The organism is Acinetobacter johnsonii ANC 3681 (assembly GCF_000368805.1).
GTDB lineage: Bacteria > Pseudomonadota > Gammaproteobacteria > Pseudomonadales > Moraxellaceae > Acinetobacter > Acinetobacter johnsonii.
The window spans coordinates 1-115,343 of sequence record NZ_KB849707.1 but is presented as its reverse complement, the minus strand read 5'-3'; the positions used below and the strand labels follow the sequence as shown (position 1 = coordinate 115,343).

Genomic DNA, 115,343 nt, shown 5'->3' with positions numbered 1-115,343 from the left:
TAGATGAACGAGTCTGTTTCCGCAATTTTGATGGTCGAGATTTGACTGGTTTTATTGATGGTACTGAAAACCCGCAGTTTCCTGATGATCGTGCTGCAACGACCTTATTAAGTGAAGATGCAGGAGTATTCGCAGATGGCTCTTTTATCTTTGCACAGCGCTATTGTCATGATTTGGAAAAGTGGAAAAAATTAAAAGTTGATGCTCAAGAGCAAGTCTTTGGAAGGACAAAACTTGAAAGTATTGAACTAGATGATGACGTTAAGCCTGAAAATTCTCACGTTGCACGTGTCGTGGTTGAAGATGATGAAGGCCAAGAAATGGAAATCCTACGTCACTCGCTTCCTTATGGCGATGGTAAAGGTGAGCAAGGTTTATTTTTTATTGCCTATACGAAAGATTTAAACATTATTGATGCGATGTTACTGCGTATGTTCGGCACCAGTGGTGATGGAATCCATGATCGTATGCTTCATTTTGTGGCTCCTGTGGACGGTGCTTATTATTTTGCGCCGAGCGAGGAATTGCTGGAAGCAGTGTTGCAAGGGTGATTTTTAAATGCTTAACTATAGTAAGGGTCTACTGTAGTTAAGCTAATCTTTTACAATTCGGCTTTCCATACGCTATTTTTCATCAACTTCCCATCTTTAATATGTAATGCAATATTATATTGAGCAGCCCCACCACTACTTAATGAGTTGATTATGTATAAATCATTGTTTTTCTGATAAATCTGAAAATCAGCAAGTTCATTCTTACTACTGAGCCCATCTTTTGGAAAAAAATAATTTTCCAATTGATCTGAATTAATAATAATTTTTTGATCTTGGATCTTAACTACAATTCTGTTCAACTGAAGAAAATTTACAGTAGGGAGGTCACCATCCGTACCATAAAAAGCCTTCCCTTTATACAAACTATATAACTCGCTCCCCTTTAGGCTTTTGGAATAATTTTTTGAATTCAAATCCGCATCCTTCGATGAGATCTCAACTGTATATAAAGAATTCCTATATAAAGCAGTTTTAACATCATATTTTTTTAATTTTATTTTGCTATAACCATCAAATCTATTAATTCTATTATTATAAATATAACCATTCACACCAGACGATGAGTTAATAAAACAAAAATTATTCACAATATCATCCACACATGAAACTATTTCTCCATTCTTCTGTTTAGATATAACCTTAGAACTCAAATCTGCCGATTCACGAACATTAACATAGCCATCTTTATCTTGAATCAATCCAAAATCAGCATAAATACAACTACTAATCGTCATTAAAAAAGGGAAAAATATGTAATTCATTTTATTTTTTCTCATTTAGGGTAAGTTCCTTTTTTATCGCGAATGTATTTAATTTTTATATTAGGATATTGACGCTGAAAGTTTATGATTTTTTCTGCCAAATTTTCAACATCCTTATTCTGCGCACGAGTACAACCCATTGTAACGCGCCAGCCCTGCTTTTCAGCGTAAGGATCTTTTAAGCCAGAACCTCCTCCATGAACCCAACGAGCCCTTGTATCAGTACTACGAATTTTTGTAGTTCCATATGCTGCCCCCAATTGACTTGTCCTAGTACCACCAGAAATAATTGTATAAAATCCAGTGAACGTCCCATCGGCATTACTTTTAGCTTTACTAGACACTCTACTTCCTGATTTGAAGCTAAAAAGCTTGTTACCTAAATGATCATAGAAAACAGTATATCCTTCTTTGGGCTCTTCAAATGGGCCATAATCCATATCTTGAAATGTATAAATAACAGCCATCCCATCAGATATTTTCACTTTCACATCCTTTGTATTCCCATTCAATTGCGTTTTATTTTTATCAATTTTTGGAGGCTCTTTTACCTTTTGATTATTAACCGCTTCTTTTGCTACTGGAGTACTCAACTCAATCATATTATTAAATTGTTGAGCACTGTTACTAATACTACCCGTCGGCTTCGCTGTGTGATTTTTCGAAAACTCAAGAATATCTAAATTTAAATTACCTAAACCAATATTGTTAAAAATTTGGTTTAAAGCACTATTAGATGGTTTGTGCCTCAAGTATTTATTTATCTTTAGCTTCTTCCCAACTGCAATATTATTTATGTTACTTATCTTATTATCTTTTGCTATTTTCTCTATAGTAGTGCCGAATTTTTTAGCAATTCCTGCTAAGGTGTCACCCGATTTCACACTATAGCTTTCACTCACACCAAAAAATAGAACCTGACCAACCTTTATCTTGTTCTTATCTTGAATATTATTATCTTCTATAATTCTATTTACAGTTGTAGCATTAGATTTAGCAATTTTTTCTAGAGTATCCCCTTTTTTTACAACGTATCCTGCTGTAGAACTAGTATGTATTAAATCTTTGTAATTATCAGGAAGTATAATAGTAATTATTTCATCACCAATTCTTGAAAGTATAGATTTAGACTCTCCTTTTGAATTTGTTTTCCCAAAAATAACATTTATTTCTGTTTCATTACCCCTATCCATTGATAAATGTGAAGGCTTTTCATTACTCGAATTTTTAACAGTTGCCAAAATATAATTTTTATTCTCAACATCTGAACCATTATTATCCGTTAGCTTAATTTTGGTTTCTACCTTTTGCTTCAGTAGAGCTGTTAATAATACTAATTTCTGTTTGAAAATTCTTTCATACGCTCTAATTGCATCCTTCCTCCATTTGAAATTATATGCTCGCTGCTTACCACGATCATCATTATAATATCCCGGACCATCATGATGAAGCATATATATTAATTGCCAGTACTTCTCATCACTAGGCTTAAACCCCCAATTAATAGCCAGCTCTTTATTAAATAAAAATGCAACCAAAACACCATATGATCCGATAGTTGCATCAAAAACATTGTTTCCTCTCATATCAATGTCTACACCAATCAGCTCTTTAGCTCTTTTTCTAAATGCATTTGCTGTATCCTTTGTATATTGTGCAAGTCCTGCGGCACTGGTGGTTCCAGCCGCTGCATCTGGATTAAAGCCAGATTCTGCTAAACAAATTAATAAAGTATAAGCCGTTTCCTTATAATCAAGGTTATACCTCGAACATAGCGAAATAATAATGTCGACTATATTCTTAAAGTTAGCCTCTTCAATATCACCATATATTCTAGAATTTCCTTTATTTTTTTTATTGGTTGGTATAGGAATACTGATCAAAGAGTAATCTACAATTTGCTCATCTGTATAAGCATAACCTTTTTTTGGACGCAATATCTCATATATATTAGACATTATTCTTTCCCATAAACTGCATTAGCAGATATAACTTTTATTCTTTTTATTTTCATATTATCTATAATTTTTTTAGCGTCTTTTTTTGGAGTAATAACTCCATTTAAATTTAAAACAACTGGTTTTCTAAATTCATTAACCTCTTCAACAGTCATTGCATTGACGTTATTTGAGATACCTTGATTTATGAGAACAAAACTATTTCCTTCATGCTCTATACATGAAAAACTAATAGGGCTTAAATACCCTTCTTCTAAGATTATTTTTTCCTTATTATTTATTTTATCTATTATTGGTAAGTTAATTACGGTTTTTTCATCAATTAACAATTTACTACTTTTACATTGTCTAACGATTCCTCCACTACCTCTATCAACAAGTCCCTCCTCAGAATCATAACAACTCGAAAGAATTTTAATTCTTTTCTTTCCACATTTTATTTCTTTTGATTCATATTCTTTATAATTTAAACTCCCCCCATCTGATAAATCAGAAGAGTTACACCCATAAACCACTATAGATATCAAGAAAATAACCAAAAAATTATTCTTCATTTATTTCACCATTATCTTCATCAATTAGCGGAAAATCTATATGATTAAGCTGTTCATACTCATACGTTGTTTGTGGTTGGAACCAAATGTCTTGGGTTACTTCTTCAATAATTTCCAAATTCAAATCTTCATCACTTGATGAGGAATATCCAGTTACTGTCATACCATTATCGTCTGTCACTCCTAAAATTTTTTGTCCAGATGGTAAGATTAATTTATATTTTTGTCCTTTTACTGGATTATTTTGCTGATCCCTAACAACAAAATTTCCATAAAACATACTTGGTAATTCAGGAACCTCATAAGATACTTTTGCCCCACCCACAAAGCTATGCTGACCCGCCTTACTTTCAAACTTTCCACCTGTTGTCGTAAAAATCCCATCCCCATTAATTTTGAGCTGTGAACCACCAGCAGTCAGTACAATTTCCTTCGGACTGGTTATTTCTATTTTATCTTCAGTTGAAATCAGCTTAATCACCTTACGCGCAATCGCTTCTATCGCATCATCTTGCGCCTGTAATTCAACTTTTCCTTTTGCAGCAAACGCCTTTAGCCCTTTTTGTGCAGCAAATAAGCTCACCTTATCCTGTGCATGCGCAATAATATTCTTCTGGGCACTTAAGTTAATGGACCCCTGTGCGCTTTCAGCGATGTCTTGCGAAGCCTGTAAAACAATATCTTCAGGCGTCGTTAAGGCAATACCATTGGGGGAAGCCAACAGCATTAAAGCCTGACGAAAGATTTTCGCTTGAGCTTGTTTCTGAGTATCCTGCGTTTGCTCTGCCTCTTGAGCATATGTCTCCATAAAACCTTGCATGGAGCCCAATGCCTGCATGGGATGAACATTCAGTTTGCTGCCTTTATTAAAGCTTCCACAAGCACTGGTCAGGTCAAAGTCTTTCATCTCGACATTAGCAATCACTTTGCCTACATCTTTTAAAGCGGCGAATGGATCCGCATTCAATTTTTCTTTCACGCCTTGCAACTGACTTTTCAAAGCATCTGTGCCATGTTCTTCGAGGTTATCAATAAAGGCTTTTAAATTTTCTATTGAAGCCTCTGCATCCCGAAAATAATCTTTAAATTCATTGATCAAATTGTCTGTGTCTTGACCAAATTTTTGAATATCCTCAATAAAGCCACCACACGTTTTTAATGCCGAAATCGGATCCTGACTGACTGCGGTTTTAAATAAACCAACGGTTGCTTGGAGTGCTTGATTGGCCCCTTTTAACTCTAGAGACTGAATCAATTTAGGCAAACGATTAACCACATTCAGTGCATCAGTCTGTTGTTTAACAGCCAAAGTACTCAGCATGTACATACTGTCATGACCTTGCTGTAAGATAGACTGGGCTTCTGACGCAGCCAAATGATCTGCGACCGCCTGATCCTGTGCATAGGTACTAATCAAGAGGCCTTTGCCTGCACGCATGGCCCCCCATTGATCCGTTCTTAACTCAAACCCCTCACCACGCCCGTCACTATTTTCAGTTGCTTTTGGATGACTGAGGTTACCGAGATTGAGTTGACTCGCTCCATGACTGCTGTGTAGCTGCACACTAATTTGCCCTGTCGTATCATCAAAACGCAATTGGTTAAAGCCTTGCCCTGCAACCTCTTGTGAACGAATCCCACTGAGTTTTTTTGTCGCAGGTAATGTCCCTTTCACATCAAACATGGTTTGGTGGCGCTCGGCTTCATGAATTCGCCCTACGACAAAGGGTCGATCGACATCCCCCTCAAAAAAGTCGATGACCACAATTTCTCCAACACGCGGATGAAAACGTGCGCCATACCCCTCACCCGCCCATGGGGTCAATACATCGACCCAAGCCGAGTCCGTGTCATTGTCATTTGCACCCGCACCACCATCATGAGCATGGTCATCACTACGCGTAAACATAAAGCGAACTTTAATCCGTCCCCAAGCATCCACATAAATTTCTTCCCCTTCAGGCCCGACGACTTTGGCCCGTAAAGGATGGGCTGCTGGACGGTGTATCCACGCTTGATATTCAGGAACAATTTTGACCTCACGACGTACGACAAAGAGTTCATTGGCTTGTCGTTCCTCACTCAGACCTTGCCAGCGACTTTCTTTTAGTAATAAATTGATTTGCTGTAATAACTCTTTGGGTAAATTATTTTGGTTATAAAAAACTTTGCCTAAAATGAGAAATTCACGCTCTGCGGACACATGCTGGTCTATTTCAGGATGATCCACCATTTCAAACCAATAACCAACTTGTGCATCTCGAACGCTACTTTTTGCTGTGAAATATTTGGCCTGAAGCTCGTGATATTGGCTCAGTTGTTGGTTGAGACGATCTAGTTGACTGCTATTGGCAGACGTGGCCTGATCCTCACCTTGTAGATCAGCCGTCCATGCTGGACTGACACACCAGACTTGTTCCAGACCCAAACTTTCATTGTCTTGTTGATCACTGTGCTGATGTGCACTCAATACAGCCTGACTCTGATCTTGAGCTAAATGTTGCGCTTGCCAACGCTGCGCCTGTACCGTGGTGGATTGTAAGTGACGTTCAGCAATAAAACTGGTGATGCTATCAAAAGGCTCAGTGGCATGGCTGCGGTGGAAACGAATCGTACGGCGGCCCAGTGCTGTAAAAGCTTGATTATCATCAATCAAACGAAGTTGCTGTGACTGAATCGGTTCGGATGAACTGAGCACCATCGGAGCTTGTTCATCAATCAACCAATTAATCCCTTCACTCCGCCATAGTCGAGTGAGAAACTCAGCGTCGGTTTCATTAGACTGCATGACAAAGGGTCGTACATCATAATCACGACTCAAACCCTCTAAGTTCAGGCTTAAGCTGGCTGCAAATAGCGTGCTGTGACATTGCCATTCGCTAAACAGAATTTCAGTAATTTCACGAACACTTTTGCTCATAAACACACGACTGTTTCTGCGCTTATGCCACAGCGCTGTTGCATCTTCAATCGTCAGTTTATAAACAGTTAACGCGCCATCACTTTGCCCCTGACTGGCACTGGTAATCACCCCCGTCAGACGAGAAAGCTGCCCCACATCCGTGACCTGATCAACCGCGACTCGCCCACCAATGAACTGTTTTAAAGGCAAATAAGCATTGGTCGATAAACATAGGATTTCAGCTTTTAGGCCCTGATTAATGCGATGTTCACCCTCAATCCGCTGAATAAACACCTGTGTGTTCAAAGCCGGATTGGAAAAATGAATATGCAGAGCACGTTTTTGCGAGCCAAACCCAAAGGATTCCAGCATTTTATAAATAGAATTGAACATGATCATTATGAAGTTATTGGTTTTTATACTTGTGCGCGGAGTGTACAAAATGTCTTTTTTTTAATCTAGTAAAATAATGTTAATGAAGACGCAGCTCTCAAAAAACAAAAAGGAGCATTACGCTCCTTTTTGTTCAATCTCATTTTCAGCTTTAGAAGGCAACACGTTTATAGTGACGATACTCTGGCTTCCAAAAGTTTTTCTCAATCGCGTGTTGCAATTGCTCATCACTAATAATTGGGGCTACACCTGCATCCATTGCTGCTTTGGCCACTTTGAAGGCTATCAGCTTAGAGACTTTCTGAATTTCATCAATCTCAGGCAATAAATCTGCTGTAGGGTTGGTCAACAACGGTGAGCAATCTGCCAAAGCATTACTCGATGCAATCAGCATCGAATCGGTCACACGGGTTGCATTGGCCGCAATCACGCCCAACCCAATGCCTGGGAAGATATACGAGTTATTGCATTGCGAAATATTATAAATTTTGCCTTGATAGTTGACTGGAGCAAAAGGACTGCCTGTCGCAATCAAAGCCTTGCCGTCCGTCCAGTGAATAATATCCGCTGGCACCGCTTCGACACGCGATGTTGGATTAGACAGTGGCAGCACAATCGGACGATCACAATTCGAAGCCAAAGTACGAATCACTTCTTCAGTGAATAAGCCCGGCTGACCCGATACTCCAATCAACACAGTAGGTTTGGCATTTTTCACGACATCGAGCAGTGAAATCACCTCTTCAGCATTGCCCCATTCCGCTATCACGTCTGGCTTTTGCGCCAATTTACGTTGGAAATCGAGTAGATTCGGCTGATTTTCAGTGATTAAACCAAAACGATCAACCATATACACGCGTGCACGCGCTTCGGCATCAGTTAAACCTTCAACTTTCATCTGCGCAACAATTTGCTCAGCAATCCCACAGCCTGCTGAACCCGCACCTAAGAAGGCAACAGTTTGATCTTTGAGCTGTTTACCTGCCGCACGTGATGCAGCAATCAAACTGCCCACAGAAACGGCTGCGGTACCTTGAATATCATCATTAAAACAACAGATTTCATCACGGTACTTATTCAATAACGGCATGGCATTATTTTGCGCGAAGTCTTCAAATTGAATTAAGGCTTTCGGCCAACGACGCTTGATCGCAGCAATCACCTCATCAACAAAAGCATAGTACTCATCACCACTGATACGCGGTTGATTCCAACCCATATAAATCGGGTCATTCAGTAACTGCTGATTATTGGTCCCGACATCGAGGGTAATTGGTAAAGTGTAAGCAGGGCTAATACCCCCACACGCGGTATATAGCGACAATTTTCCAATCGGAATACCCATCCCGCCAATGCCTTGGTCTCCCAAGCCTAAAATACGCTCGCCGTCGGTAATCACAATGACTTTGACATTTTTCTTGTTGATGTTATGCAAGATGTCATCAATATGCGCACGGTCTGGATAAGAAATAAATGTGCCACGATGGCGGCGATAAATATCCGAGAAACGCTGACAGGCCTCACCCACCGTTGGAGTATAGATAATTGGCATCATCTCACTTAAATGGTTTTCAATGAGGTGATAGAACAAAGTTTCGTTGGTGTCTTGAATATTACGCAAGTAAATGTGCTTATTGATCGCATCATTAAAAGCACAATATTGTTGATAAGAACGCTGACTTTGTTCTTCAATACTTTCTTCAACATGTGGAATTAAACCATGCAAGTTGAAGCGAGTGCGCTCTTCTTCCGTAAACGCCGATCCTTTATTTAACAGCGGCAACTCAAGTAAGGTATTGCCCGCATAAGGGATGTATAAGGGTTGTTTTGTCTTTAAATATTCTGTCGTCATTACCTATCTCGTTATACATAGATTTAGATGAACCTATGGGGAGAATCTATGCATCTAATTCGGCTACTAGCTTAGCGCCATTTGCGCATCTTTTGATATTTATAAGCGTGATGCAATTATCAAAGCGATTTAGTCTGAAAATAAAAATCAAACCGACTCAACGTAAAAATGACGTTTACGGCAGTCTTTTCGGTCAAATAGCGCATGGATAAAATTTGAACTTGAATAAAGCTCAAGCTAAGCTAGCGCTTTTATTTCTTCTTTATATTAAAAATGATCATCAAAAAACTGATGTTGTTAAGCCTCACGTGTCTTTACATCACGCAAATGACAGCATGCCAATCTATTTCTACGGCGCAAACTACAGTGAGTGATAAAATTACAGGACTATTTGCTCATAACGAAAAACTGCCTGAAATCGATCCCAAAGGCATTGTCGATATCAGTAAAGCCACCATCGAGCAATATGAGCAACTCAGTGCAAATTTACCCTTGAACCAATGGGTCTATTTGGAGAATGAAAAACAAGGGATTTATCAGCTACAAAACAAATCGACCGAAGGCTTTGTGCTCTCGCTACGTCTGAATTGTAAAATCAGCAGTCATCCGCCTACCTTTGAGCTTCAAGATGTGCAAGGCAAACGTATCTTATACGGCTATGATAAAGAAGCAGGACAGATTCAGTTTTTACTCGACAACAAAAACTATGGCAATCCCTTTGATCCATTTCAACGCCAAACCCTGAGTCGTTTTCAACAACAGCTTGCCAGTGCCAAAGTAATTAAGCTCTTTCATGCCAGCAAACTGTATCGTTTTCAAAACCAAAATGCGGAACTCCTAAGCAAACCTGTTTCATGCCGTGAAAATAGCTAAAACGGGGCTTATTTGGGTGGGTTTAAATGTGACATATCCACAAATACACCGGTCAAACGGCGCACAATCGGCAGTACAATGAGCACTACAGGATAGGCCACCACCCAAGACATCATCCATGCGGACAGCCAAACCTGTAGGAAATTGTCCACCCAACCCAAATTGCGCCAAAGATTGATCATCGAGATAATGCCACTCATAAAAAATGAGATAAAAAACGGCAAAATAAACATGGCATATTTTGCTGGTAACTTGGGAATATTGCCAATGATCATCGGTCGCTGTTCAGACACGTTTTATCCTTAAAAGTATGCGTTTTGGTTCTCATCATACTGCGCTTTTCATGTTTATTGCAGCGCAATCGTTAGCAGTTTTTGAACATTTTTTATTCTATGAAAATGGATTCACCTAAAGACGTGGAAATTTGCTATATTTAGCGTTTTTCTGCGACATTAAATTTTCGACTGAATATGAACACGGCAATCCAAGCAGCTCTCGAGCACGCAGTACAAAACCTTCAAGCTGAAGGCGTCCTTCCAGCAGACTGGAACAACAGCAGTACTTTGACGCGTACCAAAGACCGAAGCCACGGGGATTTCGCGTCCAATATCGCGATGATTGCCTCTAAAGCTGCGGGTATGAAGCCACGTGATTTAGCCGAAAAAATTCTTGCTGCACTGCCTGAAGTGGCAGACATCAGCAAAGCAGAAATCGCAGGCCCTGGCTTTATTAACTTCTTTTTAAATGCTGACCAACGTTTTGCTGTACTTGATCAAATTCAAGCGCAAGGCAAGCAATTTGGTCGCACGCAAGCCAATGCTGCGAAGAAAATCCAAGTAGAATTCGTTTCTGCCAACCCAACGTCTAGCTTGCACGTTGGTCATGGTCGTGGCGCAGCCTATGGGATGACGGTTGCAACCTTGCTTGAAGCAACAGGTGCAACGGTAGACCGTGAATATTATGTGAATGATGCAGGCCGTCAAATGGACATCCTTGCAACATCCACCTATTTACGCTACCTCGAATTAACAGGCCAAGAACTGGTTTTCCCTAAAAATGCCTATCAAGGCGATTATGTTAAAGAAATCGCGCAAAGCATTATCGATGCTGATGGCGATGCCTACGTCCGCCCTGTGGCAGACATCTATAAAGATGTCCCTGAAGATGTGCAATATGCAGAAGAACTCGATGCTGAAGGCAATAAAGTTGTCCTTTCAGGCGACAAAGAAAAGCATATTGATGGTTTAATCCATAATTCACAAAGCTTAATCGGTGAAGCTTACCGCGTATTCCACCAAGCAGCGCTGAATGCGATCTTAGATGACATCAAAGATGACTTGGGCGAGTTTGGTGTAACCTTTAACCAATGGTTCAGCGAAGCCTCATTGACAGACAAAATTGATGAAGCTTTAGAAACTTTAGAACAACGCGGTTTCTTATACGAAAAAGACGGCAACATTTGGTTCAAATCGACTGAATTTGGCGATGAAAAAGACCGTGTTGTGAAGCGTCGTAATGGACAAACCACTTACTTTGCTTCTGACATTGCTTATCACCTGAACAAATTACAACGTGGCTATACCGATATCATTGATATCTGGGGCTCAGACCACCATGGCTATATTTCACGAGTCAAAGCAGCCATTGATGCCTTGGGATATGACTCGAAAAAACTCACCGTTCTATTGGTTCAGTTCGTCAGCCTATGGCGTGGTGGTGAGATGGTACAAATGTCATCTCGTTCTGGTCAGTTCGTGACTTTACGTGACCTGCGTAAAGAAGTGGGCAATGATGCTGCGCGTTTCTACTACGTGATGCGTAAGTCTGAACAACACATTGACTTTGACTTAGACCTTGCAGTTTCACAAAGCAAAGACAATGCGGTGTACTACATCCAGTATGCGCATGCACGTGTCAATCGTATGGTCGATGTGAAAGCACCTGAAAAAGGCATTCCTTTTGATCGTAGCAAAGCAGCTGATTACGATGCGACCTTATTAACTCTTGATGCTGAAACTGAAATTCTTGCCAAACTTGCGGCCTATCCTGAAATTGTGCTTCGTGCTGCAAATAGCTATGAACCACACCAAGTGGGTAACTATTTGAAAGAACTCGCAGCGTTATTCCATGGTTGGTATAACTTGGATAATACAAGAATTATCGACGAACAGAATATTGCCCTTTCGCAAGCCCGTTTATTACTTTCAATAAACGTACAACAAGTTTTGCGTAATGGTTTAGAGTTACTAGGTGTGTCTGCACCTGAGACGATGTAACCAGCAAAGCAAAGCTTCAAGTATGGCTGCAAGACCGAAAGCTATGCTTGAGGTAATGATGTAAAAAGCAACGCTTTGCACATCGTCGCAAGACACAGGGCTATGCCCGAAGTAACCATATCAACCCTGATGTATTGCTCGCTTTGTGAAACTTGAATTTTGCAAAGCGATTCTTTATTTTACGATGACGCCTCTTTTAATTCCTTGAGGCCAAGTACTAAAATAAAGAAAAGAATGGGCCAGTCCCTCATATTGATTAGAAGAAAAGAGGTTTCCACGTGTTTGGAAAAACGCAGCGCGGTGTATCTGAAAGACCGAACAAACCCAAAAAGCCACTGATTCCAGCTTGGCTCGGTACACTTGTGGTCATTTTAATCGTGCTCTGTTTTGCTGTAGCACTATTACTGTGGAAGCCTTGGGCACCAGTGAAGCCGAAAGGTCAAATCACTTCGGAACATTATCAAGAAGAAACAAATAAAGACTACCGTTTCTACGACTTACTGCCACAGCAGCAAGTGACGCCAATTCCTGATCAAGCCATTCCTGAAACCAAAGATAATCCAAGCACTGTGGTGATTGTTGAAGCACCTGCTGCCGAAGAAAGCACTCCTGCTGAACCGGGTTTAACCGAAGCAGCACCGACACCGCAAGCGCCAAGTTTTATATTGCAAGTGCGTAGCTACCCTGACCCTGACAGTGCCGATGCACGTCGTGCAGAAATTATCTTAAATGGTCTCTCTGCCGATGTAGTCAAAACCGTTGAAGGCGGGCAAACATGGTATCGCGTGATTTCAGGGCCATATGACTCGCAAGAAGCTGCAGTGATTGCACAGCAAACCCTACAACATAGCGGGATTGATTCGATTGTGGTCAAACGCTAAAACAAAAAAAGGATGCCTCGGCATCCTTTTTTATACTCTGAGTTTGGCTAGAAAATTTTGAATCAATTGCGCAACATGTTCCGCATGCACATAAGCCAAATCATGTTGCCCCTGTGACACGATGTGCAATTCAGCATGTGGTATTTGATGGTGTAAGAACTGCCCCACCGCAACAGGACTAATCGGATCTGCATCGCCCCAAATCAGCAGAACTGGACAACGGATATGCTCCAAACTGTCCGTCAAATCAGACTGATGCTGAATAAACCAATCAGGAACCGTAAAACTCTGTTGATAATCCTCTCTCCAATCCGCCACCTGAAAAGGACTTAAATCAATGCCGCCTGAGGTTGCCACGAGCACCAAGGCCCGCACCTGTTCAGGTTTTTGTAGGGCAGCTTGTACTGCAAAAATGCCACCCATAGATTGTGCAATGACCACAGAAGGCTGTTGGATTTGATTCAATACATCGTCTTGTAAGCTCTCAAAACTTTGCACATCCACATCATCAGGATAACCACCAAAGCTCGGATAAGCGACGACCATGGTTGAATCGTCCTGAGGAAGGTGCTGGAGAACAGGTTGCCAAAATGCCGTATTGCCCGATGCACCGGGTAAGAAAATCAAGTTCAAACCATCACCACCCATTAGAACCCACTGAGCTCTTTGGCTTTTTTAAATGCTGGGCGCTGCTGAATACGCTGTGCATAAGCCACCATTTGAGGGTTATGGGCTTTTACCCGCTCTTGCATCGCCACCACAGGAAAGCTCATTTGAATATCAGCAAAGGAAAAATCACCTGCAAAATAGTCATGTTGAGACAAATAATTTTCCAAATATGCACTGTGCTCTTTCAAGCGTGGATTAATAAAGCCACCTTTCACCCCATCACAAATTTTATTGGCAATCGGTTTAATTAGAAATGGGACATGCTTCGGTACATTATTCATCACCAAAGTCATAACCAAATATGGCATCAACGAGCCTTCGGCATAATGCATCCAGTAGTTATATTGCATTAAGTCCTTTGGATTTTTCGGTTTAAACTTGTGCTCCGTATCGTAGGTGGCTTGCAAGTATTCTAAAATCACCGCAGATTCTGCTATGACCAAATCACCATCGGTCAAAACGGGGGCTTTACCTAAGGGATGAATGTTTTTTAACTCAGGTGGCGCAGCATAGGTCGGTAGGCGTTTATAAAACTTCACCTCATACTCAAGCCCTAACTCTTCCAAAGCCCATAAAATGCGTAAAGAGCGTGAATGTTCCAAATGGTGCAGGGTAATCATTGTTGTGCCTTTTGTTTTAATTGAAATCTAGCACTCACTTTACGCTAAAATTTGGATTTTGCACCTGTCGATACACATGAATATCCAGTCGTACAAAATCCTTTACCGCCTATAAAAAAACCGTCAAGCGAGTTAAACAATTGAGGTTTCAATCTCGACGGAACGTAATAAAGTTTTAGTGACTGGTGTTTTTTGACAGATGTCTAAGATTTTTTGGCGTGCTTCTTCTGTCAATGTTTGCTCAAACGACAAACGACGGCTGATCCATTCTCGGCCTTCTTTATTGGCATTAAAATCTGCTTCGACACTAAAAGTCCCCAATTCAATACCTTTGTGCTGCGCATACATACGTAGGGTAATCATGGTGCAGGAAATCAAACCTGTACAAATAAAGTCATAAGGTGCAGGGCCTTTGTCCTGACCGCCAAAAGACGCTGGTTTATCTGTAATGAATTAGTGTCGTCCAGTACTTACTTCACCAGACCATGCTTCGACGCATGTTTTGACTTCCGCATTCGCAATTATTGCCATTTTTTATTATCCTATTTTTCATTGATATTATTTTGAATAGGTTTCAAGTATTGAAACTGTCCACCTATTCTGTTGTTGAACGATTTTTCGCAATATTCAAACCACTTATTTTGAAGCGCGCATTTGGTCTGGAAATGCCGGTGCTTCCAGTCGTGGCCCTTCATAGTCAGGAATGGAACCAAAACGTTCATCTTGCGCAATCCACTGATCACGTGCAATTTTCAATTCTTCTTGAGTCCGTCCGACAAAATTCCACCACAATAGAATTGGGCTTTCAAACGGTTCACCACCTAACAGTAACAAGCGGCTACCAGCATGGATTTCAATTTCAATCGCACTTACACCCTGCTCGAGCACCACCATATTGTCTTCAGTCAGTTCGTGTCCATTGACCGTAGCAGTTCCTTCTAAAGCCATAAAGCCATATTCAAAGTTAGGATTGAGTGTTAAACGGGTTTTGGTGCTTTCTGTTGCGCTTAAGTCCACTCCTAACAGCTCGGTATAAACACTCACAGGTGAGGTAGTATTTAAAAACTCTCCGACCAAAACGGTAAATTCCACCCCATCTTTTTCCACCACTGGCAGTTCTGGATAGTGATCGAAACGTGGTTCAACAGCAATTTGTGCATCAGGCAATGCAATCCACAATTGTGCTGCATGCATTTTAGTTTCTGTATCTGGTGCGACTTCCGTATGGGAAATCCCGTGTCCTGCGGTCATTAAGTTGACCTGTTTTGGACGAATCAGCTGTTTGCTACCCAAACTATCGGTATGCATCATGGTGCCTTCAATCATCCATGTAAAGGTTTGCAAACCGATATGTGGATGTGGGCCAACATCTAAACCGTCCCCTTGAGGGAAGGTTACAGGGCCTGCGTGATCTAAGAAACACCATGCACCAATCATTCGTTTATGGCGACTTGGCAGCGCACGCTTGATGACCGTCCCTTGGCCTATTTCAGCACTTCTCAGTGGAAACTCTTGAATGAATTGATTTACGTATTTTTCACAGTCATCCGAATGTGAAAGTTCAGTATAGTTATTATTCGTCATGTGCTTACTCATTACAGATCCATATGTCCTAGATCATAACAAGCAGATTCCCAACTGCACATCCCTAAAAATAGAATGCTGATTCTTAAACTTGGGACAATATCTTGTGTTTTCAAAACCTAACTACAAGGCAATGCATGGATGTAAAAATGTTGTTACATCTTTATAAGGTGTGTTTTAGAGGCGATGGAAAGCAATGACTTAGGAAAAATCAAAAGTTTTCTTCATCAAAACGATCTTGATCAATTTTATAGATATGAAAACTACGCTCCACTTGAACACCTAAACCAAATTCAATCATGAGAGCTGTTAATTTATTACCATCAATTAAAACAATGCCTGATCTTTTAGCCGACTCCATCGCCTCTTTACTAAAATTGGAAGTTGTAATAAAGACACCTTTCTTAGCTACTTGATCTGCCAGTGCGCCTTTAAATTGCTGTATCTCAGGCCGACCCACTGTATTTTCCCAGCGTTTAGCCTGAATATAAATTTTGTCTAAACCTAAATGGTCTTCGCTGAGCATTTAAAAACCAAAAAAAAAGAAATATAATTTAATGACTTATAACCATATTCTTTCCTTGATGTTTAATAAAATTATCTATTCGGAATTACCCCCTAAGCAAAAAGAAATTTATAATTTCCAGAAAATCTCGGCATATTTAGCAGACTACGGATTCAATTGTATAAAGTTATCAGATGATTGGAATGGCGCCGATTTTCTTGCATATCATTTAAACGGGAAGGACACCTTACGAATCCAGCTAAAAAGCCGCATTACGATTGATAAAAAGTATATAAATAAAAACTTACATATAGCTTTTCCAATTGATAAAGGGTGGTGTCTAATTGACCATGATACTTTAGTAAAAATTGTGCAAGAGAGTACTAATTGGCTTGAAAGTGCATCATGGGTAGAAAATGGTAAATATCACTCAGCAACATTAAATAAGAAGCTCTTTAGTCTCTTAGAACCTTACTTCTCCGTTCATTAAATTTCTGACGCTTTTAAATAAAAAAAGGACGCCTAAGCGTCCTTTTTTCAAAAAGTAATTTTCGTCAACTGCCGCACGCAGAGCGCTTGGCGTAAAACTGGCAAGCAGCGTTGCTGCTTGAAACCCCAGTTTTATTCCCATTCAATCGTTGCCGGTGGCTTAGACGACACGTCATAAACCACACGAGAAACATCTTTAATTTCGTTCATGATACGAGTCGAAATTTTATCAACCAAATCATAAGGAAGATGTGCGAAACGCGCTGTCATAAAGTCAACCGTTTCAACGGCACGAAGTGCAATCACCCATGCATAACGACGACCATCACCTACGACGCCAACAGATTTCACAGGTTGGAATACAGCAAAGGCTTGCGCAGTTTTATCATACCAACCGCTGGCACGAAGCTCTTGCATGAAGATGTCATCTGCAAGACGTAAAATGTCTGCATATTCTTTCTTCACTTCACCCAAAATACGCACGCCCAAACCTGGACCTGGGAATGGGTGACGATATAGCATTTCAAACGGTAAACCTAAAGTTGTACCTAAACGACGTACTTCATCTTTAAACAAATCACGGATTGGCTCAACCAATTCAAAAGCCAAGTCATCTGGTAAACCGCCCACATTGTGGTGAGATTTAATCACATGAGCTTTACCATTTTTGGTTGCAGCAGATTCGATCACGTCTGGGTAAATCGTACCTTGAGCAAGGAAGTTTACGCCATCAAGTTTACGCGCTTCTTCAGCAAAAACTTCAATGAACTCACGACCAATGATTTTACGTTTCTTCTCAGGATCAACCTCACCAGCAAGTGCAGTCAAGAAACGATCTTCAGCATCGGCACGAATCACACGGATACCCATGTTTTTCGCAAACATGTCCATCACTTGCTCGCCTTCGTTCAAACGAAGTAGGCCGTTGTCAACGAATACACAAGTCAATTGATCGCCAATCGCACGGTGTAAAAGCGCAGCAACCACTGATGAATCAACACCACCCGACAGACCTAAAAGAACTTTTTGATCGCCAATTTGTTGACGTAATTGTTCAACGCGTAAGTCAATGATGTTTTCAGAGTTCCACAGGCTACGACAGCCACAAATGCTGTGTACAAAGTTAGATAATAACTCTGCACCTTTTGCAGTGTGCGTTACTTCTGGGTGGAACTGAATCCCGTAAAAACGACGCGTTTCATCAGAAACCATCGCCACTGGACAGCTTGGTGTGCTCGCAGTGATTTGGAAACCTTCAGGAATCGCTGTCACTTTGTCACCATGGCTCATCCAGACTTTAAGTTGGTCTTTGGTGTCTTCAAGATCACCAATCAACTTGTCACGAACTTGGATGTTTACTTCGGCATAACCGAATTCATGTACTGTACCCGGCTCAACTTTACCGCCAAGCTGTGCAGACATGGTTTGTAAGCCATAGCAAATACCCAAAACTGGTACACCTAAGTTGAACACAACTTCTGGCGCACGTGGGCTGCCTTCTTCGTGTACGCTCTCAGGACCACCTGACAAGATGATACCGTTTGGATTAAATGCACGAATGTCTTCTTCAGACATGTCATAGGCATACATTTCAGAATATACACCAGCTTCACGTACGCGGCGTGCAATAAGCTGGCTATATTGAGAACCGAAATCCAAAATAAGGATACGATCTTCAGTAATTTGAGTATTGGTAGTCATGACAAACAACTATGAAAGGCAAACGAATATAAGCGCCGTATTCTAGCATTTTCCCGCGCATAACGCACATAATTCGGACAAGCTTTATACAACGCTTAAAATCCAATGGTTTTTATATCGAAAAGCACGCTTTCGCGTGCCTGATGTTTATTTCAAAACTTTTTCTATTTTAACGACTTCAATATCCGTCGGTTTATAACGATGTGTATCGACCTCGCCCACAACCTGCACTTTATCGCCTGCTTTAATATTAGATGCTTTCCATAAATCGTCATCAATATCCAACAAAATAACCCCTGTACCATCGCTGAACTCGTAGTGGTCTTCATTGAGATGTTTCAGCAGTGTCCCTTTAAAGTGACCGCCGTTTCATCTTTGAGCTTTGCAATGGCTGACACAGAGACATGATTCTTTGCTGCTTCTTGTAAAATGATATGGTCATCTTTAGCCCATGCACCAGCGGCAAGACTTAAACTTGTAATACATAACCCTATTTTAAAAAGATTTTTCATCTTATTTTCCTCATGTTTTATTGATCTTGATCAAAACAAAAAATGGACGTCCACACCGTACTTTTTTGTAAATAAAAAAGCAGCATCGTGAATGCTGCTTTTCATTTTGAATTATTTTTCAATCAGATGATCTAGACTCATTTTTCCAGCACCATGCAGCATTAGAAAAAATAAACCACCCGTCATAGCAAAGTTTTTCATAAAGTTAATGCTGTCTTGCGCGCCATCGTGAAAAATAAACGCGGTAATCATACTAAACAGACCTAAGCCAAACGCAGCAAAGCGGGCTTGAAAACCAAATAACAGCGCTAAGCCACCACCAAACTCAACTAAAATGGTTAAAGGTAATAGCGCTCCGGGAACACCCATAGACTCCATATACCCTACAGTTGCGCTATAAGCTGAAATTTTTCCCCAGCCTGCAACAAGGAAAATATAAGCCATCAGTACACGGGCAATTAAAGCTAAAACTGCATCGGTATTGGGTTGATTGACAATATTTTTGACCACAACATTTGAATTAAACATTTTTACACCTTTAAATACGTTTTATTTGAAGTTGTAGCTATCTTAATGTTCTCTATTTTTAGAATAAATATCCATTTTCATCACGCATCGTTTCAAAATAAGAACACCAGTAGCTAAATTTATTTACGTTTTAATACTGACTTCTGATAACGAGACTGCTAGGATTTCCGCACTCTTTTGCTTATTTGTGCCCCATGGAACTGATTGATTTTATATTACATGTCGATGACCATCTGCTTGAGTTTATCACCAACTATGGGGTTTGGATTTATGCAATTTTGTTTCTCATCATCTTTGTGGAAACAGGTTTGGTGGTCATGCCGTTCCTACCCGGCGACAGTTTATTGTTTGCCGCAGGTGCCTTAGCAGCATCCACAGGTGCAATGAATCCGTGGACTCTTGGTGTTTTACTTTTTATCGCAGCCGTACTGGGCGATACGCTGAATTATCACATTGGCCGTTATATTGGACCGCGTGTTTTTGAAATCGAGTCACGTTTCATCAATAAACAACACCTAATTAATACACAAAAATTCTTTGAAAAACATGGTGGTAAAACTATTATTTTTGCGCGTTTTATCCCTTTTGCGCGGACTTTTGCACCTTTTGTAGCAGGTGCAGGAAAAATGGACTACAAATTTTTCCTGTCTTATAACCTGATTGGAGCATTCTGCTGGATTGGATCATTCATTACTTTAGGCTATATTTTTGGTAATGTGCCTGTGGTCAAAGACAATTTCACGCATCTGATTTTCGGCATTATTATTATTAGTGTCTTGCCGGGGATCATTGGTTTTATTCGTGCCAAATTAAAGAAAAAATCAACCACTGAAGCTTAAGCAAAAAAACGTAGAATCACGGGAAACATACACACCACCAACAACATGGCCGATCCTTTATATAAGAGATCGGCTTTTATTTGTTTGGACTCACCCGATAAAATGGCACGGCCAAAAGACATCCAGAACAGTGCCGTTGGCAATAACACCAGACTAAACACCGCAAACACCAAAAAGAAATTGGTGGGATTATCCCAGGCTTCATAGGGAAAAATACCCGCAGCAAATAAGACCGCTTTCGGATTTTTCAAAGTAGAAAAAAACAATTGTTTAGGTCGAATCGAGGTAAAACGTTGATTATGCTTTTCTAAGTGTGAGCTTTTCCATAAATGAAAAGCCAACCAGAACACATAGACTGCGCTCAGTGCATGTAAAAGATCAATCAGATAAGGCCAAGTCGGTGTACTAAGATGAATCAGGAGTGCCCATAAATTGATGGCATAGAAATACCCAAACAGTTCTGCGGGTACAAGTAAGCTGGTCTTCACCAGACCTTGCTGATGTGCAGAGCTTGCGAGTAAAGCATTGGTTGGTCCCGGAATCATCAAGACAGCAATCATTGCCAATACAAACAGCCAACTCTCAATCATAGACATCCAACAACAGCATTAAAGATGCGCAATTTAGCCGAAAAAGAGCGGTTTCCTCAAGTCAAAGCGGAAAAAAACACAGAACCCATGAGGTAAAAAAGTGCGTATTAAAACGATAGTCCATTGTTTTATAGAAATTATTTTCGAAACATTTTGCTAAGATTTTAATGAATGCTGAAAGGTTGAACCCTTCAGCAGGATGAATAAATGCGGCATTAATTCGTCTTATTTTGCACGGTAATCGCACAGCCTTTGAATTTTGCAGCCTGTACAATCGCCTCTTGCTGACCCAAAAGTCGTGAAATTTCAGTTTTTTTGGTATTCGATGATTGTCCCATATTCACTGAAACGCTTGGACCAAAGCCCCAACCGCCACCATGACTCCAACCGCCGCCCAGCCCTACACCTACACCCATACCAGTACGTTTTGCAGTGGGTACACCTTCATCTAAATGTTGCTGAATCCGATTATATTCCGCTTGTAACTGTTGGCAGTTCAAAGCTTGATACTGTGTAGGAGAGACATAAGTCGGTTTAACCGTTGTGGCACAGGCGCTCAATAACAGCGTGCTGCCCATTAAAAAAGCAATTGTGATCTTTTTCATGCCGAATCTCGCAATTTATTATTCTCAATCTCATTGAACAATGATTGATAGGCCTGCGTCAATTTATGATCGTGTGCCAAATGAATTAAGGGTAAATTTTTGTGATGCGATTCTTTCATCAGCACCGATGGGGGCAACATACTTTCTAGTACAGGAAGACCTTCATCCTTCAGCTGTTGCACCACTTCACGCGGAAGTTTGGCCTGCGCTTGGAACTGATTCACCACAATGCCTTCAATTTCCAAATGATCATTATGATCGTCTTGAGTTTCGAGCACATTTTCGATCAAAGTTTGCAGTGCACGTTTAGAAAAGACATCGCAATCAAACGGAATCAGGACTTTATTGGCTGCAATCAGTGCCGACAAAGTAAAGAAGTTAAAGGCTGGCGGTGTATCGATATAGACACGATCATATTTTCCGGCAAGCTGTTGTAACGCATCACGCAGTTTATAAATTTTATGTTTTGACTCTAAAGCATAAGCCAATGCCCCGAGGCTTGGGCTGGCTGGAATCACATCCAAATTTTTAAAAGGGGATTGGTGTACATAACTTTCTAAGCCTTTAGCTCGTCCTTTGAGGATCGAACCAATGGCACTGCCCAATAGACTTTTATTTTGAGTCGTTCCAAGCACTTCTTCAAAATAGTTTTCAATATTGGGTTCTAAAGCTGGTTTGTCTGCCGAATACGTTGCGTCATCGCCCAGCACATACTGACTCGAATTCGCTTGCGGATCGAGATCAATCAGTAAGGTTTTTAAGCCTTGATGTGCACTAATTGCCGCCAAATTCACTGCAATACTGGATTTACCGACACCACCTTTTTGATTAAATACCACACGTGTATGCATGAAATCCCCTCCCTCTTGTTATTTTTCCGCTATAGATAGCAGTGTAGCGCAGAACAATCGCTGTGCCGATGATTATGTCTAACAATTAGCCAAAGTTTGGTTTAATCATGACTAAACCTAAAATGGATATCATCGCAACCACGGCCAAGAATAAGCCCGCTCGGCGCTGTGTAAGTAAAATGCTGTCTTCTTTTTTATAAGCCTTCGACAAAGCGGACAACATCACTAAAAATAAAACCACTTTGGCATAAAACCATGTTTGCACATCAAAGTTTTTCATCACTAAAAGGACAATCCCGGTCAGTACAATCACCAGCATACTTAAATGCTGAAGAGCAACAAAAGCCGTTCGACCCGCTGGATTAGGCTGATTGCCTTGGACGCCTTTAAATAGCGTCATGGCACGCGCCAAAATCACGACACATGCCAAGCTGACCGCACTCATATGCACGATCTTAATCAATAATTGTGTTTCCATGACTGAATCTCTGCTTAGCTTTTCGGGGCATGTGCACAATTTGGACTAGAAGTGTCTTGTCCTTGCCACTCCTCGGGTAAAAAAGCATGTATAGCCAAAGCATAAATTTTACCAGGACTGAGTAAGTCTCCTGCTACCGCATAAATTTTTTGATGGCGCTGAACTAAGCGTAATCCCGCAAAAATCTCACTCACCACGATCACTTTAAAATGTGATTCTTTACCTGGAAAATAGCCGCCATGACCAGAAGATTCATTCACGACTTCTAAATGTGATGGGGAAAGCTGTTGTAAGCGTTCAATCAATTGCTGCTCCAAGCTCATACCTGTCTCCAAAAATAATGATTCGTTCAGAGTATACCTGTTCCTTCAAGATGTTGAATGCATAAAACCCTTTCAGCTAGCATGAGGCACAACTTTTCACGAGCAAAAGTTAAAAAAATCTCAAGGCATCGTCTAAAACTGGCTTTATTTTATGCAATTAAACTCAGCTTTTTCATAAAGCTATTGACCCTGAACTTGCTTGCTGTATCATACAGCGCTATGCGGGAATAGCTCAGTTGGTAGAGCACAACCTTGCCAAGGTTGGGGTCGCGAGTTCGAGTCTCGTTTCCCGCTCCAAATTCAAAAAAGCCCTCATCGAAAGATGGGGGCTTTTTTATGCATTTCTGAACCTTACTCAAATTAGTATACTAACTCTGACAATCAAAAAATGCTGAATTAAGACATCGAACCAACGAGGGATGTCTAAAAATAGAGCATCCCTCGTTGTAAGAATCCATCCTAATACTGCTGCTATACAATGAACTTGGAATTAGATTGTTCTTATTTGGAAATTCATCTCACGCATTCAAACACATTAAAACTTCACCAAATCCCCTTTCAACGCCACACCCGCGAGTGCTGTACCTTTCGCGCATTGATAAGTCGTCATACTACGTGTTTCATTCGACTTATAGAAACTCACCAGATTAGTCACAGCATTTGCACCATTAGCTTTGGCGGTATTTTGAAATTGAATCAATGCCGAACGAAGTACGTGATCACATGAACTTTCCGCAGATTTAGCAAAACCATTGGTCTTTTTATTGGTCACTAGGCCTTTTTCAATCACTTTACCGCCCGACTTGGTTCCCGCCAAATAAAACTTCACTGAACCATCGAGTACCCCATCTGCAACAGCACGGTTTACAGCTTCTTGAAACTTAAAATCATACATTCTGTCTGCAGCTTGAGCCGATGCAATCGCTCCTAAAGACAACACAGCGACTGCACAAATATTTTTGAATAACATGGTTCTACCCTTATCTTATTAGATACGTTTAAAAATCAGGGAGGTATTAATCCCCCCAAAAGCAAAATTGTTGCTCATCACCATTTGCGTTTCTGCTGAACGCATATCTGAAACGATATAATCCAGATCACCACAAGCGCTGTCAATCTGATCTAAATTCAGTGTAGGCACCAACTGATTGCGTCTCATCATTTCAATACTCAGCCATGCCTCAATGGCGCCGCACGCCCCGAGCGTATGCCCAAAATAACTTTTTAATGAGCTGATCGGCTTTTTCCCCAAGATGCGCGCGGTTGCTTGTGATTCTGCAATATCCCCCTGATCGGTCGAAGTGCCATGCGCATTGACATAATCAATATCCGCGGCAGTAAGCTGTGCATCTTTCAATGCCAACTGCATACAACGGCCCATCATTTCAGAATCAGGTCGAGTTACATGCTGACCATCGGTATTACTGCCATAGCCAACGATCTCAGCATAAATGGTGGCCCCGCGCGCTTGAGCATGTTCATATTCTTCTAAAATCAAACAGCCTGCGCCTTCACCAACCACCAAACCATCCCGATTTGCATCAAACGGACGCGGGGTTGTCTCAGGTCGATCATTTTGCACACTGGTTGCTAACAGGACATCAAACACGGCTGAACCCGCGGCACTGAGTTCTTCTGCCCCGCCTGCAATCATCACGGTTTGTTTGCCATATTTGATCGCTTCATAAGCTTGACCAATGGCCATAGAACCTGAAGTACAAGCACTTGAGGTTGGTAGGGTTAAACCCTTTAAACCAAAATACACCGTCATATTGACCGCACTGGTATGCGACATCATACGAATGTAGGTTGTGGCATTCAGTTGGCTCATATTGTGCTCAATCAACATCGAGCCAAACTCACGTACGGCATCCACACTGCCCGCAGAGGAACCAAAGGCCACCCCTGCATCGCCACTTTTTAAGATATCCGCATGCAGTAATCCTGCATCTTCCAATGCTTTTTCAGCACATACAGCGGACATTAAAGCAACACGTCCCATACCTCGAGTAACCTTGCGGTTAAAATGCTTGGGTACGGTAAAAGACTCAACAGGCCCGGCCAATTTACTGCGTAAATCGGAATAAATCTCCCAGTCAGGCATATAGCGAATGCCGCTTTTGCCTAGTGCAAATTGCTCAAAAATTTGCTCTGCGGTTTCACCCAAAGAGGTAATCCCTGACATGCCTGTCACAACAACACGTTTCATTAGATCAAGCCTCCATTGACTGAAATTACTTGGCGGGTGATATAACTGGCATCATCACTGCATAAAAACTTCACCACTTTCGCGACTTCTTCCACCTGTCCCATGCGTTGCATCGGGATCATTTTCAAAGCATGTTCTTTAACTTCTTCCGTGACCATTTCGGTTTCAATCAAGCCCGGAGCCACACAGTTCACCGTAATTTTGCGTTTGGCCAATTCCAGTGCCAATGCTTTGGTCGCACCAATCAAGCCTGCTTTGGCAGCACTATAGTTCACCTGACCTCGGTTACCCATGATCCCAGACACTGAAGACAAGGTCACAATACGTCCGCCCTTTTTCAAGCGAATCATCGGCATCATCAGAGGTTTCAGCACATTATAAAAACCGTTCAGAGAGGTCGAGACCACATCATCCCAGTCTTCATCGGTTAGTGCGGGGAAAGCACCATCACGGGTTAGTCCTGCATTCAACACCGCACCATAAAAAGCGCCATGCTGTGCTATATCTTGCTCTAAAATAGCAGCAATCTTTTCACGCTCATTCACATCAAACATCAACACATGGCTGGCCTGCCCAAGCGCTTGAATCTCCTGAGCCACGGCTTCAGCCTCAGACTGTCTTGAACGGGCATGCACCGTGACATCAAAGCCTGCCTTTGCCAACTCCAAAGCAATCGCTTTACCTATTCCACGACTCGAACCCGTGACTAAAATTCTTCTGTTCACACTAATTTTCCAATGATTTCATTCATATTTTCAGGCTCAAATACGCTCAACATGGCGCTGAACCGATGTTCTTGATATTCAATTTCACAATTAAACTGCCCCAAACCTTCGTGCAGATAACTTTGTTCTACTCGAATCCGCACGATTGTACCCAAACTAAAATAGGCACAAGGCAACTGCATTTTACGCGTTCCCAATAAAAAGCCAATTTTCGGTGGCAAGCCCTGAGTTTGCCCTTTATAACCGGCATAGGCACTAATGGTCTGCGCCATCAACTCAATGCTGCTCCATGTGGACAAGCCTTCTGGCTCACAAAACATCAAATCTGGCGTGATGTGAAGTTCTGCAATAGCAAATTCATCATTGGCTTCAATCAAATGGCTCACGAAAACCATCGGTTTCGCATGCGGAATAAACTGTACTGCGTCCATCATGACAAAGCCGTCCCGAAAATTAAACTAATATTGCTCCCCCCAAAAGCAAAAGAATTACTCATCGCATAGCGAATGGATGTCTTCAAATGCGGTGTAAGCACATAGTTTTGCCTAGCCAAAGCCTCGTCCAATTCACCGGAATGATGTAGCGGCAACCAAGATTGATCTAATAAAACCTGCTGGCAAATAAAGGCTTCAATTGCACCCGCTGCCCCCAGACAATGCCCCGTTTTATGTTTGGTGCTGCTCAAGGCCACAGCTGCATCAGAGAAAACAGTCTGTACCGCCTTCATTTCCATCGCATCATTTTGCGGTGTGGATGTGCCATGCAAATTTAAATAATCAATATCGCTTGCTTGCAGCTGTGCAGCGTCTAAAGCTTTTTGCATCGCCTCCGCAGCCCCTTTTCCTTCTGGATGCGGTGCTGAAATATGCCATGCATCCATTGACTCGCCGCTCGACAGTAACATCACAGGGGCAGGCGCTTTAGAGAGTAAAAACAGTCCTGCGGCTTCACCAATATTAATGCCGTCACGGTTGGCACCACAGGGCTGGCAAATTCCGCTCGATAAGCTTTCTAAACTATCAAAACCATTTAAGGTCAGCTTGCATAGGGTATCGACTCCACCCACTAAGACTGCATCAGCCAAATCGGCATTCAGCAGACGTTGCCCCGCTGCAAGTGCTTTGGCTGCCGAGGAACAAGCGGTAGAAATGGTATAAGCAGGCCCTTCCCAGCCCAAATACTGTTGTAAGGCTTTCGCTAAACTGCCCATTTCTTGCTTTTGGTGCTGTACAGACTGCGGCGCTGGCTGTTGAAACTGCGCTTTTAAAGTAGGCTCATTATCCGCGATGCCTGAGGTTGACGTGCCAATAATCACAGCGAGACGTTGTTTAGGGAACTGTGCAGTATAGGCACGAATCTCGGTTTCAATGTGTGTCAAAGCCGTCAGGGTAAAGCGTAAATTCCGTGAGTCTGCACTGCTTAAGCTTGCAGGAACTGCTTGAAGCAAGGCTTGGTCAGATGCACCGACCCAGACCGTTCGCCCCGCGATCAGATCCTCTCGTTGGGATAAGGTATTTTTGGTGCTTGTTAAGGCATGTTGAAGCTCAGCGGCATTTTGTCCCAAAGCCGATAGCGCCGTACTGAACTGAATGCCAACAGCTGAAACATGCTGTAGTTTTTTAGTCATGATGGTCACCTTGATCATCTTCTAAAGTATTGCTCACCGCACTGATGACCATCTGATAAGGCACTTGCAAATTATCTAGCTCAATTGCCCCCTCATTTTGCTGAATTTTCAACACGGGCTGTTGCTGCATATAAATGGTATCGTCTTTCTGTACGACCGCATTTTGAGCGGCATGTAACGCAGCAAAATTGGGATAGGTCGCATACAGAATATCGCGCACCACATAATCAAAAGGCAATAACCTCATCGGCTCAATCCGCTGTTCAACGTCTACCTTTTGACCATCAAAACTGAGCTTGAATAACTGCTGTCCCGTAAGGCTAAGTGCCAGCATATCAAGCGACTGTCCTCGCTGTTGTTGGTACAGTAAAAAGCTGAAACTCTGGGTTTTCCACTGCACTTCAATTTGGTCTTGACGCTGGTAATTCTGCGCAGCCCACTGCGGAGTCGCGAGTCCCTGCGCTTTGGGAATCCAACTTTGACAGGCACTACAGAGCAGCGCACTGGCTAAAACCCAACTGACGGTCTTTAAACGCAGCTTAAGTTTCATCGGTCAGCGACTCTTTTTTAGGTTGTTCTTCTCGGCAATATTCGGCCAAAGTGCTCAAACGTTGCTTGGCATTGCGATGAATCGGGTTGCTCGTATCCCATGCATAACCTGCCAGTAAAGATGCAATCATACGGCGAATTTTTTCATCCTGCTGAGTCGAAAATACCACATCCTGAAACTCACCTGAATACCATGATTCGACATAGGCACGGAACACTTGAATGCCTTTACGTAGCGGCTTTTCATATTGCTCCATCCAGTCTACCGTCTGACCTTGCAACACTTGCTCGACCAATGGCACTGCTAGACTGGAAGATTTTAAGGCAATGGTTACCCCTGAAGAAAAGACAGGATCGAGGAACTCACCCGCATTGCCCAGTAGTGCATAGTTTTCAGATGCCAAGTGTTTCACATCGGCAGAGTAGCCCACCAAAGTACGGACAGGAGTATCATGTTTGGCATGACGTAACACATACGACAAGCTGGCATCATCGGCCAAAATACGCTTCTGTAAGGCTTCTAAGTCATAGTCCGCACTGCCGTCATAACCATATTTTTCAAAGAAATCTTGCTCCGCCACAATGCCAAATGAAGAGCGTCCATCAGCAAAGGGAATTAGCCAATACCACGCACGGTGGTCTTTTTCATGCACAGTAATTAAAATTTTCTCGCGGTCAAACTCAGGGTCATTCAATAGACCGTCTTCAATGTGGGTAAAGACCGCACGGCGCACGGGAAAATCCGATGGGCTTTCTAAGTCAAGAAACTTCGGCAAAATGCGGCCAAAGCCGCTGGCATCTAAGAGGAACTTGCCTTGAATTTGATAGCTGTCGCCTTGCTCACCTTTCACCGTCAAAATCGGTTGTGTAGATGCCACATCGACCGCCAAAACTTCATGACCAAAACGGATGTCCGCCCCCATTTTTTCAGCTTGCTGTGCCAAAAGTTGGTCAAAATTGGCACGTCGTACCTGCCATGTGGTTCCTGGGCCTTCACTAAACTTTTGAGTAAAGTCATAAAAACTACGCTGTGTGCCTCTTAAAAAAGCCGCGCCATTTTTGAACTGAAAGGCATATTCATCGGCATGGGCACGCACTGTCTCCAACAAACCCGCTTCTTCTAAAAACACCATACACTGCGGCAATAAAGACTCACCAATGGAAAAACGCGGAAAATATTGCTTTTCAATCACGGTGACCTGATGGCCTTTTTGGCGCAGCAAAGCTGCGGCTGAACTGCCTGATGGTCCCGCCCCAATAATTAAAACATCTGTCTGTTGCATGGTGCTCATTGCACTGTACCCTTTGTCTCAGCTCTTTGGCTGATATTGTTGAACCACCACATGTTTTGCATCGGAGGATGTAAAAAGTGTGGCATAAATAAATGAAAAAATAACGCCCAGCAACACTGTTAAGCCAAAACTGTGAATGGCATAAGTATGACTAAAAGACAGCAAACCAAAACTAAAAAACGTCGACATCATGCACAGGAACAAAGCCATACCCACCACCTGCGGGTGATCATGTCCGTGACGGTAGAAAATCGCATAGTCCACCCCAATCCCAATAATCAGGAAGGTGCCCATAATGCTGAATAAATTAATCTCGACACCGAGCCAGGCTTGAATCGCAAACGTGGTCATTAGAGCCATACTGACAGGCAACACCAAAGGCAGAATTGATTTTTTGCCATAAAGTGCGCCTAAGCCAACAGCTAACATCAGCAAAGCGCTGAGTAATAGCCACTGTGCCTGCACACGATGCTGTTTGAATAACTCAGATAATTGATGAACGGGACGTAACAGTTGTACATCCGCATCTTCAAGCTGCTGTATGGCTTTAACATCATGCACATTTTGCAGCATCACCAAACGTTGCGTCGGACTCATCTGCAAAAAATGCAGGGGATGATCTTTAAAGACTGCTTCGGTCAGCAACGGTTGGTCTTTTAAATGCGCTTGCCAGTTTAAAACATCGGCTGTATTGAGCTGTAACGCTTGCGCATATTCGACTAAAGCGGGCTGAGGAATCGCCTGTAACATCGCAATATTGTGTTTTTGCTGCTCAAGCGAGGGAATCCACTGTCCTAAAGCCTGCACAGCATCCAACTTGCCAGCCTGCTGCAAGGGCGTAAGCTCTGCCAACAGTTGCTGTTCATGCTGTTCTAACTCTGCTGGGGTTCTGCCCTGTACCACAAAATATTCGCTGCTTTGCTGTTGCATAAAACGCGAACGAATATATTGATCTTCCTGCTTTAAGGTGGCATCCATACTTTGCAAATTGCGGATGTCATCATTGCTTTTCAGGAGGACGAGGCTGCTGCCTGTCAGCAGTAGAATTAGTGCAATCATGCCATAACGCAGTGTATTTCGACTCTGCACATAACTGCGTGCTTTGCCAATAAAGCCCAAAGCACGTATCGCAGGTTCCGCATTCAGCGCAGGCAAACGTGGCAGTAATAAAATACTGGTCACCCATGCAGCACTCAATCCAACCATGGAAAAGACTGCAATTTGTTTAAAACCCGGAAATGGGGTAAAACTCAGCACCACATAGGCCAACAGTGTGGTCATCAACCCCACAAATAGACTCGGCAGCAATGGTTTTAAAACAGCAAATCCATCCACCTGTCGGTGCTGAGACTGCATGGCCATGAAGTAAAATGAAAAATCGACGCAGACCCCAATCAAACTAGCACCAAAGACCAGTGTCATCAGGTGAATTTCGCCGAAAACCCAATACGTCACCGCAAAGGCCACCAGACTGCCTGTGCCGACCGCAACCATTTCCGTTAGCATGGGTCTGATCGAACGGAAGCCAAACCAAACCAGCAGTAAAATTCCGATGGTCGAACCTACACCAATGGTCGAGATTTCCTCTTTTGCAGAGTTAGTGCCGAACTGTGCAAACAGCAGCGTACCTGTCCAGTGCGGTTTGACCTGCAACTGGCTAAACTGCGAATTGATATGTTGAATAAATGCAGCGGTCTGCTCTTGGTAGGCAATGTTATAGGGACTGTTGTTGAGCTGAAGTACCATCAAACGAGAGATACCCTGCTCATCACGAATTGTGGCGAAGCCCTGCTCTAAATTGATATCGGCATTGCTTTGTAAGGCACTTAAACCGACTGCATAACGCGGAAACAGCAGTAAAGGATCTTGCTTGAGCATTTCAGCCGTGATTGGCATGCCCGGACTCATCAGTTGTAATAAGCTCTGCTCCATCAACGCAGCATAGTCCTGCCCCTGCACAAGCTGCTGATCAGTCTTGGATAATAGCCCTGCTTTGTGCTGATACAGCGCTTGGGCAAATTGATCGGGATCAAGCTGTGGACGAACAGGTAAAAACAGTTGACTTTGATTAGCTTGGGTTTTAAGTGCTCGTGTTGCCTGTTCTAATTGCTGATCCGTTTTGGCATCCAACACCACAAAAACTTTATCATTTAACTGCTGACTCACATATTGCTGTGCTTGTTCCAGATGAGCATCTTGATGAGCCTCAGGCAGCAAAGCAAAGATATTGGTTTCAATCTTGATACCTTTATTCAGCCAAGCCGCGCCCAGTGCCAAAGCAATGACACACAAAATCAGTAACCAAAGGGCGCTAAACTTATTTTGCCAATTGGAAAAGCGCATTTTCCGCAGCCGTTAAAGTTTGAGGTTGAGCCGTTTGCTGACTAAAACGAATGACGGTGCGGTTATTGGCCTGTTCCAAAATCGTGATACGGTCCACATAACGCTGACCTTGCGCATCAACTTGAACAAAAAGCTTTTTAAATAGACCACTTTTCGGTGTCAAACTGACATTCCACTGCGTTGGACTATAATTGGCAGACACCACGTTGAAGTTTTTAGCGAGCGCCGCTTCATTGCCCGACATCAATTGTAAAAACATCGTTGCAACAGAGCCATATGGAGTTTTGTCGACTTCAATTTGACTAGAAGTACGCTGCGTCTTTTGTATCAACTTTCGCGGTGTCACCACCAAATCTGCTTTGACGGGACTTTGAATCTGCCACAGCACCCCTTGGTTTTTGCTGAACAGCACCGTGCCTTTGGACACATAGGTTTTATTTAAAGAGGCCAGTTTTTTCTGTTGCTCAAATTGAGCACGCACCACAGGCATTGCACCGAGCTGAGCAAACACCTGCTTCAATTCAGTACTTTGTGCATTCGCTGCGGGAGCAAGCAAAGTCATCATACTGGCTGTACACGCAACCAAAATCGGCTTGGAAAATTTGTCTCGAATCATGCTTGCATTACTCCGCCTTAAACTCAGGCCATGCATTTAAACAGTCCAACAACACCTGTGGTGACTGGAAGCACATTTCACGTTTTTCAATGTGTACCGCCACTTGTGAAGTATAGCCCTTGGTCAGCTTTCTACCCGAAACCGCATCGAAAATCAGATATTCAATTTTTAGGCGGTTTTCCCATTCTTTTAAAATGGCACGCACGCGAATTTTTTGCTCAAACTCAATGCCTTGTACATAGCGCACATGACTTTCAATCACCGGCCATGCATAGCCCGAGTCGCGCATTTGGTTATAGTTATAGTGAAATTGATCCAGCAGTTTGCAGCGCGCAATTTCAAAATATTTTAAATAATGCCCGTGCCACACCACATGCATGGTATCGACATCATGAAAGGGCACTTCAATGATTACATCAGCATGCATGCTCATTTCCTATGAATATTGAACAGCAATGCTGTCTAACAGTTCTAAATGCTCAAAGCGATTAACCAATGCTTGAAGCTCTTGTTGCAAAGGACGATCTTCCACTATATAGGTGAAGCTCTGAAGCACCCAGTGTTGAAATGCTGTTAAAACAGGGCTGAGTTCTGTATCTACACCTTTGAGTTTGACCGCCTGAACCGCTGCACAGCTGAGTGCCGCAATCACTTGTTCGGTCAGAGTAATCACACGGCTAGCATCACGTGCGGCAATGGTGCCCATGCTGACTTTGTCTTGATTATGACATTCGGTTGAACGTGAGAAAATCGACGCAGCGAGTGTTTGTTTCAAAGCTTCTGCTGTCCATGCCGAAACCCCAATTTGTACGGCTTTAAAGCCATGATTCAGCGGCAAACGCTCAGGACTTGAACCGGTTAAATTACGCGGTAAACCATTGTTCATTTTATAGTCCACCAACTGCGCCAACTGACGATCCATCAAGTCAGCAATATTCGCGATCATAATTTTCAGGCTGTCCATGGCTTGGGCAATATGTCCGCCATAGAAATGTCCACCATGCAGTACCCGCAGGTTCACTGGGTCAATCAATGGGTTGTCATTGCTTGAATTCAGCTCATTTTCAATAAACTGACGCAGCCAGAGTTTAGAGTCTTCAAACACCCCAATCACATGCGGTGCACAGCGTAGTGAATAACGGTCTTGCAGGCGCGAACTTTGGTGTTCGGTTTGTACTTCACTGTTTAACCAGTCGCGTAATTGGGCTGCAATATGTTGCTGTCCCAGATGTGGTTTTTGCGCAAATAAGACTTCATCAAAATGGCTTGGATTCCCTTCTAAAGCCAAAACATTTAGTGCTGTAATCAAAGTACTGGCAAAAGAAATCTGTTCGGCTTTTTTATAATTCAGGCAGGCAATCGCGGTCATGACCGCTGTACCATTCATCAGGGCCAAACCTTCTTTAGGACGCATCACCAAAGGCTGCACACCTTTTTCTACATACACTTGCGCAATCGGTACAATATGGTCTTGATAGTACACATCACGCTCACCGACCAATGCCCCAGCGATATAAGATAAAGGCGTCAAGTCACCACTGGCACCGACCGAACCTTCTGAGGGAATCACAGGAATCACATCTTCATTCAGCATCCAGACCAACCGCTGCAACAAGGCATGCGAAACACCCGAATAGCCGCGTGCCAAAGAACATAAACGCACCACCACAACAGCACGTGCTGTAATCAGGTCTAAGTTTTGCCCCATGCCACAGCCATGAAAACGCGACAAATGTAGCGGCAGCTCATGCACTTGGTGGGCTGGAATTTCAACCAAGCACGAGTCTCCATAGCCCGTGGTCACGCCATAAATGACGCCTTCGTCTTGCAACAGCTGATCAAGGAAATCTGCGCCGCGTTGAATCAATGCTGTCCATTCAGCAGAGGTAGGCAATGCCACCTGTTTTTCTTTACGCGCTACAGCCACAACATTTTCAATACTGAGCGGAGTTTCCCCAACAATTAACACAAGACTTATCCTTTATTCCAAAAATTATAAAAATTAAACCATTGATAAGGCGCATGTATGCAATGCTGTTCCAACAGTTCCACATACTGTCGTGTGGTCTGTTGCATAGCCTGTAAACGCTCTTTACGTGGCCAATTTAACTGCTCCGCCACTTGATGAATATGCACTTCAAAATGTGTATCGACTCGATAGCAAAACACTGCCAATACAGGGGCTTTCAACAAACTGGCCAAAATCCATGCACCCTGCGGCCACAACGCTTGCTCACCTAGAAAAGCAACCGATTGTACCCGATCCGACTGCACGGGCACGCGGTCTGCTGCCACAATCACCCATTCACCCTGATCCAATTTATCCTGCAAAATCAGTGCTGTTTCGATTCCTAGCTCATCCACCGAAACCAAATTAACATCGGCATGTTCATTCAGTTTTTTTAAAAATGCATTGAATTTGGTGGCATGTTTCTGATAGACCAACACATTAATTTTCTGCGGATGCTCTGCTTTGATGGCGCGAAGCAATTCAATATTGCCAAAATGCGACACCACAATCACCGCACCTTTTTGATAATGCGAACGAAAGTGCGCATGACCATGCAACTTTAAGTTCTGCTCAGGAATATGTCCGAGCCAGCCCTCAATTTTATCTAAAATACATTCGCCAAATTGCATTAAATGCGTATAGCTGTACCACAGCTGCGGCTCAGCCTGAAACGGCGACTGCGCACCTGCAAAATGATGCAGTTTTTTTAAGTACAACAGTGAAGCCTGACGCGCAGTATTGGAAAAGAGCCAATACCATAAAATCACAAAGTATAAGATGACTCGGCACAGCCAGCGCCCACCCAAACGGTAGAAACCCAGCATCAGCAGCAGCGGTAACATCCCGCCGCGCTCTTTCACGGCGCTCCATTTCTGCATATGCTTCTCTGACCGCCTTAGCCTTTGACTTTCTGAAAAATCAATTTGGGGAAGCGCAGCAGCATGCCACCCAATAAGCGACTATGCGCGCGCGCCATGCCCAGATTGTCACGCCAAACATCAAAATGTGAAATGCCGCCTTCGGGGTAAATCACATGCGTGGGCAGATTGATAAACGGCACATTGTCCCATTTCAAACGCACCAAAATTTCAGAGTCAAAGCCCATCCGCAGTTGAAACTTGGCTGTATTTAAAATGTTCACCGTCTGCGCCAAAGGATAAACACGAAAGCCACACATGCTGTCTTTAATGTCAAAAGACAGACTGTTAATCCACACCCAAATATGCGTTGCATAACGGCCATAGAGACGTTTTTTTGGCACAGTCGAATCAAAGATCGGCTGACCAATAATCATGGCTTCGGGGTGCTGGATAGAGGTGTCTAAAAAGTGCTGCACATCCTGCCAGTCATGTTGTCCATCAGCATCCAATTGCAAAGCATGGCTATAACCACATTGAAAAGCATGCTTGAGACCTGTAATCACCGCCTGTCCCTTACCCTGATTGTGGCTATGTTCAACCAAATCGACCCTTGGGTAGTCCTGCGCAAGCTGATGTAATACTGCTGTACAAACGGCATCACTGCCATCATTCACCATAATGATCGGTAACTCGAAAGCGCTTAAATGTGACAATAACGCAGCCAAATAATGCGGATGGTTATACACAGGAATCACAAAGCAGTGTTTCATTTTGTCTCTCGGCTTAAACGTCTGAAGGGACAGCAAACAGTAAGCGTCCTGATGCCAATATTTTGTCATGATTTTTCAGCTCAAAACTGACCTTATGCGCTTTACGGCTAAGCACAAGTTCTACCGTTTGATAGGGTTGGATCAGCCCTTGAAATTTTAACTGCTCAAAACCATTACACCACAGTAAATCCGCCCAGTTTTGTTTGGCAAAATGCTGGATAAATCCTATTTGGCCTACACCAGGGTAAATTGGAAAGTTCGGGAAATGTCCTTTAAAACACTCCAACTCTGGAATAAATTCTAAAGCATAACTGATCTGCGTATCGTGAGATTGCTGCATCAACACCACAGGCAAGCTCATCGGCTGAAAGAGCGATTTTAAATACTGTTTATTCAACTTCGATTGTGCATTTTGTGGCATTTGCGTTAAAAACCGCCACTGCCGCGGAATTGCGATACTTTCCAACTTCTGTTGTAGTTGTTTTTTCAGTTGTGCAGTAAATGCAGCTTTGCCCTTTTCGATGAGCAACCCCCTTGCATCCTCGGTCAGTACAACCACCACTGCCAAAATCTGACGTTGTTCTTTTTCATGAATTAAAACATGGCACTGCTGTATTTCGACCAACTCAGCAATTTTCGCTTCAATGGCATCGAGACTTAAACGCTTTTCTTCGAGTTTGACAATGCGATCCAAACGTCCCAATAACTGAAACGGACTTTTAGGATTCTGTACATCTGCAACCTGCACTTTATCCCCAGTTAAAATCCAATCCGCGCTAAAGGCATGGTTGGTTTTAACGGCTAACTCTTGCTGCTCGGCGCAGTTAATTTCGACATTGGCAAAGGGGGTCCATAGCGCATCATCTGCCTGACGGTGGGCGATCCCGCCTGTTTCAGAACTACCAAACACTTCCGTAATCGGACAGTTCAGCAAAGGACGCACGCCTGCATCCAACTTTCCACCAGAGGAATAGACCCTATGGCAGTCTTGCAATACCACATCTGTGGTCCAGCGCTTCAGCAAAGCAGGACTGGAAATTACATAATTGGGCAGCTGCACATGGGCAATTTTCTTTTGAAGATCGACCACATCCTCAGGAAAAGCCAGTTGTTTTTGATAGAAACTGCGCCCACTGGCTAAGGGCCACAACAGCTTAAACAACAAACCATAAATATGTTGATGGCTCACCGTGGCAATGGCTACCGCCTGCTCAGGTAAATCAAAACTGGCTTCCAAACCACAGACTTCATTGAACAACTGTTGCAAAGTGCGGGGAATCTTTTTCGGCTGCCCAGTTGAACCCGAAGTATAAAAATACAGCTGCGCCTGATTGAAAAAGGCGGCATCAAATTGAAGCTCGAAGGTTGACGCTACTGTCGACGGCAAACGTTTTAAAAAATAAATCTGCTGCCCAGCCAATTCTTTTTCTAAGTCGCTGACCCGATGCGGCGGCAATAGCACTTGCTTGCCTGCTTGCAAGGCTGCAAACAACAACACTAAAAACTCGTAACTGTCTTCTTGCCAAAGCGCCCATACAGGCTGTTCCAACGGCTGAATTTGCGCAGCCTGTTCAGCCACATCCAACCAAAAAGTGTGAAAGGAAATGAAACTTGAGTCCGCCTGAATACACAGGGGACGCAATGAATGGAGATGATGTTGAAAATGACAAGACATAAAATTTGTTTTTAAAACCGTATTTCTAATCGCTATAGTTCGAGGCCACTTTTTCAGCTGCCCTGACGGAAATGCTGTTATTTCTGTACTTGATGCAGTCGCTGCTGGCGTTTGCGCAACACAAATTCACCCAGCAACAACCCACCCATCAAAATATAAGAGATCAAGCCGTTATACAGCACCCAAATCTTCATCGGTGCAAAGAAAACGGTGATCAAGGCAATGATCGCATTGATGCAGAAAAACCCACACCAAACTTTGGTGACTTGACGGGTCCATTCTACCCCTTCTTCGGGCAAATTAGGCTCTGCCAAACGTGCAAAACGTTCAATCATCGAAGGCGGTCGAATCAAGGTGCTGGCAAAAATAAACAGCGCCCCGAGACTCATAAAGACAGGATAGAGTTTAAGCCACGCATGATCTTTTAAAATCAAACTCAGCCCGCCACATAAAATGGCAAAACCTGTCAATGGCCACAGCAGGGCATTGCCCCTACTGAATAGACGCAAGACGCCCAGTGCAATCAATACCGCACTGACCCAGACATACTGTCCATGTGCTAAAGCATAAGCTACAAAAAAAGGATAGAGGATCAATCCGACCCCTGCTATCCCTTTTAAAATATTGTTCATGCAGCCGACATATTCTGAATCACGACCACCACATCTTGCACGGTACGCACATTTTTAAAGTCTTCAGGATTGACTTGTTTGCCTGTCAGCTCTTTAATTTTAACAACTAAATCAATGGCATCAATACTGTCGACATCAAGGTCTGAAGCTAAGTTTGATTCTAACTGCACCTCTTCAGGCGCAATTTCAAACAGCTCTTCCATCCACTCACGTAATTTATCTAACACGGTTTCTTGTGCAAGCATAGCAACCTCTTATGCTGTTTTCTGTGCTTCAACCAAAGCCACTAAACTTTGAATTGATTTAAAATATTCTTTGGTATCTGCTGACTCTGCATTCAGATGAATGCCATAACGCTTTTTCAATGCCAAACCCAGTTCTAAAGCATCAATCGAGTCCAAACCCAGACCATCACCAAACAAAGGTGCGTCTGTATCAATGTCTTCAATACGGATGTCTTCAAGGGCGAGGACATCAATAATCATTTGCTTTAATTCATCAGCAAGATTGCTCATTTAGGGATAACTCTTGGTTAAAAAACCACTGTAATTGTTGATTTAATTGACGCACATTTTTGGGATTGACCGTTACATCATCCAATACGTCTTCCACTCGGATCGCATCCAACACTTTTACATGGATATGAAAAGGCTGTTCTGGAATGTGATACCACTTTTCATTTTTGGTCAGGGTTGATGGTGTGCAGCTAATCAGCACGGGGCGAATCGGCACACCTGCACGCAGGGCAATATTGGCCGCACCACGCTGAAAGTCGTTTAGCTGCTCACCTTTTGCTGTTCGCGTCCCTTCAGGAAAGATCAATAAGGACGCCGCATGATCTTGCTGTAATTTTTGTACGCAGTCCTGAATAAATTGTTCGGAACCTGCATTTAAAATATAACCCGCACTTTGCACAGGACCTTTGGTAAATGGATTCGACCACAGCGCCTGCTTAACCACGCAGTTTGCTTGTTCCATTAAACCAATTAAAACCACCACGTCAATCAGTGTCGGATGATTGGCAATCACCAACTCCTGCTGGCTGTGCTGTAGTTTGTCTAAGCCTTCAACTGTATAGGTCATGATGCCCAGTTTCACCATCATTTCGGTGAAACCTTTAAAACTGTGCTTAATCACCTTTTGAGTGCGCTGCTTGCGAAGCTCAAGGTCTGCTGAGCTCAGCTTGACCAGAGGTGCAATCAAACCACCAATCGCCACGCCGCCTAAGCCAAAGCTGGCAAAGCTAAATCCTGTCGCTCCAACGCGCCAGACATAGTTGGCTTTTTGCTTGATTCGGTTTAAGTTCAGCATTTCGTCCACGCTTCAGATTCAGTTTGATCAGGATTAGTCCAAAACGTGTTAAATGCTAAAGCCTGCTGATAGGCTGGCGTTGAATCTGTATGCTTTGGCATCAACATCAAATTTGCAGGCGCTAATGAAATCATCGCTGCCATCGCAAAAGCAGCAAATGGTTGATGCTCGATATATATGTCTGGCAAGGCTTCATCATAATACACCAGCAAAACCTGACGAGCTTCTGGCCTTGTTTTTAACCACGCATAGGCTTCAATTAGACCATCATTCCACGAACCCGCCAAACTGGTCGCAGGTGTCGCATCCTGACATAAAATAGAATATAAGCCTGAAATTGCATTATGGACCGAGGTTGAAAATTGAGTCGGTGAAGGGGTTTGCTCGCTTAACACATCTTCTAAAATATTTAGTGTTTTTGCTTCATCGCCATATTGCGACACCCAAACAATATAATCAACATTGTGGGTGTCTAAAGTCTGCATTGCGCTATTCAAAGCCAGCTTTGCAAGACGCGATAAGCGTCGGCGTTGCATCGCAGGAATGTACTCTATAGCTGATAATTCTTGATCAACCAAGCTCATATTCAAGCGGGATACGTAGAGTTGCATCATCATGATCAGTGTTTAAAAGTTGACAAATTATCAGGCGCGCAATTATAGCACTGAGCCACATTTTTCACAAAAAATAACAAGCGCTGACGGGTTCAAAAAAGGAGGATACAGCAACCCTGATCCTCCCCCTTAAAACAAGAGCGACTAAAGGTAATATTGCGTTCTTTTCTTGGCAAATTTATCCAATTGTTTTAAAAAGCCTTCGAAATAATCCTTCTCTTTTTCCTCAGTACGATAGCCTGCATAGAGGGTGCGACGCAAACCTTCAGGCGCTACGCAGTCCAAACGACGCGAAGTCACCCAACCCTTTTGTTCATATTCGTTCACCACCCAATCGGGTAATGCCCCAATGCCACGCCCACTTGCCACCAGCTGAATCAGCATTTGGGTGAGGTCGGTGGTGCGGATCTGTTTCGGCAGGATATTGGCCGGAATAAAGAGACGCGACATAATATCTAAACGGTGCTTATCCACTGGATAGGTCACCAAGGTTTCTTCTGCAAGTTCTTGCACGGTAATATCTTTAGCACGAACCAAAGGATGGGTGTTGGATAAAACCAAACGCGATTCGTACTCAAAAATCGGGAAATATTCCACCCCTTTTAACGCAATCGGGTCGGCCGTAATCAATAAATCAAATTCACCTGTCTGCAATAACTCATGCGGATTGGCCTCAAAACCTGAAGCGAAGTCCAGATCAACATCTGGATATTGTTGGCGATATTGATTTAACAACGGCATTAACCAATCGAAACAGCTATGACACTCTGAGGAAAAAGTAATGCGTCCAGTTTGACCATGCACAATACGGGTAATGTCGCTTTGTGCAATTTGTACCTGCGGTAATACTTCATCAGCCAGTTTTAATAAACGCTGTCCCACATTAGAAAAGCTAACTGGACGGCTACGACGGTTCACCACCTCTACCCCAAACCACTGATCTAACTCACGCAACTGGTGCGACAAAGCTGAAGGTGTTAAGCATAGGTCTCCCGCAGCAGCCACCAATGAGCCATGCTCTCTTAAAGCGGTTAAGGTTTTTAAATGGCGGAGTTCTAACATCTGGCGCAGCCCAATTTTTTAATCTTGATGAATACGATATAGCTTAACCTATAAAAGTGACATTTGATTATTTTTTCTCACCTTAGTTTATACTTAATTAGTTTATTTCACTTTAATATTTATGATCTACAACGAAAATATTCGCCCCATTTACAGAATATGAAAAATTTAAGCATTTAAATTAATAATCTTCATGATCCGTGCATGAGCACCAATGGAAGTAAGGCTTTCTTTTATAACTATTGATGACTTTTAAGACTATCTCTTTATCATGCCTAGGTTGAATCGCGATTCCTTCAGTTTTTGAGAGGTACAACGACCGAATTCAGCCCACCAACTGTCCTACTTAACTCGTGGCTATGCATCGAACTCTTGTGATATGTCTACTTTGATATAACGAAATCATTTGACAGCAAGCAGCATGCTCTTTTACCTGAGTTAAATTCAGTTCAAATATTGAGAACTGATGATTCTGATCTTCTATCCAAATTGAGTGGCTAAAGCGCTGAAAAAGCATAACGTGCTGACAGCAGAACTTCTCACAACCCTAGTCTTCGGGCTTTTTTATGTTCCACGTGAAGCATTATGTAAATATCGAATAGAAAGTCGTTTGTCTCTCAAACTGGTGAGAAGCCAAACAGAACAGTAAAAACAAAAAAGCTTCCGACTAGGAAGCTTTTTTTAAATCTTAGATTTAACCATCAATGGTGAGCTTTAAAATCTCAGCTTTGGTATAACCCCGTTCTTTTAAAAGATGTTGAATGGCTTTTTTCTCATCTTGATCTTCAAGAAATTTACAGCGTTGGATCAAACGCATATCGGTCTCATACTGAAAATTATGACGACACTCCAATTCCTTATTGGAAGGCGTAGTAAAAAAATGAAGCACAGCTAGATACTCTCTTTCATGCTGTTGAAGTGGCCCGCCTTCAACGAATACCTATCTAACACAACTGTTAAACACCCTTTGGGTAAATGATGACGAATCTCGCTCCATTATGCAAGTTTGGGCCTCTCAAATGTTCTCTCTACTCATCTACAGCGCTCAAAGCAGGTCTTAATCATCTACCAAAGTCGATTTTAATCATGAAAATTCATCAGCTCATCCTGAGAATTCTTCACCCTATCGCCGTTGATCCGCTCGTTAGACGTTTTAAACTGTCTGCTTTAAATAGATAAAAACCATTCAATATGTCGAAGCTCGAACGTCAGAAACTTAGCCTCCCCACAGGTCATGACAAACTGCTCTTGCATTCCTGCTGTGCACCTTGCTCAGGTGAAGTCATGGAAACCCTGATTGAATCAGGTATCGATTTTTCTATCTTTTTCTATAACCCCAATATTCATCCTGTAAAGGAATATTTGATTCGTAAAGAAGAAAATATTCGCTTTGCAGAAAAACATCACATTCCATTTATTGACTGTGATTACGACACAGACAACTGGTTTGCACGTGCTAAAGGTATGGAAAATGAGCCAGAAAAAGGGATCCGTTGCACCATGTGTTTTGATATGCGGTTTGAACGGACAGCGTTATATGCGGCAGAACATGGCTTTAGCCTGATCAGCAGCTCTCTCGGTATTTCCCGTTGGAAGAATATGCAGCAGATCAATGAGTGTGGCCACCGTTCTGCTTCACATTATGCAGGCATTCACTACTGGGACTACAACTGGCGCAAACATGGCGGTGCGGTACGCATGCTGGACATCAGCAAACGTGAAGAATTTTATCAACAAGAGTACTGTGGCTGCGTGTATTCACTGCGGGATAACAACCGCTGGCGCATGAGCCAAGGCCGAGAACGCATCAAACTCGGACAAAAGTTCTATTCCAATGCCATGGATCAGGACAGCTAATTTCAGCCAGCAGCCTCCACATACCAATTTTTCCAAGAGCTGGTTCCACGCACCGCAATCGACACGGTCGGAATCAGCTTTTCTTTTAAGATCTTGGTTTGTCCAACGGCTTTGGCTAAGCGTGCTTTGACTGAATGAATGCATTCACGGTCACCAAATTCACAGCGATCTAAGCTGGTTCCACCACAGGGCCCATTGGCCAAGCCTTTGGGACAAGTTTCAGGGCAAATATACAGAGTCTCGCCTAAACGGCATTGACCACAACTTTCACAGCCCACCACCGCATGCTTACTCAAATGTTCTGTTTTCAGTAATGCTTTGTTGGCTTTAGTTCGGTCCCAAACATTGAAATTAAAAATAAACCGCCCCACGCCTTTGGCCAGTTTAGATTCAAATAAAGCATCATGCATCAAATGCAGATGTTGGTATTTAATAATCTGACTTGAGGTCGCAGGCCGTGAATAATAAGTCAGCTTCGGATGAAACTCTGTACCGGTTTTCACCTGCCAAAGCGTATTCCAAAGTCGTTCACACTCAGCAAAACTCGAGTGCCGATATTCTTCAATATAACGCTCCAGTAAGCTTTGTTCTTCAGGCTGATGGCAAGCCGATAAATGCACCCCCGCAAAACCCAAATGTCGACACATTAGAATCTGTAATGCGCAGCGCATATAAACGTGATCACTCAAACCCTGTTCTTTTTCCTGTTGCAACACCTGCAACATATGCGGGGTGATCACAATGCCGGCCACTTTATGTTTCAGCATAAACTTAGCCCGTTCCAAGGTCAGTGGCATGACGCAGGCTAACATTTTCTGAGAATACTGATGCTGCACTAAAAATTCATGCGCATCTTGTAAAGCAGTCATGTCATAGCCCAATTGGGTAATCACATAATCGGCCCCTGCTTTCATTTTTTTATGCAGTTTTAAATATTGCGCCTCTTTTTCCGCTTCCGCATATTTAAATGGATTAAACGCGACACCAATATGAAAACCGCCTTGGCGTTTGGCTTCCATGACAGCATTCACCGACTCCAAATAACGTGTTCGGGGTTCTAGGTCGTGGCTATAGCAGTGCTGTTTTAATTTATCACCCGTTAAGAGCAATAAGTTCTTTTGACCCTGTGTTTTTGCATCTTGCAAAAACTGCTCAAAGTCTTGTATATCCCGTGCCTTTCCCGAAAAGTGAATGACTTTCTCAATCTCTTGTGGATACTGTTTGGCGACTTGCAAAGGCGCTTCATCGTCATCTGCATGCACCCGATCAGCCAGAGTCATAGCCGCAGGAAAACCTGCAAATTGAGCTTTCACAGGCCACTGGGCTTGGTGCGAGCTTAAGTATTCAACCAATACGCAAAATTGTTGCTGTGCAAAATATTGAGCAAGTAGGGACATCACAGAAGAAATAATCCAGAGGATTAAAAAAAGAAGAATTATAGTACAAATCAAAAATAGATGACGAATCGTCTGATTATTCACTACGGCAGATTCAATATTTTTTGACTCATCCTCCACCCGATGAGTGAACGCAAATATCCACCCCGGTCTGATTCATTAGTTGCAGTACCCTGCTAAAACTGAACCTGATGGTCAAATTCAAAAAAGAAGGTACTCCAACGCTCAACCACACGCCGCCCACAGCACAACATTTGTCTAGCCCCCTTATTTACTACGCTGATTGATTTATTTTCGATAAGATTGTTCTTTTTTATGCTTTTCAATCGCTTAAAGACTAGGCACATTTCTGCTTTTTAAAATAAAGGCATCTTTTCAAGCTGGGACTGACTGTGTATAACAATGGTCGACTCAAGGAAATGATTCGCACATAGGCAAAAGCCTGAAAAAAGCTTAAACTATGTGCCAATGAAAACAAATGATATGTCGTCCATGGCGACAACGATGAAGGTGAAGGTTGATGCCGCTCAATACCGTTGAAGAGCTAGTTGCAGATATCCGTGCAGGTAAAATGGTTATCCTGATGGATGACGAAGATCGTGAGAATGAAGGTGATTTAGTTATCGCAGCGACCCATGTTCGCGCAGAAGACATCAACTTTATGATCACCCACGCACGTGGTTTGGTGTGCTTAACGCTCAGCCGTGATCGCTGTAAACAATTGAATCTTCCATTGATGGTCGATGCCAATGGCGCACAACATGGCACCAACTTCACGCTCTCCATTGAAGCGGCGGAAGGTATTTCTACAGGAATTTCACCTGCAGAACGTGCGCATACCATTCAAACAGCGGTAGCGGCACATGCAAAACCATCAGACATCGTTCAACCCGGACATATTTTCCCCTTGATGGCGCAGCCTGGCGGTGTTCTACACCGCGCAGGGCATACCGAGGCAGGTTGTGATTTATCTCGCCTAGCGGGTCTAGAGCCTGCATCAGTCATCTGTGAAATCATCAATGAAGATGGCACGATGGCGCGCCGTGCCGATCTTGAAATTTTTGCTGAAAAGCATGGTTTAAAAATTGGCACCATCGCGGATCTGATTCACTACCGTATGACCAATGAACAAACGGTTGAACGGATTGATCAGCAAAGTATTGATACCGAATATGGGACGTTTGACTTATACCGTTACCGCGAATTAGGCAATCCAGATATTCACTTGGCTTTGGTGAAAGGTGAACCAAAAGAAGGTGTAACCACCGTTCGTGTCCATGGTTTCAACCCTGTTCGTGACCTGCTCAAGCTCAACAAAAAAGACGGCGAGCCAGCATGGAATCTCGACAAAGCTCTGCAAGAAATTGCAAGCAGCGATCGTGGTGTTTTGGTCTGGATTGGGCAGCGTCATTTACAAGACTTAGGTCCAGCGCTAGACAGCCTTACAGCACCAAAACCAACCAAATCCAATGCTGCTTTATCTCAGCAGTACCAAACCATTGGGGTGGGCGCACAAATTTTACGTGATTTAGGCGTAGAAAAGATGAAGCTTTTGAGCTCACCTTTACGCTTTAATGCACTCTCTGGGTTTAATTTAGAAGTGGTGGAATATATCACCGCACATCAAACAACTTAAAAAATCATCGAGGTTGCTATGGCAATTCGCCGTATTGAAGGTATGTTACATCTCGCTAGCGAAGGCCGTTATGCGATTTTAGTGGGTCGTTTTAATAGTTTTGTTGTCGAACATCTATTAGAAGGTGCAATTGATACATTGAAACGTCATGGTGTATCAGAGGATAATATCACTGTTGTTCATGCACCAGGCGCGTGGGAACTTCCTGTCGTGGCTAAAAAATTAGTGGCGTCTGAACGCTTCGATGCCATCATTGCACTGGGTGCTGTGATTCGTGGTAGCACACCTCACTTCGACTTTGTTGCAGGTGAATGTGCCAAAGGTTTAGGCGTGGTTGGCCTAGAATCTGGTCTTCCAGTGATTAATGGTGTATTGACTACGGATAGTATTGAACAAGCGATTGAACGCTCGGGTACAAAAGCAGGTAATAAAGGTGGCGAAGCTGCTCTTACTGCAATTGAAATGGTTAACTTGTTAAAGGCTATTTAACGCTATGTCGCAAACATTGCAAGCAACTTATGCAGCAAAACGTAAAGCACGTCGCTTTGCTGTACAAGGAATTTACGAATGGCAAATGAGCCACAATCCAGTCCATGAGATCGAAGCACGTACGCGTGTGGAAAATGCCATGCACAAAGTGGATCTGAGCTATTATCATGAATTGTTAACCCAAGTGGTTGCCAATCATGAAGCATTGGATGCGCTCTTAATCCCTGTGCTTGATCGCGAAGTTTCTGCGCTTGACGGCGTTGAACTTGCGACCCTTCGTTTAGGCGCATATGAACTCAAGGAACATCTTGAAATTCCATATCGCGTGGTTTTAGACGAAGCGATCGAGCTTGCTAAACATTTTGGCGGTGCAGACAGCCATAAATACATCAATGGTGTATTAGATCGTTTAGCAACAACTTTACGTGCAGCAGAAAAGCAACAAGCGAACTCACAGTAGTAGATTTGTTGTATGGCTGAGTTTTCGATCATTGATACCTATTTTAATCGTAAGAGTCCTCATTCTGTCGATTTAGGCGTCGGTGACGACTCAGCCTTGCTCACACCACCACCGCAGCAACAATTGGTCATTTGTGCCGATACCTTGGTTGCTGGACGTCACTTCCCGCTTGATACCAGCCCACATGCGATTGGCTGGAAATCTGTCGCGGTCAATTTATCTGATATCGCCGCAATGGGCGCGAAACCTCAGAGTATTTTATTGGCCTTGAGCTTACCCCAAATTGATCATGACTGGCTTAAAGGTTTTAGTCAGGGTTTATATGATTGCTGTGATCAATTTGGAGTGAGTTTAATTGGTGGAGACACCACCCAAAGCCCACATCTCACCATTTCCGTGACTGCACTGGGCTGGGTCGATATCGGTCAAGCCGTTACTCGCTCTGCCGCTCAAGTGGGTGATTTGATTTGTGTCAGTGGTACTGTCGGCGATGCTGCTTTTGCCTTACAACACTTAGGCCACCCTCTCCAACAACGTTTGGACTACCCCACCCCACGCTGTGAACTGGGGCAAGCACTCAAAGGCTTAGCGCACAGTATGATTGATGTGTCGGATGGCTTAGCACAAGATCTCGGTCATATCTTAAAAGCATCCCATGTGGGCGCGACCCTACAACTTGATCAATTGCCCATCAACACCACGCTACAAGATTTAACACGAGAACAACAATGGCAATATGCTTTGGCGGGTGGCGATGACTATGAGTTATGCTTTACAATAAGCCCGCAGAATTATGAAAAACTTTTGCAACAACAAAACCATAGCAGCATCAGTGTGATTGGAAAAATTGATGCTGAAAGTGGTCTGCGTTTTCAACAAAATGGCTTAGACCATTCCTTGCAATTTAATGGATATCAACACTTTGCATAAGCCCCCTATCCTCTTTCGTCAGATGTCTTGGTATGACCGTTTCATCGTGTTTTGCGGTGTAGGGTTTGGCTCAGGGCTAGCACCCAAAGCACCAGGAACGTTCGGTTCTGCCTTCGCGCTGCTGTTTGTCCCAATTTGGCTTGCAATTGGCTTATCGAACACCATTATTGCCATCATCCTCATGTCTCTGATTGGCATTTATATCTGTGGGCATACTGCCAAAGTGATGGGCGTACATGATGATGGGCGTATTGTATGGGATGAGTTTGCTGGCCAGTCCATCACCTTTTTGCCTGTCCTGTATTTAGGGCAAATGAATTGGCTCTGGCTGCTGCTGGGTTTTATTTTATTTCGTATTTTTGATGTGTGGAAACCGTGGCCGATTCGTGTCATTGACCAAAAAGTCGAAGGTGGCTTTGGTATTATGCTCGACGACCTGATTGCAGGACTATGGGCTGCACTTTGTATTTGGATTTATTTTTATTTCACTGTGGCTTAGGCCATTTTTAGGATTACAACATGTCAACGACTGTTATTATTCTTGCTGCAGGTAAAGGAACACGTATGCGTTCTTCTTTACCCAAAGTACTACAACCACTTGCAGGACGTCCTTTACTTGGTCATGTCATCGACACTGCAAAAAAATTAAATGCAGCCAATATTATTACAATTTATGGCCACGGCGGTGCACGAGTTCAAGAAACGTTTACTCATGAAAAGATTGAATGGGTGGAACAAGCTGAGCAACTCGGAACAGGTCATGCAGTGCAAATGACACTCCCAGTCCTTCCGCAGGAAGGCAGCTCACTGATTTTATCAGGCGATGTACCTTGCATCTCTCAAAACACACTACAAAAATTACTCAATGCAACTGCCGAGACAGGCATTGGTCTAGTGACTTTAACTTTAGCCGATGCAACAGGTTATGGGCGTATTGTGCGTGAGAATGGTCAGATTCAGGCGATTGTTGAACATAAGGATGCGACCACAGAGCAGCACCAGATTAAAGAAATTAATACCGGCATTTATGCAGTCAGCAATGCCAAATTACATGCGTGGTTACCACGCTTAAGCAATAATAATGCGCAAGGTGAATACTACCTCACGGATATCGTTGCAATGGCCTTAGCCGATGGGATGCAAGTCGCATCGGTTGAGCCGGAACAAGCCTTCGAAGTTGAAGGAGTCAATGATCGCATTCAGCTTGCCGTATTAGAGCGCCAATTCCAAATAGCCCAAGCCAAAAAGCTCATGCAGCAAGGTGTGCATTTGATTGACCCTCGTCGCTTTGACCTTCGTGGACATTTAACCGTTGGACAAGACGTCCGCATCGACATCAATGTGATTGTTGAAGGCGAATGTGAATTCGGCGACCATGTAGAAATTGGTGCAGGTTGTATCATCAAAAATACCAAGATCGCAGCAGGTACAAAAGTTCAGCCGTATAGCATCTTTGATAATGCTATGGTTGGTGAAGATGCGCAGATTGGTCCTTTCGCTCGTTTACGTCCAGGTGCAAAACTGGCGGCTGAAGTGCATATTGGTAACTTCGTTGAAGTCAAAAACACCAGCATTGGCTTCGGTTCAAAAGCCAATCACTTTACCTATTTAGGTGATGCTGAAATTGGTGCAGGCTCGAACATTGGTGCTGGGACTATTACCTGTAATTATGATGGTGCAAATAAATTTAAAACCATCATTGGTGATGCTGCATTTATTGGTTCCAACAGCTCATTGGTTGCACCTGTCACGATTGGCAACGGCGCAACCGTCGGCGCAGGTTCAACCATTACCCGTGATGTTGCAGAGAATAGTTTAGCGGTAGAACGCTCTAAGCAAGTTGAAAAAGAAAACTATCAACGTCCACAAAAGATGAAGAAATAAGAGGATTAGATTATGTGCGGTATTGTCGGTGGCGTTGCAGAACGTAGTATTACCAATATTTTAATTGAAGGTTTAAAGCGCCTTGAATATCGTGGCTATGACTCTGCTGGTTTAGCGCTGGTCAATCAAGGTCAAGTTTTACGCGAAAGACGTGTCGGTAAAGTATCCAATCTAGAAGAAGCCGTTAATCAATCGGGTATTCTAGGTTCTCTGGGTATTGCGCATACACGTTGGGCAACCCATGGCAAACCCACTGAAGATAATGCACATCCGCACATTTCAGGCGATGTTGCTGTAGTCCATAACGGTATTATTGAAAACTATCAAGAACTTAAAGATGATCTTGAAGCTTTAGGCTATGTATTTACCTCACAGACCGATACCGAAGTGGTCGCTCACTTGGTGAAGGATGCTTTAAAGTCAACTCCAAGCTTGCTGGAAGCTGTGCAACAAGTCGTGCCTCAGCTTAAAGGGGCTTATGCACTGGGTATCGTACATACTGACCATCCAGATGAACTCATTACCGTGCGTGAAGGTTCACCTTTGGTCATTGGAGTCGGTATTGGCGAAAACTTTATCAGTTCAGATCAATTGGCTTTACTACCTATTACCAATCGTTTTATTTACCTTGAAGAAGGTGATATTGCTCGTTTAACCCGCAATAGCATTGAAGTTTTTGTCGCTGGTCAACGGGTCGAGCGCCCAATCAAAGAATTAGATGCTGCCGTCAGCAATGCATCTAAAGGTGAATATAAGCATTACATGCTCAAAGAAATTTATGAGCAACCCGAAGCGATTCAACAAACCATTTCTCAAGCTCTAGATGGCAATGCACTGCGTGAAGATTTTCTTGCCAATGCAGTCGCTGATTTCCAAAAAATTCAGCAAATCCAAATCATTGCCTGTGGGACCAGCTACCATGCAGGGATGATTGCCAAATATTGGTTTGAACAACTGATTGATTTACCGTGCCAAGTAGAAATTGCGAGCGAATTCCGCTATCGCAGCCCTGTCATTGTCAATCACACGCTTTATGTCTGCATTTCACAGTCTGGTGAAACCGCTGATACTTTAGCCGCACTGCGTGATACCCAAAAGCGTGCTGCAGCAAAAGGTGCTGACATCACCACCATGACTATTTGTAATGTCGCAACATCATCTATGGTACGTGAGACCAATCATAGCTTGCTTACACTGGCGGGTCCTGAGATTGGTGTAGCATCGACCAAGGCGTTTACCACGCAGCTTGCAGCACTGATGTTATTGGTCCTAAAAATCGGTACAGTTAAGAAGAGCATTTCTGTACAGCATGTGGCTGAGATTACGGCTGAACTTTGGCATACCCCTAAAGTGATTTTAGATACCTTGCGTCATGATAATGAGATTTTAGGTCTTTCTGAGCTGTTCGTAGAAAAACAGCATTGCCTGTTCTTGGGCCGTGGTACGCATTTCCCGATCGCACTGGAAGGTGCACTCAAGCTGAAAGAAATCTCCTATATTCACGCCGAAGGTTATGCCGCGGGTGAGCTGAAACATGGTCCATTGGCCCTAGTGGATAATGACATGCCGGTGGTCATCCTCGCGCCGCAGGATGACATGCTGGATAAACTGAAATCCAATATGGAAGAAGTTCAGGCACGTGGTGGTGAACTCTTTGTCTTTGCCGATGAAAATAGCGGCATTAAAGCCAAAGACCGTCAGCATGTGGTTTATGTACCAAGCATTAGCCCAATATTGGCGCCTATTGTTTATAGCGTACCTGTACAACTGCTGTCTTATCATGTTGCAGTCCTTCGTGGCACAGATGTCGACCAACCTCGAAACCTCGCTAAATCGGTCACTGTAGAATAATTATTTAAATAAAGGCTGGGTATCCAGCCTTTATTCTTTATCTAAATAGAGAATCGCATATGTCGCAACTTACCTGCTTTAAAGCCTATGATATTCGTGGCAAGCTCGGGACAGAGCTGAATGAAGAAATTGCCTATAAAATTGGCCGTGCCTATGGACAAATTTATCATCCCAAAACTGTTGTCATCGGTTGTGATATTCGTTTAACTAGTGAAGGTCTCAAACAAGCCACCATTCAGGGTCTAAATGATGCTGGGGTGAATGTCCTTGATCTTGGTATGACAGGTACAGAAGAGGTTTATTTCGGCGCCTTTCACCTAGATGTTCAAGGCGGTATTGAGATTACGGCGAGCCATAACCCTATGGATTACAATGGGATGAAATTGGTTCGTGAACAAGCGCGCCCTATTGGTGCAGATAGCGGCCTGGCGGAAATCCAAGCCTTAGCAGAATCAGGGGCATTTGTAGAACTCACGCAAAAAGGCTCAACCACACCTTATAATATTCTGCCTGAGTTTATTGAACACCTTATGGGATATATTAATCCTGCTAAAATCCGCCCATTAAAATTGGTCGTGAATGCGGGAAATGGCGCCGCAGGTCATGTCATTGATGCAATTGAAGAAAAATTCAAACAACTGAATATTCCTATTGAATTTATAAAAATTCATAATGAAGCAGATGGTACCTTCCCGAATGGTATTCCTAACCCAATTTTAGTTGAAAATCGTGATAGCACACGCCATGCTGTGCTTGAACATCACGCAGATATGGGTATTGCTTGGGATGGTGACTTCGACCGCTGTTTCCTGTTTGATGAAAAAGGCCAATTCATTGAAGGTTATTATATTGTTGGCCTTTTAGCACAAGCCTTCTTATTGAAACAATCAGGCGAAAAAATTGTCCACGACCCACGTCTGATTTGGAACACCTTTGATGTCGTAGAGAAATATCAAGGCATCCCTGTTCAGTCGAAATCAGGACATTCCTTTATTAAAGACAAAATGCGTGAACACAATGCCGTTTATGGCGGCGAAATGTCTGCACACCATTATTTCCGCGATTTTTCTTATTGCGATAGTGGAATGATTCCATGGTTGTTGGTTATTTCTGTACTGTCTGAAACTGGACAATCATTGTCCTCATTGGTTGAAGAGATGATCACTAAATTCCCTTGCTCTGGGGAAATCAATTTTAAAGTCGCAGATACTCAAGTCACGATTCACAAGCTTTTTGACCATTTCGTAGATCAAAATCCAAGTATTGACCACACAGATGGCGTAAGTTTAGATTTTGGTGCTTGGCGTTTCAATGTACGCGCATCCAACACCGAACCATTATTACGTTTAAATATTGAAACTCGTTTAGATCAACATCCAAAGCCGATGCAAGACTATGTTGATGAATTGACGCAGTTGATTCAAGATTAATTTCTCGGTTTTAAATATAAAAATAGGCACTTTTAGTGCCTATTTTTATTGTGCGGAAAAATATTGTAGAAAACTATGCTTTGTAGCCTGTTGGATTCAACTTCTGCCAATTCCAACTGTCTGCCAACATATCTTCTAGTTTATATTTTGGTTTCCATCCCAGTTCACTCACCGCTCGAGCATTATTCGCAAAAGATGTTGCCACATCACCTGAGCGACGTGGCGCAATTTCATAAGCAACAGCCACGCCATTCACTTGCTCAAAAGTATTTTTCACTTCCAGAACAGACGAACCGTTACCTGTACCAATATTCCACGCACGACAACCTTGAGCGGCTAGTCGATTATTTAAAGCACATAAATGTGCATTTGCTAAATCAACGACATGAATATAATCACGAACACCCGTACCATCAACCGTATCGTAATCATCACCATAAATTGAAAGTTTTTCACGACGACCAACCGCAACTTGCGTTACATAAGGCATCAAGTTATTTGGAATGCCTTGAGGATCTTCGCCAATACGACCACTTTTATGTGCGCCAACTGGATTAAAATAGCGTAAAAGTGCGATTGACCAACGCTCATCAGCAATAGAAAGCTTTTCTAATAATTGTTCAACAATCAGCTTAGTATAACCATAATTATTGGACGGCATACCTGTTGGCATCGTTTCATCCAAAGGTGAAATATTCCCTTCATCATAAACTGTCGCTGAAGAACTAAATACCAAATTAAAGACATTGGCACGTTGCATTGCTTTGACCAAGCTAATCGAACCCGAAATATTATTTTCAAAATACTTCAATGGGATTTTTTGGCTTTCACCTACTGCTTTTAACCCTGCAAAATGAATCACCGCATCAATTTGATTTGCAGAGAAAGTTTGATCCAAATCATTTTGATTACGAATATCGCCCTGAATAAACTTAAGCGTTTTTCCAGTTAACTCCTGAACACGTTTTAATGACTCTTCCGAGCTATTTGAAAGGTTATCGAGCACAATCACATCATGTCCAGCTTCAAGGAGTTCAACACAGGTATGTGAACCGATATAACCTGCCCCACCAGTCACTAAAATATTAGCCATCTCTTTTTCCTAATAAAATTTTTAATAAACCCTGAGTCGAAGCATCTAAAGTAGATAAATTTTGTTGTTGTCCATTTAAAATCGGTAGTAACTGGTTGGCAATTTCCTTGCCCTTTTCAACGCCCCATTGATCGAAAGGGTTAATATTCCAAAGTACAGACTGTACAAATACTTTATGTTCATACATAGCTATCAGCATACCCAAGCTATAAGGATTCAGCTCTTGCATTAAAATAGTTGTACTAGGCTGGTTGCCCTCATATTTTTTATATTCAGGTAAAGAAGCCACTTCGCTTTGATCCAGCGCTTGATTACCAAATGCCAATAAACGTGACTGTGCTAAACAATTGGAAAGTGCTAAATGATGTTGCTCAATCAATGCCTCAGCATTGTCCACATAGGTAAACTGATTTGCGTTATAACGTTGTATCGGCGCAATGAAGTCACAGCTCACCGAATGAGTCCCTTGATGCAACAGTTGATAAAATGCATGTTGTGCATTCGGCCCAACCTCTCCCCATACAATCGGACAAGTATCCCATTCAACCTTTTCACCATTGCGTTGGATCGACTTTCCATTCGATTCCATCTCAAGCTGCTGTAGATATGAAGCAAAGTATTTGAGCCGACCATCATAAGGTAGTACCGCATGTGTCTGAATGTCTAAGAAGTTATTATTCCAAGCACCTAAAAGCCCCATCAAAACAGGAATGTTCTGCTGAAAAGGGGCATGTTGAAAATGCTGGTCAATCGCATAAGCGCCCGCTAAAAACTGCTTAAACCCATCCACCCCAATAGTTAAAGCAATTGGAAGTCCAATACACGACCATAAAGAATAACGGCCACCCACCCAATCCCACAATAAAAATTGATTCTCAGGCGCGATCCCCCAAGCAGTCATTTTTTCGGGCTTGGTCGATACGCCAATAAAATGGTGCTTTAAGGTTTGAGCCTCTTGGCCTAATGCTTTTTCAAGCCACAGACGTACCGTTTGAGCATTGGAGAGTGTATCAATCGTACCAAATGACTTTGATGAGATAATAAACAAGGTTGTTTCTGGACGCAGCTTATGCAGAAGCTCTGAAAGCTGACTACCATCTATTGTTGAAACAAAATGTAGATTTAAAGGCTTTTGTGTCGATTTTTTAAAGTCAGATAATGCATGGCTGACCATCAGCGGTCCTAAGTCAGACCCCCCCACACCAATATTCACCACATCTTGAATCACCTCACCCGTCGCCCCCCGGTATTGGCCCTCGTGAATTTTGTTGACCAATGCATACATTTTTTGTAGTTGTTCATGAACCTGATCCGCAATATCCTGATGCTGTTGATCGTATTGCGGTAAACGTAAAGCCCAATGCATGGCTGAGCGCTGTTCAGTATAGTTAATCGCTGTACTTGAAAATAAGGTTTTAATCCAACTGGTTAAATCTCGTGCCTGCGCCCACTGCACTAAAGAATCAACTGCCGTTCGGTCAATACGATGTTTACTAAAATCAAAAATAATCGGCTCTAATACGACAGAGAGCTGCTCAAAACGAGTCGAATCATCTGCAAAAAGATCATTCAGATGATGCTGTTCAAAATAATCTTTCAAGCCCTGCAGTCGGGCAATGGCTGTATTAATATCTTCAACGGGATATGGTTTCTTTTTATTCTTCATCTCCCGACTCCCTGATAGGCAAAGCCTTGAGCTTTGACATAGCATGGATCATAAATATTTCGACCATCTAAAATCAGTGGGTGCTGCATTTTTTTGAGTAATTCTGGGTAATTAGGGCTCCAGTACTGCTTCCAAGCAGTTAATAAGCACAAAGCATGTGCTCCCTCAACGGCCTCATATTGATCGGTACAGTAAATCAAATCTTCTCGATACCCATAATGTTTTTCAATTTCTGCCAATGCCTGAGGATCATGCAATTTGACCACCATATTTTGTGCCCAAAGCGCTTTTAACATGGCATGAATTGGAGACTGCTGAATGCGAGACGTGTTTTCTTTAAATGATGCCCCCCAAATCGCAACAACCTTACCCGCTAAGTCCCCATGATAATAATTCCATAATTTACGAAATAGAATTTCTTTTTGCTGCTCATTGATATCCCAAACTTGTGCCAATAACTGGCTCTTCGCTCCAGTACCTGAAACAGTATTTGCTAATGTTAAAACATCGTGAGAGAAATTTTCACCGCCAAAGCCAGCTCCCGGATAGAGATAGGAAGCACCAATTCGACTATCCGCCGCCAAACCTTGACGTACATGCTCAATATCAATACCTAGCTTCTCAGCCACCACAGCTAAATCGTTAATATAACTAATACGGGTCGCCAACATGCCTGAAACACTGAGCTTAGTAAACTCAGCATCCAGAACGGGCATAAACAAATAGTGCTGTTCTCTTGGAAATAAAGGACGAAGTAACTCTCGAATTTTAATTTGACTCGTTGCACTTGAACAACCAACTGTCAGTTGTTTTGCCTGCACGAAGCTTTGTAAAGCATTACCTTCTTGGATTACGTCAGGCAAATACACCCAATCATCATCCGCTAAGATTTTTTCAAATTTCTCAGTGCCATGTAAACCCAAAGTCGATGCATTGATCATCAATTTAGGATGAATAATAGGACGCTGTTTGAGCTCTTTTAGAATTTCAATGCCTTGTGATTCTTCTGTCGGACTCAGGCTAAAAAAGTAAGCATCAATATCGAGAGGAATAGCATTAAAATTGCAGTATTGCAGAAATCCACTTTTTTCTTGTTTACGGAGTAGATTGATCACAGCATCATCTTGTGTATAGGCTTGCTCTGAGGCAGGTCTTTTTAAAACATCGCACCAAAAGACCTGATGTCCACACTCAGCCAACAATGCTGCCATAACACCTGAATACAGGGTTTGTCCAAATACTGCAACTTTCATAAGAGTTTCCCGCTGATCATTAAAGCTCTTGGATAAGCGCTTTAAATGCATCACCCAAAGTCGGGTGATCAACCCCATAATGCAAAACCGCTTTTAAATAACCCAGTTTACTTCCGCAGTCAAAGGTTTGGCCTTTCATACGATAGGCTTCAACTGTATTGGACTGTTGTAGCATGGCAATTGCATCAGTTAATTGAATTTCATTGCCAGCACCTTTCGGTGTTTGTTCCAAAAGTTGCATAATCTCAGCGGGCAAAATATAGCGTCCGACCACAGATAAATTAGAAGGTGCTGAACTCACTGCTGGTTTTTCAACAATACCTTGCATCACTACACTTTGACCTTCATTGGGTACAGAAGCTACATCAACAATACCATACTGATCGACCAAATGATCAGGCACCGCTTCAACCATAATTTGTGAAGCATGTGTTTCATTGAAACGCTGAATCATTAAGCTCAAATCATTAGTTGGATCAGCATCTTTAACTAGAACATCAGGTAACAGCACAGCAAAATCATCGTTCCCCACAATCGACTTTGCACATAAAACTGCATGTCCAAGTCCTAAGGGTTGTGGCTGACGCACACTTACTACGCTGACATGTGGAGGCAGAATATCCTTAATCTCTTTGAGTAAATCAAATTTTTGCTTCTGCTCGAGCGTTGTTTCAAGCTCAAAGTTACGATCAAAATAGTTTTCAATCGATGCTTTAGATGAATGTGTGACTAAAATGATCTGCTCTATACCCGCCGCGACAGCTTCTTTCACAACGTACTCAATCGCTGGGCGGTCAACGACTGTCACCATCTCTTTCGGAATGGACTTACTTGCAGGTAAAAAACGGGTGCCAAGACCCGCAACAGGAAGAATGGCTTTTTTAATTGTCATCACAGATCCAGACATTTGCGTTCATTAAATCATTAAAGCTTAGTTTACCTTAACTTCACTGCTACGTTGATAACCATCGACATAATGTTCTAACTGAGCTAATGCCCAGTCAATGTCTTGATCAATTGCAGTTAAGCCATAAATGCGTTCGAAAATCGGCAATAATTCATCTAAAGAAAAATGCTTTTCAAAAGAACGTAAAATCCGACTATGTTCAGTTAACTGTGTATCTTCATGATCAATTAGCAACTCTTCATACAACTTTTCGCCTGGGCGGAGTCCAGCATACTCAATAGCAATATCACCAATATCTGCGTCTTCTTCACGAACTTTCAAACCACTGAGTGCAATCATTTGGCGAGCCAAATCTTGAATACGGACAGGTTCCCCCATATCCAACAAGAAAACGTCTCCACCTGTACCCAAAGCACCAGCCTGAATGACTAACTGTGATGCTTCTGGAATCGTCATAAAATAACGCGTCACGTCAGGGTGAGTCACTGTAATTGGGCCACCTTTTGCTATCTGCTGCTTGAACAGAGGAACAACGGAGCCTGAAGAACCTAATACATTCCCAAAACGGACAATACTAATTTGAGTTTGCTGCTGCGCTTCTGCCATCGCTTGACAGTAAAGCTCAGCCATTCGCTTAGACGCTCCCATTACATTGGTCGGACGAACAGCCTTGTCTGTTGAAATCAGCACAAAAGTCTCTACACCTTTTTTAATCGCAGCATTCACACTAAAGGCTGTACCAATAGAGTTATTTTTTAGTCCTGCAATTGGATTACACTCGACCAATGGAACATGCTTATAAGCCGCTGCATGGTATACAGTTTGTACATTATACTGCTCAATCACACGCTCAAGTTTAGCTTCGTCGAGGACTGTTCCTAAAATTGGAATAATTTCTATTTGTGACTTAAGACGTAACTCTTTATCAATACTATACAGTGCAAATTCAGTAAGCTCATAAATAACCAATTTCTGCGGATTATTCTTAATAATTTGTCGACAAAGTTCTGAACCAATAGAACCGCCTGCCCCTGTGACCATCACTACTTTATGTTGAATATTTTTGGCCAATAACTCGGGGATCGGTGGAACTGGATCACGTCCAAGTAAATCAATAATATCTACTTCTCGGATGTCTGAGACTTTAATATCCCCATCTACAAGCTTTGTAAGCCCCGGGATTTCTGTAATTTTAATATGTGCAGGTTCAAGAAATTGAACAATTTCACTTTTTCGCGTACGCCCTACAGATGGTAAAGCAATGAGAATTTCATCAACTGTTTCTCTTTCCAGACGTTTAAGCGCATGTTCAGCATTATAAACTTTTAAGCCACCAATAATTTGCCCTGATAACGACTGTTCATCATCAATAAAAAATAAAGGAAAATGTTCATCTGAACGATTCAACATTGCCGCAATTTGTTGGCCTGCATATCCGGCCCCATAAATCACGATTTTTCTTTTTGGAATATCAGTTTGCAAACATGCCCGCACAATAAATCGAATAGCACCACGGCTAAACCAAACCCAGGAAAACATGAAGAAACCAAACATCAAAGGAATCGATGTCGGAATAAAAGCCTCTGTACAATATGCCAGCCCAAAAAGTCCAAGAACGGTTAACCCTGTTGCAATCGCTAAGCGTGTAAAGAACACCTCATTGAATGTACGAACAATAAAATGATATGTTCCACAAATCAATAACATAGTGATTGCTAAAACACTTACCCAGAGTGATCCGAATGAGATATTAGGAACAACTTCTGCCCCTAGGTTAAATTCACGTAATGCGTAGCTCAACCAAATCAAGACAGGAAAAACTAAAAAATCCAAAAGGATTAAAAATAATTGTTTGGCATATCGTGGCGATGTAACCAAAGGCAGAATGACTGATTTCACAGGGTGAGTCTTCTCTATGCTATTTATATAAGTAAACTAAATGTGTTTTTAAGTTATTTGCTACCCACAAACAAATGTAAAAATGTAAAGTGAATGCAAAACCGAAACATTCACTTTACATCAGAACATTTAAATTCTAGTAAGTACTTGTTCAATAGCAGAAATAGTTTGATTAATACTATCTTCACTCAAAGTTGGATGAACTAAAAACATTAAACTACTTTCACCTAGTTTTTGTGCGTTCTGAAGTCGTTGAGCAGGACGCCAAGGCGTATTGTCAAAAGCATGCTCTAAATACACTTCTGAACAAGAACCACTAAAGCAAGGAACACCTAATTCAGCAATTTCATTCATAATACGATCGCGAGACCACCCTTCCGGTAATTGATCTACATTTACTTGAACATAACACTTATAAGCGGCATGCACATAATCATTCGAAGGCTGAAAAATGGTTATATATGGGGCCTTTTCAAATGCTGAATAAATGCGCTGCATATTTTGATTACGAATTTCAGTCCAGTCAGTCATTTTTTTCAATTGAATACGACCAATGACCGCTTGCATTTCCATCATACGCCAGTTGGTACCAAAAGAGTCATGTAGCCAACGAAAACCTGGTGGATGCTGCTTGTTATAAATACTGTCGAAGTTTTTACCATGATCTTTATAAGACCACATTTTTTTCCACAACGCTTCATCATTGGTGGTGACCATACCGCCTTCACCGCCAGTAGTCATAATTTTATCTTGGCAGAAAGACCAGGCAGAAATATGCCCAATAGAACCCGCAGGTTTGCCCTTATATTGTGCGCCATGTGCTTGCGCACAATCTTCAATCACATGCAAACCACGCTCCGCTGCAAGTTGCATGATTGGATCCATATCACACATCCAACCTGCCAAATGGACACAAATAATCGCTTTAGTATTTGGTGTAAGTACCGCTTCAATAGTCCGAGCCGAAGTATTTTGTGAATCCAACTCAACATCTGCGAATATAGGATTAGCGCCAGCAGTCACAATTGAGCTTGCAGAAGCTAAAAATGTCCGCGAAGTAACAATAACATCATCACCGGCACCAATATTTAAAGCCTTTAATGCAACATCAAGCGCTACTGTCCCATTTGCTAAAGCCACTGCATATTGTGTTCCTGCAAATGTTGCGAATTCTTTTTCAAATTCACGGCATTCTTGACCCGTCCAATAGTTTACCTTATTCGACAACAGTACTTTAGATACAGCATCTGCTTCTTCTTGCGTAAAGCTTGGCCATGGTTCAAATGCAGTGTTTAACATATTTATTTCCTAGTTAAATTCTTACAAAAATCTTTATTTTTTCTCTAAAATTCGGGCTGGATTACCCACGACGGTAACACCTGCGGGAACACTTTTGGTCACTACTGCACCCATACCAACGATTGCACCTTTACCAATTACCAATGGTCTATCTGGTGTGCCTTGTTTGATCACAGCGCCAGTACCGATATAGGCATGGTCTTCTATATGAATATTGCCATTACATTTTACACCTGGAGCAAAGGTAACGTAGTCACCAATGATACAGTCATGCTCGACATAACTGTATAAATTGGCATGGAAACATTTGCCGATTTTTATATTTGATGTAATTGAAACAAAAGGGCTTAGTGCTGCTCCTTCCGCTATTTCAATATTGTCCATCATTACCACATTATCAGCTTGGACAGTCCACAATTGAAGACCATCCATGACGAGCTGATTAGCAAGCTTTTCACGAATTTGACTATTTGCAATGGCAATCAGTACAAACTTTTGAGCAGCATTTAAATTTTTAAAAGACTGGTAATTTAATGCAATATGTCCATTTACAATCTGCTGTTCTTGTAGACTGTCATCAATAAAATAAATCTCCGCCGAAACACCTAAACGCTGTAATTGTTGTCGTGCCACAGGCATTAAACTACGACCACAACCCGATGCTCCATAAATCGCATAGACAAGACGACTCATGTATTATCTTCCGACTTTGAGCCTGTAAATTTTGTCATCGTCGCCTCTCCAGCTTCACTGATATCATCCTTAGCAATGACCTTCTTCACTGTTTGCAACATAATTTTAAAATCTAACCACAATGATCTGTTTTCCACATACCATGTATCTAGTTTAAATTTTTGTTCCCAACTAATCGCATTACGCCCATTGACCTGTGCGTGCCCAGTCATACCTGGACGTACATCATGACGTTTGGCTTGTTCTTTGTTATATAAGGGTAGATATTCCATCAGTAAGGGACGTGGTCCCACAACACTCATATCCCCTTTAATCACATTCCAAAGCTCAGGCATTTCATCCAGACTGGTTGAACGTAACATTTTGCCAAAAGCTGTTAAACGCTCACTATCTGGTAAGGGATTGCCCTGTTCATCCAGTGCATCCTTCATGGTACGAAACTTAATCATTTCAAACGGTTTGCCATGCAAACCTGGACGAACCTGACGAAACAAGACCGGCGAGCCTAGGTTCTTTTTTACTTTATGCGCCACATAAAAATATAAGGGTGAAAGTAATACCAAAGCAATTGAAGCAATAACGATATCCAGTAAACGTTTAAGCATATTACGCTCCTGCAACCCAATCAGAAAACTTCTGCGAAAGAATAGAACGATTAAACTGTTCTCTGGCAACCTGCTGAGCATTTCTGCCCATTTCAATCAATTTTTCGCGCTGATTCGCTGCCTGTTCCAAGGCATCAGCAAACGCTTGAGGATTCTCTGGGGGTACAGCAAAACCACATTGTTCTTTAGTAATTAACTCTGCTAACCAACCCGGATAATTATTTAAAACCGGCAAGCCTGCTGAAATATAATCAAAAAATTTATTCGGTGAGGTTCCATAATAAAAGGCAGGGACATTAGCTAAAATTTGTAACCCAATATCCGCACTGGCCATAAGACCTGCCAACTTTGCTTTATTAACGGGATTATGAAAAATCACATTATCCAATTGAAGCTCAACCGCTCGTTCAAGCAATGCTTTTTTCTGCATGCCATCACCAACGAGAACCAATTTAATATCTGTTCTTTGACGTTTTTTCAATTCAACTGCTGCGTCTAGCACGGCATTAAGACCATTGGCCAAGCCATGTGTCCCAGTAAAAATTGCCATGAGGTCAGTTGGTTGAACGCCCTCAGGTCGCCATGCTTGATGTTCAGATGCAAAAATATCTAAATCACAACCATTTGGAATAGAGGCTACTTTTTCAGGGGCAATCCCTCGTTTAATTATGCCATCTACAATACCAGGAGAAAGCCCCACTAAACGATCAGCTGAATGATAAGAGGTCCACTCAAGCACAGACATCATCCATAAAACCACTGGATTTTTGATCACACCCATCGCTTTAGGAAGCTCTGGCCATAGATCCCGGACTTCGAAAACAAATGGTTTGCGTCGAAACCACTTGGCAAAAATACCCGGAATACCCGCCGTTAAGGGTGTTGTTGTCGCAAATACAACATCGTATTGTTCAGTCAAAGCAACCTTGATCGATTTGAAAGCAAAATTTAAAAAAATTAAAATACGCTTGAGAAAAGAAAGCGCATTTGAATAAGGCAGTTCAAATTCTATGATATCGATCCCATCGACCATACCACGTCGTACGCCTTTATTAAACGGCTGAGTTAATCCCGTTTGGCCTGCACCAAAAGAGCCACAAACCATCGTCACCTGATGACCATTACGAATGAGCGATTGAGCCATAGCATAAGAACGGATTCCTGCAGACCCTTTAGGTGTTGAAAAATGCTGATGGAAATATAAAATTTTCATGTTAAATCTTTAATTACAGTAAAAATTGTAGTCGCTTGTGTAGCAATTACTTCTAGAACAGGCACTTTGCTCTTTTGATAGTAGTACCTAGACTCCTCTCCTTCGCTCCAACGAAGAGTGATCGGATGCTCAGCCTCTAAAATAATCTCTATTTGACCATTACTTAGAACATTGTTCTCAAGAGTCCAATGATCTGGCTGTAAACGCCAACGTAAGATCGCCTGTTGCTGAAAACCAGAGATATTATCTGCTATTTTAATTGCATTATCTGTTAATGAAATTTTACGGCGGTGTGTACAACCCCAATAATCTTGATAACCACAACCAAATTCATTAGCGTTATACGTTAATTCCTTTGGCGTCAGCCATGCACCGAATAAAAAGCGGCTTAAACGCGGCATTTGTTGATGCTGATCAAACTCAACAGTATTGTGACTGGCTACGCCAGAAAAATAATTTAAATCTTCTACTGTGGAGTTATAACTATAAGTTCCACCATCACGTAAAAGGTTTTGCCCTTTAAACCATACATCCAGATGTAACGCATCACATTGACTTGGACGAAATTTGAATTTCGGTAATTTGAATGCAATAAAGAAGTTATTATTTTGAGAACTAATCAAGCCGCTTTCATTAAAAAATTGATTTCGCGAAGGTAGCTCAAAGTTTTGTTGCTTCAATTTTTGTATTTGAAAGAACGCTAGACTTTCATCATATGAATCTGGTTCTGGATAATAACTATGTTGATGGAATAAGGTACTTGCCAACTGAACTGTTGGTCTGAAATCACGATAATCCGTTTGGCTTACAGGAATCAGTCGCGCACCATCATTGGCACCTAAATTAGGGACATCCCCATCAGCTTGGGTTAATACATATAACCAGTCTGTCGCTTTCTGCAATTGACGGTATAGTTGTCCTGAAAAAGGCTTTAATTCGAACTTTTGGCGGACGATTTCAGCTAAGCAATAAGAATCCAGCATCACTCGATGGTAATTAATCGAATATTGGCTAAAACCACCATCTTGCATAATGAGCTTGCTTGCACGGTTCAGCAACCATTTCTCACCCAATGCCTGCCATTGTTGATATTGAGGCTTAGGTTTCCAAAGATTTAGAACAGCTCCACCAATATACAATGCAGCTGCCTCAGATGTTCCATGATTATTATCCTGAGCAATGGCATAATCAATTGTAGGTTCAATACGCTTTAAATGTGCCTCGATAAATGCACAGACATTGTCATGCGGATGCTGCTCTTGCTCTAAACCGATGAGTGCCGTAATGATATGCATGACACGGATGGATGCTTCCTGCCCACATTTCCAATTCGGCCCAAAATAAGCAGGGTTCTTCTCACACCAATCATTCAACCATAAATCAAGCTGAACCAATGCTTGCCCATCTCTCACTTGACGCTCGTGTAGCACAAGGTCTATTAGCCAGTCAAAACGAGAAGCCTCCCAAATGCCTTTAATATCACCAACATTTCCATCAAAATCTGGAATTTGATACCACGCCTTCTCTGTATTTTGAAAGGTATGTTGGGTTAAAGGGCTATAGAACCAATTGGGAAGCTGTCCAGCCAATGGATACTTTAAGTATCCAAAAGCCGTCAAAGTATAATTGATTGGTAAATCAGCCTGTTGAGATAGACTATTCTGACTAAAGAAACAGCCTGTTGGTAATTGTGCAGTCAGTTTTTGTACAGGATTTAATCCTGTCTTTACACCTGCACGATACTTAAACACTCTCAACAAATTAAACAGTCCTAAAGCAAGGGCTGTCTGAGCTTTCACCATTCGACCCATAACATCATTTACCTTTTTCAATCACTTAGATTTTAATAATGAATATAATTACCCTTTATATTGAATACATTCCTCAACTCTAGAAATCATAGTCTTTATATTCCAAAAACTATCTACTTTATTTCTTGCAGCTTCAGACATTAAAATTAAATTCTCGGGCAATAAAGTTTTTTTAATTGCCAAAGCAAGAGTCTGAATATCATTATCTTCTAAAAGGTAACCCGTAATTTCATTTTCTACTAAGTCTAATTCAGTACCATCAGCTACTCGAGATACCACAGGTTTTCCAAAAATCATTGCATGATTTATAACTAAACCACCTAAACCTGGAACAACGACCATATCTGATGCTTGAAAATAGCTACCTACCCCATCAAATACCTTACCCCAGAAAACAATATCGTCTTGCAAACCTAATGTCGAAACATAATTTTTTAGAGATTCAGATTCAGGTCCTGCACCTACGAACCAAAGATAAGTTGATTTATTTAATAATTTATTTTTAATAAGATAATTATAAGCATCAATTAAATCCTTTGGTTTTTTTTCTTCAGTCAAAGCACCTACATATAAAATAATATTACCTTTGTACTGTTCTTTTAGCTCCTTAACTAAAGAGATATTCACTTCTGCTCTAGCCTTATCCTCATCCATGCTATTAGGGGCTACAATAATTTTATTAGGAAGTATCCCTTTATCCTCAATATAATATTTCTTTGCCCATGAGGTTCTTGTCATAATACAATTTGCTTTATATAACAAAAAATCAACAATAGGATCTAATACCTTATTAATAATATTCTTTTTTCTAGTGCGAACTTTCCCTAAACTCCACCACACATATTTTCTTTTAAACAAAAAGCAATATAAGAAGATAAAAATATTGTTAACAAAATTAATTTCACCTTCTGTAATAATTACATCCGGCTTATCTTTAATCAGCTTAAAAAACAAAAAAGGAGAAAAATAAAAAGGATATTTTTGCCCTTTAAAGTTAAATACAGGAGAGAAAGAGTACAGCTTTTCAACATTAAAAGACGCGTTGTTATTAGTAACAGATTTTTCATCTTTCTTACTAGAAAAACCTCCATCATAAACAATTACTTCATGATTAGTTTTCTCAATAAACTTAGTTAGGAAGGTAATTCTCCAATTTGCCAAATAAGGCTGAAAAAAGGCAACTTTCATTTAGTATATATTCCTTAATAACTCATAAATATCGGTATCAACTTGACGTATTATTTTTGCAGGAACACCTGCCACAATTGAATTATCAGGAACATCCTTTACAACTACAGAATTTGCTCCAACAATTACATTATTACCGATAGTTATTCCTCCTAAAATCCTTGCCCCAGCTGAAATATATACATTATCGCCAATTACAGGAATTCCATCTGGATCAAGTTGACGTCCAACTGTAACACCCTGACCAATAATAACCTTTTCGCCAATAATAGTTTTAGAGTGCAGTACAACACCAATTGCTCCATAAGCGAATTTTGATCCTTTGCCAATCTTAGTAGAATAAGGAACAACACTATTAAAAATCAAAAAAATAAAATACTTTATTATTAAAGGAATGAAAGGTATTTTATGCCTATACAGCCAATTAGATATTCGATAAAATGTAATAGCATTCATAAAAACTTCCTTACAAGCTCATATCAGTAACTACGTTTAGGCAATAGCACTCTATAACGAGTCATTAAAATATCAAACAACATCACAACAACAAGAAATACAAATCCATTATAAACACTTCCCCTTGAAAAAAATAAAACAAAATACATTATAAAACCAAAATACAAATAATTTAAATGAGAAGTTAACAAGAATCTATGTATTAAAAATCTTGAAAAAAATAAAACTATAAAATAAATAACACCAATAAAACCGCCCGCATCAGCATAAGAGTAGCCATAACTTGTTGGATGTAAGCTTCCTCCTACTCCACTAGTAATAAAGCTATCATACAGCTCATACTCAATAGTCTTTCCATCAAATTTCCAAAAATAAAATTTACTGAAAATCTTTTGAAAAAAAGTAAAGTTGCCACACCAAGTTGAAATATTACATTCTTCAATAGCTTGAAAAAATACAGATACTATCGACAAGTCTCCTGAAGTAAAATTCTTTGCAAGGATTTCTGAAAATGAATCTTTAACTCCCCCACCTTCTAAACTATTTGATAAAGACCCTTGATAACGTATAGCTTTAACTAATTGTGAAAGTATGAAAATAAAAGGGACAAAGATCAGTAAAAGATATCTTTTACTTTTATCAAAAAACAAAATATAAAAAAATAAAGGAAGAAAAAATAAACCTATAATTGAACGACTTCTAAAATATAATAAAATAATTAAAAAAATTGAGATAATAAAAACACCCAATACAATCTTTTTATTTTCATAAGCATAGATAAACTGTGAAAAAATAAATGCAGACAAGCCTAACAAGACTATATACCAAACACCTAAATCTCTTTTCGATGTTAAATTCGATTCTAAAAAAGACTCTAAATTAATTCCATTCATAAAAAATATAAAAAGAATAGAAAAACCAACAAAGTATATAAGAGTATTTTTATGTTTTTTTTCACTCAAATCCAATAAATAATCTTTCTTTCCACCAAAAAACAAAACAAGCAAAAAATATATTAAATTACAAATTATAATAAAATTACTAGCAACAATAAAAATCCATTCATGGGACAGACCTTCTTTTATAAAGAAGAAAAATGGTATATACAAAAAAGGGATATTTAAAAACCAAAATAAAACCATTGGTGATTTAGCTTTCCAATCCAAATACATACAAGGCAAAGAGGAAATAAAGGCCAAAAACAAACCTAAATAAAACATTTATACCTCCTTAACAAGTTTAGCAACTTTATTGGCCACATAAACACGGAAAAGCCAATTTATCATTACCAAACAAGCAATAATATATAAACCAACATCTTCATAAATTAAAAATGAAAGCAAAATCATATATATAAAAGTTAATATTATATTTTGTTTAAGAAAACTCCTTAAATCACTAGGATTAGCTAAAGCACCCATTTTAGAGGTGGGAAATATATATGATACCCTTAAAGCTCCTACAATTAAAAATAAAACCGCCAAAATAAAATTAATTTCTTCATCAACCATAGATAAATACGCATACCCTATAATAAAATTAAAAATAGCAATAGCTACTAAAATCAAATTTATCTTATATTTGTTTTTAGAAAGAAATTTTAAAGTTTTCTCCGGTTGCTTTCGTATTTTAGGCGTCAAATAAAAACCTAAATAACCTGCCAAAAAAACACCATATGCAGTAAATAAAGTAAAGTATAGGAAATACGTAGACACCAATTCTGCATTATAAAATGTAGCTAGAAGAAACAATTCACAGTATGTTGCTATATTTAACAACAATCCTGAAACCAACATTTTCCAAGCAAAGCTATGATTATCTTTATCTAGCTCAAAAGAACTAACATCTTTAGGTTGAATAAAATAAGAAAATAGATAATATATAGATGGAAGAAAAATAAAGATTGCAAGAGCTATATAATAAAAATCTCTTAAACTAGCATAATAACAAGAAATTAAAACATATATTAATAAGAAGATCTTCCATAGCGACTGATTAATTTGAGCTACCAAGTTACCTTTCGCAACCCTTAATAAAGAAGTAACAAGAAGAGAAAGGGAAAAACCCACTATTAAAACGTAGGAGAAATGAAAATGAAAAAAACTATCAAAAACAAATCCAGCTATTAACCACATAATGAGCGAACTTAAAGTTAATTTTAATGTAGGTTTAATTTTTTCTGGATATCTTAAAAAAACATTATTATATCCCAACAACAGCAATGGGCCCACCATCATCATTAAAGATTTATTTAAGACCCACAACTTAATTTCGGCAGCATTAAAATAATGATTAATTAGAATATCAACAAAAAAAAGTCCGCCTATACCTAAAGTATAGAAAATTAAGCTTACAAGAATACTATTCATTATTTGAAATTTTTCTATACTTTATAACTTTAGCTGGATTACCTCCGACGATTGCATAATCAGGTACATCCTTTGTCACAACAGCTCCTGAAGCTATTACAGCACCTTTTCCAATGGTAGTCACCTTACTTAATATTAAACTATTTGCACCAATCCATGCATATTGCTTAATAAGTAAGGAAGAGTGGTTTATACCATCTTTTTGCCAATCATCACTTTTATCAATATTATGATCATGAGTGAAAACCATAGCCCGCTCAGAAATAGTTACACTATCTTCAACTTCTACTCCGCCCGTATAATCAATATATGCTCCACTTCCTATTTTTAAATCCTTACCAAAAGTAAAGAATGAATTAGATGTACTGTGGGCAGGTTTAACTAAAACACTAGTACCAAATTTGACTATATATTTTCCTTTATGGTACTTTTTGAAAAAAATAAGTTTCAACTTCCTTAATAAAGGAAGTTGAAATAGCGTCGATGCTAAAATGAAGTAATATAATTCTTGTAGAATTTTCTTTTTCATAACCTATCCAAGTTATACAATAATACCTTTAGTATCTATAACATATTGACCACTTAAGGAGTTTTTCTTAAACTCTTTATGATCAACTAAAATTAAATGAATATCAGCTCTTTCCTTCTCTTCCAACTGGATAAGTTGAACATTAGTAGACATATTTGCAGGCAGGGCATCAATATTTGGCTCAATCGCTAAAATATTTAATCCTTGCTCTGCTAACTGTTTAGTAATTTCCAACGCTGGGCTTTCACGCAAATCATCAATATCTGGTTTAAATGCTAAACCATAACAAGCGACCGTCACATCTTTAATTGTTTTAGTTGGATTTGCTTGTAAAAACTCAGCGATTTTAATTTTAACCTGATCAATCACCCATTCAGGTTTTGCATCATTCACTTCTCGCGCAGTCCGGATTAAACGTGCTTGCTCAGGTGTTTTAGCAACAATGAACCATGGATCAACAGCGATACAATGCCCGCCTACGCCTGGACCTGGTTGTAAAATATTTACACGCGGGTGGCGGTTTGCTAGCGAGATGAGTTCCCATACATTGATATCTAATTTGTCGCAAATGATTGAAAGCTCATTTGCAAATGCAATATTGACATCACGGAATGAATTCTCTGTCAATTTACACATTTCTGCGGTACGAGCATTGGTTTCAATACATGCGCCTTTTACAAAAGTTTTATACAAATCACATGCTGCTTTTGAACAACGTGGTGTCATTCCACCAATAATACGGTCATTACTGATCAATTCTTGTAAAACTTTACCTGGCAACACACGTTCTGGGCAGTGCGCGACTAAAATATCAGCCTCTTCACCCTTTTGTTGCGGGAAGCTTAAATCTGGACGCGCTTCACTTAACCAAGCCGACATTTGTTCAGTCGCTTCTACCGGTGAAGTGGACTCAAGAATAACCAAATTACCTTTTTTTAAGAATGGTGCTAACGCTTTTGCAGCAGATTCGATGTATTTTAAGTCAGGTTGATAGTCATCTTTAAAAGGAGTTGGAACTGCAACAATATAAGCATCTGCTTCAATAGGTGTTAATTGAGCTGACAATTTACCCTGTGCAACAACGTCACGGACTAAAGCATCCAGATCAGGTTCAACGATATGAACTTTTCCTTGATTAATCATGTCTACAGCATGCTGATTTACATCTACACCTGTAACCCGTATACCATGTGCAGCAAATGTAGCCGCCGTTGGTAAACCAATATAGCCAAGACCAATGACACAAATATGCTTAAATGAATTACTCATAATCAATACTTTTTCAAAATTAAACGGTTAAAAATCAAACTAATTTTATTTTCAGAAAATCAATAATCTGCTGACATGCTGTGCCATTACCATAAGGATTATGTGCTTCAGCCATTTCGCCATAAAGATCAGGTTGTTCAAGTAACTCAATTACCGAGCGCTCTATCGTATTTACATCAGTGCCAACCAGTCGAACCGTTCCCGCTTCAACTGCTTCAGGACGCTCGGTTGTATCTCGCATGACCAACACGGGTTTTCCTAAGGACGGGGCTTCTTCCTGAATCCCACCCGAATCGGTCAAAATCAGGTAACTGCGATTCATTAAATAGACAAAAGGCAAATAATCTTGCGGGGCGATCAAGTGAATATTAGCGATACCCGCTAACAGCTCGTTAACAGGTTGTTGTACATTCGGATTTAAATGCACAGGATAAACAATTTGAATATCGGTGTGCTTTTTAGCCAAATTAGCCAATGCTTTGCAGATATTTAAAAAGCCTTGTCCAAAATTCTCACGACGATGTCCTGTAACTAAGATAAGTTTTTTATCTGCATCAAGAAATGAAAACTCTTGCTGAAATTGAGTTACTAATGTTGGATCTTGTTCAACCTTCTGCTTCACCTGCAACAATGCATCGATGACTGTATTACCCGTAACAATAATATCTTCAGGACTTACATTTTCTTTTACTAAGTTTTCATACGATGATTGTGTCGGAGCAAAATGATAGTTTGCTAAAACACCTGTCAACTGGCGGTTCGCTTCTTCAGGCCACGGAGAATATAAATCTCCTGTACGTAATCCCGCTTCAACATGACCTACTTTTATTTTGTGATAATATGCTGCCAATGAAGCAGCAAAGGTCGTAGCGGTATCTCCATGTACTAAAACGACATCGGGAAGCCATTCTCCAAATACTTGCTCTAACCCTTTTAAAACTCCAGTTGTGACATCGGACAACGTTTGCCCAGGTTTCATTAAATTTAAATCATAATCAGGTGTAAGCTGAAATAAGCTTAAGACTTGATCTAACATCTGCCGATGTTGACCTGTCACACATACCTTTGTTTCAAAGTCTTTATTATTTTCTTTTAATTTCAATACCAAAGGTGCCATTTTGATCGCTTCTGGACGCGTACCAAATACTAGCAATACTCTTTTCACTCTATTGTTTCCTTATAACTTGAAAGTAGATTTTTAGAAATTTAAATAGTAAACCTTAACAATCATGTGCAACTAGAATTCGCTTCGAACTAAATAAAAAATTAAAGTGCTAGGCAAATATTCTTTAAATCAAAATATTTAGCTACCAGTTCAAATCAAAGCGATTATTACTGAATAATTCTTCAACGAATATATCTTTCGGCGGGAATACTACCAGAAAAATATGAATTTTCTGTTATGATTTTTTACCAAACACTAAGCATAGTCTTTCATTTTTCCATTTTTCAGTACGATTTAGCAATGTATTGCCTATCTTAGTACGATAAACTTCACAAAATGTATAACATTGATAGGCCGAGAAGAACCTTTACTATAAAATTGATTACAATTTGTTATATACCCCAAAGCGAACTTCGGTAAAATGCTGTTTAATTGAAACGATTTTAAAAAATCTAAAATGGGAATTTTTGTGCGACATTTTAAATCTATAATTTTACTGTCCGTTATTATGACATCTACTGGATGTGCTCTTACATCTGGGCTACAAACTTATGATTTACCAGAGGAAGGGATTTACCAAACAGGTTTAGGCACACACGTCAATGTTGTAAAGCTCACCCAAACATCATTACCAGCTGTCCAACTTGCACAATACAATCAAGAATATTCTGCTCATTTGTTCAACATTCCTCAAAAAAATTACAAGCTCAGTGCTGGAGATATTCTCTCGATTTATCTCTGGGCATATCCAGAAATTACTCCACCTACAAATACCATCAGTAATGAAGAAGCGATCAAGTCCAATGGCTATCAAATTGATCAAAATGGTTATATCCAGTTTCCTATTATTGGTCGCTACAAAGCCGCAGGAAAGTCTTTAACACAAGTGAACCAAGAATTACGTAGCCAACTTTCACGGTATTTAAAAACTCCTGACGTCATTGCTCGTGTTCTATCGTATCAAGGACAACGCTACTCTGTACAAGGCAGTGTCATGAAAGGTGGACAGTTTACTTTAACTGACCAACCCACAAGTGTTTATACTGCATTAGGTTTAGCTGGCGGTATCAATCCTCAGTTAGGAGATAACACCTCTATTACACTTGTCCGCCAAGGTAGAACTTATAATCTCAATAGCATTTCGCTTGAAAAGGCGGGTTATTCACTACACAATTTATTGATTCAGCCTAACGATACTCTTTATGTAAACTCAAAAGAAAATCAGAAAATTTATGTAATGGGTGAATCGGGACAAAACAAACCGATCCCGATGCGAGATCAGGGTATTAGCTTAAGTGATGTCATTGGGGAAAGCCTCGGTTTGAATCCACTTTCAGGTAGTCGAAGCAAAATTTATGTGGTTCGTAGTCATCGTGATGTAGGGGTCACTGATGTCTATCACCTAGATTTAACCAGTATTGGTGATTTTGGATTGGCAAATAAATTTCAAATGCAAAGCAATGATATTGTGTATATCGATGCCTCAGGTTTAACGCGCTGGCAACGTGTCATCAATCAAGTCATTCCATTCTCAAACGTGATTTATAATATTGATCGTGTGGGGCAATAATGCAGTTCAAAAATATTTTGGTCGTTTGTATAGGTAATATCTGTCGTAGCCCTATGGCAGAGTACCTACTCAAACAAAATTACCCTCAACTCACCATTCATTCTGCAGGCATTTCTGGCATGATTGGATATGCGGCTGATGACAAAGCAAAGCTTTGCATGCAACGTATAGGGATTGACATGAGTTCTCATATTGCAAGGAAACTTAATGCTGAACTGATTAAGCAAGCAGATCTGATTTTAGTCATGAGCCAAAATCAACAGAAGCATATTGAGCAAACATGGCCATTTGCAAAAGGAAAAATATTTCGCTTAGGTCATTGGCAAGGAAAAAATATTCCTGACCCCTATCAACATGATCAAGCTTTTTTTGATGAAACTTCCCTGCTTATACAAGCCTGTGTAGCAGATTGGACTAAACATATTTAACTTTGATGTACGATTATGAGCCAAACTACAAATACAGAAAATACTATTGATTTAAAAGAACTATTTTTCTCATTGATCGCACAATGGAAGTTAATTGCGCTGTGTATCCTTTTGAGTCTAATTTGTGCCCTACTATACTTAAGAGCAACTCCAGATACCTATTCGGTCAACGCCTTGGTACAAGTAGAAGAAAATAAAGGGGCTTCTGCAGCTTTATTAGGTGACCTATCGAGCATGATTGAGCAGAAGCAACCTGCTCAAGCAGAAATCGAAATTTTAAAATCGCGTTTGGTATTGGGCAATGTCATTCAACATTTGAATTTAGATCTTAAAATTTCGGGCACGGAAAATTCATTTACTGATCGTCTATTATCGCCACACCATTATCAAACAGAATACCAGCCGAAATCGGTGTTGTTTAAAGATGATGAAAAAGTATTCGATATTCGCCAGTTTAATATACCAGCAAGTTTCCGTGATAAGAAAATTGAACTTCGCTTTAATGATAAGCAATTTAGTCTGACAGATGAAGAAACCAAACAAGTCATTTTAACTGCTAAAACAAACCAAGCGAATACTCTTCGAACTGCCGATGGCTTGTGGAATATTTCTATTTATACACAAGACCAGCTGAATGATGTTTATCTCATTCAAAAACAATCTCTACCTGCTGCAGTCAATAATATCTTGGCAAATTATTCAGTCGCAGAAAAAGGAAAGTTAACAGGTATTCTTGGGCTCAATTATCAAGGTACAGACAAAACTCATATTACCCAAGTACTCAATGCTATTCTGGTTTCTTATAGCCAACAAAACATTGAACGTCGTTCAGCTGAAACAGCGCAAACACTTAAATTCTTAGATGAACAATTACCAGAGCTGAAACAACAACTTGATGTAGCAGAGCGTGAGTTCAATAAATTTCGCCAACAATACAACACTGTAGATGTCACGAAAGAATCTGAGTTATTTTTAACCCAAAGCGTAACCTTAGAGACACAAAAAGCACAACTTGAACAACAAGTGGCTGAAGCTGGTGCCAAATATACTGTTGAACATCCAGTCATGCAGCAAATGAATGCGCAACTAGGAGCTATTAATAAAAAAATTGGGGAGTTAAATGCGACATTAAAAGAACTGCCAGATTTACAACGTCGTTATTTACAGCTTTACCGTGAAGTTGAAGTCAAACAGCAGTTATATACTGCCCTACTTAACTCTTATCAACAGCTACGTATTGCTAAAGCAGGTGAGATTGGTAATGTTCGTATTGTCGATACAGCTGTTGAACCAATTGAACCAATTGCACCGAAGAAATTACAGATTTTAATTCTCTCTATTTTCTTAGGTGGTTTCCTCGGTACACTCTTGGCATTATTACGTAATATGATGCGTTCAGGGATCAAAGACTCCTCTCAAATCGAAAATGAGTTGGATCTGCCCGTGTATGCAACGGTTCCTCGTTCACCTGTACAAGAAAGCCGTATTAATATTTTAAAGAAGAAAAAGAATATTCCTATTCTGGCTGTTAAAAATAGTGATGATATCGCTATTGAGAGCTTAAGAAGTATGCGTACAGCCATTCATTTCGCGCTAAGCTCTGCCCGAAATAATCTAATCACAATTTCAGGCCCTGCGCCAGAAGTTGGTAAATCCTTTATCTCAACCAACTTAGCCACAATTTTGGCGCAAAGCGATAAACGTGTATTACTCATAGACGCAGACTTACGTCGGGGTTATTTACACAAGTATTTTAATCTCGACACACAACCTGGCTTAACAGAGTTACTCAACGGTCAACAAAGTTTAGACACGGTTATTCGTCCTACAGAAGTGCCAGGTTTAAGTGTAATTTCTCGCGGGAAAAGTCCTGCCAATCCTTCTGAATTACTAAGCTCTAACCAGTTCAAAAATCTATTAGAGCAAATGTCAGAGAAATTTGATCATGTGATTATCGATACTCCACCAGTCTTAGCCGTGACGGATGGCATCATTATTTCTCAATACACAGGGGTTAACTTAGTGATTGCCCGTTATGCGAAAACTCAGATGAAAGAGTTGGAATTAACCCTGAATCGTTTTGAACAAGCTGGTGTGAAAGTCAATGGATTCATTCTAAACGATATTCAACGTTCAAGTGCAGGCTATGGCTATGGCTATGGCTATAACTATGCTTATGCCTATAAAGCCAATAAAGAATCAGACTAAATATATCCTCTAACTGATGAAAAGCCAGAACTTGATTTCTGGCTTTTTATTTTGTATGACAAACGTTTATATATTCAAATCCTTATAGTTTTTTTAAGGACTTCGGCATATATTAATTTGAAAATGTACTGGTGGTACAAAACACGTCATTCATGAAGTCTGCTAAGATGCTAAAAAACTTTTTGAATGTAATAGAATTAGGAAAAATTTCACATGAGTAAAGCCTTACCCATTGCTGTAGCTGTTATTCTAGGCGGTGCTGCACTTGTTCCCGTTTATTATGCATCTCAACACCCAGCTTCAGCTGAAGCCCAAGTTTCAAAAAATGCATCTGCCGTAGAAAAAATTAGCTATGCACTGGGTTATGAGGTTGCTCATCAAACTCCACCAGAACTCGATATTAACAGTTTTGTAACTGGTGTCCGTGCAGGTCATGCTCGTAGCCAACCTGCCTATAGCGAAGAAGAATTAAAACAAGCCTATGAGCAGTTCCAACAAGAAATGCAGCAAAAACAGGCCAATGATGCGAAGCAAGCACAGACAACCAGTGACAGCTTCTTAACTGAAAATGAGAAAAAACCTGGGGTGAAAACCACAGCGTCAGGCTTACAGTATAAAATTACGCAAGAAGGCACAGGCAAGCAACCCTCTGCTAGCTCTGTCGTGACCGTGCATTACAAAGGCCAACTGGTCGACGGTAAAGTCTTCGATAGTTCGCTTGAGCGTGGCGAACCGATTGAGTTCCCATTAAATCAAGTCATTCCAGGTTGGACTGAAGGCCTACAACTCATGAAAGAAGGTGGGAAAGCGACACTTTACATCCCTTCGAACTTAGGTTACGGCCCACAAGGTGTACCTGGCATGATCCCAGCCAACAGCACGCTTATTTTTGATGTTGAACTGATCAAAGTAAAATAAGACAAGTCAATCAAAGGAGAGCTTTTGCTCTCCTCTTTTTATTGAGAATACAAGATGAAAATTCAAACAACATTACTCTGCGGCTTGTTGCTCTCTGCACCTGTTTTTGCTGCACCGATTAACAATAAAAGTAGTATCAACCAACAAGTCGGTTATAGCTTTGGCTACCTCATGGGTCGGAGCAATGCCGAGTCTATTCAAGATTTAGATCTCGATGCTTTTGTGCAAGGGTTACGTGAAGCATCTAAAGGTCAAGCTGCTTCATTAAGTGATGAAGACATGGCGCGAGTACTTACCCAATATAAACGCCAAGCCGAGGCAAAACAGTTATTAGAAGTTAAACAACTGGCTGATAAAAATGCCAAAATTGGTGCGGCCTTTTTAGCTGAAAATGCGAAAAAACCCGAGGTGAAAACCACGACTTCAGGCTTGCAATATATGGTTTTACAACAAGGCCAAGGCAAGTCACCTAAGGCCAACAGCAAAGTCAAAGTTCATTATGAAGGGCGTTTGATTGATCAAACCGTTTTTGACAGCTCGATTGCACGTCAACAGCCTGCGGAGTTTCAAGTCAGCCAAGTAATTCAAGGTTGGACTGAAGGCTTACAGCTAATGAAAGAAGGTGCTAAATATCGTTTCTTTATTCCCGCTAAACTGGGCTATGGCCAAATTGGTTCAGGTGATGTGATTGAACCAAATAGCACCTTGATTTTTGATGTGGAACTGATTGAAGTGTTGCCAAAATAAGGCAGCAATGCAAATGCAATGCTATATACAAAATAAAAAGCCTGATCTTCGTGATCAGGCTTTTTATTAATTTCAATTGTTCTTCAATCAAGCCATGCGTTTTTAAGCTACGCGCTTCGCTTGCAGTATAAATAAAGTACTGCTTTGTTTTATGCTTCATGTTTGAGATGACGTGGTCTAAACCCGGTAAAGAACAAACCAACCGCATAAGCCACAACGCCGACCATGCATAGCCCGATCACTTCGGCAACGCGAATCCACTGTGACACGTCACCATTATACCAAGTCAATGCATACCACAAAGCCACAATCATCACGGCGTTAGAAATACCAAACTGAATAAACAGTTTTTTCCAGTGTGCACCAAAACGGAAAATATCGCGCTTGTGTAGATAGAAATACAGCATTCCTGCATTCACCAGAGCAGAGCCCGAAGAAGCTAAAGCCAAAGCCATATGCTCTGCCTGCCAATCAATCAGTTTAAAGAAACCAATAAACACCACGTTTAAAATCGCATTTGCGGCAACGGCCATTAAACCGACACGAACTGGTGTTTTGGTGTCTTGCTGCGCATAAAATCCGGGTGCAAAGACTTTAATCAACATAAATGAAATCACCCCAGCACTCATACATTGCAGTGCTAAAGCCGTCATTTGTGTATCTTCAAGGGTAAATTGTCCGCGTTGGAATAGGGCCTGAATAATAGGGGTCGATAACATAAACAGTGCAATGCTGGCCGGCACGCCAACCAAAACAATGACCTTCGCAGCCCAATCCATCATGCCACGGAACTTTGACATATTTTGCTCTGCATGACGGGTCGACAATGCGGGTAAAATCACCGTACCAATCGCCACCCCAATCAAGCCCAAAGGCAACTCAGTCATGCGTTCTGCACTGTACAACCATGACACTGAACCGTCTTGCATAAACGAAGCCCAAATGGTGTTCAGGAGTAAATTGATTTGCGTGACAGAAACACCAAATAGCGCAGGCAGCATCAATTTCATGATGCGATCCACCCCTTCATGTTTAAAATCGACTTTCGGCGGAATCAGTAACTTTTTATGCCAAAGTTCAGGAATTTGGATCGCTAATTGCAATACACCCGCAGCAATCACTGCCCAACCGAGTGCCATAATCGGTTCTGCCATATACGGCGTCAGCCACCATGCCCCCGCAATCATCGCAACATTCAGCAATACTGGTGAAAAGGCGGGCGAAGCAAAGGAACCATAACTATTTAAAATACTGCTGGCAAATGCCGTCAACGACATAAACAATAAATAAGGAATGGTGAGGCGAAACATTGAAACCGCGAGGTCGAACTTCTCTGGATCGGCATGGAAACCCGGTGCATAGATGTAAAGCACCGCTGGAGCGGCGACCATAGCGAGGAAGGTTAAAGCCGTCATAACGGTCATCAAACAACCAAAGACTCGGCTAATCAGAATTTGAACTTCCGCATGGGTACGCCCAGTTTTATATTCGGTCAGTACTGGAATAAACGCCTGTGAGAATGCTCCCTCAGCAAATAGCCGACGGAAGAAGTTCGGTATACGAAAGGCCACCACAAAGGTATCGAAATCTTTCCCCGCACCAAAGACATTCAGTAAGACAATGTCTCGTACCAAACCCAAGACCCGAGAAAGCATGGTCATTGCACTTACAATTACGGTTGACCGCCACAGCGCCATCGTATCCACCTAGTTTTTCATTTGCCGCTATTGTAATGAAACTTCAGCGAATATTTGATTGTTTAATGTTGTTGTCGACTCTCAATTCATTGACTTTTTAACTGCTGCAAACGATTTCGATAGTCTAACCAATCAAAAAATGTACCTGGATCGGTCTTACGTCCTGGCGCAATATCGGAATGTCCTGCCAAATGCTGTTGAATTTGAGGATAGGTCTGTTGTAAGCAGGCCGTCACACGTACCAATGTTTCGTATTGGGCATCTTCAAAAGGCAAGTCATCACTGCCCTCCAGCTCAATGCCAATCGAATAATCATTGCACTCCTTTTTAGCCAGATAGCTTGAGCGTCCCGCATGCCATGCACGGTCGTTAAAATTGACAAATTGTAAGATTTCTCCACTTCTTAAAATCAGTAAATGCGCTGAGACTTGCATGCCTTGAATGGTTTGAAAATATGGATGTACTGACCAATCCAATTGATTTTGAAAAAATTGTTCAATATAGCCGCCACCAAACTGCGAGGGGGGCAAACTGATATTATGGATGACAATCAGTTGAATCTCAGTATCCACAGGACGTGCATTAAAATTAGGCGATGGAATTTGTCTCGCTCCCAGCAGTTGTCCTGCTTGTACTTGAAACGACGGAATGACCTGCATATTTTTATTCCTCAAATCCATTGCGCCCTTTGGGCAATCTTTTTTAATGTCTCTCATGCTAAATCTTTCCTCGTTATTTCTCAAATTGGTCAGCGTTTGATTCTGAAATTTTCACGCCTTTTTCAGGAAAAATGCTAATATATTGCGCAATTTTCATGGCTTCTATAAAGATACGGACAATCGGATGAGCATATCGCAGCAACTGCTTGAACAATCTATTCAACTGAATATTCAACAGGCATTACAAGAAGACATCGGTGAGGGTGACATTACGGCGCTTTTAACACCTGAAGATGAACAAGCGACTGCGACCATTATTAGCCGTGAAGATATGATTCTTGCAGGTCAACCTTGGGTCAATGCATTAATTGCAGCTTTTGATCCAAGTGTACAAATCACGTGGCTCAAAAACGATGGCGATCTGGTTCGTGCCAATGAAACCATTTTTAAACTGGCGGGTTCAGCACGCAGCTTACTTACGGTTGAACGCCCTGCACTCAACTTTGTGCAAACGCTATCTGCTGTGGCCAGCAAAACGGCGGAATATGTCAAACAGCTCGATGGCTTAAACACCAAGTTACTCGATACCCGTAAAACCCTGCCGGGTCTACGTATTGCCCAAAAATATGCTGTCTCGGTGGGTGGCGGTCAAAACCATCGTTTAGGCTTATTCGATGCTTTTTTAATTAAAGAAAATCACATCATGGCGGCAGGCGGCATCGCCCAAGCCATTGCCAAAGCGCATCAAATTGCCCCGGGCAAACCTGTCGAAGTCGAAGTTGAAACCTGGGCGGAATTAGAGCAAGCATTGGAAGCCCAAGCTGATATCGTGATGTTAGACAACTTTAGCCAGCAACAAATGATTGATGCGGTCAAGCATGTTGCAGGACGTTGTAAATTGGAAGCATCAGGGAATATCACCATTGCCAATTTACGTGAAGTCGCAACCACAGGCGTGGATTATATTTCGATGGGTGTGTTGACCAAAGATGTCAAAGCAGTCGACCTTTCTATGCGTTTTAATGCTTAATTCCAATAGTTTGCATTCAAACGACACCCAATAAAAAACGCACTCTCAAGTGCGTTTTTTATTGGGTTAAAACTTACCAGCCCAGTGCTTGCTGTTGTTTTTTCACCAATTCTTGAATGCCCTTTTCTGCCATTTCTAACATGGCATTGCACTGTACACGGGTAAATGGTTTATCTTCTGCCGTGCCTTGAATTTCAATAAACTCGCCGGCTTGGGTCATGACCACGTTTAAATCCGTTTGGCAGTTTGAGTCTTCTTCATAACACAAGTCTAAAAGCACTTCGTCTTGGAAAATTCCGACTGAAATTGCAGCCACTAAGCCTTTTAATGGATCTTGCTTAATTTTCTTTTTCTCAAGCAACGTGTTCATCGCATCAATGAGGGCCACGGCAGCACCGGTGATCGCAGCAGTACGTGTACCGCCATCTGCCTGAATCACATCACAGTCAATGGTAATGGTGTTTTCACCGAGTTTTTTTAAATCCACCATGGCACGTAGACTACGGCCAATCAAACGTTGAATTTCTTGAGTACGACCACTTTGCTTACCACGCGCCGCCTCACGGTCACTACGGGTATGCGTCGAACGTGGCAACATGCCATATTCAGCGGTTACCCAGCCCTGACCCTTGCCTTTTAAAAAGCGTGGTACAGAGTTATCAATACTTGCAGTACAAAGAACTTTGGTATGACCAAACTCAACCAATACCGAACCTTCCGCATAACGTGTGTAGTTACGAGTAATGGTAACATCACGTAATTGATCTAATGTTCGTTGGTCGATACGCATAATACGCCCTTCATCTGACTAAATAGGTTGGCGCATAGTATAGCAGAAGCAGACCCAAAGCATTTGTCTGACTGCATTGCATTTGTAATTGATCGCCTACTTCCCTACCCGTCCATATTCTTTGTTAAACTGAAGCTTAAAAGAGGCTGAGGCAATCATCTATGTCGATTCGAGAAGAACGTAAACAACAAAGCCGCCAAGCTTTGCTGAATGCTGCATTACAACTCAGCACCTCTGGACGTTCCTTTGCTCGCATTAGTCTCCGTGAAGTCACTCGCCAAGTGGGTTTAGTACCGACCGCGTTTTATCGCCACTTTAATGATTTGGATGAGTTAGGACTTGAACTGGTCGACCAAGCGGCGCTCCACATCAAAAGTATGTTGACGCAATTAGGACAAAGCTATGTTTATGGTCCACATGCCACGATTGAGCACAGTCTAGACTTATTTTTTCATGCTGTAGAGCAACATCCTGAACAGTGGATTTTCTTGATTGGAGAACGTTGGGGTGGTTCAGCCTTGATCCGTGCAGCCGTTGAGCGAGAAATTGCCTTTTTAATCGATGACTTCGCCCATGAATTAACCCGTATTGAAAGCATGCAACATATTCATGACAGCGAAGACCTCAAAGTTTTGGCCAATATTTTAATGGATGCCTCCTTTAACTGGGCCATGCGCTGGATTGGTTTGAGTCGAGATGTAGCTCTCGAGAAACTCCAACAGCAGCAGGCTGCATTTAAACTGCAAACCATCCTGCAGATTCAACTCATGTTCCGTGGAATCTCCAATTGGCAACGGCCATTTGCCCAAACCAAACACGCCAACCCGACCTTGCATTAAGCCGCTCACAGACGTAATTTTTGCTGTATTACAAAATTTTTAATGCGCTTTGCTCAAACTTGGATGCTTTTTCACTATCATAGAGCCAGTTTTTTCATCTGTAGCTCCTATGCGTTTTTTTCTTTTTTTAGCGGCGAGTGTCTGTATTGCCTTGGCATGGCTGTTGCCCATTCATTATCGGCCTTGGGTCACCTATACAGGTGAATTGTTTGCATTTTTATCTTTATTTGCACTCTCTGCCTTATTTTTAAAAGAAAAACTCTTGCTCCCGAAAGTGAGCCTGCCGCTATTGCTGTTGAGCCTCGTGCCCTTCATTCAGTACGGTTTTGGCGAGCTGTTCTTTTTCAGCAAAGCACTGATGTGTGGCTTATATATCTTTGCATTTTGGCTGAGTATGGTTTTAGGTTTTAACCTGAGCCAAAAACCCTTAGAACGTGAGCAATTATTTAGTGGACTGTGTACAGTCTTCTGGGCGGTAGGCATCGTCACAGCAATTATTGCCGTCTGCCAATGGCTCAATATTGAACAGTACATTCCTGGCATGACCGCTTTCAAAGGAATAAGGCCTTATGCCAACTTTGCGCAGCCGAACAATATGGCGAGCTTCTTAATTCTGGCCTTACTCGGCACACTCTACCTATTTGAAAAGAAAAAATTTAACTCAATTCTGCTGTGCGTAAGTGCTGCATTGATACTATTTGCGGTAGCCCTGAGTCAGTCACGCACATCATGGGTCGCCAGTATCTGTGTGCTGCTGTATTTGCTCTATCAGCAGCACAAAGGTGCCATTCAACTGAAGTGGTATAGTGCCCTAGCATGGTTTGTATTGTTTATTTCTTTTATTATCCTACTTCCCCAGTTGAACCAACTTTTGATTCAACTATCCAATGTCGATGTCACTCAAACGAAAGAGGTTATCGCTCGTGCAACAGGTGATATGTCACGTCTTGCCATTTGGCAACAAATGCTCCATGCCATTGTTGAGCGACCTTGGTTTGGCTATGGTTGGCATCAAACCAGTGTAGCTTACACATTAATCAGTGATCAATTCCAAGGCCCCGTTTGGGTGAAAAGTGCGCACAACTTCATTCTCGACTTTATTGTGTGGAATGGGTTAGTGATTACGATTCCATTTTTTGCCTATCTCAGCTATTGGGGCTATCAACTGCAAAAGCATGCGACATCACTCGAATCTGTGATTGGCCTCCTGATGGTCGGCGCTTTACTGATTCACGGAATGCTCGAATTTCCGTTGTTCTACGCTTATTTCTTGCTACCACTCGGATTGATTCTAGGCATTATTCAATCTCAGCAAAAAGTAAAAACGTGGACTTTACCAAGCTTTATCATGCCGATCACATTTACTGCCTGTGTGGTCTTGCTCGCACTGATTATTCGTGACTATGAGTTGATGGTACCGAAGCTAAATCAAGCTTCTCGTTATGAACACACCCCTGAAAAGTTCACCAATCAAGATCACATTTTATTGCTGTCGGAGTTTAACCGCCGCATTGAATGGATTCAGTTAAATCCATACAGCAAAGTCAGCCCTGAGCAAATTCGTGACTATGAGGAAATGGTGCTGAACTACCCGATTCCCTATGATTTGACCAAATTTGCCAAACTCTTGGCCTTTAACGGCTATGAAGCCGAAGCCCGTCATCAACTTTGGCGCTTAAAAACCTTAAGAAAAATTGAGCTGCGTTATGAGGATTTATTGCAGCCAGCATCAGCTGCGCAATAAACGTTGTTAACCAATAAAAAAGCCTGCATCAGCAGGCTTTTTTAACTTAATAAGGATTTAAAACAGATTCAGTTTATTTTGCAGCCCGTTCTTTTTCAATCAAGTAGTCCACGACTTGAGTCACTTTAGCATCTTCACCTTGCACAATATATTTACCATTCACTGTCACCGCAGGAACACCACTGAGTTGATAGCGCTTGGCTAAGTCTTGTGCTTGGGCAATTTTTGAAGTAATGGCAAATGATTTATAAGTACTGTTAAATTTCGCTTCTGGAATACCAAACTGAGTATAGAACTTGGCTAAAGCAGCTTGCTCTAGAATCGGTTGATTTTGATCATGAATGGCATGGAATAACGTCAGGTGGGTCTTTTTACGTACACCCAAGGCCTCAGACACATAATAAGCTCGCGCCGCTTGTTCCCACACTGGATTCATGGCTGCTGGCGTACGCACAAAACGCACATCTTTCGGTAGTTTTTTCAACCAAGTCTGCATATGGGGTTCAAGTTTAAAACAGTGACCACAGCCATACCAAAAGAATTCGCGGACTTCAATTTTTCCTGGCACTTCCACCTGTACAGGTGTTGGTACGACGATATAGTCCTGACCTGCCACAAAATTTGCAGCCATTGCACTGCCCGAAATTGCGAAAACAGCGGTTGCTAAGCCACTCAAAAGGAGTTTTTTCATTGAACTTATTGTCCTCAAAATCATTATGATAAGTTTATGCAAATACTATAAATCAAATATGCCAAATTCGTTTTCATTCTGTGAACTTTTTTCAGGCTTTTATCGCTTTTTCTAGAATAAACGCTACACTAAGCCCTATTGAACGTTTTAAATATCATGACTTAAATTGAGGTGCCGACGATGTCGCAACTGAATGTTGATCCACAAGAAATTGCCAAATTTGAAGCATTTGCTGCCATATGGTGGGATCAGCACTCGGAGTTCCGCCCTTTACATATGATCAACCCACTACGCTTAAACTGGATTGATGAACATGCAGGTGGACTCAATGGGAAAAAAGTTCTTGATGTCGGCTGTGGTGGCGGAATTTTAGCTGAAAGTATGGCACGTCGTGGTGCAGATGTGCTCGGCATTGATATGGGCGAAGCCCCCCTGAATGTGGCACGTTTACATGCAGAACAAGAAGGTGTTGAGCATATCGAATATCGCCAAATTCCAGTTGAACAGCTCGCAGAAGAACAAGCAGGACAATACGATATTGTGACCTGCATGGAAATGTTGGAACACGTACCCAATCCAGCCTCAATCATTGCAGCCTGCCATAAACTGGTGAAACCAGGCGGTCATGTATTCTTCTCCACCATTAACCGTAATCCCAAAGCCTACCTGTTTGCCATTATTGGCGCTGAATATGTCCTGCGCATGTTAGCCAAAGGCACCCACGATTATCAAAAATTCATTAAGCCCTCAGAACTGGCACATGATATTCGCGGCGCAGGGCTCAAACTGAAAGACATGACGGGTTTACATTACAATCCATTGACCAAACGCTATTGGTTAGCGCCGAATGTCGATGTCAATTATATGGTGTATACCGTCAAAGAAGGTGCTGCATGAAAGCCGTCTTATTTGACCTTGACGGCACCCTGATCGACACTGCCGCCGACTTTATTCGCATTATTCAAGACATGTGCCGTGAAAAAGGCATCGCTGTGGTCGATGCAGACCTGATCCGTAGCCAAGTCTCTGAAGGTGCACGGGCGATGGTGAAATTGGTTTATCCAGAACTGGAAGTCGAAGACCCGATTTTTTTGGCACATCGTCAGCGTTTTTTAGATACCTACGGTGCCGATATTGCAGTAGATACTGACCTGTTTTCGGGCATGTATCCGCTTATTGAAAAACTTGAAAGCCAAGAGATTCCATGGGGCATCGTCACCAATAAACCGCGTTGGCTCAGTGAAGCATTATTAGACGCGCTGGATTTGACAGCGCGCTGTGCAGTTTTGGTCTGCCCAGAGGATGTCTCACAAACCAAGCCTGATCCTGAACCGATGTATTTGGCTGCCAAGCACATCGCGATTGCGCCTGAAGACTGTATCTATGTCGGCGATCATCCCCGTGATATCGATGCGGGTCGTAACGCACAGATGTATACCATTTTGGCGGCTTATGGTTATTTACCATTCGCGCACAAAGATGACTTAACAGCATGGCAAGCAGATTGTATAGTGAAGACTGTGGCTGAATTGGACGATGTTATTCAGTCTCTCGTGAGTCAAACTACACCGTCCAATTCACTAACTTGATCACAATTAAAAAATCAAAATAACGAGGAGGTAATGATGAAATATTCAGAATATCAACCTCGCCCCGATCTGCTCAAAGATCGCATCATCTTAATTACAGGTGCGGGCGATGGTATTGGTCGTGCTGCCGCATTAAGTTATGCCCTACACGGCGCAACTGTAGTGCTGCATGGACGTACCTTAAATAAGCTCGAAGTCATTTATGATGAAATTGAAGGCTTAGGTGCGCCGCAACCTGCAATTTTACCCTTGCAGCTGTCGAGCGCCTCTCCTCGTGATTATGAATTACTGGTCGACACCTTAGAGCGCCAATTTGGGCGCCTAGATGGCATTTTGCATAATGCGGGCATCTTGGGTGAGCGCACAGAACTGGAAAATTATCCTGTCGATGTCTGGGATGATGTCATGGCCGTCAACTTGCGTGCGCCATTCGTTATGACTCAAGAGTTAATGCCACTCCTGAAAAAATCTGAGCATGCCTCCGTGGTTTTTGCCAGCTCAGGTGTCGGGCGTGAAACGCGTGAACGTTGGGGCGCATATTCGGTGTCTAAGATCGCGATTGAAGCGGTCAGCCAACTGTTTGCTAAAGAAAATACCTCACCGAATATCCGCTTTAACTGTATCAATCCCGGGGCGACCCGCACTGCAATGCGTGCAAAAGCCTATCCCGATGAAGATCCAAAAACATTGCCAACGCCTGAACATATCATGCCTGCCTATCTGTACTTGATGGGCGATGATAGTTTACATATGAATGGTCAAAGTATTGATGCACAAGACTAAAATGTGTTACTCAAGAGGAAGCTTCGGCTTCCTTTTTTTACGCGTTAAACTGAAGCTTAGTCATCTGAAACATGATCTCAAGTTCAGAAAAGGTTGTCTTTTTTCAATTTTTGCGGATACTGATGCCCAACTCCATTTTTGAAGCATATGCTATGACGGACTTGAGCAACATCACTGTACAACCCACTGAAGATGGTATGGTTAGCCTGTTGATTGACCAACAACCCATTTCAGAAAAATATGGGATGAAGTTTGAAGCCAGTATTGTGAAGGAACTTCAAGCGCTGGAAAATGGTGCCACCCTGAAACTTTTCGACCAGTTTGTTTTTGCCCATACCGACTTGAACTTTGAACATAGCTATCACTACGTCACGGTCATTGCAAAAGATGATGAACAATACAAAGCAAAGAAAAGCTTTGTTTATCGCATCAAAATTGAGGGTCAACCCGACATTGAGCATGCCATCAGCAAAAATGGTGAACCGATGACCACCGCAGATGTACGTGAATTTATTCAAGCGCATGTGCAGAAGTCATTGAGTGATTATACCGACCTCAACTACGCCTATTAAGCCGAATCAGCCAAGTTGAAAACTCAGCTTGGCTAGCTCGATATTTTAAATCGTATTTTTAAATTATTTTAATATAAATATTCGGTTTTTAAGATCAATATTTCCTATTTATCATTCTGATTGATCAAGAATTGAAAATAAGGATGCAGCATGGCTGATTTACAACGTAAACATGACACCATTCGTGATATCCATTATTTACAACTCCACGAAAGCCTGATTGGTGCTTTGGACGATGCCAGCCAAGCTGAAGCAGTGGTTCATTCAATCCGTTCATTACAACATCTGACGCAGCAGTGGAATTAAATAATGCACTATGCGTTCTTTGACAAAGGGAGATCTGAGCCCTCAAAACAAGTCAAAAATCAGAAGAAACAAACTGTTTGCTTTGGACTTTGGCGCAATTGATGATTTAATTCAGGCTTAGAATTGGGCATAATCTTCTTAATATCTCTGCATTTGTTAATAAATACCCAATTCATCTTCACAGTTTCTCTGCATTTTTTTCGTACAGTATAGGAAAGAATGAAATTACCTTAATGAGGATTCAACATGAAAAAGATTTTGACAGTATTGGCAATCTCTTTCAGTGCTTTGATGGCAAGCAGTCTCAGTACCGCTGCCCCTCAGTTTGACCACGATCATCCACGCTATGGCAATGAGCCACGCGGACGTGACTTTCGTGATTCAGATGATGACGATCAGCAAGATCGTCGACGGATGCGCGAAGAGCGCGGTGTCAAACGTTTACAACAGCATAAATGGCAACAAGGTTATGTCATGCCACAGCATTACCGTGGTAACGGCTATAAAGTCGAATATAAAGACCATAACCTTCCAAAGCCGAACCGAAATCAGCAGTGGTACAAAATCAACAATGACTACATCTTAGTCGACGCAGACAGCAACAATATTCTGCGGATTATGGGGCTTTAATCTGCGCTTTATTTTGTACAACTCTGCGACATTATTATTGAGACCTGAATCAACATCCTTTCACCCGCTTTAGCGCGACTGCATATTCTTTTCAAGAGACTACAGTCAGGCACAGTATGGAAGGTGTTGTTTCAGGTTTTTTTATGTGCCAAAGCTTCTATTCGCAAGCATTGTAGAAAAACAACAATCTCCTCAGTCTCTTCATACATTTCACAATTCACCTAAATAGCCCTCACGCTTTCTCTAGAGTTATTCGCTAATTTTGAATGATCGAAACAAGACAAATACTGGATGAAAGCAATGAAAAAAATTCTGACTGCAATCACACTCTCTTTAGGCGCGCTCATGGCCACATCTGCAATGGCAGCACCGCAGTACTATGACCGCTCGCATGATCATGACTCTCGTTGGGATCATCGCGATGACCGTCGTTGGGACAATGACAACCGCTACCAAAACAAACGTGTTAACCCAAGCCGTGATTGGCGCTCAGGTCAAACTTTGCCACGCAGCTATGACTCATCGCGTTATCATGTCAGTGACCGCGAAGCACGTCGCCTACCCAACACTGGACGCTACCAACAATGGTATAAGGTCAATGGTGACTATGTTTTAGTCAATGAACGTAATAACCGTATCCTGCGTATTATCGGTTAATTCTGGCTGGTGGCGCAAAACCAATGAAACACCTGAACGTTGCTTCAGGTGTTTTTCTATTTAAGACTTCCTCTTCTGCATTTTTTGATTAAAATCATGCTAAGCAGTTCATTTTGAGACAGGCATGCAAACGAATTCGATCGAAACACATCACAGTACAACTTTGCAGTATGTGCATTGGTTTCGACATTCTGCGCCTTATATCAATGCTCACCGTAATAAAACCTTTGTGATTATGTTCGATGGTGAAGCCGTTCAGCATGATAACTTTCAACATATTATTCACGACATTGCCCTGCTGCATTCACTCGGGATTCGCCTGATCTTGGTGCATGGGGCACGTCCGCAAATCAACCACAACTTAAAACAAAGCCAACTACAAACGCCGTTTCATCAGTATCGTCGTGTCACCACCCGAGAATCTTTGGGCTGTGTGATGAATGCAGTGGGCTCGATTCGTTTGCAAATTGAAGCCTTACTGTCGATGGGACTGGCCAACTCACCGATGTATGGCGCACGCATTGATGTGGTTTCAGGGAATTTTGTTACAGCTAAGCCCTATGGCATTCGCGATGGGGTCGATTTTCAGTTAACCGGCGAAGTCCGTACGGTCGATACCGACGCCATTCAACGTCATTTGGATAATCACAATATTGTGCTGCTCGGGCCAACTGGCTATTCCACCACAGGCGAAGTATTCAATCTGCTGGCTGAAGAAGTGGCGACCCGCACGGCGATTCATCTTAAAGCGGACAAATTGATTTTCTTGGGCAAACAACATGGTCTCCTCAATGAACATGGTCAGTTGCAACGCGAAATTTCGCCACACAAGCTCGATGCACAAATTGAGAAATACCAAGATTCGAATCCAGACATTGCGGTACATTTACGCGGTGCCAAAAAGGCCTCGACGCATGGCGTCCATCGTGTCCATCTGATTTCCTATGCTTATGATGGTGCCTTGGTTGAGGAGCTCTTCACGCGTGATGGTTCGGGCACTATGATTACCGATGCCCATTATGAAGAAGTCCGTATGGCCAACATTCAAGATGTCGGCGGGCTGATTAACCTATTACGCCCACTTGAAGAAGAAGGCATTTTGGTTTATCGCTCACGTGAACGTCTCGAAAACGAAATTGGCCAATTTGCGGTGATTGACCGTGATGGCATGATCTTGGCCTGTGCGGCACTCTACCCACTGCCAGCGGCAGAGGGTGAAATCCGCAGTGCTGAAATTGCCTGTGTCGCAGTCGATCCGAGCTATCGAAAATCTAATCGTGGCAGCCAAATTTTGCATTATCTCGAAGGTAAAGCCCGCAGTATGGGCATTCAACAGTTGTTTGTACTGACCACACGTACTGCACATTGGTTCTTAGAACATGGGTTTGAAACGGCCAATGTCGATGAACTTCCCAATGCACGCCAAGCCTTATACAACTATCAGCGCAACTCGCTCGTCTTTAAAAAGCCACTTTAAGTGGCTTTTGCAGGATTATGGATATCTTTATTTCTCATATCTTTATCGAGAAAACACTGCAAAAATCGCTCAACTCTATATTGCGTGAAAGACTAAGCTTATTCCAAAAATAAAAATACCTTTTAAATAATAAATATCAATCAGTTAAACTCGATAAGTTTTATATTTTATGTTTTTTATATTGCTGTTTTTTACATAAGTTTTGCACTTTTGTTTTTATCTTTTTTTTTCATGTCTAAAGCCCGATTTCTTATTTTTTCTGAAAAGAAATGCCCATTAGCGTATGTGTTCACCAACTCACTCACCTTATTTATTTGGAGTTATGAAACACATGAGCACTTCTCGAGCACAGTTCTGGATCAAAACAAGCGTTCTTTCTGCAGCAGTCGTGAGTGCCATGATGTTATCTGGATGTGGGAAAAAAGAAGCTGAGACCGTCACACTCAATATTGGCTTTCAAAAATATGGCATTTTGCCCATCGTCAAAGAGCGTGGCACTTTAGAAACGGCGCTTAAAGCACAAAATGTCCAAGTCAAATGGGTCGAGTTTCCTGCAGGTCCACAGCTCCTCGAAGGTTTAAATGTCGGCAGTGTAGTCTTTGGGGAAGCGGGGGAAGCGCCTCCAATTTTCGCACAAGCTGCAAATTCGAACTTGGTTTACATTGCCAACCAACCTGCTGCACCTAAAGCAGAAGCACTGATCGTACAAAAAGACTCAAAGATTCAGAGCATTCAAGATTTAAAAGGCAAACGGATTGCACTCAACAAAGGTTCAAATGTGCATTACCTGCTACTCAAAGTGTTAGAAGCGAATAACCTGAAACTTTCTGATATTGAAGCGGTGTATCTTCCGCCATCGGATGCACGTGCCGCATTTGAACGTGGTGCAGTTGACGCTTGGGTCATTTGGGATCCCTTCTTTGCTGCCGCTGAACACCAAATCTCAGCACGTGTGATTGCTACCGGAGAAAACTTGGTGAGTAATCATCAGTTCTATTTGGCCGATCGTAAGTTTGCCGAAACCTATCCAGAAGTTTTAAAAACAGTCGTCAATGAACTCAACACCACCACACAGTGGGTCGAACAAAATCAACAACAAGCAGCCAAATTGTTAGAAAAACCGACAGGCTTGTCTTTAGACATTTTACAAACCTCGATTGGTCGTATGGGCTTTGGCGTTCAACCTATTTCAGCCGAAGTCGCAAAAAAACAGCAGTACGTTGCGGATGCTTTCTATCAACAAAAACTCATTCCGAACCAGCTGAATATTGACGCTGCCATTATTAAACAAAAATAACGAGATCATTATGAAAACACTTAAAATAGTTTCCAGTATTGGCATCGTCACCTTGAGTCTGGGACTCGGGGCATGCCAAAAGCAAGACACGGCAGCAACAAATACTTCTGAAAAGCAGGCAGCAGATCCAGTTAAAACCCTGTCGATTGGCTATCAAAAGTCGTCTTTGAACCTGTTGGTCGCACGTGAGCAAAAATTATTTGAGCAACAATTTCCTCAAGCCAAAATTGAATGGAAAGAATTCCCCGCTGGGCCACAAATGCTAGAAGCCTTGGCCGTCGGTGCAGTTGATTTTGGCTCTGTGGGCAATACCCCACCGATCTTTGCTCAAGCTGCTGACAAAGAACTCAGTTATGTCGGTTATGAACAAGTTCCGGCCAATGCTCAAGCGCTGTTGATTGCTAAAAATAGTTCCATTGATTCAATACAGGCCTTAAAAGGCAAACGGATTGCGGTTCAACGCGGTTCAAGCGCACATGAGTTACTGGCAAAAGTTTTACAAAAAGCAGGGCTCAGTTGGCAGGATATTCAACCGATTTGGCTGCCCCCTGCGGATGCACGCGCCGCGTTTGATAAACAATCCATCGATGCATGGGCCATTTGGGAACCCTACCTCAGTGCAGCAGAGCAAGATGCACAGGCCAAAGTCTTGATTGATGGCACAGCTTTTCCACAAACCTATTCTTTTTATATTGGCAACCCCAAGTTCATTCAGACCTACCCTGAAGCCACCACTCAATTCATTCATGGGCTGAATCAGGCCGATCAATGGGTGCTAAAAAACCAAGCACAAGCACTTTTGGTCTATACCCAAAGTACGGGTTTACAGCCCTCTATTGCCCAACGCGTCATCGACAAACGTCTGAAACCTTCACCAATTCAAACTCTGACGTCTGAAGTGGTACAAGCACAACAACAAATTGCGGACTTGTTCCAAAAGGTGCAGCTCATTCCGAAACACATTCAAGTTCAAAGTACCGTTTGGGTTGCACCGAGCAAACCTTAAACGACTCTATCTAAGGATTTTTTAAAATGAAAATTTTCTGGTTTATCCCAACTCACGGTGACAGTCGCTACTTAGGTACCAGCAAAGGTGCTCGTCAAGTGGACCATGCCTATATGAAACAGATTGCGGTTGCCGTGGATAATTTGGGTTATGAAGGTGTACTGATTCCAACGGGTCGTTCATGTGAAGATCCATGGTTGACCGCAGCCAGTCTGATTGATGCCACAAAAAAATTAAAATTCTTGGTTGCATTACGTCCAGGCGTGACCACTCCGGCACTGGCTGCACGGATGGCAGCCACCTTTGACCGTCTCTCCAATGGTCGGGTTTTATTGAACTTGGTGACAGGTGGCGATGAAAAAGAACTGCAAGGCGATGGCGTTTATGAAGACCACTCGACTCGCTATAAAACTGCCAATGAATACGTCAAAATTTGGCGTGAGATTTTAACCCGCTCCCATACAGGTGAAAGCTTTACCTTTCACGGCAAACGTCTAAACGTAGATGATGCCAAACTGCTGTATCCGCCTGTGCAACAACCCTACCCTCCACTTTGGTTTGGCGGCTCATCGGATGATGCCATCGAGTTAGCCACTGATCAGGTTGACACGTATCTAACATGGGGCGAACCCCCTGTTGCAGTTAAAGACAAAATTGACACTGTCCGTGCCAAAGCTGAAGCCAAAGGTCGTACGCTCAACTATGGTATTCGTCTGCATGTGATTGTGCGTGAAACCAATGAACAAGCATGGCAAGCGGCGGAAGAGCTCATCCAGTATGTCGATGATGCCACCATTGCTGCGGCACAAGCCAAATTTAAGAGCATGGACTCGGTCGGTCAACGTCGCATGGCTGAACTACACAATGGTGACCGCAGCAAACTTGAAGTGTCCCCAAACCTTTGGGCTGGCGTAGGTCTGGTTCGTGGGGGTGCAGGTACGGCATTGGTCGGCGACCCTGAAACGGTTGCAGCCCGTATTCAAGAATATGCCGACTTGGGCATCAGCACCTTTATTTTCTCAGGCTATCCACATCTTGAAGAGTCGATTCGTTTTGCCGAGTTGGTGTTCCCACTCCTGCCGCTTGAAACTCAAACAAAGTTAGCACAACCAAATTTAACAGGCCCCTTTGGTGAGATTGTGGCAAACAACTACATACCCGATGAAAACAAAAAAACTAAAGTGGTTCAGGAGCCTGCCTAATGTCCAAAATTGTTTCAGTGCAAACCCTCCAACAGGAAAAGGTTTCACGTGGAACTCAGTTAGGGCAGCTATTGCTGCCTTGGCTCTTTCCTATCGGCTTGATTGTGCTTTGGCAAATTGCCTCCAGCACAGGAATTTTAGAAAGTCGGATTTTACCTGCACCAACGGCAGTGGTTACTGCTTTTTGGCACCTGCTACTGAGTGGTGAACTATGGAAGCATGTGCAAGTTAGTGCAGGCCGTGCCTTACTCGGCCTATTGGTGGGTGGGGGGTTAGGGCTCTTTCTGGGTTTGTTAAATGGTTCATCGAAAACGGCGTCAACCCTACTCGACACCACCCTACAAATGATCCGAAACATTCCTGCACTGGCACTTATTCCGTTGGTGATCTTATGGTTCGGGATTGATGAAACCGCCAAGCTGTTCTTGGTTGCGGTCGGGGTCTTTTTTCCCATTTACATCAACACCTATCACGGCATACGTTCGGTAGATCCACAACTGATTGAAATGGGGAAAAGCTATGGTTTGACCCGTTGGCAATTATACAAAGAAATTATTTTACCGGGTGCGATGCCCTCTATTTTAGTCGGACTACGCTTTTCACTGGGTTTGGTTTGGGTTCTGCTGATCGTTGCCGAAACCATTTCAGCCCAAGCCGGCATCGGTTATATGACCATGAATGCACGTGAATTTTTACAGACCGACATCGTCTTGGTGGGGATTTTACTATATGCCCTACTTGGAAAATTGGCTGATGTATTGGCCGTCACATTAGAAAAATACCTGCTGCGCTGGCATGCAGGATACCAAAAATAAGGAGTTTGAGATGACTGATTTAAGCCTTGGTCGCCATGCCAATATTCTGTCGCTACCAAATCACAATCAAGACATCAATCCTCAAGCGGTGCTTGGGGCCGAAATTATTATCGAACAACTGCATAAGTTTTATGGCTCAGTTAAAGTCCTTGAAGACTTAGATCTGCATATTCAGCCAGGTGAGTTTTTAGCCATTGTCGGACGCAGTGGTTGTGGTAAAAGTACCCTGCTGCGCCTGATTGCTAACTTAGAACAACAAAGCTACGGCGAAATTAAGTTTAAGTCCGCACGACACCTCCGCGAAGGGATTACCGCAGACGATATACGGGTCATGTTCCAAGATCCACGACTGTTACCATGGCGCTCAATTGAACAAAACGTACAACTGGGGTTGCCGAAACAACAACATGCCACTGCCTCGGGTCTGCTAGAAAAAGTCGGACTCAAAGAAAAAGCGGGGCTTTGGCCTTCGCAGCTCTCTGGGGGACAGCGTCAACGGACCGCTTTAGCACGGGCTTTATCGCATAAACCGCGGATTTTATTGCTCGATGAACCTTTGGGTGCACTCGATGCCCTAACCCGCTTAGACATGCAGAATTTGATTGAAAAATTATGGACGGAACAGGGCTTTACCGCCATTTTAGTCACCCATGATGTCAGTGAGGCCGTTCAACTGGCAGATCGGATTATTTTGCTAGACCGTGGCCATATTGCCAAAGAGTTTCAAGTCGACCTGCCCCGCCCTCGCGTTAAAGATATGCAGTTCAATACCCTTGAGCAGCAGGTGTTAAATGCAGTTTTAGCCACATAAGTAGACTAAAAAATCCTTAGCTTGGGGGTGCTAAGGATTTTTTATGCTGAATTTCAGTAAAAAAACACAAGACCATCATATGAATTGAGCATACTTTATTTTAAATAATACAATAAATTTCACGTTATTTTTATCAAAACATACCACTTCACATTGAATCATTTCATATAGTTTAGACAAAATAGTTTTTATATAATTATATTTTATTGGACAACTTTTAGAATTTATCGCACTTTAAGAGCCAATCTACAGAATAAATGATCATTATTCAAAAAATTAAATTTCCACTTTGTGCACAAATCTGATGATTTGCCGTACAATTTATCCTTCCCCCTTTTTATTGTTTTTTAAATTAGAGAATGGAACAGAAAAAGAGTACTCAAAAACGCCACCAGCTGCTGAATGCTGCACTAGACGTCTTCTCGCTCTATGGATTTAATGGAGCAAGCTTAGATGAAATCGCACAGATTGCTGAAATGCACAAATCGAATATTTTCTATTACTATGAAAATAAAGAAGCTTTGTACGTTGAAGTTTTAACGACGGTTTTACAAAAATGGTTAGCCCCACTACAAATGTTAGAAGCCGACTTAGAGCCGGAAGAAGCGATCACCAACTACTTATTGCAAAAGATTGAGGTTTCTCGGACTCAACCGAAAGCATCTCGCTTGTTTGCGTTAGAAGTGATCCAAGGGGCTCCGCATATTTTGGAAATCCTCAAAGGGCCTTTAAAGAAGTTGGTCAAACGTAAAGCCAAAGTCATTAGCAATTGGCAAGAGCAAGGTAAAATTTCAACTGAAATAGACCCTGAGCTGTTAATCCTCAACATTTGGGCATTAACACAAAACTATGCTGATTTTGCCACGCAAATGGAAATGGTAACAGGTAAAACCCTACGTAACCGCAGTATGCAACAACGAGTCATTCAACATACCGTGCATATGATGCTGTATGGCGTGATCCCGCGAACACCGTCTGAATTATTCAAAGCTGAGTAATTTTGGCATACGACCATAGCACTCTATGGTCGCCGAATTGAAAAAGACAGAATCAAAGCCTCAGATACTTTCAAATAATGCTAATAATTTCTGAGCTCCCAATAACAAATTGTCTTCCCAGTCCAAATGCGCGGTGTCGTTGGCACCATCTGAAATATATTTGACCGAAATCAGACGGACACCCTGTTTTTTACAGACCTTTGCCAGCGCATATCCTTCCATATCAACCAAATGACACGGTACTTTGGGCTTACCTGTTTCAAAGCTATCCCCTGTTCCACAGATGCCGGTACGGAGTTGTTGGAAAAACGGTTCTAAGGGAATTTCCGCAGGATGCATGGTGTCAAATGGGGTAAAACCGACAGCGAAGCCCAGTGGAGAGACATCCATGTCACGTTGTACAAATTGAGAGACTTCAACCAATTCATGCTTATCAAAATACGTACTGCCTGCTGTACCTAAATTAATTAGGGTTTTACAGCCTGTTTTTTGAATCACTTCAAATGCTTTATAGGCCGCGTTGACTTTACCAATACCGCTGTAATGAACTTCAATCCCTACTTGCTCAAACAATCCTTTAGACTCATTCGGCAAAGCCATGATTAGTGCAACATCTGACATAAAATACTCAATTAACAGACTTCATGCGTGCCATTAGAAAACAAATCCATCCGAAAGAAAAGCGCCTCTGGTCTCTACTCAAACAACCGACATAAGATCAGATGGCGCTTAAAACTGAAAGGATTGTAGACCTCATTTATACTGCTGTTCTAAATAGGTTTTTAAGCACGGCGAAAAGAACAAATAACCTTGATAAAAACCGTGTGCCGTTTTGGTTGCGACCAAACTCCATAACAACATCAGTATGGCTGCAAAAGCATAGCCAACGGCATACAGAAAGGCCAAATTGAGTTGTTGGGCTAAGGTTAAGATTGCGAGCGTATATACGCCCAATGGGAAGGTCAGTCCCCACCAACCCAAATTAAACGGCAAGTCCTGTTTGGCATGGTGCAAAGTCGTCAGTACCGCAATTCCCAACCACCACAGTCCAAAACCCAGCAGGATTAAACTGGCCAAAATCCCCGTCTGCTGAAAGAACTGACCCAGTTGGGCTAAGCCCAAACTCGCCATCAACGTCGGTGCCTGATGCCCCAAAACCAATAATGCCAAAGCAGCAGTGCCTATCGGTCCCAAAGCCAACCAACTGCTGACCGCCAACTCTTTTTCAGGCAATTTATGTAAGACCAAACGCAACATTAAAATCGTTAAAATTGCAAAGGCGGGTAATACTGAAACACCCCACAACACATAACTACCCAATAAAATCGCAACGGCGTGAGTATCAGCGGCCAAATGCCCCAGCAATAAACCACCACTGCTGGCTGCAACTTCACAGGCCACGATCGGCAATAACCACACCGCAGTCATCTGCTGTAAAGCATGCTCCTGATGTCGATACATGGCAAAAGGAACTGCCCACGCCACCAAGAGCGCCAAGACTACATCTGCATACCAGAGCGTTTGCGCAATCTGTACAGCTGTGTCGCCATAAATAGGCTGACCATACTTTAAAAAGCCATTGAGGATGGTGGCCAGCGCCATCGGGATCGTCCCTAAAAATAGACTCATGCTTGGATGTTGAAAAATCTGTTTGGCTTCGTGCGGATAAAATGCCCAACGTAAGCCATATAGCACACTAAAAAGTGCGAACAATAAAATATTGAAATACCACAGCCCTGTGCCGAGTTGCCATGTGAGTGCCTTTAACATCGGAAACTCTGATACAATTAATGCCACAACACCTGTTCCCATACTGACAGTGAACCAGTTGGGGGTGAATTGACGAATGATATTGTGGCGCTGTCCAAGTTGTGTAAATGGTTTTTGCATGAGTTCGGCCTCATTTAAAATCTACATTTATACTAATCAAATTTATAAATAAGAAAAATTGATTAATTTATATTAAATAAATCAATAAAATTGATATAAATATGCTTTGCACTAAATTTTGCGTTGTCAAAAAACAACCACAAGACGAATGCCCAAGAATATGGCAATATATAAGCCGTTCTTAATTCCAAGCACTTGATTTGCCCATGAAGCTGCTCCGTCTAAATGCTTTGCCTTCAAATAGCCAATTAGAAAAAACCGCTGTCACCATCGGTAATTTTGACGGGGTGCATTTGGGTCATCAAGCCATGATTCATCAGCTCAAAGCCGTTGCAAAACAACAAAATCTAAAAACAGTGGTGATGATTTTTGAGCCTCAACCACTTGAATTTTTTAAAGGTTATGATGCTCCACCACGTATTTCATCATTGCGTGAGAAAGTCGAATATTTAACTGAGCTGGGTGTGGACTATATTGCGGTCGCGAAATTTGACAACAGCTTCCGAAGTTTAAGTGCAGAACAATTTGCCGATATTTTAAAAGAAAAACTCAATGCCCAAAGTTTGGTTTTAGGCGATGACTTTCACTTTGGTAAAAACCGCCAAGGCAACAGCGAATTTCTAGAAAACTATGGTTTTCAAGTCCACAATCTAGAAACCATCCTCTCAGAAGGTGAACGCGTCAGTTCAACTCGGATTCGCCAAACACTGGCCGCAGGGGACTTGGCGCTGGCTGCTCAGTTATTAGGGCGCCCTTATAGCATTACGGGTCGCGTACAATATGGCGACCAAATTGGCCGAACCCTTGATTTTCCAACCATTAATGTACGTTTAAACCGACATAAACCCTGTTTAAACGGCATTTATGGCGTAGATGTGATGTGTGAAACCACGTCTTTACGCGACAAAGTGAAAGCAGACCACCCTAATCGATTAGGGGTTGCAGGATATGACCATTCAGCGCTTTTTGGTGCAGGTCATGTCGGAACACGTCCAGCCATTCAACAAGCACAGCCAGAATGGCGATTAGAAGTACATTTCCCTGATGTTTCTGCTAATCTGTATGGCTTGTTAATGCGGGTCACTTTCTTAAACTATTTACATGGTGAAAAGAACTACCCTTCGCTGGAAGCACTAAAAGCGGGAATTGATGATGATGTGGTGAAACTGCTTGAGTTCCGCCAAAACACCCCCACATTTCCCTTTTAAATACCAATCAATTTTATGTAAAACGCGTCAGCCGAGCCGCTGATTAAATTGGAAGACATCTTGCATGAGCGATAAGCAAACTACTGAAAATGCAGTGGATTATAAAGCCACACTCAACCTCCCAGGTACCGAATTTGCCATGAAAGCAAACCTCGCGGTGCGTGAAGCAAAATGGTTAGAAGAGTGGTATGCCGACAACATTTATCAGCAGATTCGTGCGTCGCGTATTGGCAAGAAAAAATATGTCCTGCATGACGGTCCTCCTTATGCAAATGGCCAAATTCACTTGGGTCATGCGGTCAATAAAGTTTTAAAAGATATCATTATTAAAAGTCGTATTCTCGACGGCTTCGATGCCCCTTATGTACCAGGTTGGGACTGCCACGGCCTTCCGATTGAACTGAAAGTAGAAGAGAAAGTCGGTAAAGTGGGCGTGAAGGTGGATGCTTCTACTTTCCGTAAAGCCTGCCGTGAATATGCTTACACCCAAGTTGAACTACAAAAGAAAGACTTTGTGCGTATGGGTGTGTTTGGTGACTGGGACAACCCTTACCTGACCATGAACTTTAAGCAGGAAGCAGACATTGTGCGCTCTGTTGGTGCAATTGCTAAAGCAGGCCATATCGAACCAGGTCTTAAACCTGTGAACTGGTGTTTAGACTGTGGTTCAGCTTTGGCTGAAGCAGAAGTGGAATATGAAGATAAAAAATCTGACGCGATTGACGTTGGTTTTACGGTTGTCGACTTAAAAGACTTAAGCGCACGTTTAAATCTCAACGTAGAAGCGGCAACAGATATCGTAATTTGGACCACCACACCTTGGACTTTGCCTGCAAACCAAGCGGTTGCCGTCCATGCTGAAATTGACTATCAACTTGTTCAAGTTAGCACCGACCGTGGTGTGCAAAACTTTATTTTAGCCAAAGACTTGGTTGAGTCGGCAGTTGAGCGTTATAAGCTTGAAAACCCTGTGGTTCTAGCTGATTTTAACGGCTCAGCAATCGAAAACCTATTATTACAGCACCCGTTGCTGACCGATCGCCAAGTGCCTGTGATTTTAGGTGAACACGTGATTGCAACTAGCGGTACGGGGGCGGTACATACGGCACCTGGCCATGGTGTAGACGACTATAAAGTTGGCTTACAGTACAACTTAACAGTTGAAAACCCAGTGGGCGGTAATGGTGTGTATTTACCAACTTCACCGATTTTTGCAGGCGAGCACATCTACAAAGCCAATCCAAAAATCATTGAAGCTTTGGGTGCAGTTGGTCGCTTATGGGCACATCAACCGATCAAACACAGCTACCCACACTGCTGGCGCCATAAAACGCCGATTATCTTCCGTGCGACCCCACAGTGGTTTATCAGCATGGATGCACAAGGTCTGCGTCAAAACGCTTTAAATGCGATTGAAAATGAGATCAGCTTTGTGCCTGATTGGGGTAAAAATCGTATTCAAGCCATGATCGAAGGTCGTCCAGACTGGTGTATTTCGCGTCAACGTACGTGGGGTGTGCCAATCCCATTCTTCGTGCATAAAGACACTAACGAACTCCATCCGCGCACAGCCGAGTTGATCGAAGAAGTCGCGAAGTTGATCGAACAAGAAGGGATTGATGCTTGGTATAACCGTGAAGCGAAAGACTTTATCGGGGATGAAGCGGAACAGTACAATTGTGTGCGTGACACTTTAGACGTGTGGTTCGACTCAGGCACAACGCACTATGCCGTGCTGCGTGAACGCGAAGAACTCACCGATCCTGCTGATTTATACCTTGAAGGTTCAGACCAACACCGTGGTTGGTTCCAGTCTTCATTGCTCACCTCAATTGCCATCAATGAACGTGCGCCGTACAAAGGCTTACTGACCCATGGCTTCGTGGTGGATGAAAAAGGCCGTAAGATGTCAAAATCTTTGGGCAACATCATCACCCCACAAGACATTATTAAAGATATGGGTGCAGACGGCTTACGTTTCTGGATTGCATCGGCCGATTACCGTTATGAAATGACCGCAGGTAAAGAAATTTTTAACCGTGCATCAGATGGTTACCGTCGTATTCGTAATACTTTGCGTTTCTTGTTAGCGAACTTAAATGGTTTCAAACCATCGACGGATGCACTTCCTGTCGATCAATTGATCGCACTCGATCAATACATCTTGCAACGCGCAGCGGACGTACAAAAAACCATTCAGCAAGCCTATGAAGATATGAACTTCCATATCGTGGCGAATGCGCTGACCAACTTCTGTATCAATGACTTGGGTGGTTTCTACCTCGACATCATCAAAGACCGTCAGTACACCACCAAAGCCGATTCACAAGCGCGTCATTCGGCTCAAACTGCGCTGTATCATTTGGTGCAAGCCTTTGTACGTTGGATGTCACCAATCTTAAGCTTTACCGCTCAAGAAGCATGGCCACTGATTCCAGAACAAACTGAGAAATACGTTTTCACTGCGGAATGGTATGACATTCCTGTGGCTTCAAAAGCAAACTTGTTGTCTGAAGCCGATTGGCAGACCCTGATTGCGGTGAAGTCTGCGGTGAACAAGTTCATCGAAACTGCGCGTACCGCGAAAATCGTGGGTTCAAATCTCTCTGCCAAAGTTGAACTGTGGGCAGATGCAGAACTCAAGGACGTACTGGATCGTTTAGATGATGAACTTCGTTTTGTTATGATCACTTCACAGGTCTTGGTCAATGCATTCGATGCAACTCAGGGTGAAGCCTCTGATCTGGCAGGTCTGAATGTTCAAGTCTCGGCGGCTGATGGTGAAAAATGTGTACGCTGCTGGCATGTTCTGCCAGATGTGAATACACATGTTACACATCCAGGTCTATGTGGTCGTTGTATTATCAACCTTCCTACAGGCCAAGGCGAAGAGAGAAAGTATGCCTAACCCACAACATAAAAAGGGCTTATTCCAATTCTATCCGCACAATTTGGTGTGGGTAGGTTTGGCTATTCTAGCCATTGTCTTAGATCAATGGACCAAATGGATTGCCAGTACCCATCTGAATTATGCAGATCCAGTACCAGTCCTGCCCTTTTTAAATTGGACTTTATTGCATAACTATGGCGCAGCCTTTAGTTTCTTGTCCGATGCGGGCGGCTGGCAACGCTATTTCTTTACCTCTCTTGCAGGTATTGTGTCTGTCATTTTTCTGTTTTGGCTGATGCGTATGCCCAAAACCGTGAAAGTGCTGCCCATCGCGATTGCCCTTATTTTAGGTGGTGCTATAGGGAATCTCATTGACCGTATTAGCTTAGGCTATGTGGTTGATTTCATTCATGTGTACTATCAAAACAGCCACTTCCCTGCGTTTAATATTGCAGATAGTGCGATTACGCTAGGAACGATCCTTTTGTTGATCGATACCTTTTTTCTCGAAAAAAACCGTATCCAACGTGCCGAAGTAAACCATGACTGATTTTATTAATCCCAATGAAGAAACTCGCGTAAGCGAAGGTTCAAAAGTAGAGTTACATTTTTCTGTTTGCATTGAAAATGGCGTAGAAATTGATAACACACGTAGCCGTGAAGAGCCTGTGAGCCTTGTGATGGGGGATGGCAGCTTACTCCCTGGTTTTGAAAAAGCACTGTTCGGTTTACGTGCTGGCGACCGTCGTACAGTGAGCCTACCACCAGAAGATGCTTTTGGCCCGTGGAATCCTGAAAACGTACAACAGTTTGATACAGTAAAATTTGAACAGCGTCCTATTGAAGGGCACATGATCGAGTTTGAAGACAAAGCCAAACAAAGCCTTTATGGTGTGGTTAAAACTGTAGGTGATGACATCACCGAAGTCGACTTTAACCATCCATTGGCAGGTAAAGATATTACTTTTGAAGTTGAAATCTTCAAAGTGACGCCTGCTGGCCAACAAGGCATCAAAATTATGTAAAGCCACAGATCGATTATCTGTGTGTCAGCCAAAGCCCCTTCGGGGGCTTTTTTAATGCCTCAAACATTGGTCAATCAGATACATATTCAATCTATGCAAAGCCTAATTTTCATACTACCGTAGCGTAATCACATTTATTTCCCAAGGATTTTTCATGAAAATTCAGGTCATTATAGGCAGTGTTCGCGAAGGTCGGACTGCCATTAAAGTTGCGCGATGGGTACAAAAAGGCTTTGAACAACTTGAACTCAATACGGACCAACTCGAGTTGATCGACTTAAAAGAGTGGGATTTGCCAATTTTTTCAGGTGAAAATCCCCCAATGACAGGGATTTATGATCAACCCAAACAACAAGCATGGGCCGACCACATTGCCCAAGGTGATGCCTTTATTTTCATTAGCCCCGAATACAATCATGGTTATAGCCCTGCGCTTAAAAATGCCCTAGATTACTTAGGCAAAGAATGGCAAGGTAAACCTGCGGCCTATATCAGTTATGGTGGTACCAATGGCTCACGCTCCATCGACCAAATTCGCCAAGTCGGTACTCAGCTCGGTCTGGTCGATACCAATGCGGTGATTGAAATTCGAGATATTTTTTCACGCAATAAAACCGAAGATTTTGAACCAAATCCTTTTGATGAGAAGAATCTAAAAGCAGCAATTGATAAACTCATTAAATATGTCAGTGCATAAGCATGAGATTCTTCTGTACGCTATTGCTTACAGTAACTTAAATATTTGTCGGCTTTTCAATAAACAGCATCGACGCTATAGTTAAATCATACAGAGACAGGATGTCTCAGATGAAAAACAAAAATAGCAACATACACAGTAGGATGCTGATCGGTAGGACAGGAAGGAGTTATACCGCTTGAAAGAATTTAAAAAGCCCTCGACAGGATGTCGGGGGCTTTTTAATTATCTTCAAATTTTAACATCAAACCCCAAGTCAACATCAGAGGCTGCCTTACCACCACGTATTCCCCAATTTTCTAGCTGAGACTCTCGAATTAAGATAGAGACATCGTCTTTTGGGATACCTAACTGTGCTAAATGATGTATCAATTGCTGATAAAGTTTTCGCTTGGTTTCTATCGACCTTCCTACGAAGCAATCAATTTCAATCCAAGTAAAAGAAGCTGGTTGTGTTAAATGAAGAGGACAAGCAAAGTGGTCTGGTTCATGTACGACTAAACGAATATTACGATCATATTGAGGAAGTACTATGAACCGCCTCCATTATGGCTTGCTCTTCATCGACACTATATTTTTTTCGAACATGAATTTGTGTACTAGGCATTCCCCACTCCATTATTATTTTCAATGCTTTGAACGGTTCATATAATCATACTTTTATGATGCATAAACCATCATCCTCTTCACCGTTTGTCGGCATGTTCTTCTGCACAACCAAATATTACATCTGCTGTTCGAACTACACTTTATACTCTCGCCGACTGAACATCTGCTGCTTCAACCAAAATGCTTCAGTCCATACAATAAATTAAAAAAACAACAATAGAGACCATTCACATGCAACTAAACACCATACTTTTAAATGATTATTGCAAAATTTATGTCGCTGACCCCGAATATACAGATTTAGATGCTCTAGCCGCCTATGTTAGAGTCCATCGCACAGAACTTATGCAAGCGTTGCATCAGTACGGCATCTTATTATTTCGTGGCTTTAAATTACAACGTCACTATGAATTTCATGAGTTGATCGAACATCATTTTCAGCTTGAACCTTGGCATACATTTACGCCTAAAAAATCAGGTTGGTTTGCCTCTTTCATTCGTAAATATAGCGAGAATCGTACAGGTGATGATAGACCTTACCTCAACTGCAATACGGTACAATTAGGCTCTGTTGAAAACTCAATTCAAGGTCCACATGTCGAAGGTGGCCTACATTCGACCCGCTCACGTTATATTGCCTTGTTTTGCCAAGAACCTGCGAACCATGTGCTCGAAACAGGGTTTAATAACCTCGAAAAAATTTGGGCTCATTTTCCAGTCAGCGTACAACAAAAATACTTAGGCGCATGGAATCATTTTTCTTATATTTCAACACGTAAACTCAATCTATTTGATCGCTTGCTATTAAACAAAAGGCCCTTTCGTTTCAACAAACAACCAAATAAAAAAACCAAACTTACCTTAAAACGCTCACCTTTCGTTGTCATACACCCGAACACTCAAAAGCCGATGATCCAGCCATGGGCTTTTGCAAACAATACCAATTCTTTTGCCCATCAAGCTGCACAAAAAAGCTTTAAGAAGCGAGGGAAGCTTCAACCAGACCCCATGGCTAATTGTATGCAACTGTCATGGGAACTTTTCACTCATGGAGGTGAAAAAATTGAATGGACCGATCAGGAAAAACAACACTTCTTTGAAACCTTATATCACGATGCACTCTTGCTCCAGTGGCAAAAAGGGGATGTAGCCTTGATCGATAATATTAAAATTGCCCATTGGCGGATGAATGGTAAACAAGGACAACGAAAACTGATGCAGATCCAAGCCAATGTCTTTAATGCCGATCGACATGCTGCGCTTTAAGACTGTCTTTCTTAGCAACACTCTGTTTGGGTGATTAATGTGAAAGCAGCTGAATTAAATCAGCTTGCTTCCCATCCTCAATCACCCAAATACTGCCATCTTTCGCTTGTTGTAAACCACGGATACGTTCTTTCATATCTATCCGTTGGATTTCTTTTACTGGCTGTGCTGTGCTGTCTACAATAATTAACGCTTCAGATGAAAGCCCACCAATGATGGCTTTATCCTGCCACTTTGGAAACATCTGTCCCGTATAAAAAATCAAACTCGATGGAGAAATTACAGGGGTCCAATCTAATTTTGGCGCTTCAAACTCAGGCCGCGTGGCGTGGTCAGGGATATTCAAACCACTATAATGATCACCATTCGAAACGATTGGATAACCATAGTTTTTAGCCTTTTGAATTAAATTGAGTTCATCCCCACCTTTAGGTCCCATCTCAACCACCCACAGTTGTTTTTTGGCATCCAAAGCCATTCCTAAAGAATTACGATGCCCCAAACTCCATATTTGTTTTGCGATATCCCCCTGCGTCTGAAATGGATTATCTAAGGCAACCGAACCATCATCATTCAAACTAATAATTTTTCCAAGGTTCGATGTCAAATCTTGTGCAGGATCAAATTTTTGCCGTTCTCCTGAACTAATCCATAATTTTCCTGCACCATCAAATAACATCCGATGTGCATAATGCCCCTGCCCACGCACCTTCGGTGCTTGTTTCCATATCATTTTAAGGTTGTCTAATTGTGGCTGCGCCTGATTTAAATTCAAATCAGCACGAATCACAACCGCACCATAACCACCTTGCCCTGCTTCTGCATAGCTAAGATAAATTTGATGGTTTTGTGCAAACTCAGGATGTAAAGCAATATCGCCTAATCCGCCCTGACCACCATAAGCCACTTTAGGTATATTCCTAATGAGAGTCTTTGTCTGATCTATAGGATTAAATAAAATCAACTGTCCTGATCTTTCAGTAATTAATAATCGCCCATCAGGCAATACCGCTAATGCCCATGGCTCATTAAATTCAGCAATACGTTTGAGGTGTATAGATGTGCCTAAAGAAGCAGAACTGTCCTGTTGTTCCTGTGCTGCTGACTCCGCTGGTCTTTGTGCATGACATGCGATTAATCCAAAAAATGCACTCACTGTCATCAACAAACAAAAAGCTTTTTTTCTCAGCATTGCCTTCCCCATTAAATGCACGATCACCATTCATTGTAGAGAAATCATAAGTACAAGGTTATCCGCTTTGGTAACAAGATGAATCTGTGTAAGCCAAAGCTTACAAAAACTGAGGAAAGTGACCACTAGCCTTAAAACAGCTTACAGCATATATTAAATACATCAGGAGACAGGACGTTTCCCAAACTTAAAACAACAATAATCAGTTTGAGCATCAGGATGTGAGATATGACAGGAGTTGTATCTAAGCACTGAAATACAAAGAAACCTCGACAGGATGTCGGGGTTTCTTTTTTATTGAGCACATTAAAATCTAAATCAAAACCTGTTTTGGCATATTTTGCATGATCACGAGTTAACTATAGCCATTCTTTTCCAACGGATATAGATGAAATAGCTGTTCAATTGCTTGAAATACACACAGATACTTAGTTAAAATTTCTTTTAGTGAAGAAGAAACCATCAAATTCAAGTGATAAAAACTAAACCTATTAGATTTTAAAGCCTATTTTTAGCTAATATTCTTCTTGTCTCTCATTTATATTTTTAACCTTCCTACATAAAAAAATCCCCCTCTGCGATTAGCGGAGGGGGATTTGAATTAATGAGCTGGCGATGACTTACTCTCACATGGATAACTCCACACTACCATCAGCGCTAAGAGGTTTCACTTCTGAGTTCGGGAAGGGATCAGGTGGTTCACTCTTGCTATTGTCGCCAGCACAACTGTTTATGACTATTCGTTGGGTCTAACCTCAGAGCAGTGCTCTTCGTGCCTAACTTTCATCAAATGAGTTATTAACAGGTATATTTGAGTTGGATATTTTATCTAGCTTTATAACTAAATCAAGTTGTTTGCAGTGATTTGAACCACAACACCAACTGTTTGGGTGTTGTATAGTCAAGCCTCACGAGCAATTAGTATTGGTCAGCTTCACATATCACTATGCTTCCACATCCAACCTATCAACGTCGTAGTCTTCAACGGCTCTTTAGAGGACATAAAGTCCTAGGGAAATCTTATCTTGAGGTAGGCTTCCCGCTTAGATGCTTTCAGCGGTTATCCCTTCCGAACATAGCTACCCGGCGATGCGACTGGCGTCACAACCGGTACACCAGAGGTTCGTCCACTCTGGTCCTCTCGTACTAGGAGCAGATCCTCTCAAATTTCCAACGCCCACGGTAGATAGGGACCGAACTGTCTCACGACGTTCTAAACCCAGCTCGCGTACCTCTTTAAATGGCGAACAGCCATACCCTTGGGACCTGCTTCAGCCCCAGGATGAGATGAGCCGACATCGAGGTGCCAAACACCGCCGTCGATATGAACTCTTGGGCGGTATCAGCCTGTTATCCCCAGAGTACCTTTTATCCGTTGAGCGATGGCCCTTCCATACAGAACCACCGGATCACTAAGACCTACTTTCGTACCTGCTCGACTTGTGGGTCTCGCAGTTAAGCGCGCTTTTGCCTTTATACTCTACGCGTGATTTCCGACCACGCTGAGCGCACCTTCGTACTCCTCCGTTACTCTTTAGGAGGAGACCGCCCCAGTCAAACTACCCACCAGACATGGTCCTCGTCCCGGATAACGGGACAGAGTTAGAACCTCAATATTACCAGGGTGGTATTTCAAGATTGGCTCCACCGAAACTAGCGTCTCGGTTTCAAAGCCTCCCACCTATCCTACACAAGTAAGATCAAAGTTCAATGTCAAGCTGCAGTAAAGGTTCACGGGGTCTTTCCGTCTAGCCGCGGGTACACCGCATCTTCACGGCGAATTCGATTTCACTGAGTCTCTGCTGGAGACAGCGCCCCCATCATTATGCCATTCGTGCAGGTCGGAACTTACCCGACAAGGAATTTCGCTACCTTAGGACCGTTATAGTTACGGCCGCCGTTTACTGGGGCTTCGATCAAGAGCTTCGCTTACGCTAACCCCATCAATTAACCTTCCAGCACCGGGCAGGCATCACACCCTATACGTCCACTTTCGTGTTTGCAGAGTGCTATGTTTTTAATAAACAGTTGCAGGGGCCTGGTTTCTGTGGCTGCCAATAGCTCAAGGAGTAAATCCTATCACCGTCGGCAGCGTACCTTCTCCCGAAGTTACGGTACCATTTTGCCTAGTTCCTTCAGCAGAGTTCTCTCAAGCGCTTTGGTCTACTCGACCTGACCACCTGTGTCGGTTTCGGGTACGATTCCTATGTAACTGAAGCTTAGAGACTTTTCCTGGAAGCATGGTATCAGCCACTTCACTGTACAAGTACAGCTTGCTATCAGTTCTCAGCATAGAGTACCCCGGATTTGCCTAAGATACATGCCTACAACCTTCCACCTGGACAACCAACGCCAGGCTGACTTAACCTTCTCCGTCCTCTCATCGCATTACATAGAAGTATTGGAATATTAACCAATTTCCCATCGACTACGCCTCTCGGCCTCGCCTTAGGGGTCGACTCACCCAGCCCCGATTAACGTTGGACTGGAACCCTTGGTCTTTCAGCGTGCGAGTTTTTCACTCGCATTGTCGTTACTCACGTCAGCATTCGCACTTCTGATACCTCCAGCATACTTCTCAATACACCTTCATCGGCTTACAGAACGCTCCCCTACCACTTGCAATAAATTGCAAATCCGCAGCTTCGGCATATAGTTTTAGCCCCGTTACATCTTCCGCGCAGGCCGACTCGACTAGTGAGCTATTACGCTTTCTTTAAAGGGTGGCTGCTTCTAAGCCAACCTCCTAGCTGTCTATGCCTTCCCACATCGTTTCCCACTTAACTATAATTTTGGGGCCTTAGCTGGCGGTCTGGATTGTTTTCCTCTTGACTACGGACGTTAGCACCCGCAGTCTGTCTCCCGGATAGTACTCATTGGTATTCGGAGTTTGCATCGGTTTGGTAAGTCGGGATGACCCCCTAGCCGAAACAGTGCTCTACCCCCAATGGTATTCGTCCGAGGCGCTACCTAAATAGCTTTCGGGGAGAACCAGCTATCACCGAGTTTGATTAGCCTTTCACCCCTATCCACAAGTCATCCCCTGGCTTTTCAACGACAGTGGGTTCGGTCCTCCAGTTAGTGTTACCCAACCTTCAACCTGCTCATGGATAGATCACCCGGTTTCGGGTCTACACCCAGCAACTAAACGCCCTATTAAGACTCGATTTCTCTACGGCTCCCCTATGCGGTTAACCTTGCTACTGAATGTAAGTCGCTGACCCATTATACAAAAGGTACGCAGTCACCGAACAAGTCGGCTCCCACTGCTTGTATGCATGCGGTTTCAGGATCTATTTCACTCCCCTCACAGGGGTTCTTTTCGCCTTTCCCTCACGGTACTGGTTCACTATCGGTCAGTCAGGAGTATTTAGCCTTGGAGGATGGTCCCCCCATATTCAGACAAGGTTTCACGTGCCCCGCCCTACTCGACATCATCATATAAGCCCTTTCGTGTACAGGACTATCACCCACTATGGTTGCACTTCCCAGAGCATTCCACTAGAACTTATATGACTTAATGGGCTTTTCCCCGTTCGCTCGCCGCTACTGAGGGAATCTCAATTGATTTCTTTTCCTAAGGGTACTGAGATGTTTCACTTCCCCTCGTTCGCCTCGTATGACTATGTATTCATCATACGATACCTGCCTTATGACAGGTGGGTTTCCCCATTCAGAAATCTCCGGATCACAGGATATTTGCCGCCTCCCCGGAGCTTATCGCAGGCTATTACGTCTTTCATCGCCTCTGACTGCCAAGGCATCCACCACATGCACTTAATTACTTGACTATACAACCCCAAACAGTCGATCGTTCCTACAAGTGAGAACGTTCAACATTACAGTTTGAAGTACTGTGCACTTAAGCACCGTACAGCTTCAATTCAATTCACATACCAAAACGCTTGATTCAGTTAATTTCGCTAGTAACTCATTTCATTCAACGTTAACAATTGCTTGTTAAGTTAACTAAAACGAGTATGAACAAATTATTTCAACTCAAATATATTCTGTTAATGATTTTTCCAGCCTTCGTCAGGTCAGGAAACTGTGATAAATCACAGAAGTTAATAAGTTATCTACTTACTAATTTCTGTAATCCAACCTATCTGCGCGAAGCATAGCTTCTTGCTTAAATTTCAAGGAAAAGCATGCTTTTCTTGTCTTGAAATTTGGTGGAGACTAGGAGAGTCGAACTCCTGACCTCCTGCGTGCAAAGCAGGCGCTCTACCAACTAAGCTAAGTCCCCAGCTTATCAATAAGTCAATGTCTCTGCTTTTCTGTATTCAGCATTTAATAATGCTTGTTAGTCAGATTTGGTGGGTCTGACAAGACTTGAACTTGTGACCCCACGCTTATCAAGCGTGTGCTCTAACCAACTGAGCTACAGACCCTCAGATACATCGTCATGAAGAACAACTTGTTGTGGATTCTTACCAATCGTCAATCTTTCGTTAAGGAGGTGATCCAGCCGCAGGTTCCCCTACGGCTACCTTGTTACGACTTCACCCCAGTCATCGGCCACACCGTGGTAAGCGTCCTCCTTGCGGTTAGACTACCTACTTCTGGTGCAACAAATTCCCATGGTGTGACGGGCGGTGTGTACAAGGCCCGGGAACGTATTCACCGCGGCATTCTGATCCGCGATTACTAGCGATTCCGACTTCATGGAGTCGAGTTGCAGACTCCAATCCGGACTACGATCGGCTTTTTGAGATTAGCATCCTATCGCTAGGTAGCAACCCTTTGTACCGACCATTGTAGCACGTGTGTAGCCCTGGTCGTAAGGGCCATGATGACTTGACGTCGTCCCCGCCTTCCTCCAGTTTGTCACTGGCAGTATCCTTAAAGTTCCCGGCTTAACCCGCTGGCAAATAAGGAAAAGGGTTGCGCTCGTTGCGGGACTTAACCCAACATCTCACGACACGAGCTGACGACAGCCATGCAGCACCTGTATGTAAGTTCCCGAAGGCACCAATCCATCTCTGGAAAGTTCTTACTATGTCAAGACCAGGTAAGGTTCTTCGCGTTGCATCGAATTAAACCACATGCTCCACCGCTTGTGCGGGCCCCCGTCAATTCATTTGAGTTTTAGTCTTGCGACCGTACTCCCCAGGCGGTCTACTTATCGCGTTAGCTGCGCCACTAAAGCCTCAAAGGCCCCAACGGCTAGTAGACATCGTTTACGGCATGGACTACCAGGGTATCTAATCCTGTTTGCTCCCCATGCTTTCGTACCTCAGCGTCAGTATTAGGCCAGATGGCTGCCTTCGCCATCGGTATTCCTCCAGATCTCTACGCATTTCACCGCTACACCTGGAATTCTACCATCCTCTCCCATACTCTAGCTTCCCAGTATCGAATGCAATTCCTAAGTTAAGCTCAGGGATTTCACATCCGACTTAAAAAGCCGCCTACGCACGCTTTACGCCCAGTAAATCCGATTAACGCTCGCACCCTCTGTATTACCGCGGCTGCTGGCACAGAGTTAGCCGGTGCTTATTCTGCGAGTAACGTCCACTATCCAAGAGTATTAATCTCGGTAGCCTCCTCCTCGCTTAAAGTGCTTTACAACCAAAAGGCCTTCTTCACACACGCGGCATGGCTGGATCAGGCTTTCGCCCATTGTCCAATATTCCCCACTGCTGCCTCCCGTAGGAGTCTGGGCCGTGTCTCAGTCCCAGTGTGGCGGATCATCCTCTCAGACCCGCTACAGATCGTCGCCTTGGTAGGCCTTTACCCCACCAACTAGCTAATCTGACTTAGGCTCATCTATTAGCGCAAGGTCCGAAGATCCCCTGCTTTCCCCCGTAGGGCGTATGCGGTATTAGCATTCCTTTCGGAATGTTGTCCCCCACTAATAGGCAGATTCCTAAGCATTACTCACCCGTCCGCCGCTAGGAAATGTAGCAAGCTACATCTCCCCGCTCGACTTGCATGTGTTAAGCCTGCCGCCAGCGTTCAATCTGAGCCATGATCAAACTCTTCAGTTAAAAATCATTAGTAGCTTATGGCTACAAATCTTGGCTCATCAATTTTCTGACAAATATTTCTCAAATAAACTTCGAGTAATTTTTACCTTCAATCAATGAAATATTTTCGATCGATCAATCAGTAAAAATCCACACAAGTTGTTCTTCATAATCTCTTAATGATCTT

At 42.2% G+C, this 115,343-nt stretch carries 104 protein-coding genes, 3 tRNA genes, 3 rRNA genes and 5 pseudogenes (1 of these 115 running past the window's edge); 44 read left to right on the top strand and 71 right to left on the bottom strand.

Going from position 1 to position 115,343, the window contains the following annotated elements:
* Positions 1-551: the 3' portion of a Dyp-type peroxidase gene (locus F946_RS14775; RefSeq protein WP_004984026.1), read on the top strand. It extends 370 nt beyond the left edge of the window; the window shows 551 of its 921 coding nt (coding positions 371-921); its start codon lies beyond the left edge, outside the window; its stop codon occupies positions 549-551.
* 50 nt (positions 552-601) lie between these two features.
* On the opposite strand, the gene F946_RS14770 is transcribed toward F946_RS14775, so the two are convergent.
* The 5 genes from F946_RS14770 to F946_RS14750 all read right to left on the bottom strand — a co-directional run bounded on the left by F946_RS14770 (position 602) and on the right by F946_RS14750 (position 8,974).
* Positions 602-1,330: an SH3 domain-containing protein gene (locus F946_RS14770; protein WP_004984024.1), complete on the bottom strand. Its 729-nt coding sequence runs from the start codon at positions 1,328-1,330 to the stop codon at positions 602-604.
* Complete coding sequence (locus F946_RS14765) at positions 1,327-3,273, bottom strand: LysM peptidoglycan-binding domain-containing protein (RefSeq protein ID WP_004984022.1); 1,947 nt, start codon at positions 3,271-3,273, stop codon at positions 1,327-1,329. The genes F946_RS14770 and F946_RS14765 overlap by 4 nt, the downstream gene beginning before the upstream one ends.
* Entirely contained in the window at positions 3,273-3,827 is a 555-nt protein-coding gene (locus F946_RS14760; protein WP_004984019.1) for a hypothetical protein, read from the bottom strand. Before F946_RS14760 ends, F946_RS14765 begins: the two co-directional genes overlap by 1 nt.
* Positions 3,817-7,122 carry a type VI secretion system Vgr family protein gene (locus F946_RS14755; protein ID WP_080632303.1) on the bottom strand — a complete coding sequence of 1,102 codons (3,306 nt, stop codon included), beginning with the start codon at positions 7,120-7,122 and terminating at the stop codon, positions 3,817-3,819. Before F946_RS14755 ends, F946_RS14760 begins: the two co-directional genes overlap by 11 nt.
* A 151-nt stretch (positions 7,123-7,273) precedes the next feature.
* Entirely contained in the window at positions 7,274-8,974 is a 1,701-nt protein-coding gene (locus tag F946_RS14750; protein WP_004984015.1) for an NAD-dependent malic enzyme, read from the bottom strand.
* 273 nt (positions 8,975-9,247) lie between these two features.
* On the opposite strand from F946_RS14750, the gene F946_RS14745 reads away from it, so the two are divergent.
* On the top strand, positions 9,248-9,847 hold the full coding sequence (locus tag F946_RS14745) for a hypothetical protein (RefSeq protein ID WP_035327183.1): 600 nt from the start codon (positions 9,248-9,250) through the stop codon (positions 9,845-9,847).
* 8 nt (positions 9,848-9,855) lie between these two features.
* On the opposite strand, the gene F946_RS14740 is transcribed toward F946_RS14745, so the two are convergent.
* Positions 9,856-10,140, bottom strand: coding sequence for a DUF2798 domain-containing protein (locus tag F946_RS14740; RefSeq protein ID WP_004684392.1), 285 nt, complete (start codon positions 10,138-10,140; stop codon positions 9,856-9,858).
* A 177-nt stretch (positions 10,141-10,317) separates the two neighbouring features.
* Here F946_RS14740 and argS point away from each other — a divergent pair, with 177 nt between their 5' ends.
* Positions 10,318-12,123 (top strand): arginine--tRNA ligase, encoded by a 1,806-nt coding sequence (gene argS / locus F946_RS14735; RefSeq protein ID WP_004984011.1) that lies wholly within the window; start codon positions 10,318-10,320, stop codon positions 12,121-12,123.
* 278 nt (positions 12,124-12,401) lie between these two features.
* A complete protein-coding gene (locus F946_RS14730) occupies positions 12,402-13,004 on the top strand; it encodes an SPOR domain-containing protein (RefSeq protein ID WP_004684390.1) in 603 nt (200 codons plus the stop codon).
* Between the two features lie 30 nt (positions 13,005-13,034).
* On the opposite strand, the gene F946_RS14725 is transcribed toward F946_RS14730, so the two are convergent.
* The 5 genes and pseudogenes from F946_RS14725 to F946_RS14705 all read right to left on the bottom strand — a co-directional run.
* The gene (locus F946_RS14725) at positions 13,035-13,637 is read right to left on the bottom strand and encodes an alpha/beta fold hydrolase (protein WP_035327206.1); all 603 of its coding nucleotides are present in this window, start codon (positions 13,635-13,637) and stop codon (positions 13,035-13,037) included.
* 14 nt (positions 13,638-13,651) lie between these two features.
* The gene (locus F946_RS14720; protein ID WP_004984007.1) at positions 13,652-14,293 is read right to left on the bottom strand and encodes a glutathione S-transferase family protein; all 642 of its coding nucleotides are present in this window, start codon (positions 14,291-14,293) and stop codon (positions 13,652-13,654) included.
* Between the two features lie 132 nt (positions 14,294-14,425).
* Positions 14,426-14,824 (bottom strand): annotated as a pseudogene (locus F946_RS14715) (OsmC family protein).
* Positions 14,825-14,929: 105 nt separating this feature from the next.
* Complete coding sequence (locus F946_RS14710) at positions 14,930-15,877, bottom strand: pirin family protein (RefSeq protein WP_004984002.1); 948 nt, start codon at positions 15,875-15,877, stop codon at positions 14,930-14,932.
* Between the two features lie 211 nt (positions 15,878-16,088).
* Positions 16,089-16,403 (bottom strand): annotated as a pseudogene (locus tag F946_RS14705) (restriction endonuclease); the annotation flags it as partial.
* A gap of 31 nt (positions 16,404-16,434) precedes the next feature.
* On the opposite strand from F946_RS14705, the gene F946_RS14700 reads away from it, so the two are divergent.
* Positions 16,435-16,872: a hypothetical protein gene (locus tag F946_RS14700; protein WP_004983997.1), complete on the top strand. Its 438-nt coding sequence runs from the start codon at positions 16,435-16,437 to the stop codon at positions 16,870-16,872.
* A gap of 131 nt (positions 16,873-17,003) precedes the next feature.
* On the opposite strand, the gene guaA is transcribed toward F946_RS14700, so the two are convergent.
* From guaA to F946_RS14685, 3 genes and pseudogenes are all read right to left on the bottom strand, one after another.
* Positions 17,004-18,572, bottom strand: a complete 1,569-nt coding sequence (guaA, locus tag F946_RS14695; RefSeq protein ID WP_004983995.1) for a glutamine-hydrolyzing GMP synthase — start codon at positions 18,570-18,572, stop codon at positions 17,004-17,006.
* A 147-nt stretch (positions 18,573-18,719) separates the two neighbouring features.
* Positions 18,720-19,084: pseudogene (locus F946_RS14690) on the bottom strand (NirD/YgiW/YdeI family stress tolerance protein).
* 111 nt (positions 19,085-19,195) lie between these two features.
* The gene (locus tag F946_RS14685) at positions 19,196-19,612 is read right to left on the bottom strand and encodes a DoxX family protein (protein WP_004983990.1); all 417 of its coding nucleotides are present in this window, start codon (positions 19,610-19,612) and stop codon (positions 19,196-19,198) included.
* Between the two features lie 194 nt (positions 19,613-19,806).
* Here F946_RS14685 and F946_RS14680 point away from each other — a divergent pair, with 194 nt between their 5' ends.
* Positions 19,807-20,451, top strand: coding sequence for a DedA family protein (locus F946_RS14680; RefSeq protein ID WP_004684377.1), 645 nt, complete (start codon positions 19,807-19,809; stop codon positions 20,449-20,451).
* Here F946_RS14680 and F946_RS14675 read toward each other — a convergent pair.
* The 5 genes from F946_RS14675 to F946_RS14655 all read right to left on the bottom strand — a co-directional run bounded on the left by F946_RS14675 (position 20,448) and on the right by F946_RS14655 (position 23,298).
* The gene (locus F946_RS14675; protein ID WP_004983987.1) at positions 20,448-21,041 is read right to left on the bottom strand and encodes a LysE family translocator; all 594 of its coding nucleotides are present in this window, start codon (positions 21,039-21,041) and stop codon (positions 20,448-20,450) included. The genes F946_RS14680 and F946_RS14675 overlap by 4 nt on opposite strands.
* 215 nt (positions 21,042-21,256) lie before the next feature.
* Entirely contained in the window at positions 21,257-21,646 is a 390-nt protein-coding gene (locus tag F946_RS14670) for a hypothetical protein (RefSeq protein WP_004983985.1), read from the bottom strand.
* Entirely contained in the window at positions 21,643-22,497 is an 855-nt protein-coding gene (locus F946_RS14665; protein WP_004684373.1) for a ParA family protein, read from the bottom strand. Before F946_RS14665 ends, F946_RS14670 begins: the two co-directional genes overlap by 4 nt.
* Positions 22,498-22,582: 85 nt before the next feature.
* A complete protein-coding gene (locus F946_RS14660; protein WP_004983982.1) occupies positions 22,583-22,975 on the bottom strand; it encodes a SirB2 family protein in 393 nt (130 codons plus the stop codon).
* A 14-nt stretch (positions 22,976-22,989) separates the two neighbouring features.
* Entirely contained in the window at positions 22,990-23,298 is a 309-nt protein-coding gene (locus F946_RS14655) for a BolA family protein (RefSeq protein WP_004983979.1), read from the bottom strand.
* A 221-nt stretch (positions 23,299-23,519) separates the two neighbouring features.
* On the opposite strand from F946_RS14655, the gene F946_RS14650 reads away from it, so the two are divergent.
* Positions 23,520-23,595, top strand: a tRNA-Gly gene (locus F946_RS14650).
* Positions 23,596-23,833: 238 nt separating this feature from the next.
* On the opposite strand, the gene F946_RS14645 is transcribed toward F946_RS14650, so the two are convergent.
* The 21 genes from F946_RS14645 to F946_RS17515 all read right to left on the bottom strand — a co-directional run bounded on the left by F946_RS14645 (position 23,834) and on the right by F946_RS17515 (position 42,411).
* A complete protein-coding gene (locus F946_RS14645) occupies positions 23,834-24,268 on the bottom strand; it encodes a hypothetical protein (protein WP_004983978.1) in 435 nt (144 codons plus the stop codon).
* An 18-nt stretch (positions 24,269-24,286) separates the two neighbouring features.
* Entirely contained in the window at positions 24,287-25,507 is a 1,221-nt protein-coding gene (locus F946_RS14640; RefSeq protein WP_004983976.1) for a beta-ketoacyl-ACP synthase, read from the bottom strand.
* A complete protein-coding gene (locus tag F946_RS14635) occupies positions 25,507-26,232 on the bottom strand; it encodes a 3-ketoacyl-ACP reductase FabG2 (RefSeq protein WP_004983974.1) in 726 nt (241 codons plus the stop codon). Before F946_RS14635 ends, F946_RS14640 begins: the two co-directional genes overlap by 1 nt.
* Positions 26,229-26,666: a hotdog family protein gene (locus F946_RS14630; RefSeq protein WP_004983971.1), complete on the bottom strand. Its 438-nt coding sequence runs from the start codon at positions 26,664-26,666 to the stop codon at positions 26,229-26,231. Before F946_RS14630 ends, F946_RS14635 begins: the two co-directional genes overlap by 4 nt.
* Positions 26,663-27,859, bottom strand: a complete 1,197-nt coding sequence (locus F946_RS14625) for a beta-ketoacyl-[acyl-carrier-protein] synthase family protein (RefSeq protein ID WP_004983968.1) — start codon at positions 27,857-27,859, stop codon at positions 26,663-26,665. The genes F946_RS14630 and F946_RS14625 overlap by 4 nt, the downstream gene beginning before the upstream one ends.
* Positions 27,852-28,409, bottom strand: a complete 558-nt coding sequence (locus F946_RS14620; RefSeq protein ID WP_004983966.1) for a DUF3261 domain-containing protein — start codon at positions 28,407-28,409, stop codon at positions 27,852-27,854. The genes F946_RS14625 and F946_RS14620 overlap by 8 nt, the downstream gene beginning before the upstream one ends.
* The gene (locus F946_RS14615) at positions 28,399-29,700 is read right to left on the bottom strand and encodes an NAD(P)/FAD-dependent oxidoreductase (RefSeq protein WP_004983964.1); all 1,302 of its coding nucleotides are present in this window, start codon (positions 29,698-29,700) and stop codon (positions 28,399-28,401) included. The genes F946_RS14620 and F946_RS14615 overlap by 11 nt, the downstream gene beginning before the upstream one ends.
* A gap of 18 nt (positions 29,701-29,718) precedes the next feature.
* On the bottom strand, positions 29,719-32,043 hold the full coding sequence (locus F946_RS14610; protein WP_004983962.1) for an MMPL family transporter: 2,325 nt from the start codon (positions 32,041-32,043) through the stop codon (positions 29,719-29,721).
* On the bottom strand, positions 32,018-32,608 hold the full coding sequence (locus F946_RS14605) for a LolA family protein (protein WP_407637095.1): 591 nt from the start codon (positions 32,606-32,608) through the stop codon (positions 32,018-32,020). The genes F946_RS14610 and F946_RS14605 overlap by 26 nt, the downstream gene beginning before the upstream one ends.
* Positions 32,609-32,666: 58 nt before the next feature.
* A complete protein-coding gene (locus F946_RS14600) occupies positions 32,667-33,086 on the bottom strand; it encodes an acyl-CoA thioesterase (protein WP_004983957.1) in 420 nt (139 codons plus the stop codon).
* A gap of 9 nt (positions 33,087-33,095) precedes the next feature.
* Complete coding sequence (locus tag F946_RS14595; protein WP_004983955.1) at positions 33,096-34,628, bottom strand: HAL/PAL/TAL family ammonia-lyase; 1,533 nt, start codon at positions 34,626-34,628, stop codon at positions 33,096-33,098.
* Between the two features lie 5 nt (positions 34,629-34,633).
* Positions 34,634-35,548, bottom strand: coding sequence for an LpxL/LpxP family acyltransferase (locus tag F946_RS14590; RefSeq protein ID WP_004983951.1), 915 nt, complete (start codon positions 35,546-35,548; stop codon positions 34,634-34,636).
* Between the two features lie 17 nt (positions 35,549-35,565).
* A complete protein-coding gene (locus tag F946_RS14585; protein WP_004983949.1) occupies positions 35,566-36,300 on the bottom strand; it encodes a glycosyltransferase family 2 protein in 735 nt (244 codons plus the stop codon).
* A 13-nt stretch (positions 36,301-36,313) separates the two neighbouring features.
* Positions 36,314-37,975 carry an ApeI family dehydratase gene (locus tag F946_RS14580; protein ID WP_004983945.1) on the bottom strand — a complete coding sequence of 554 codons (1,662 nt, stop codon included), beginning with the start codon at positions 37,973-37,975 and terminating at the stop codon, positions 36,314-36,316.
* Between the two features lie 77 nt (positions 37,976-38,052).
* On the bottom strand, positions 38,053-38,607 hold the full coding sequence (locus tag F946_RS14575) for a COG4648 family protein (RefSeq protein ID WP_004983943.1): 555 nt from the start codon (positions 38,605-38,607) through the stop codon (positions 38,053-38,055).
* Complete coding sequence (locus F946_RS14570; protein WP_004983942.1) at positions 38,604-38,852, bottom strand: acyl carrier protein; 249 nt, start codon at positions 38,850-38,852, stop codon at positions 38,604-38,606. The genes F946_RS14575 and F946_RS14570 overlap by 4 nt, the downstream gene beginning before the upstream one ends.
* Positions 38,853-38,861: 9 nt before the next feature.
* Positions 38,862-39,122, bottom strand: a complete 261-nt coding sequence (locus F946_RS14565; RefSeq protein WP_004983939.1) for a phosphopantetheine-binding protein — start codon at positions 39,120-39,122, stop codon at positions 38,862-38,864.
* Complete coding sequence (locus F946_RS14560) at positions 39,106-39,918, bottom strand: lysophospholipid acyltransferase family protein (protein WP_004983936.1); 813 nt, start codon at positions 39,916-39,918, stop codon at positions 39,106-39,108. The genes F946_RS14565 and F946_RS14560 overlap by 17 nt, the downstream gene beginning before the upstream one ends.
* Positions 39,912-40,532 (bottom strand): beta-ketoacyl synthase chain length factor, encoded by a 621-nt coding sequence (locus F946_RS14555; RefSeq protein ID WP_035327203.1) that lies wholly within the window; start codon positions 40,530-40,532, stop codon positions 39,912-39,914. Before F946_RS14555 ends, F946_RS14560 begins: the two co-directional genes overlap by 7 nt.
* A gap of 144 nt (positions 40,533-40,676) precedes the next feature.
* Positions 40,677-41,594, bottom strand: a complete 918-nt coding sequence (locus F946_RS14550; protein WP_004983930.1) for a LysR family transcriptional regulator — start codon at positions 41,592-41,594, stop codon at positions 40,677-40,679.
* Positions 41,595-42,288: 694 nt separating this feature from the next.
* On the bottom strand, positions 42,289-42,411 hold the full coding sequence (locus F946_RS17515; protein ID WP_004684300.1) for a hypothetical protein: 123 nt from the start codon (positions 42,409-42,411) through the stop codon (positions 42,289-42,291).
* Between the two features lie 374 nt (positions 42,412-42,785).
* On the opposite strand from F946_RS17515, the gene F946_RS14545 reads away from it, so the two are divergent.
* On the top strand, positions 42,786-43,451 hold the full coding sequence (locus F946_RS14545; RefSeq protein ID WP_035327178.1) for an epoxyqueuosine reductase QueH: 666 nt from the start codon (positions 42,786-42,788) through the stop codon (positions 43,449-43,451).
* 2 nt (positions 43,452-43,453) lie between these two features.
* Here F946_RS14545 and F946_RS14540 read toward each other — a convergent pair whose 3' ends face one another.
* On the bottom strand, positions 43,454-44,848 hold the full coding sequence (locus tag F946_RS14540; protein ID WP_035327201.1) for a methylenetetrahydrofolate reductase C-terminal domain-containing protein: 1,395 nt from the start codon (positions 44,846-44,848) through the stop codon (positions 43,454-43,456).
* A 520-nt stretch (positions 44,849-45,368) separates the two neighbouring features.
* Here F946_RS14540 and ribBA point away from each other — a divergent pair.
* From ribBA to F946_RS14500, 8 genes are read left to right on the top strand one after another with little or no spacing between them, the layout of a single operon-like run.
* A complete protein-coding gene (ribBA, locus tag F946_RS14535; RefSeq protein ID WP_004983924.1) occupies positions 45,369-46,484 on the top strand; it encodes a bifunctional 3,4-dihydroxy-2-butanone-4-phosphate synthase/GTP cyclohydrolase II in 1,116 nt (371 codons plus the stop codon).
* Positions 46,485-46,502: 18 nt separating this feature from the next.
* Positions 46,503-46,973: a 6,7-dimethyl-8-ribityllumazine synthase gene (gene ribH, locus F946_RS14530; protein WP_004684294.1), complete on the top strand. Its 471-nt coding sequence runs from the start codon at positions 46,503-46,505 to the stop codon at positions 46,971-46,973.
* Positions 46,974-46,977: 4 nt separating this feature from the next.
* A complete protein-coding gene (gene nusB, locus F946_RS14525; protein WP_004983920.1) occupies positions 46,978-47,433 on the top strand; it encodes a transcription antitermination factor NusB in 456 nt (151 codons plus the stop codon).
* A gap of 12 nt (positions 47,434-47,445) precedes the next feature.
* On the top strand, positions 47,446-48,363 hold the full coding sequence (gene thiL, locus F946_RS14520) for a thiamine-phosphate kinase (RefSeq protein WP_004983915.1): 918 nt from the start codon (positions 47,446-47,448) through the stop codon (positions 48,361-48,363).
* Positions 48,341-48,862, top strand: coding sequence for a phosphatidylglycerophosphatase A family protein (locus tag F946_RS14515; protein ID WP_004983912.1), 522 nt, complete (start codon positions 48,341-48,343; stop codon positions 48,860-48,862). The genes thiL and F946_RS14515 overlap by 23 nt, the downstream gene beginning before the upstream one ends.
* Positions 48,863-48,882: 20 nt before the next feature.
* Positions 48,883-50,247: a bifunctional UDP-N-acetylglucosamine diphosphorylase/glucosamine-1-phosphate N-acetyltransferase GlmU gene (gene glmU / locus F946_RS14510; RefSeq protein ID WP_004983910.1), complete on the top strand. Its 1,365-nt coding sequence runs from the start codon at positions 48,883-48,885 to the stop codon at positions 50,245-50,247.
* Positions 50,248-50,259: 12 nt separating this feature from the next.
* The gene (glmS, locus tag F946_RS14505) at positions 50,260-52,098 is read left to right on the top strand and encodes a glutamine--fructose-6-phosphate transaminase (isomerizing) (RefSeq protein WP_004983906.1); all 1,839 of its coding nucleotides are present in this window, start codon (positions 50,260-50,262) and stop codon (positions 52,096-52,098) included.
* A 59-nt stretch (positions 52,099-52,157) separates the two neighbouring features.
* Positions 52,158-53,528: a phosphohexomutase domain-containing protein gene (locus F946_RS14500; protein WP_004983903.1), complete on the top strand. Its 1,371-nt coding sequence runs from the start codon at positions 52,158-52,160 to the stop codon at positions 53,526-53,528.
* A gap of 73 nt (positions 53,529-53,601) precedes the next feature.
* On the opposite strand, the gene galE is transcribed toward F946_RS14500, so the two are convergent.
* The 17 genes and pseudogenes from galE to wecB form a co-directional block, all read right to left on the bottom strand.
* Entirely contained in the window at positions 53,602-54,621 is a 1,020-nt protein-coding gene (galE, locus tag F946_RS14495) for a UDP-glucose 4-epimerase GalE (RefSeq protein WP_004983900.1), read from the bottom strand.
* Entirely contained in the window at positions 54,614-56,287 is a 1,674-nt protein-coding gene (gene pgi / locus F946_RS14490) for a glucose-6-phosphate isomerase (protein WP_004983897.1), read from the bottom strand. Before pgi ends, galE begins: the two co-directional genes overlap by 8 nt.
* The gene (locus F946_RS14485) at positions 56,284-57,540 is read right to left on the bottom strand and encodes a UDP binding domain-containing protein (RefSeq protein ID WP_004983896.1); all 1,257 of its coding nucleotides are present in this window, start codon (positions 57,538-57,540) and stop codon (positions 56,284-56,286) included. The genes pgi and F946_RS14485 overlap by 4 nt, the downstream gene beginning before the upstream one ends.
* 19 nt (positions 57,541-57,559) lie before the next feature.
* Positions 57,560-58,432: a UTP--glucose-1-phosphate uridylyltransferase GalU gene (gene galU / locus F946_RS14480; protein WP_004983894.1), complete on the bottom strand. Its 873-nt coding sequence runs from the start codon at positions 58,430-58,432 to the stop codon at positions 57,560-57,562.
* 39 nt (positions 58,433-58,471) lie between these two features.
* The gene (locus tag F946_RS14475; protein WP_004983890.1) at positions 58,472-60,346 is read right to left on the bottom strand and encodes a polysaccharide biosynthesis protein; all 1,875 of its coding nucleotides are present in this window, start codon (positions 60,344-60,346) and stop codon (positions 58,472-58,474) included.
* 129 nt (positions 60,347-60,475) lie between these two features.
* A complete protein-coding gene (locus F946_RS14470) occupies positions 60,476-61,645 on the bottom strand; it encodes a DegT/DnrJ/EryC1/StrS family aminotransferase (RefSeq protein WP_004983889.1) in 1,170 nt (389 codons plus the stop codon).
* Between the two features lie 33 nt (positions 61,646-61,678).
* Complete coding sequence (locus F946_RS14465) at positions 61,679-62,338, bottom strand: acetyltransferase (protein WP_004983886.1); 660 nt, start codon at positions 62,336-62,338, stop codon at positions 61,679-61,681.
* Positions 62,335-62,943, bottom strand: coding sequence for a sugar transferase (locus tag F946_RS14460; protein ID WP_004983884.1), 609 nt, complete (start codon positions 62,941-62,943; stop codon positions 62,335-62,337). Before F946_RS14460 ends, F946_RS14465 begins: the two co-directional genes overlap by 4 nt.
* Before the next feature lies 1 nt (position 62,944).
* Complete coding sequence (locus tag F946_RS14455) at positions 62,945-64,156, bottom strand: glycosyltransferase family 4 protein (RefSeq protein ID WP_004983882.1); 1,212 nt, start codon at positions 64,154-64,156, stop codon at positions 62,945-62,947.
* Positions 64,153-65,967, bottom strand: a complete 1,815-nt coding sequence (locus F946_RS14450; RefSeq protein ID WP_004983879.1) for a heparinase II/III domain-containing protein — start codon at positions 65,965-65,967, stop codon at positions 64,153-64,155. Before F946_RS14450 ends, F946_RS14455 begins: the two co-directional genes overlap by 4 nt.
* Positions 65,968-66,015: 48 nt before the next feature.
* A complete protein-coding gene (locus F946_RS14445; protein ID WP_004983876.1) occupies positions 66,016-67,155 on the bottom strand; it encodes a glycosyltransferase family 4 protein in 1,140 nt (379 codons plus the stop codon).
* On the bottom strand, positions 67,156-67,611 hold the full coding sequence (locus tag F946_RS14440; protein WP_004983873.1) for a serine O-acetyltransferase: 456 nt from the start codon (positions 67,609-67,611) through the stop codon (positions 67,156-67,158).
* A gap of 23 nt (positions 67,612-67,634) precedes the next feature.
* On the bottom strand, positions 67,635-68,831 hold the full coding sequence (locus tag F946_RS14435; protein WP_004983871.1) for an O-antigen polymerase: 1,197 nt from the start codon (positions 68,829-68,831) through the stop codon (positions 67,635-67,637).
* A complete protein-coding gene (locus F946_RS14430) occupies positions 68,832-69,980 on the bottom strand; it encodes a hypothetical protein (protein ID WP_004983869.1) in 1,149 nt (382 codons plus the stop codon). It lies immediately after the preceding gene.
* 13 nt (positions 69,981-69,993) lie between these two features.
* Positions 69,994-70,095, bottom strand: a pseudogene (locus tag F946_RS17580) (CatB-related O-acetyltransferase); the annotation flags it as partial.
* A 426-nt stretch (positions 70,096-70,521) separates the two neighbouring features.
* Complete coding sequence (gene wecC, locus F946_RS14420; protein ID WP_004983863.1) at positions 70,522-71,778, bottom strand: UDP-N-acetyl-D-mannosamine dehydrogenase; 1,257 nt, start codon at positions 71,776-71,778, stop codon at positions 70,522-70,524.
* A gap of 34 nt (positions 71,779-71,812) precedes the next feature.
* A complete protein-coding gene (gene wecB / locus F946_RS14415) occupies positions 71,813-72,943 on the bottom strand; it encodes a non-hydrolyzing UDP-N-acetylglucosamine 2-epimerase (protein ID WP_004983861.1) in 1,131 nt (376 codons plus the stop codon).
* 469 nt (positions 72,944-73,412) lie between these two features.
* Between wecB and F946_RS14410 the strand changes: the two genes are divergently transcribed.
* The 5 genes from F946_RS14410 to F946_RS14390 all read left to right on the top strand — a co-directional run bounded on the left by F946_RS14410 (position 73,413) and on the right by F946_RS14390 (position 78,814).
* On the top strand, positions 73,413-74,513 hold the full coding sequence (locus tag F946_RS14410; protein WP_035327196.1) for a polysaccharide biosynthesis/export family protein: 1,101 nt from the start codon (positions 73,413-73,415) through the stop codon (positions 74,511-74,513).
* Complete coding sequence (locus F946_RS14405; RefSeq protein ID WP_004983857.1) at positions 74,513-74,941, top strand: low molecular weight protein-tyrosine-phosphatase; 429 nt, start codon at positions 74,513-74,515, stop codon at positions 74,939-74,941. The genes F946_RS14410 and F946_RS14405 overlap by 1 nt, the downstream gene beginning before the upstream one ends.
* 15 nt (positions 74,942-74,956) lie before the next feature.
* Entirely contained in the window at positions 74,957-77,149 is a 2,193-nt protein-coding gene (locus F946_RS14400; RefSeq protein WP_004983854.1) for a polysaccharide biosynthesis tyrosine autokinase, read from the top strand.
* Between the two features lie 213 nt (positions 77,150-77,362).
* Positions 77,363-78,067, top strand: coding sequence for a BamJ family beta-barrel-assembly machinery protein (locus F946_RS14395; protein WP_004983852.1), 705 nt, complete (start codon positions 77,363-77,365; stop codon positions 78,065-78,067).
* A gap of 54 nt (positions 78,068-78,121) precedes the next feature.
* A complete protein-coding gene (locus F946_RS14390; RefSeq protein WP_004983850.1) occupies positions 78,122-78,814 on the top strand; it encodes a BamJ family beta-barrel-assembly machinery protein in 693 nt (230 codons plus the stop codon).
* Positions 78,815-78,963: 149 nt separating this feature from the next.
* On the opposite strand, the gene murJ is transcribed toward F946_RS14390, so the two are convergent.
* The gene (gene murJ, locus F946_RS14385; protein ID WP_171065427.1) at positions 78,964-80,520 is read right to left on the bottom strand and encodes a murein biosynthesis integral membrane protein MurJ; all 1,557 of its coding nucleotides are present in this window, start codon (positions 80,518-80,520) and stop codon (positions 78,964-78,966) included.
* A 77-nt stretch (positions 80,521-80,597) separates the two neighbouring features.
* Complete coding sequence (gene ampD / locus F946_RS14380) at positions 80,598-81,170, bottom strand: 1,6-anhydro-N-acetylmuramyl-L-alanine amidase AmpD (RefSeq protein ID WP_035327175.1); 573 nt, start codon at positions 81,168-81,170, stop codon at positions 80,598-80,600.
* Positions 81,171-81,354: 184 nt separating this feature from the next.
* On the opposite strand from ampD, the gene nadC reads away from it, so the two are divergent.
* Positions 81,355-82,200, top strand: coding sequence for a carboxylating nicotinate-nucleotide diphosphorylase (nadC, locus tag F946_RS14375; RefSeq protein ID WP_004983842.1), 846 nt, complete (start codon positions 81,355-81,357; stop codon positions 82,198-82,200).
* 73 nt (positions 82,201-82,273) lie between these two features.
* Here the strand turns inward: nadC and rph are convergent, their stop codons facing one another.
* Positions 82,274-82,990, bottom strand: a complete 717-nt coding sequence (gene rph / locus F946_RS14370; RefSeq protein WP_004684198.1) for a ribonuclease PH — start codon at positions 82,988-82,990, stop codon at positions 82,274-82,276.
* Between the two features lie 161 nt (positions 82,991-83,151).
* Here rph and F946_RS14365 point away from each other — a divergent pair, with 161 nt between their 5' ends.
* On the top strand, positions 83,152-83,829 hold the full coding sequence (locus F946_RS14365) for a TetR family transcriptional regulator (RefSeq protein ID WP_004983836.1): 678 nt from the start codon (positions 83,152-83,154) through the stop codon (positions 83,827-83,829).
* Between the two features lie 109 nt (positions 83,830-83,938).
* A complete protein-coding gene (locus tag F946_RS14360) occupies positions 83,939-85,573 on the top strand; it encodes a PglL family O-oligosaccharyltransferase (RefSeq protein ID WP_004983835.1) in 1,635 nt (544 codons plus the stop codon).
* Between the two features lie 73 nt (positions 85,574-85,646).
* On the opposite strand, the gene F946_RS14355 is transcribed toward F946_RS14360, so the two are convergent.
* Positions 85,647-86,264 carry a thiol:disulfide interchange protein DsbA/DsbL gene (locus F946_RS14355; RefSeq protein ID WP_004983833.1) on the bottom strand — a complete coding sequence of 206 codons (618 nt, stop codon included), beginning with the start codon at positions 86,262-86,264 and terminating at the stop codon, positions 85,647-85,649.
* 180 nt (positions 86,265-86,444) lie between these two features.
* Here F946_RS14355 and ubiG point away from each other — a divergent pair, with 180 nt between their 5' ends.
* The 14 genes from ubiG to F946_RS14290 all read left to right on the top strand — a co-directional run bounded on the left by ubiG (position 86,445) and on the right by F946_RS14290 (position 98,407).
* A complete protein-coding gene (gene ubiG / locus F946_RS14350) occupies positions 86,445-87,161 on the top strand; it encodes a bifunctional 2-polyprenyl-6-hydroxyphenol methylase/3-demethylubiquinol 3-O-methyltransferase UbiG (protein ID WP_004983831.1) in 717 nt (238 codons plus the stop codon).
* Positions 87,158-87,853: an HAD family hydrolase gene (locus F946_RS14345; RefSeq protein ID WP_004983829.1), complete on the top strand. Its 696-nt coding sequence runs from the start codon at positions 87,158-87,160 to the stop codon at positions 87,851-87,853. Before ubiG ends, F946_RS14345 begins: the two co-directional genes overlap by 4 nt.
* Positions 87,854-87,889: 36 nt before the next feature.
* A complete protein-coding gene (locus F946_RS14340; protein WP_004983827.1) occupies positions 87,890-88,636 on the top strand; it encodes a YciK family oxidoreductase in 747 nt (248 codons plus the stop codon).
* Positions 88,637-88,788: 152 nt separating this feature from the next.
* Positions 88,789-89,208, top strand: a complete 420-nt coding sequence (locus tag F946_RS14335) for a hypothetical protein (protein WP_035327193.1) — start codon at positions 88,789-88,791, stop codon at positions 89,206-89,208.
* Between the two features lie 150 nt (positions 89,209-89,358).
* Complete coding sequence (locus F946_RS17290) at positions 89,359-89,514, top strand: hypothetical protein (RefSeq protein WP_004983823.1); 156 nt, start codon at positions 89,359-89,361, stop codon at positions 89,512-89,514.
* A 246-nt stretch (positions 89,515-89,760) separates the two neighbouring features.
* Positions 89,761-90,144: an RcnB family protein gene (locus tag F946_RS14330; protein ID WP_004983820.1), complete on the top strand. Its 384-nt coding sequence runs from the start codon at positions 89,761-89,763 to the stop codon at positions 90,142-90,144.
* Between the two features lie 300 nt (positions 90,145-90,444).
* Entirely contained in the window at positions 90,445-90,801 is a 357-nt protein-coding gene (locus F946_RS14325) for an RcnB family protein (protein WP_004983817.1), read from the top strand.
* Positions 90,802-90,925: 124 nt separating this feature from the next.
* A complete protein-coding gene (argA, locus tag F946_RS14320; RefSeq protein ID WP_004983815.1) occupies positions 90,926-92,278 on the top strand; it encodes an amino-acid N-acetyltransferase in 1,353 nt (450 codons plus the stop codon).
* Positions 92,279-92,609: 331 nt separating this feature from the next.
* Complete coding sequence (locus F946_RS14315; RefSeq protein ID WP_004983813.1) at positions 92,610-93,575, top strand: sulfonate ABC transporter substrate-binding protein; 966 nt, start codon at positions 92,610-92,612, stop codon at positions 93,573-93,575.
* 10 nt (positions 93,576-93,585) lie between these two features.
* A complete protein-coding gene (locus tag F946_RS14310) occupies positions 93,586-94,581 on the top strand; it encodes an aliphatic sulfonate ABC transporter substrate-binding protein (protein ID WP_004983810.1) in 996 nt (331 codons plus the stop codon).
* Between the two features lie 26 nt (positions 94,582-94,607).
* Entirely contained in the window at positions 94,608-95,783 is a 1,176-nt protein-coding gene (gene ssuD / locus F946_RS14305; protein WP_004983808.1) for an FMNH2-dependent alkanesulfonate monooxygenase, read from the top strand.
* Positions 95,783-96,598, top strand: coding sequence for an aliphatic sulfonate ABC transporter permease SsuC (gene ssuC, locus F946_RS14300; RefSeq protein WP_004983806.1), 816 nt, complete (start codon positions 95,783-95,785; stop codon positions 96,596-96,598). The genes ssuD and ssuC overlap by 1 nt, the downstream gene beginning before the upstream one ends.
* A 10-nt stretch (positions 96,599-96,608) precedes the next feature.
* Positions 96,609-97,409: an ABC transporter ATP-binding protein gene (locus F946_RS14295; RefSeq protein WP_004983804.1), complete on the top strand. Its 801-nt coding sequence runs from the start codon at positions 96,609-96,611 to the stop codon at positions 97,407-97,409.
* A 359-nt stretch (positions 97,410-97,768) separates the two neighbouring features.
* Positions 97,769-98,407: a TetR/AcrR family transcriptional regulator gene (locus F946_RS14290; protein ID WP_004684172.1), complete on the top strand. Its 639-nt coding sequence runs from the start codon at positions 97,769-97,771 to the stop codon at positions 98,405-98,407.
* A gap of 60 nt (positions 98,408-98,467) precedes the next feature.
* Here F946_RS14290 and F946_RS14285 read toward each other — a convergent pair whose 3' ends face one another.
* Positions 98,468-99,028, bottom strand: a complete 561-nt coding sequence (locus tag F946_RS14285) for a phosphorylase family protein (protein WP_004983801.1) — start codon at positions 99,026-99,028, stop codon at positions 98,468-98,470.
* Between the two features lie 132 nt (positions 99,029-99,160).
* Positions 99,161-100,297 carry a TDT family transporter gene (locus F946_RS14280; protein ID WP_004983798.1) on the bottom strand — a complete coding sequence of 379 codons (1,137 nt, stop codon included), beginning with the start codon at positions 100,295-100,297 and terminating at the stop codon, positions 99,161-99,163.
* Positions 100,298-100,503: 206 nt separating this feature from the next.
* Between F946_RS14280 and ribF the strand changes: the two genes are divergently transcribed.
* The 5 genes from ribF (at position 100,504) to F946_RS14255 (ending at position 106,117) form a co-directional block, all read left to right on the top strand.
* Positions 100,504-101,505 carry a bifunctional riboflavin kinase/FAD synthetase gene (ribF, locus tag F946_RS14275; RefSeq protein WP_004983795.1) on the top strand — a complete coding sequence of 334 codons (1,002 nt, stop codon included), beginning with the start codon at positions 100,504-100,506 and terminating at the stop codon, positions 101,503-101,505.
* Between the two features lie 64 nt (positions 101,506-101,569).
* On the top strand, positions 101,570-104,413 hold the full coding sequence (gene ileS / locus F946_RS14270; protein ID WP_004983792.1) for an isoleucine--tRNA ligase: 2,844 nt from the start codon (positions 101,570-101,572) through the stop codon (positions 104,411-104,413).
* Positions 104,406-104,945: a signal peptidase II gene (gene lspA, locus F946_RS14265; protein WP_004983791.1), complete on the top strand. Its 540-nt coding sequence runs from the start codon at positions 104,406-104,408 to the stop codon at positions 104,943-104,945. Before ileS ends, lspA begins: the two co-directional genes overlap by 8 nt.
* A complete protein-coding gene (locus F946_RS14260; RefSeq protein WP_004684162.1) occupies positions 104,938-105,420 on the top strand; it encodes an FKBP-type peptidyl-prolyl cis-trans isomerase in 483 nt (160 codons plus the stop codon). The genes lspA and F946_RS14260 overlap by 8 nt, the downstream gene beginning before the upstream one ends.
* 154 nt (positions 105,421-105,574) lie before the next feature.
* Complete coding sequence (locus F946_RS14255) at positions 105,575-106,117, top strand: NADPH-dependent FMN reductase (protein WP_004983788.1); 543 nt, start codon at positions 105,575-105,577, stop codon at positions 106,115-106,117.
* Between the two features lie 231 nt (positions 106,118-106,348).
* Here F946_RS14255 and F946_RS17115 read toward each other — a convergent pair.
* Positions 106,349-106,724 (bottom strand): annotated as a pseudogene (locus tag F946_RS17115) (tautomerase family protein).
* A gap of 233 nt (positions 106,725-106,957) precedes the next feature.
* Between F946_RS17115 and F946_RS14250 the strand changes: the two are divergent.
* Complete coding sequence (locus tag F946_RS14250) at positions 106,958-107,992, top strand: TauD/TfdA family dioxygenase (protein WP_004983784.1); 1,035 nt, start codon at positions 106,958-106,960, stop codon at positions 107,990-107,992.
* A 34-nt stretch (positions 107,993-108,026) separates the two neighbouring features.
* On the opposite strand, the gene F946_RS14245 is transcribed toward F946_RS14250, so the two are convergent.
* The 6 genes from F946_RS14245 to F946_RS14220 all read right to left on the bottom strand — a co-directional run bounded on the left by F946_RS14245 (position 108,027) and on the right by F946_RS14220 (position 115,177).
* Positions 108,027-109,184 carry a PQQ-dependent sugar dehydrogenase gene (locus F946_RS14245; RefSeq protein WP_004983782.1) on the bottom strand — a complete coding sequence of 386 codons (1,158 nt, stop codon included), beginning with the start codon at positions 109,182-109,184 and terminating at the stop codon, positions 108,027-108,029.
* 607 nt (positions 109,185-109,791) lie between these two features.
* Positions 109,792-109,906: ribosomal RNA gene (gene rrf / locus F946_RS14240) — 5S ribosomal RNA — on the bottom strand.
* 175 nt (positions 109,907-110,081) lie between these two features.
* Positions 110,082-112,975 (bottom strand): 23S ribosomal RNA (locus F946_RS14235).
* Positions 112,976-113,357: 382 nt separating this feature from the next.
* Positions 113,358-113,433: transfer RNA gene (locus F946_RS14230), tRNA-Ala, on the bottom strand.
* A 68-nt stretch (positions 113,434-113,501) separates the two neighbouring features.
* Positions 113,502-113,578: transfer RNA gene (locus tag F946_RS14225), tRNA-Ile, on the bottom strand.
* Positions 113,579-113,639: 61 nt separating this feature from the next.
* A 16S ribosomal RNA gene (locus tag F946_RS14220) occupies positions 113,640-115,177 on the bottom strand.
* The 16S, 23S and 5S rRNA genes sit together here with 2 tRNA genes alongside, the layout of an rRNA operon.
* Between the last annotated feature and the right edge of the window lie 166 nt (positions 115,178-115,343).

Coding starts and splice junctions, on each gene's coding strand:
- lspA (WP_004983791.1), top strand. CDS start 104,406: ATGCCTAACCCACAACATAAAAAGGGCTTATTCCAATTCTATCCGCAC.
- glmU (WP_004983910.1), top strand. CDS start 48,883: ATGTCAACGACTGTTATTATTCTTGCTGCAGGTAAAGGAACACGTATG.
- F946_RS14710 (WP_004984002.1), bottom strand. CDS start 15,877: ATGACGAATAATAACTATACTGAACTTTCACATTCGGATGACTGTGAA.
- F946_RS14395 (WP_004983852.1), top strand. CDS start 77,363: ATGAGTAAAGCCTTACCCATTGCTGTAGCTGTTATTCTAGGCGGTGCT.
- F946_RS14685 (WP_004983990.1), bottom strand. CDS start 19,612: ATGTTTAATTCAAATGTTGTGGTCAAAAATATTGTCAATCAACCCAAT.
- F946_RS14330 (WP_004983820.1), top strand. CDS start 89,761: ATGAAAAAGATTTTGACAGTATTGGCAATCTCTTTCAGTGCTTTGATG.
- F946_RS14400 (WP_004983854.1), top strand. CDS start 74,957: ATGAGCCAAACTACAAATACAGAAAATACTATTGATTTAAAAGAACTA.
- F946_RS14340 (WP_004983827.1), top strand. CDS start 87,890: ATGAAATATTCAGAATATCAACCTCGCCCCGATCTGCTCAAAGATCGC.
- F946_RS14570 (WP_004983942.1), bottom strand. CDS start 38,852: ATGCTTGCACAAGAAACCGTGTTAGATAAATTACGTGAGTGGATGGAA.
- F946_RS14755 (WP_080632303.1), bottom strand. CDS start 7,122: ATGTTCAATTCTATTTATAAAATGCTGGAATCCTTTGGGTTTGGCTCG.
- F946_RS14390 (WP_004983850.1), top strand. CDS start 78,122: ATGAAAATTCAAACAACATTACTCTGCGGCTTGTTGCTCTCTGCACCT.
- glmS (WP_004983906.1), top strand. CDS start 50,260: ATGTGCGGTATTGTCGGTGGCGTTGCAGAACGTAGTATTACCAATATT.
- F946_RS14645 (WP_004983978.1), bottom strand. CDS start 24,268: ATGTTATTCAAAAATATTTGTGCAGTCGCTGTGTTGTCTTTAGGAGCG.
- F946_RS14580 (WP_004983945.1), bottom strand. CDS start 37,975: ATGTCTTGTCATTTTCAACATCATCTCCATTCATTGCGTCCCCTGTGT.
- F946_RS14360 (WP_004983835.1), top strand. CDS start 83,939: ATGCGTTTTTTTCTTTTTTTAGCGGCGAGTGTCTGTATTGCCTTGGCA.
- nadC (WP_004983842.1), top strand. CDS start 81,355: ATGAGCATATCGCAGCAACTGCTTGAACAATCTATTCAACTGAATATT.
- F946_RS14770 (WP_004984024.1), bottom strand. CDS start 1,330: ATGAGAAAAAATAAAATGAATTACATATTTTTCCCTTTTTTAATGACG.
- F946_RS14445 (WP_004983876.1), bottom strand. CDS start 67,155: ATGAAAGTTGCCTTTTTTCAGCCTTATTTGGCAAATTGGAGAATTACC.
- F946_RS14610 (WP_004983962.1), bottom strand. CDS start 32,043: ATGCGCTTTTCCAATTGGCAAAATAAGTTTAGCGCCCTTTGGTTACTG.
- F946_RS14700 (WP_004983997.1), top strand. CDS start 16,435: ATGACTTATAACCATATTCTTTCCTTGATGTTTAATAAAATTATCTAT.
- F946_RS14640 (WP_004983976.1), bottom strand. CDS start 25,507: ATGAAACGTGTTGTTGTGACAGGCATGTCAGGGATTACCTCTTTGGGT.
- ribBA (WP_004983924.1), top strand. CDS start 45,369: ATGCCGCTCAATACCGTTGAAGAGCTAGTTGCAGATATCCGTGCAGGT.
- F946_RS14745 (WP_035327183.1), top strand. CDS start 9,248: ATGATCATCAAAAAACTGATGTTGTTAAGCCTCACGTGTCTTTACATC.
- F946_RS14660 (WP_004983982.1), bottom strand. CDS start 22,975: ATGGAAACACAATTATTGATTAAGATCGTGCATATGAGTGCGGTCAGC.
- ribF (WP_004983795.1), top strand. CDS start 100,504: ATGAAGCTGCTCCGTCTAAATGCTTTGCCTTCAAATAGCCAATTAGAA.
- F946_RS14565 (WP_004983939.1), bottom strand. CDS start 39,122: ATGAGCAATCTTGCTGATGAATTAAAGCAAATGATTATTGATGTCCTC.
- F946_RS14325 (WP_004983817.1), top strand. CDS start 90,445: ATGAAAAAAATTCTGACTGCAATCACACTCTCTTTAGGCGCGCTCATG.
- F946_RS14430 (WP_004983869.1), bottom strand. CDS start 69,980: ATGAATAGTATTCTTGTAAGCTTAATTTTCTATACTTTAGGTATAGGC.
- argA (WP_004983815.1), top strand. CDS start 90,926: ATGCAAACGAATTCGATCGAAACACATCACAGTACAACTTTGCAGTAT.
- ileS (WP_004983792.1), top strand. CDS start 101,570: ATGAGCGATAAGCAAACTACTGAAAATGCAGTGGATTATAAAGCCACA.
- F946_RS14760 (WP_004984019.1), bottom strand. CDS start 3,827: ATGAAGAATAATTTTTTGGTTATTTTCTTGATATCTATAGTGGTTTAT.
- F946_RS14655 (WP_004983979.1), bottom strand. CDS start 23,298: ATGAGCTTGGAGCAGCAATTGATTGAACGCTTACAACAGCTTTCCCCA.
- F946_RS17515 (WP_004684300.1), bottom strand. CDS start 42,411: ATGCGTTTGATCCAACGCTGTAAATTTCTTGAAGATCAAGATGAGAAA.
- F946_RS14405 (WP_004983857.1), top strand. CDS start 74,513: ATGCAGTTCAAAAATATTTTGGTCGTTTGTATAGGTAATATCTGTCGT.
- ribH (WP_004684294.1), top strand. CDS start 46,503: ATGGCAATTCGCCGTATTGAAGGTATGTTACATCTCGCTAGCGAAGGC.
- F946_RS14515 (WP_004983912.1), top strand. CDS start 48,341: ATGGATATCAACACTTTGCATAAGCCCCCTATCCTCTTTCGTCAGATG.
- F946_RS14720 (WP_004984007.1), bottom strand. CDS start 14,293: ATGATTACCCTGCACCATTTGGAACATTCACGCTCTTTACGCATTTTA.
- F946_RS14450 (WP_004983879.1), bottom strand. CDS start 65,967: ATGGGTCGAATGGTGAAAGCTCAGACAGCCCTTGCTTTAGGACTGTTT.
- F946_RS14625 (WP_004983968.1), bottom strand. CDS start 27,859: ATGACTAAAAAACTACAGCATGTTTCAGCTGTTGGCATTCAGTTCAGT.
- nusB (WP_004983920.1), top strand. CDS start 46,978: ATGTCGCAAACATTGCAAGCAACTTATGCAGCAAAACGTAAAGCACGT.
- F946_RS14455 (WP_004983882.1), bottom strand. CDS start 64,156: ATGAAAATTTTATATTTCCATCAGCATTTTTCAACACCTAAAGGGTCT.
- F946_RS14540 (WP_035327201.1), bottom strand. CDS start 44,848: ATGTCCCTACTTGCTCAATATTTTGCACAGCAACAATTTTGCGTATTG.
- F946_RS14365 (WP_004983836.1), top strand. CDS start 83,152: ATGTCGATTCGAGAAGAACGTAAACAACAAAGCCGCCAAGCTTTGCTG.
- F946_RS14575 (WP_004983943.1), bottom strand. CDS start 38,607: ATGAACAATATTTTAAAAGGGATAGCAGGGGTCGGATTGATCCTCTAT.
- F946_RS14465 (WP_004983886.1), bottom strand. CDS start 62,338: ATGAGTCGTCTTGTCTATGCGATTTATGGAGCATCGGGTTGTGGTCGT.
- F946_RS14605 (WP_407637095.1), bottom strand. CDS start 32,608: ATGATGACTTTGCTTGCTCCCGCAGCGAATGCACAAAGTACTGAATTG.
- F946_RS14615 (WP_004983964.1), bottom strand. CDS start 29,700: ATGAGCACCATGCAACAGACAGATGTTTTAATTATTGGGGCGGGACCA.
- ubiG (WP_004983831.1), top strand. CDS start 86,445: ATGTCGCAACTGAATGTTGATCCACAAGAAATTGCCAAATTTGAAGCA.
- F946_RS14680 (WP_004684377.1), top strand. CDS start 19,807: ATGGAACTGATTGATTTTATATTACATGTCGATGACCATCTGCTTGAG.
- F946_RS17290 (WP_004983823.1), top strand. CDS start 89,359: ATGGCTGATTTACAACGTAAACATGACACCATTCGTGATATCCATTAT.
- pgi (WP_004983897.1), bottom strand. CDS start 56,287: ATGAAGAATAAAAAGAAACCATATCCCGTTGAAGATATTAATACAGCC.
- F946_RS14620 (WP_004983966.1), bottom strand. CDS start 28,409: ATGAAACTTAAGCTGCGTTTAAAGACCGTCAGTTGGGTTTTAGCCAGT.
- wecC (WP_004983863.1), bottom strand. CDS start 71,778: ATGAGTAATTCATTTAAGCATATTTGTGTCATTGGTCTTGGCTATATT.
- rph (WP_004684198.1), bottom strand. CDS start 82,990: ATGCGTATCGACCAACGAACATTAGATCAATTACGTGATGTTACCATT.
- F946_RS14485 (WP_004983896.1), bottom strand. CDS start 57,540: ATGAAAGTTGCAGTATTTGGACAAACCCTGTATTCAGGTGTTATGGCA.
- F946_RS14555 (WP_035327203.1), bottom strand. CDS start 40,532: ATGATGCAACTCTACGTATCCCGCTTGAATATGAGCTTGGTTGATCAA.
- F946_RS14280 (WP_004983798.1), bottom strand. CDS start 100,297: ATGCAAAAACCATTTACACAACTTGGACAGCGCCACAATATCATTCGT.
- F946_RS14290 (WP_004684172.1), top strand. CDS start 97,769: ATGGAACAGAAAAAGAGTACTCAAAAACGCCACCAGCTGCTGAATGCT.
- F946_RS14670 (WP_004983985.1), bottom strand. CDS start 21,646: ATGAAAAAGATCACAATTGCTTTTTTAATGGGCAGCACGCTGTTATTG.
- F946_RS14250 (WP_004983784.1), top strand. CDS start 106,958: ATGCAACTAAACACCATACTTTTAAATGATTATTGCAAAATTTATGTC.
- F946_RS14560 (WP_004983936.1), bottom strand. CDS start 39,918: ATGCTGAACTTAAACCGAATCAAGCAAAAAGCCAACTATGTCTGGCGC.
- F946_RS14585 (WP_004983949.1), bottom strand. CDS start 36,300: ATGAAACACTGCTTTGTGATTCCTGTGTATAACCATCCGCATTATTTG.
- galE (WP_004983900.1), bottom strand. CDS start 54,621: ATGGCTAATATTTTAGTGACTGGTGGGGCAGGTTATATCGGTTCACAT.
- F946_RS14675 (WP_004983987.1), bottom strand. CDS start 21,041: ATGATTGAGAGTTGGCTGTTTGTATTGGCAATGATTGCTGTCTTGATG.
- galU (WP_004983894.1), bottom strand. CDS start 58,432: ATGACAATTAAAAAAGCCATTCTTCCTGTTGCGGGTCTTGGCACCCGT.
- F946_RS14630 (WP_004983971.1), bottom strand. CDS start 26,666: ATGATGGACGCAGTACAGTTTATTCCGCATGCGAAACCGATGGTTTTC.
- ampD (WP_035327175.1), bottom strand. CDS start 81,170: ATGCAGGTCATTCCGTCGTTTCAAGTACAAGCAGGACAACTGCTGGGA.
- F946_RS14255 (WP_004983788.1), top strand. CDS start 105,575: ATGAAAATTCAGGTCATTATAGGCAGTGTTCGCGAAGGTCGGACTGCC.
- F946_RS14460 (WP_004983884.1), bottom strand. CDS start 62,943: ATGCTTAAACGTTTACTGGATATCGTTATTGCTTCAATTGCTTTGGTA.
- F946_RS14310 (WP_004983810.1), top strand. CDS start 93,586: ATGAAAACACTTAAAATAGTTTCCAGTATTGGCATCGTCACCTTGAGT.
- F946_RS14345 (WP_004983829.1), top strand. CDS start 87,158: ATGAAAGCCGTCTTATTTGACCTTGACGGCACCCTGATCGACACTGCC.
- F946_RS14315 (WP_004983813.1), top strand. CDS start 92,610: ATGAGCACTTCTCGAGCACAGTTCTGGATCAAAACAAGCGTTCTTTCT.
- F946_RS14335 (WP_035327193.1), top strand. CDS start 88,789: ATGACGGACTTGAGCAACATCACTGTACAACCCACTGAAGATGGTATG.
- F946_RS14295 (WP_004983804.1), top strand. CDS start 96,609: ATGACTGATTTAAGCCTTGGTCGCCATGCCAATATTCTGTCGCTACCA.
- F946_RS14545 (WP_035327178.1), top strand. CDS start 42,786: ATGTCGAAGCTCGAACGTCAGAAACTTAGCCTCCCCACAGGTCATGAC.
- F946_RS14550 (WP_004983930.1), bottom strand. CDS start 41,594: ATGTTAGAACTCCGCCATTTAAAAACCTTAACCGCTTTAAGAGAGCAT.
- F946_RS14590 (WP_004983951.1), bottom strand. CDS start 35,548: ATGCAGAAATGGAGCGCCGTGAAAGAGCGCGGCGGGATGTTACCGCTG.
- F946_RS14470 (WP_004983889.1), bottom strand. CDS start 61,645: ATGTTAAACACTGCATTTGAACCATGGCCAAGCTTTACGCAAGAAGAA.
- F946_RS14750 (WP_004984015.1), bottom strand. CDS start 8,974: ATGACGACAGAATATTTAAAGACAAAACAACCCTTATACATCCCTTAT.
- F946_RS14500 (WP_004983903.1), top strand. CDS start 52,158: ATGTCGCAACTTACCTGCTTTAAAGCCTATGATATTCGTGGCAAGCTC.
- guaA (WP_004983995.1), bottom strand. CDS start 18,572: ATGACTACCAATACTCAAATTACTGAAGATCGTATCCTTATTTTGGAT.
- F946_RS14355 (WP_004983833.1), bottom strand. CDS start 86,264: ATGAAAAAACTCCTTTTGAGTGGCTTAGCAACCGCTGTTTTCGCAATT.
- ssuD (WP_004983808.1), top strand. CDS start 94,608: ATGAAAATTTTCTGGTTTATCCCAACTCACGGTGACAGTCGCTACTTA.
- F946_RS14765 (WP_004984022.1), bottom strand. CDS start 3,273: ATGTCTAATATATATGAGATATTGCGTCCAAAAAAAGGTTATGCTTAT.
- thiL (WP_004983915.1), top strand. CDS start 47,446: ATGGCTGAGTTTTCGATCATTGATACCTATTTTAATCGTAAGAGTCCT.
- F946_RS14600 (WP_004983957.1), bottom strand. CDS start 33,086: ATGCATGCTGATGTAATCATTGAAGTGCCCTTTCATGATGTCGATACC.
- argS (WP_004984011.1), top strand. CDS start 10,318: ATGAACACGGCAATCCAAGCAGCTCTCGAGCACGCAGTACAAAACCTT.
- F946_RS14260 (WP_004684162.1), top strand. CDS start 104,938: ATGACTGATTTTATTAATCCCAATGAAGAAACTCGCGTAAGCGAAGGT.
- F946_RS14245 (WP_004983782.1), bottom strand. CDS start 109,184: ATGCTGAGAAAAAAAGCTTTTTGTTTGTTGATGACAGTGAGTGCATTT.
- ssuC (WP_004983806.1), top strand. CDS start 95,783: ATGTCCAAAATTGTTTCAGTGCAAACCCTCCAACAGGAAAAGGTTTCA.
- F946_RS14665 (WP_004684373.1), bottom strand. CDS start 22,497: ATGCATACACGTGTGGTATTTAATCAAAAAGGTGGTGTCGGTAAATCC.
- F946_RS14435 (WP_004983871.1), bottom strand. CDS start 68,831: ATGTTTTATTTAGGTTTGTTTTTGGCCTTTATTTCCTCTTTGCCTTGT.
- F946_RS14440 (WP_004983873.1), bottom strand. CDS start 67,611: ATGAATGCTATTACATTTTATCGAATATCTAATTGGCTGTATAGGCAT.
- F946_RS14285 (WP_004983801.1), bottom strand. CDS start 99,028: ATGTCAGATGTTGCACTAATCATGGCTTTGCCGAATGAGTCTAAAGGA.